The 113,055-nt window shown below is 56.1% G+C and carries 113 protein-coding genes, 1 other RNA gene and 3 riboswitches (2 of these 117 only partly in view); of the genes, 69 read left to right on the top strand and 45 right to left on the bottom strand.

Features of this window, described 5'->3' with window-relative positions:
- The 3 genes from hutH to uvsE form a co-directional block, all read right to left on the bottom strand.
- Positions 1-1,088 carry the 5' portion of a histidine ammonia-lyase gene (gene hutH, locus ACFSO0_RS19055; protein WP_376883087.1) on the bottom strand. Its footprint begins 421 nt before the window's first position, so 1,088 of the gene's 1,509 nt are visible here — the first part of the coding sequence; the start codon lies at positions 1,086-1,088; its stop codon lies beyond the left edge, outside the window.
- 259 nt (positions 1,089-1,347) lie between these two features.
- A complete protein-coding gene (locus ACFSO0_RS19050; RefSeq protein ID WP_376883085.1) occupies positions 1,348-2,109 on the bottom strand; it encodes a hypothetical protein in 762 nt (253 codons plus the stop codon).
- A 324-nt stretch (positions 2,110-2,433) separates the two neighbouring features.
- Positions 2,434-3,366, bottom strand: a complete 933-nt coding sequence (gene uvsE, locus ACFSO0_RS19045; RefSeq protein WP_376883083.1) for a UV DNA damage repair endonuclease UvsE — start codon at positions 3,364-3,366, stop codon at positions 2,434-2,436.
- 244 nt (positions 3,367-3,610) lie between these two features.
- On the opposite strand from uvsE, the gene ACFSO0_RS19040 reads away from it, so the two are divergent.
- Both ACFSO0_RS19040 and ACFSO0_RS19035 read left to right on the top strand, forming a co-directional pair.
- Entirely contained in the window at positions 3,611-4,402 is a 792-nt protein-coding gene (locus ACFSO0_RS19040) for an ABC transporter ATP-binding protein (RefSeq protein WP_376883081.1), read from the top strand.
- 87 nt (positions 4,403-4,489) lie between these two features.
- Positions 4,490-5,179: an MBL fold metallo-hydrolase gene (locus ACFSO0_RS19035; RefSeq protein ID WP_376883079.1), complete on the top strand. Its 690-nt coding sequence runs from the start codon at positions 4,490-4,492 to the stop codon at positions 5,177-5,179.
- Positions 5,180-5,244: 65 nt separating this feature from the next.
- Here ACFSO0_RS19035 and ACFSO0_RS19030 read toward each other — a convergent pair whose 3' ends face one another.
- From ACFSO0_RS19030 to ACFSO0_RS19020, 3 genes are all read right to left on the bottom strand, one after another.
- The gene (locus ACFSO0_RS19030) at positions 5,245-5,874 is read right to left on the bottom strand and encodes a SurA N-terminal domain-containing protein (RefSeq protein WP_376883077.1); all 630 of its coding nucleotides are present in this window, start codon (positions 5,872-5,874) and stop codon (positions 5,245-5,247) included.
- Positions 5,875-6,071: 197 nt separating this feature from the next.
- A complete protein-coding gene (locus ACFSO0_RS19025; protein ID WP_376883075.1) occupies positions 6,072-6,761 on the bottom strand; it encodes a tetratricopeptide repeat protein in 690 nt (229 codons plus the stop codon).
- A 78-nt stretch (positions 6,762-6,839) separates the two neighbouring features.
- Positions 6,840-8,807, bottom strand: coding sequence for a beta-propeller domain-containing protein (locus tag ACFSO0_RS19020; RefSeq protein ID WP_376883073.1), 1,968 nt, complete (start codon positions 8,805-8,807; stop codon positions 6,840-6,842).
- A gap of 169 nt (positions 8,808-8,976) precedes the next feature.
- Here ACFSO0_RS19020 and ACFSO0_RS19015 point away from each other — a divergent pair, with 169 nt between their 5' ends.
- From ACFSO0_RS19015 to ACFSO0_RS19005, 3 genes are all read left to right on the top strand, one after another.
- The gene (locus ACFSO0_RS19015; RefSeq protein ID WP_376883071.1) at positions 8,977-10,509 is read left to right on the top strand and encodes a fumarate hydratase; all 1,533 of its coding nucleotides are present in this window, start codon (positions 8,977-8,979) and stop codon (positions 10,507-10,509) included.
- Between the two features lie 232 nt (positions 10,510-10,741).
- Complete coding sequence (locus ACFSO0_RS19010) at positions 10,742-11,113, top strand: LysM peptidoglycan-binding domain-containing protein (RefSeq protein ID WP_376883070.1); 372 nt, start codon at positions 10,742-10,744, stop codon at positions 11,111-11,113.
- Between the two features lie 139 nt (positions 11,114-11,252).
- Positions 11,253-11,441, top strand: a complete 189-nt coding sequence (locus tag ACFSO0_RS19005) for a hypothetical protein (RefSeq protein WP_376883068.1) — start codon at positions 11,253-11,255, stop codon at positions 11,439-11,441.
- An 84-nt stretch (positions 11,442-11,525) separates the two neighbouring features.
- Here ACFSO0_RS19005 and yfkAB read toward each other — a convergent pair whose 3' ends face one another.
- A complete protein-coding gene (yfkAB, locus tag ACFSO0_RS19000) occupies positions 11,526-12,641 on the bottom strand; it encodes a radical SAM/CxCxxxxC motif protein YfkAB (protein ID WP_376883066.1) in 1,116 nt (371 codons plus the stop codon).
- A 76-nt stretch (positions 12,642-12,717) separates the two neighbouring features.
- On the opposite strand from yfkAB, the gene ACFSO0_RS18995 reads away from it, so the two are divergent.
- On the top strand, positions 12,718-13,395 hold the full coding sequence (locus ACFSO0_RS18995; protein WP_376883064.1) for a DUF1385 domain-containing protein: 678 nt from the start codon (positions 12,718-12,720) through the stop codon (positions 13,393-13,395).
- Between the two features lie 15 nt (positions 13,396-13,410).
- On the opposite strand, the gene ACFSO0_RS18990 is transcribed toward ACFSO0_RS18995, so the two are convergent.
- A complete protein-coding gene (locus tag ACFSO0_RS18990) occupies positions 13,411-14,334 on the bottom strand; it encodes a DMT family transporter (protein ID WP_376883062.1) in 924 nt (307 codons plus the stop codon).
- Between the two features lie 115 nt (positions 14,335-14,449).
- Between ACFSO0_RS18990 and ACFSO0_RS18985 the strand changes: the two genes are divergently transcribed.
- On the top strand, positions 14,450-15,868 hold the full coding sequence (locus ACFSO0_RS18985) for an aminotransferase-like domain-containing protein (protein ID WP_376883060.1): 1,419 nt from the start codon (positions 14,450-14,452) through the stop codon (positions 15,866-15,868).
- Positions 15,869-15,975: 107 nt separating this feature from the next.
- Here ACFSO0_RS18985 and ACFSO0_RS18980 read toward each other — a convergent pair whose 3' ends face one another.
- The gene (locus tag ACFSO0_RS18980; protein WP_376883057.1) at positions 15,976-16,515 is read right to left on the bottom strand and encodes a gamma carbonic anhydrase; all 540 of its coding nucleotides are present in this window, start codon (positions 16,513-16,515) and stop codon (positions 15,976-15,978) included.
- Positions 16,516-16,529: 14 nt separating this feature from the next.
- The gene (locus ACFSO0_RS18975; protein ID WP_376883055.1) at positions 16,530-16,838 is read right to left on the bottom strand and encodes an iron-sulfur cluster biosynthesis family protein; all 309 of its coding nucleotides are present in this window, start codon (positions 16,836-16,838) and stop codon (positions 16,530-16,532) included.
- Between the two features lie 137 nt (positions 16,839-16,975).
- Between ACFSO0_RS18975 and rnpB the strand changes: the two genes are divergently transcribed.
- Positions 16,976-17,357, top strand: an RNA gene (gene rnpB / locus ACFSO0_RS18970) — RNase P RNA component class B.
- A 212-nt stretch (positions 17,358-17,569) separates the two neighbouring features.
- Positions 17,570-18,142: a DL-endopeptidase inhibitor IseA family protein gene (locus tag ACFSO0_RS18965; RefSeq protein ID WP_376883053.1), complete on the top strand. Its 573-nt coding sequence runs from the start codon at positions 17,570-17,572 to the stop codon at positions 18,140-18,142.
- 30 nt (positions 18,143-18,172) lie between these two features.
- Here ACFSO0_RS18965 and asnB read toward each other — a convergent pair whose 3' ends face one another.
- Positions 18,173-20,020 carry an asparagine synthase (glutamine-hydrolyzing) gene (gene asnB / locus ACFSO0_RS18960; protein WP_376883051.1) on the bottom strand — a complete coding sequence of 616 codons (1,848 nt, stop codon included), beginning with the start codon at positions 20,018-20,020 and terminating at the stop codon, positions 18,173-18,175.
- Positions 20,021-20,163: 143 nt separating this feature from the next.
- Between asnB and ACFSO0_RS18955 the strand changes: the two genes are divergently transcribed.
- From ACFSO0_RS18955 to ACFSO0_RS18910, 10 genes are all read left to right on the top strand, one after another.
- Positions 20,164-21,918, top strand: a complete 1,755-nt coding sequence (locus ACFSO0_RS18955; RefSeq protein WP_376883049.1) for a LytS/YhcK type 5TM receptor domain-containing protein — start codon at positions 20,164-20,166, stop codon at positions 21,916-21,918.
- Complete coding sequence (locus tag ACFSO0_RS18950) at positions 21,915-22,646, top strand: LytR/AlgR family response regulator transcription factor (protein WP_376883047.1); 732 nt, start codon at positions 21,915-21,917, stop codon at positions 22,644-22,646. The genes ACFSO0_RS18955 and ACFSO0_RS18950 overlap by 4 nt, the downstream gene beginning before the upstream one ends.
- Before the next feature lie 148 nt (positions 22,647-22,794).
- A complete protein-coding gene (locus ACFSO0_RS18945) occupies positions 22,795-23,139 on the top strand; it encodes a DUF485 domain-containing protein (protein ID WP_376883045.1) in 345 nt (114 codons plus the stop codon).
- A gap of 2 nt (positions 23,140-23,141) precedes the next feature.
- Positions 23,142-24,668: a solute symporter family protein gene (locus ACFSO0_RS18940; protein WP_376883043.1), complete on the top strand. Its 1,527-nt coding sequence runs from the start codon at positions 23,142-23,144 to the stop codon at positions 24,666-24,668.
- 142 nt (positions 24,669-24,810) lie between these two features.
- Positions 24,811-26,325 carry a solute symporter family protein gene (locus ACFSO0_RS18935; protein WP_376883271.1) on the top strand — a complete coding sequence of 505 codons (1,515 nt, stop codon included), beginning with the start codon at positions 24,811-24,813 and terminating at the stop codon, positions 26,323-26,325.
- A 46-nt stretch (positions 26,326-26,371) separates the two neighbouring features.
- Complete coding sequence (locus tag ACFSO0_RS18930) at positions 26,372-26,683, top strand: hypothetical protein (protein ID WP_376883041.1); 312 nt, start codon at positions 26,372-26,374, stop codon at positions 26,681-26,683.
- A 176-nt stretch (positions 26,684-26,859) separates the two neighbouring features.
- Complete coding sequence (locus ACFSO0_RS18925) at positions 26,860-27,921, top strand: HD-GYP domain-containing protein (RefSeq protein ID WP_376883039.1); 1,062 nt, start codon at positions 26,860-26,862, stop codon at positions 27,919-27,921.
- 133 nt (positions 27,922-28,054) lie between these two features.
- Entirely contained in the window at positions 28,055-28,918 is an 864-nt protein-coding gene (locus ACFSO0_RS18920) for a universal stress protein (protein ID WP_376883037.1), read from the top strand.
- 216 nt (positions 28,919-29,134) lie between these two features.
- Complete coding sequence (locus tag ACFSO0_RS18915) at positions 29,135-29,971, top strand: deoxyribonuclease IV (protein ID WP_376883035.1); 837 nt, start codon at positions 29,135-29,137, stop codon at positions 29,969-29,971.
- A gap of 208 nt (positions 29,972-30,179) precedes the next feature.
- Positions 30,180-30,584, top strand: coding sequence for a hypothetical protein (locus ACFSO0_RS18910; RefSeq protein ID WP_376883033.1), 405 nt, complete (start codon positions 30,180-30,182; stop codon positions 30,582-30,584).
- 121 nt (positions 30,585-30,705) lie between these two features.
- Here the strand turns inward: ACFSO0_RS18910 and argS are convergent, their stop codons facing one another.
- The 3 genes from argS to ACFSO0_RS18895 all read right to left on the bottom strand — a co-directional run bounded on the left by argS (position 30,706) and on the right by ACFSO0_RS18895 (position 33,653).
- Positions 30,706-32,421: an arginine--tRNA ligase gene (gene argS / locus ACFSO0_RS18905; RefSeq protein ID WP_376883031.1), complete on the bottom strand. Its 1,716-nt coding sequence runs from the start codon at positions 32,419-32,421 to the stop codon at positions 30,706-30,708.
- A 345-nt stretch (positions 32,422-32,766) separates the two neighbouring features.
- Entirely contained in the window at positions 32,767-33,261 is a 495-nt protein-coding gene (locus ACFSO0_RS18900; protein WP_376883028.1) for a hypothetical protein, read from the bottom strand.
- 290 nt (positions 33,262-33,551) lie between these two features.
- Positions 33,552-33,653: a YjcZ family sporulation protein gene (locus tag ACFSO0_RS18895; protein WP_376883026.1), complete on the bottom strand. Its 102-nt coding sequence runs from the start codon at positions 33,651-33,653 to the stop codon at positions 33,552-33,554.
- 214 nt (positions 33,654-33,867) lie between these two features.
- Positions 33,868-33,968: riboswitch (SAM riboswitch) on the top strand.
- Between the two features lie 133 nt (positions 33,969-34,101).
- Between ACFSO0_RS18895 and metH the strand changes: the two genes are divergently transcribed.
- Both metH and ACFSO0_RS18885 read left to right on the top strand, forming a co-directional pair.
- On the top strand, positions 34,102-37,551 hold the full coding sequence (metH, locus tag ACFSO0_RS18890) for a methionine synthase (RefSeq protein ID WP_376883024.1): 3,450 nt from the start codon (positions 34,102-34,104) through the stop codon (positions 37,549-37,551).
- Between the two features lie 30 nt (positions 37,552-37,581).
- A complete protein-coding gene (locus ACFSO0_RS18885; protein WP_376883022.1) occupies positions 37,582-39,450 on the top strand; it encodes a bifunctional homocysteine S-methyltransferase/methylenetetrahydrofolate reductase in 1,869 nt (622 codons plus the stop codon).
- On the opposite strand, the gene ACFSO0_RS18880 is transcribed toward ACFSO0_RS18885, so the two are convergent.
- From ACFSO0_RS18880 to ACFSO0_RS18865, 4 genes are all read right to left on the bottom strand, one after another.
- The gene (locus tag ACFSO0_RS18880) at positions 39,451-39,639 is read right to left on the bottom strand and encodes a hypothetical protein (RefSeq protein WP_376883019.1); all 189 of its coding nucleotides are present in this window, start codon (positions 39,637-39,639) and stop codon (positions 39,451-39,453) included.
- A gap of 114 nt (positions 39,640-39,753) precedes the next feature.
- On the bottom strand, positions 39,754-40,275 hold the full coding sequence (locus ACFSO0_RS18875) for a mismatch-specific DNA-glycosylase (RefSeq protein WP_376883016.1): 522 nt from the start codon (positions 40,273-40,275) through the stop codon (positions 39,754-39,756).
- A gap of 57 nt (positions 40,276-40,332) precedes the next feature.
- Positions 40,333-40,758, bottom strand: a complete 426-nt coding sequence (locus ACFSO0_RS18870; protein WP_376883014.1) for an SRPBCC family protein — start codon at positions 40,756-40,758, stop codon at positions 40,333-40,335.
- 296 nt (positions 40,759-41,054) lie between these two features.
- Positions 41,055-42,575 carry a carboxypeptidase M32 gene (locus ACFSO0_RS18865; protein WP_376883011.1) on the bottom strand — a complete coding sequence of 507 codons (1,521 nt, stop codon included), beginning with the start codon at positions 42,573-42,575 and terminating at the stop codon, positions 41,055-41,057.
- A 176-nt stretch (positions 42,576-42,751) separates the two neighbouring features.
- Here ACFSO0_RS18865 and ACFSO0_RS18860 point away from each other — a divergent pair, with 176 nt between their 5' ends.
- Positions 42,752-44,350, top strand: coding sequence for a peptide chain release factor 3 (locus ACFSO0_RS18860; RefSeq protein ID WP_376883008.1), 1,599 nt, complete (start codon positions 42,752-42,754; stop codon positions 44,348-44,350).
- 71 nt (positions 44,351-44,421) lie between these two features.
- Here ACFSO0_RS18860 and ACFSO0_RS18855 read toward each other — a convergent pair whose 3' ends face one another.
- A complete protein-coding gene (locus tag ACFSO0_RS18855) occupies positions 44,422-44,964 on the bottom strand; it encodes a GNAT family N-acetyltransferase (RefSeq protein WP_376883006.1) in 543 nt (180 codons plus the stop codon).
- Positions 44,965-45,148: 184 nt separating this feature from the next.
- On the opposite strand from ACFSO0_RS18855, the gene ACFSO0_RS18850 reads away from it, so the two are divergent.
- Entirely contained in the window at positions 45,149-46,312 is a 1,164-nt protein-coding gene (locus ACFSO0_RS18850) for an MFS transporter (protein WP_376883004.1), read from the top strand.
- 118 nt (positions 46,313-46,430) lie between these two features.
- On the opposite strand, the gene ACFSO0_RS18845 is transcribed toward ACFSO0_RS18850, so the two are convergent.
- The 3 genes from ACFSO0_RS18845 to ACFSO0_RS18835 form a co-directional block, all read right to left on the bottom strand.
- Positions 46,431-47,207 (bottom strand): DUF817 domain-containing protein, encoded by a 777-nt coding sequence (locus ACFSO0_RS18845; RefSeq protein WP_376883002.1) that lies wholly within the window; start codon positions 47,205-47,207, stop codon positions 46,431-46,433.
- Positions 47,204-48,049: a sulfurtransferase gene (locus ACFSO0_RS18840; protein WP_376882999.1), complete on the bottom strand. Its 846-nt coding sequence runs from the start codon at positions 48,047-48,049 to the stop codon at positions 47,204-47,206. The genes ACFSO0_RS18845 and ACFSO0_RS18840 overlap by 4 nt, the downstream gene beginning before the upstream one ends.
- Positions 48,050-48,410: 361 nt before the next feature.
- Complete coding sequence (locus ACFSO0_RS18835; protein ID WP_376882997.1) at positions 48,411-48,854, bottom strand: DUF2621 domain-containing protein; 444 nt, start codon at positions 48,852-48,854, stop codon at positions 48,411-48,413.
- A gap of 178 nt (positions 48,855-49,032) precedes the next feature.
- Here ACFSO0_RS18835 and ACFSO0_RS18830 point away from each other — a divergent pair, with 178 nt between their 5' ends.
- Together ACFSO0_RS18830 and ACFSO0_RS18825 are read left to right on the top strand one after the other, a co-directional pair.
- The gene (locus tag ACFSO0_RS18830) at positions 49,033-49,407 is read left to right on the top strand and encodes an ATPase (RefSeq protein ID WP_376882995.1); all 375 of its coding nucleotides are present in this window, start codon (positions 49,033-49,035) and stop codon (positions 49,405-49,407) included.
- A gap of 58 nt (positions 49,408-49,465) precedes the next feature.
- Positions 49,466-50,425 carry a tetratricopeptide repeat protein gene (locus ACFSO0_RS18825; protein WP_376882992.1) on the top strand — a complete coding sequence of 320 codons (960 nt, stop codon included), beginning with the start codon at positions 49,466-49,468 and terminating at the stop codon, positions 50,423-50,425.
- A gap of 127 nt (positions 50,426-50,552) precedes the next feature.
- Here ACFSO0_RS18825 and ACFSO0_RS18820 read toward each other — a convergent pair whose 3' ends face one another.
- From ACFSO0_RS18820 to ACFSO0_RS18810, 3 genes are read right to left on the bottom strand one after another with little or no spacing between them, the layout of a single operon-like run.
- Positions 50,553-51,359: an ABC transporter permease gene (locus ACFSO0_RS18820; RefSeq protein ID WP_376882990.1), complete on the bottom strand. Its 807-nt coding sequence runs from the start codon at positions 51,357-51,359 to the stop codon at positions 50,553-50,555.
- A complete protein-coding gene (locus ACFSO0_RS18815) occupies positions 51,340-52,143 on the bottom strand; it encodes an ABC transporter ATP-binding protein (RefSeq protein ID WP_376882987.1) in 804 nt (267 codons plus the stop codon). The genes ACFSO0_RS18820 and ACFSO0_RS18815 overlap by 20 nt, the downstream gene beginning before the upstream one ends.
- 6 nt (positions 52,144-52,149) lie before the next feature.
- Positions 52,150-53,142 (bottom strand): ABC transporter substrate-binding protein, encoded by a 993-nt coding sequence (locus tag ACFSO0_RS18810; protein ID WP_376882985.1) that lies wholly within the window; start codon positions 53,140-53,142, stop codon positions 52,150-52,152.
- 135 nt (positions 53,143-53,277) lie between these two features.
- Between ACFSO0_RS18810 and rnz the strand changes: the two genes are divergently transcribed.
- From rnz to yjcZ, 3 genes are all read left to right on the top strand, one after another.
- Entirely contained in the window at positions 53,278-54,240 is a 963-nt protein-coding gene (rnz, locus tag ACFSO0_RS18805) for a ribonuclease Z (protein ID WP_376882983.1), read from the top strand.
- 8 nt (positions 54,241-54,248) lie between these two features.
- Positions 54,249-54,491 (top strand): hypothetical protein, encoded by a 243-nt coding sequence (locus ACFSO0_RS18800; protein WP_376882980.1) that lies wholly within the window; start codon positions 54,249-54,251, stop codon positions 54,489-54,491.
- A 194-nt stretch (positions 54,492-54,685) separates the two neighbouring features.
- Positions 54,686-54,778: a sporulation protein YjcZ gene (gene yjcZ, locus ACFSO0_RS18795; RefSeq protein WP_238933629.1), complete on the top strand. Its 93-nt coding sequence runs from the start codon at positions 54,686-54,688 to the stop codon at positions 54,776-54,778.
- Between the two features lie 130 nt (positions 54,779-54,908).
- On the opposite strand, the gene ACFSO0_RS18790 is transcribed toward yjcZ, so the two are convergent.
- A complete protein-coding gene (locus ACFSO0_RS18790) occupies positions 54,909-55,172 on the bottom strand; it encodes a stage VI sporulation protein F (protein ID WP_376882978.1) in 264 nt (87 codons plus the stop codon).
- A gap of 192 nt (positions 55,173-55,364) precedes the next feature.
- Between ACFSO0_RS18790 and ACFSO0_RS18785 the strand changes: the two genes are divergently transcribed.
- Positions 55,365-56,282: a S8 family peptidase gene (locus ACFSO0_RS18785; RefSeq protein ID WP_376882976.1), complete on the top strand. Its 918-nt coding sequence runs from the start codon at positions 55,365-55,367 to the stop codon at positions 56,280-56,282.
- A gap of 110 nt (positions 56,283-56,392) precedes the next feature.
- Here the strand turns inward: ACFSO0_RS18785 and ACFSO0_RS18780 are convergent, their stop codons facing one another.
- Positions 56,393-56,707 (bottom strand): hypothetical protein, encoded by a 315-nt coding sequence (locus tag ACFSO0_RS18780; protein ID WP_376882974.1) that lies wholly within the window; start codon positions 56,705-56,707, stop codon positions 56,393-56,395.
- An 83-nt stretch (positions 56,708-56,790) separates the two neighbouring features.
- Here ACFSO0_RS18780 and ACFSO0_RS18775 point away from each other — a divergent pair, with 83 nt between their 5' ends.
- Together ACFSO0_RS18775 and ACFSO0_RS18770 are read left to right on the top strand one after the other, a co-directional pair.
- Positions 56,791-57,249, top strand: coding sequence for a YaiI/YqxD family protein (locus tag ACFSO0_RS18775; protein ID WP_376882972.1), 459 nt, complete (start codon positions 56,791-56,793; stop codon positions 57,247-57,249).
- Positions 57,246-57,914, top strand: coding sequence for a phosphatase PAP2 family protein (locus ACFSO0_RS18770; RefSeq protein ID WP_376882968.1), 669 nt, complete (start codon positions 57,246-57,248; stop codon positions 57,912-57,914). The genes ACFSO0_RS18775 and ACFSO0_RS18770 overlap by 4 nt, the downstream gene beginning before the upstream one ends.
- 4 nt (positions 57,915-57,918) lie before the next feature.
- Here the strand turns inward: ACFSO0_RS18770 and ACFSO0_RS18765 are convergent, their stop codons facing one another.
- Positions 57,919-58,800 (bottom strand): LysR family transcriptional regulator, encoded by an 882-nt coding sequence (locus tag ACFSO0_RS18765; protein WP_376882966.1) that lies wholly within the window; start codon positions 58,798-58,800, stop codon positions 57,919-57,921.
- A gap of 135 nt (positions 58,801-58,935) precedes the next feature.
- Between ACFSO0_RS18765 and ACFSO0_RS18760 the strand changes: the two genes are divergently transcribed.
- On the top strand, positions 58,936-60,153 hold the full coding sequence (locus ACFSO0_RS18760; protein WP_376882964.1) for an MDR family MFS transporter: 1,218 nt from the start codon (positions 58,936-58,938) through the stop codon (positions 60,151-60,153).
- A 291-nt stretch (positions 60,154-60,444) separates the two neighbouring features.
- Here ACFSO0_RS18760 and ACFSO0_RS18755 read toward each other — a convergent pair whose 3' ends face one another.
- The gene (locus ACFSO0_RS18755) at positions 60,445-61,848 is read right to left on the bottom strand and encodes an amino acid permease (protein WP_376882962.1); all 1,404 of its coding nucleotides are present in this window, start codon (positions 61,846-61,848) and stop codon (positions 60,445-60,447) included.
- Positions 61,849-62,062: 214 nt separating this feature from the next.
- On the bottom strand, positions 62,063-63,460 hold the full coding sequence (locus tag ACFSO0_RS18750) for a sigma-54 interaction domain-containing protein (protein WP_376883269.1): 1,398 nt from the start codon (positions 63,458-63,460) through the stop codon (positions 62,063-62,065).
- A 225-nt stretch (positions 63,461-63,685) separates the two neighbouring features.
- On the opposite strand from ACFSO0_RS18750, the gene ACFSO0_RS18745 reads away from it, so the two are divergent.
- Positions 63,686-64,897, top strand: coding sequence for an ornithine--oxo-acid transaminase (locus ACFSO0_RS18745; RefSeq protein ID WP_376882960.1), 1,212 nt, complete (start codon positions 63,686-63,688; stop codon positions 64,895-64,897).
- Between the two features lie 266 nt (positions 64,898-65,163).
- Positions 65,164-65,301 (top strand): sporulation histidine kinase inhibitor Sda, encoded by a 138-nt coding sequence (gene sda, locus ACFSO0_RS18740; protein ID WP_376882957.1) that lies wholly within the window; start codon positions 65,164-65,166, stop codon positions 65,299-65,301.
- A gap of 98 nt (positions 65,302-65,399) precedes the next feature.
- On the opposite strand, the gene ACFSO0_RS18735 is transcribed toward sda, so the two are convergent.
- The gene (locus ACFSO0_RS18735; RefSeq protein WP_376882955.1) at positions 65,400-65,909 is read right to left on the bottom strand and encodes a molybdopterin-binding protein; all 510 of its coding nucleotides are present in this window, start codon (positions 65,907-65,909) and stop codon (positions 65,400-65,402) included.
- A gap of 219 nt (positions 65,910-66,128) precedes the next feature.
- On the opposite strand from ACFSO0_RS18735, the gene ACFSO0_RS18730 reads away from it, so the two are divergent.
- The 3 genes from ACFSO0_RS18730 to ACFSO0_RS18720 all read left to right on the top strand — a co-directional run bounded on the left by ACFSO0_RS18730 (position 66,129) and on the right by ACFSO0_RS18720 (position 68,629).
- Positions 66,129-67,298, top strand: coding sequence for a MalY/PatB family protein (locus ACFSO0_RS18730; RefSeq protein ID WP_376882953.1), 1,170 nt, complete (start codon positions 66,129-66,131; stop codon positions 67,296-67,298).
- Positions 67,299-67,320: 22 nt separating this feature from the next.
- Positions 67,321-68,253 carry a glutaminase A gene (glsA, locus tag ACFSO0_RS18725; RefSeq protein WP_376882951.1) on the top strand — a complete coding sequence of 311 codons (933 nt, stop codon included), beginning with the start codon at positions 67,321-67,323 and terminating at the stop codon, positions 68,251-68,253.
- Positions 68,254-68,347: 94 nt separating this feature from the next.
- On the top strand, positions 68,348-68,629 hold the full coding sequence (locus ACFSO0_RS18720) for an Fpa/YlaN family protein (protein WP_376882948.1): 282 nt from the start codon (positions 68,348-68,350) through the stop codon (positions 68,627-68,629).
- Positions 68,630-68,737: 108 nt separating this feature from the next.
- On the opposite strand, the gene cax is transcribed toward ACFSO0_RS18720, so the two are convergent.
- Positions 68,738-69,781, bottom strand: a complete 1,044-nt coding sequence (gene cax, locus ACFSO0_RS18715; RefSeq protein WP_376882945.1) for a calcium/proton exchanger — start codon at positions 69,779-69,781, stop codon at positions 68,738-68,740.
- A gap of 155 nt (positions 69,782-69,936) precedes the next feature.
- Here cax and ACFSO0_RS18710 point away from each other — a divergent pair, with 155 nt between their 5' ends.
- Positions 69,937-70,194, top strand: coding sequence for a hypothetical protein (locus ACFSO0_RS18710; RefSeq protein WP_376882942.1), 258 nt, complete (start codon positions 69,937-69,939; stop codon positions 70,192-70,194).
- 82 nt (positions 70,195-70,276) lie between these two features.
- On the opposite strand, the gene sleB is transcribed toward ACFSO0_RS18710, so the two are convergent.
- On the bottom strand, positions 70,277-71,044 hold the full coding sequence (gene sleB, locus ACFSO0_RS18705) for a spore cortex-lytic enzyme (protein ID WP_376882940.1): 768 nt from the start codon (positions 71,042-71,044) through the stop codon (positions 70,277-70,279).
- Between the two features lie 135 nt (positions 71,045-71,179).
- Here sleB and ACFSO0_RS18700 point away from each other — a divergent pair, with 135 nt between their 5' ends.
- Both ACFSO0_RS18700 and ACFSO0_RS18695 read left to right on the top strand, forming a co-directional pair.
- Positions 71,180-72,811: a thiamine pyrophosphate-binding protein gene (locus tag ACFSO0_RS18700; protein WP_376882938.1), complete on the top strand. Its 1,632-nt coding sequence runs from the start codon at positions 71,180-71,182 to the stop codon at positions 72,809-72,811.
- Between the two features lie 76 nt (positions 72,812-72,887).
- Complete coding sequence (locus ACFSO0_RS18695; RefSeq protein WP_376882935.1) at positions 72,888-73,220, top strand: Asp23/Gls24 family envelope stress response protein; 333 nt, start codon at positions 72,888-72,890, stop codon at positions 73,218-73,220.
- A gap of 87 nt (positions 73,221-73,307) precedes the next feature.
- On the opposite strand, the gene ftsW is transcribed toward ACFSO0_RS18695, so the two are convergent.
- Positions 73,308-74,477, bottom strand: coding sequence for a putative lipid II flippase FtsW (gene ftsW, locus ACFSO0_RS18690; RefSeq protein ID WP_376882932.1), 1,170 nt, complete (start codon positions 74,475-74,477; stop codon positions 73,308-73,310).
- An 85-nt stretch (positions 74,478-74,562) separates the two neighbouring features.
- Entirely contained in the window at positions 74,563-74,907 is a 345-nt protein-coding gene (locus tag ACFSO0_RS18685) for a YugN family protein (protein WP_376882930.1), read from the bottom strand.
- A gap of 167 nt (positions 74,908-75,074) precedes the next feature.
- On the opposite strand from ACFSO0_RS18685, the gene ACFSO0_RS18680 reads away from it, so the two are divergent.
- The 10 genes from ACFSO0_RS18680 (at position 75,075) to ACFSO0_RS18635 (ending at position 84,869) form a co-directional block, all read left to right on the top strand.
- Entirely contained in the window at positions 75,075-75,173 is a 99-nt protein-coding gene (locus ACFSO0_RS18680; RefSeq protein WP_376882928.1) for a putative holin-like toxin, read from the top strand.
- Between the two features lie 275 nt (positions 75,174-75,448).
- Positions 75,449-75,889, top strand: coding sequence for a CBS domain-containing protein (locus ACFSO0_RS18675; protein ID WP_376882926.1), 441 nt, complete (start codon positions 75,449-75,451; stop codon positions 75,887-75,889).
- Between the two features lie 142 nt (positions 75,890-76,031).
- Positions 76,032-77,081, top strand: coding sequence for a MerR family transcriptional regulator (locus tag ACFSO0_RS18670; protein WP_376882923.1), 1,050 nt, complete (start codon positions 76,032-76,034; stop codon positions 77,079-77,081).
- A 335-nt stretch (positions 77,082-77,416) separates the two neighbouring features.
- On the top strand, positions 77,417-78,124 hold the full coding sequence (locus tag ACFSO0_RS18665) for a thermonuclease family protein (RefSeq protein WP_376882921.1): 708 nt from the start codon (positions 77,417-77,419) through the stop codon (positions 78,122-78,124).
- A gap of 194 nt (positions 78,125-78,318) precedes the next feature.
- The gene (locus tag ACFSO0_RS18660; RefSeq protein WP_376882918.1) at positions 78,319-79,083 is read left to right on the top strand and encodes a 4'-phosphopantetheinyl transferase family protein; all 765 of its coding nucleotides are present in this window, start codon (positions 78,319-78,321) and stop codon (positions 79,081-79,083) included.
- A 52-nt stretch (positions 79,084-79,135) separates the two neighbouring features.
- Entirely contained in the window at positions 79,136-83,056 is a 3,921-nt protein-coding gene (locus ACFSO0_RS18655) for a non-ribosomal peptide synthetase (RefSeq protein WP_376882915.1), read from the top strand.
- A gap of 214 nt (positions 83,057-83,270) precedes the next feature.
- Positions 83,271-83,507, top strand: coding sequence for a spore coat associated protein CotJA (locus ACFSO0_RS18650; protein ID WP_376882912.1), 237 nt, complete (start codon positions 83,271-83,273; stop codon positions 83,505-83,507).
- Positions 83,497-83,775 carry a spore coat protein CotJB gene (locus ACFSO0_RS18645; RefSeq protein WP_376882909.1) on the top strand — a complete coding sequence of 93 codons (279 nt, stop codon included), beginning with the start codon at positions 83,497-83,499 and terminating at the stop codon, positions 83,773-83,775. Before ACFSO0_RS18650 ends, ACFSO0_RS18645 begins: the two co-directional genes overlap by 11 nt.
- 29 nt (positions 83,776-83,804) lie before the next feature.
- Positions 83,805-84,374 (top strand): manganese catalase family protein, encoded by a 570-nt coding sequence (locus ACFSO0_RS18640; protein ID WP_376882907.1) that lies wholly within the window; start codon positions 83,805-83,807, stop codon positions 84,372-84,374.
- 72 nt (positions 84,375-84,446) lie between these two features.
- Complete coding sequence (locus tag ACFSO0_RS18635) at positions 84,447-84,869, top strand: hypothetical protein (RefSeq protein WP_376882905.1); 423 nt, start codon at positions 84,447-84,449, stop codon at positions 84,867-84,869.
- Between the two features lie 86 nt (positions 84,870-84,955).
- Here ACFSO0_RS18635 and ACFSO0_RS18630 read toward each other — a convergent pair whose 3' ends face one another.
- Positions 84,956-85,396 (bottom strand): protease complex subunit PrcB family protein, encoded by a 441-nt coding sequence (locus ACFSO0_RS18630; protein WP_376882902.1) that lies wholly within the window; start codon positions 85,394-85,396, stop codon positions 84,956-84,958.
- Between the two features lie 66 nt (positions 85,397-85,462).
- Here ACFSO0_RS18630 and ACFSO0_RS18625 point away from each other — a divergent pair, with 66 nt between their 5' ends.
- Positions 85,463-87,373, top strand: a complete 1,911-nt coding sequence (locus tag ACFSO0_RS18625) for a hypothetical protein (RefSeq protein WP_376882900.1) — start codon at positions 85,463-85,465, stop codon at positions 87,371-87,373.
- 49 nt (positions 87,374-87,422) lie between these two features.
- The gene (locus ACFSO0_RS18620; protein ID WP_376882898.1) at positions 87,423-87,878 is read left to right on the top strand and encodes a YlbF/YmcA family competence regulator; all 456 of its coding nucleotides are present in this window, start codon (positions 87,423-87,425) and stop codon (positions 87,876-87,878) included.
- Between the two features lie 17 nt (positions 87,879-87,895).
- On the opposite strand, the gene ACFSO0_RS18615 is transcribed toward ACFSO0_RS18620, so the two are convergent.
- Positions 87,896-88,213, bottom strand: coding sequence for a hypothetical protein (locus tag ACFSO0_RS18615; protein WP_376882895.1), 318 nt, complete (start codon positions 88,211-88,213; stop codon positions 87,896-87,898).
- An 80-nt stretch (positions 88,214-88,293) separates the two neighbouring features.
- Here ACFSO0_RS18615 and ACFSO0_RS18610 point away from each other — a divergent pair, with 80 nt between their 5' ends.
- Positions 88,294-88,638 (top strand): YlbG family protein, encoded by a 345-nt coding sequence (locus ACFSO0_RS18610; RefSeq protein ID WP_376882893.1) that lies wholly within the window; start codon positions 88,294-88,296, stop codon positions 88,636-88,638.
- Between the two features lie 139 nt (positions 88,639-88,777).
- Positions 88,778-89,542: a LamB/YcsF family protein gene (locus tag ACFSO0_RS18605; RefSeq protein ID WP_376882891.1), complete on the top strand. Its 765-nt coding sequence runs from the start codon at positions 88,778-88,780 to the stop codon at positions 89,540-89,542.
- 41 nt (positions 89,543-89,583) lie between these two features.
- On the opposite strand, the gene ACFSO0_RS18600 is transcribed toward ACFSO0_RS18605, so the two are convergent.
- The 3 genes from ACFSO0_RS18600 to modA are packed head-to-tail and all read right to left on the bottom strand — an operon-like array spanning position 89,584 to position 91,786.
- Complete coding sequence (locus ACFSO0_RS18600) at positions 89,584-90,252, bottom strand: sulfate/molybdate ABC transporter ATP-binding protein (protein ID WP_376882889.1); 669 nt, start codon at positions 90,250-90,252, stop codon at positions 89,584-89,586.
- 6 nt (positions 90,253-90,258) lie between these two features.
- Complete coding sequence (modB, locus tag ACFSO0_RS18595; RefSeq protein ID WP_376882886.1) at positions 90,259-90,933, bottom strand: molybdate ABC transporter permease subunit; 675 nt, start codon at positions 90,931-90,933, stop codon at positions 90,259-90,261.
- 25 nt (positions 90,934-90,958) lie between these two features.
- The gene (gene modA / locus ACFSO0_RS18590) at positions 90,959-91,786 is read right to left on the bottom strand and encodes a molybdate ABC transporter substrate-binding protein (RefSeq protein WP_376882884.1); all 828 of its coding nucleotides are present in this window, start codon (positions 91,784-91,786) and stop codon (positions 90,959-90,961) included.
- 142 nt (positions 91,787-91,928) lie between these two features.
- Here modA and ACFSO0_RS18585 point away from each other — a divergent pair, with 142 nt between their 5' ends.
- The 5 genes from ACFSO0_RS18585 to ACFSO0_RS18565 all read left to right on the top strand — a co-directional run bounded on the left by ACFSO0_RS18585 (position 91,929) and on the right by ACFSO0_RS18565 (position 95,955).
- Positions 91,929-92,882, top strand: a complete 954-nt coding sequence (locus ACFSO0_RS18585; RefSeq protein ID WP_376882882.1) for a substrate-binding domain-containing protein — start codon at positions 91,929-91,931, stop codon at positions 92,880-92,882.
- Positions 92,883-93,065: 183 nt separating this feature from the next.
- The gene (locus tag ACFSO0_RS18580; RefSeq protein WP_376882879.1) at positions 93,066-94,934 is read left to right on the top strand and encodes a stalk domain-containing protein; all 1,869 of its coding nucleotides are present in this window, start codon (positions 93,066-93,068) and stop codon (positions 94,932-94,934) included.
- Positions 94,935-94,937: 3 nt separating this feature from the next.
- A complete protein-coding gene (locus tag ACFSO0_RS18575) occupies positions 94,938-95,435 on the top strand; it encodes a shikimate kinase (protein WP_376882876.1) in 498 nt (165 codons plus the stop codon).
- Between the two features lie 73 nt (positions 95,436-95,508).
- On the top strand, positions 95,509-95,670 hold the full coding sequence (locus ACFSO0_RS18570; protein ID WP_376882874.1) for a YqzE family protein: 162 nt from the start codon (positions 95,509-95,511) through the stop codon (positions 95,668-95,670).
- A gap of 30 nt (positions 95,671-95,700) precedes the next feature.
- Positions 95,701-95,955: a YkuS family protein gene (locus tag ACFSO0_RS18565; RefSeq protein ID WP_376882871.1), complete on the top strand. Its 255-nt coding sequence runs from the start codon at positions 95,701-95,703 to the stop codon at positions 95,953-95,955.
- A 97-nt stretch (positions 95,956-96,052) separates the two neighbouring features.
- Here ACFSO0_RS18565 and ACFSO0_RS18560 read toward each other — a convergent pair whose 3' ends face one another.
- The 3 genes from ACFSO0_RS18560 to ACFSO0_RS18550 all read right to left on the bottom strand — a co-directional run bounded on the left by ACFSO0_RS18560 (position 96,053) and on the right by ACFSO0_RS18550 (position 99,917).
- Positions 96,053-96,895 (bottom strand): hypothetical protein, encoded by an 843-nt coding sequence (locus ACFSO0_RS18560; protein ID WP_376882868.1) that lies wholly within the window; start codon positions 96,893-96,895, stop codon positions 96,053-96,055.
- Between the two features lie 109 nt (positions 96,896-97,004).
- Complete coding sequence (locus ACFSO0_RS18555; RefSeq protein WP_376882866.1) at positions 97,005-98,180, bottom strand: YqhG family protein; 1,176 nt, start codon at positions 98,178-98,180, stop codon at positions 97,005-97,007.
- Between the two features lie 21 nt (positions 98,181-98,201).
- Entirely contained in the window at positions 98,202-99,917 is a 1,716-nt protein-coding gene (locus ACFSO0_RS18550; RefSeq protein ID WP_376882864.1) for a DEAD/DEAH box helicase, read from the bottom strand.
- Between the two features lie 220 nt (positions 99,918-100,137).
- Positions 100,138-100,232, top strand: a riboswitch (glycine riboswitch).
- Positions 100,233-100,348: riboswitch (glycine riboswitch) on the top strand. It abuts the riboswitch before it with no gap.
- Between ACFSO0_RS18550 and ACFSO0_RS18545 the strand changes: the two genes are divergently transcribed.
- The 6 genes from ACFSO0_RS18545 to ACFSO0_RS18520 all read left to right on the top strand — a co-directional run bounded on the left by ACFSO0_RS18545 (position 100,349) and on the right by ACFSO0_RS18520 (position 106,274).
- Positions 100,349-100,525: a hypothetical protein gene (locus ACFSO0_RS18545; RefSeq protein ID WP_376882861.1), complete on the top strand. Its 177-nt coding sequence runs from the start codon at positions 100,349-100,351 to the stop codon at positions 100,523-100,525.
- Between the two features lie 46 nt (positions 100,526-100,571).
- Positions 100,572-101,675, top strand: a complete 1,104-nt coding sequence (gcvT, locus tag ACFSO0_RS18540) for a glycine cleavage system aminomethyltransferase GcvT (RefSeq protein WP_376882859.1) — start codon at positions 100,572-100,574, stop codon at positions 101,673-101,675.
- A 40-nt stretch (positions 101,676-101,715) separates the two neighbouring features.
- Entirely contained in the window at positions 101,716-103,068 is a 1,353-nt protein-coding gene (gcvPA, locus tag ACFSO0_RS18535; RefSeq protein ID WP_376882856.1) for an aminomethyl-transferring glycine dehydrogenase subunit GcvPA, read from the top strand.
- Complete coding sequence (gene gcvPB / locus ACFSO0_RS18530) at positions 103,061-104,533, top strand: aminomethyl-transferring glycine dehydrogenase subunit GcvPB (RefSeq protein WP_376882854.1); 1,473 nt, start codon at positions 103,061-103,063, stop codon at positions 104,531-104,533. The genes gcvPA and gcvPB overlap by 8 nt, the downstream gene beginning before the upstream one ends.
- A gap of 86 nt (positions 104,534-104,619) precedes the next feature.
- On the top strand, positions 104,620-105,312 hold the full coding sequence (locus tag ACFSO0_RS18525; protein WP_376882852.1) for an AAA family ATPase: 693 nt from the start codon (positions 104,620-104,622) through the stop codon (positions 105,310-105,312).
- 131 nt (positions 105,313-105,443) lie between these two features.
- Entirely contained in the window at positions 105,444-106,274 is an 831-nt protein-coding gene (locus tag ACFSO0_RS18520; RefSeq protein WP_376882850.1) for a lipoate--protein ligase family protein, read from the top strand.
- Positions 106,275-106,457: 183 nt separating this feature from the next.
- On the opposite strand, the gene dat is transcribed toward ACFSO0_RS18520, so the two are convergent.
- Positions 106,458-107,309, bottom strand: a complete 852-nt coding sequence (dat, locus tag ACFSO0_RS18515) for a D-amino-acid transaminase (protein WP_376882848.1) — start codon at positions 107,307-107,309, stop codon at positions 106,458-106,460.
- Between the two features lie 406 nt (positions 107,310-107,715).
- On the opposite strand from dat, the gene ACFSO0_RS18510 reads away from it, so the two are divergent.
- Positions 107,716-109,068, top strand: coding sequence for a M28 family peptidase (locus tag ACFSO0_RS18510; protein WP_376882845.1), 1,353 nt, complete (start codon positions 107,716-107,718; stop codon positions 109,066-109,068).
- Between the two features lie 247 nt (positions 109,069-109,315).
- Positions 109,316-111,019, top strand: a complete 1,704-nt coding sequence (locus ACFSO0_RS18505) for a PAS domain-containing sensor histidine kinase (protein ID WP_376882842.1) — start codon at positions 109,316-109,318, stop codon at positions 111,017-111,019.
- Here ACFSO0_RS18505 and ACFSO0_RS18500 read toward each other — a convergent pair.
- The gene (locus ACFSO0_RS18500) at positions 110,954-111,967 is read right to left on the bottom strand and encodes a hypothetical protein (RefSeq protein WP_376882839.1); all 1,014 of its coding nucleotides are present in this window, start codon (positions 111,965-111,967) and stop codon (positions 110,954-110,956) included. The two genes, ACFSO0_RS18505 and ACFSO0_RS18500, sit on opposite strands and share 66 nt — an antisense overlap.
- Before the next feature lie 155 nt (positions 111,968-112,122).
- On the opposite strand from ACFSO0_RS18500, the gene ACFSO0_RS18495 reads away from it, so the two are divergent.
- Positions 112,123-112,686 (top strand): NADPH-dependent FMN reductase, encoded by a 564-nt coding sequence (locus tag ACFSO0_RS18495; RefSeq protein WP_376882837.1) that lies wholly within the window; start codon positions 112,123-112,125, stop codon positions 112,684-112,686.
- Positions 112,687-112,869: 183 nt separating this feature from the next.
- Positions 112,870-113,055 carry the 5' portion of a transcriptional regulator MntR gene (gene mntR, locus ACFSO0_RS18490; protein WP_376882835.1) on the top strand. It continues 243 nt past the right edge of the window, so only the first 186 of its 429 coding nucleotides appear in the window; the start codon lies at positions 112,870-112,872; its stop codon lies off the right edge, out of view.

Here is a 113,055-nt window from a genome sequence, read left to right as displayed (position 1 = left end):
ACCAGCCGCTCCGTGCGCCGCTCGGAAATATTGGCCAGCTCCGCGATGGCAATCGCCATGAAATCGGCCGCGAACGCCATCGGTTGCCCGTGGAAGTTGCCGCCGGAAATGACATCGCCGGTCTCTGTAAACAGGATCGGATTGTCTGTCACGCTGTTACACTCGCGCGTGACTGTCTGCCAGACGTATTCGAGTGTGTCCCGGGTCGCGCCGTGCACCTGCGGGATGCAGCGCAGGCTGTAAGGGTCTTGCACGCGCAGCTCTCCCTGAGCCGTCGTGCGCTCGCTTCCTTGCAGATGAAGCAGCAGCTTCCGGGCGGATTCCTGCTGGCCAGGATGCGGGCGTACGAGATGAAGCTGCGGATCAAAGGCTTTCGGTATGCCGCGCAAGGCTTCGATGGTCATGGCGGAAATGACTTCGGCGCTCTCCAGGACGATGCGGGCATCGTAGAGTGCAAGGCATAGCTGGGCCGTCATCGCTTGCGTCCCGTTGATGAGGGCAAGCCCTTCTTTTGCCTGCAAGCGAATGGGGGCCATGCCTGCCTGCTCGAGGGCCTCCTTGCCCGGCATGCGGCGGCCGTTTACTTCGGCTTCGCCTTTGCCGAGCATGACGAGCACCATATGCGCAAGCGGAGCGAGATCGCCGCTCGCCCCGAGCGAGCCTTGTTGCGGGATGACCGGATGGACGCCGCGGTTACACAGCTCAACAAGATGGAGCAGCGTTTCTTCGCGAATCCCGGAATACCCTTTGGCCAAAGCATTGATACGCAGCACCATCATGGCTCGCACGACCTCAGCCGGGTATGGCTCCCCCATCCCGCAAGCGTGGCTCATAATGAGGTTTTCCTGCAACTGGCTTACATCTTCGCCAGAGATCATGACATCGGAAAACTTGCCGAAGCCTGTGGTGATGCCGTAGACGACACGCTGCTGACTGACCATTTGCTCGACCATTTCCCGGGAGCGGCGTACGGTTGCCAACGCTTCTGCCGTCAATTCGATGCGCCAGCCTTTTCTGGCGACAGCGACTACTTCTTCGATGGAAAGATGGTCGCCATCCAGTTGCAATACCTTTGTTTGCTGAGTCATGCTCCTGTTTTCCTCCTTTAGCATAGCAGAGAACGAAAAGAAAGAGGGGTCAGGATACTAGATCCTAACCCCTCTTCCCGGGCATATATGTGATTGGCAAGAACGGGACCGCCTTGTTTTCGGCATGCGTCGTCTTCCTCACTTTCGTCTATGCGCAGCTGTCTGATTATTTCTATTAGTAACTCATATTGTAACGAAAGCCTGCGTGCAGTCAAGTGAAATGTTGGCACGGCGAGTACACCGGTTTGAAAAAACGGGCTCAGTCCATTTTGCGAAACTGGGCAAGTGTCGTTTCTCGATCTGGATATATGTCATACCATGTACTGTGTGATTTCACCAGAAAGGACGTGTTACACTCCGTGGAAAGACGACGTAAAGTACCTCCAAGCGCGGCCCCCATGCACCCGGCCCAGCCCCGAAGGCCGAAAGAGATGCCCAAAGAAATGCCGAAGGAAATGCCCAAGCCGCCATCCATGAGGCCGTCACCGAACGTTCCATCGCCTAATATCCCTTCACCGAATCTCCCGTCGCCAAATGTGCCGTCGCCAAACATGTCTTCACCCAGCACGCCGTCGCCCAATCTGCCGTCCCCGAATTTGCCGTCGCCGAATTTGCCGTCGCCAAGCCGTCCCAAATCTGCAAAACCAATGCGTCCGATGCCGCAACGGCCCATCCTCCCGGTGCCGAAGCAATCCGCCCCGAATGCGCCGAACCAGATGCCGGCCAACCCCATGCCGCCCAATCGGATGCCGGCGAACCCGATGCCACCCAATCGAATGCCGGCGAACCCGATGCCTCCGAACCGCGGACCTGCGAATCCGATGCCGCCAAATATGGGAATGCCGATGCCGAACCACAGGCCGCCGAATGTATCGCCGAACATGCCGCACCATAACGCACCGCCGAACATGATGCCAAACAGAAGACCGCCGAATTCACCGCCGAATATGATGCCGAACTGGGGATCGCCGAGCAACCGTCCGCCGCACAGACATGGCGGCGTGGATATCGAGCTGTACATGTTCAAATTCCAATTCCATATGGACCGCATGCAATACTATCATCACAAATGCGAGCAGCACCGCGGCAATCGCCGCAAATACCACGAATACCGCAAACACTACAAGCATCATCAACGCCGGATGAAGTATTACCACGACCGTTGCCAGGGCTGGGATTACCGTGGCAGCAGCTCCTGTGGATCGCACGGCCATAGAGGCTCGTCATCCTACCGCAGCTCGCACGGTCACGGCGGATCTTCCTGCAGTTGCGGCTGCGGCTGCTCTCATTAAAACCAAAAAGACGCCGCCTGCCAGCGTGGCGTCTTTTGTCTGTCCGGCGATGCTTACGGGGCGGAGGCGAGGGCTTCTGCCTCGATGCCGCGTTTCCTCAATTCCCTGCGCAATGTCAGCAGAGCATCATCCTTTTTCTTGCACTCCAGGACAATGTCGACATTGTAATCGGCGAGAGCAGAGAGGAAGCTGACGAATTCTTCGGGATTGATGTTGTCGGCGTGCGCCCGAAAGTCGCTTTCCGACTTGGGGGAGGACATATGCATCTTCGGGGTACGGTTCCCCCATGTCTGGATGATACGCGGCAAATAATCGACCCAGTTTTCGCCGTTGTTCAGGCATCTGTGATGATGGTAGTCGAACACCATGGGCAGCTTGAGCCGCTCGCACAGCTCCAGAGCTTCGGCCATCGTGAAGGAAGTGTCGTCATTTTCTACGGCAAGCCGTCTTTTTACGGCATCGGGGAGCTGTTCAAAGTTTGCAGCGAAGCGATCCAGCGCGGCCGAGCGGTCGTCGCCAACAGCGCCAATGTGTGTGACGAGCACGGAGTTGTCGTCAAGTTCAAGCAGATCGAATACTTTGGCGTGATAAGCCAGGTCGGCAATCGTCGTTTTCACTACAGCAGGCTTGTCGCTGTTCAGAATGCAGAAATGTCCGGGATGAGCGGTCAAGCGGATTCCGTTGTTGCGAATAAATTCTCCGGTCTTGCGGAAGTCCCAGGCGAACTCCCTGGCCCAATCCCAATTTTCGGCTGCGGAGTGGGTCGCGAGCGGGACGAACTCGGAAGGCAAGCGGTACAGGAAGATTTGGTGTTCCACGTTGTAGGCGAGCAAATCCATCAGGTTGAAAAAGTTGGTTTGCAAAATTTGCCTCAGCTTTTTCAGGCGTGCCTGCGGTTCCAGTTTGTTCAGTTGGGCGACGGTCGTCTTTTTGTTCGGGTTGTTCTTCGTTTTCACGCTGATGCAGGCATATCCCAAACGAATCAAGGCACTCACTCCCTTACGCGGCGGCGTCTTCGTTTGTTTAGTATCCCCGGGTTGTGCGGGTGCTAGCTGTCAAAAAGTTGCCAGCGGCAGCGCCGGTGTTTGTCACCGGAAAGTCCTCGTGCGCCTTCATGCCGTGGAGGATTTCTGCCGGATACAAAAGAATTGATCGATCAGGAAATGACAGGTATACTCGTAATAATCAGAACATTGCGGGATCAGAGAGGGAGAATGGAGTGGAGAAACCATGATTATCGACGTGAAGAATGTCTGCTGGCAGCGGGATGAGACGACGATTCTTGACGGGATTAACTGGCAGGTCAGGGAAGGGGAGCACTGGTGTCTCGTCGGCCTGAACGGCTCCGGAAAAACAAGCCTGCTCAATATCATCAGCGGGTATACGTGGCCGACAAAAGGCGAAGTGAGCGTTTTGGACAACCTGTACGGGACGGTCGACCTGCGCGAAGTACGAAAATCGATCGGCTGGGTGAGCACATCCCTGATGGAGCGGCTGTATGAGCATGAAACAGCCTTTCGCATTGTATTGAGCGGACGGGAAGCTACCATCGGCCTATACACCGCGCCTGCCCAGGAGGATGTGCAGTACGCCGAGAAGCTGCTGGAGACGTTTGGCTGTGCCTATTTGAAAAATCGCCCTTACAGCGCTCTGTCGCAGGGAGAACGCCAAAAGGTGCTGATCGCCCGTGCGCTCATGGCCAGACCGCGCCTGCTGATTTTGGACGAGCCGTGCACAGGGCTGGATCTGCTCTCACGGGAACAGCTGCTTTCGATGATTGAGCAAATTGCCAGTCAGCCGGATGGACCTGCCCTCGTGTATGTTACCCATCATATCGAAGAAATTTTGCCGTGCTTCTCGCACACGCTGCTCCTGAAGGCAGGCAAGGTGTACCGGGCAGGAGAGACGTCGCATGTGCTGACACAGGAGGAGCTTAGCCGCTTTTTCGGCGTCAGCATCGACATCCGCAGGGCGCAGGGGCGCGCGTGGATCAGCCTGGGGGAAGAAACGGCTGTTCGTTGACTGTGGCCGTAGACAGCACGCACCTTTATCTTCGTGTATAATAGGGGGGTATGGAATTGAATCTGGGAGGAGAGGAGAGATGGAGGCATGACCAATGTGGTTGCACCGATCGCAGACTCCACCTGGGCGATCATCGCGTACGAGGAAGCGTGGCAAAGCTATATCAACAGCTACGTGATCAAACAGGGCGACACATTTGTGCTCATTGATTCCCAATTGCGGAAGCATCGGGCCTTTTTCCAGCAATCGCTCGAAGATCTGGGAGCCAAAGCCGAACAAATCGAGTACGTCTATTTTACCCACCGACACCCTGATCATATCGGCAATGCCGACCTGTTTCCATCTCGGAGCAACTGGATTCATCTGGATGACTACTACGAGCTGGACGATTTTTCCCAGACGCTGTTCGGTCATACATTCACCGGAGCGGAAGGAGCGCTTCCCTCACTGCGCTTTCGCCAGCTCTCTTACCATACGGAAGGCTCTGTTGCACTGTTCGATCCGCAGACGAAGGTCTGTTTTACGGGAGATCACCTCTGTTTTCCCGCCGCGGAGCTGGGCAGCATCGGCGGAGAGGAACGGGAAGTCCGGGAAGCGTATAAGGAATATATTCGGATGAAGAAGGCGAAAGAGCCGGATCGCGTGCAGGAGTACGCAGAAGGCCTGGAAATGCTGCTGGATTGGCCTATCGAGATTTTGGCGACGGGACATGGTCCGATTTTGACTGGTAATGTCGCTTCGTTCATTCAGGAGATTTTGAACGTCGCGCGGGGCTGACGATAAAAAAAGACTTGTGCCGCAGCAGTTTTGGCAGACACAAGTCTTTTTTTGCGGTCGAAAACCTATTTGCTCTCGGTATCTTTCTTTTCTTCCAGGGCAGGGTCCATGATCTGGACGTTGTATTTTTTGCGCAGATCTTCCAGCCATTTGTCGATGTTGGCGCGTCTGTTTTTGTTCTTCACACTGTCGATGATGTCAGCACGCGCTTGTTCCAAGGTCTGGTTTTTGTACTTGTCTTTCTTGTATTTCTCGTAGTACGCCTTGATTTGCTCCTCGGTGACAGGGAATGCCTTGTCCAACATTTTGTCGCGCATGAGAATGAGGCCGGTTTTTTGGCGCAATTCGGTTTCTGTCACATGCTTGCTCTCGAGGTACTCTTTGAATTTTTCTGGAGAGCCCAGCTTTTCTTTAATCGGATTGATCATCTTGTCCAGCTCTTCATCTGAGACAGTGATTCCTTGGGCATTTGCTTCCAGGCGGAACAACTCGGCAGCAACCAGCTGGGTCATGGCAGAAGGACCAGCTTTCTCCTTCATGGCATCGTACATTTGCGACTGGGTGATCGTAGTGTCTCCAATCTTGGCGACGACTGCATCGGTAGGCGCGGCTTCCTTCGCCTGGGACACGCCGATCACAGCGAGTCCGAGAATCAGGATGGATGCGGTAAGAATGGAAACATCGAATTTTTTCATGAAGTTGACCCTCTCTTTCTTGCATTCTGCAAAACAGTATAGGGGGAACATACGGGAGAAATATGTAACCCCATCTTACAAGAATTCCACAATTGACTGCGATCTATGGGAGACCCAGCCAAAAAAGCCTGCGGGCAAAGAAAAACCGCACAGCCCAAGCGATTGTGCGGCTGGTGATCTTCCAGGTTTTCTGTGCCTTATCCGGCTTGCGTGGATGCTTTTTGCCATTCTTCCAGGCGCTTCTCCAGCTCGGCGCGATTCAGATGGAGAAAGCTCGAAGAAGATTTGCCCATTAACTGGCGCAAATGGGCGAGAGCGCGTTCGTAATTGCCGCAGGCGGCTTCGATCTCCGCAAGGCAAAACAGCTTCCAATCGCGGGCGGATCGTTTGGTGGCGATCAGCTGGTACGCCTCCCATGCGCTGTCTACCTCCCCCAGACGGGCATGGGAACAGGCGATGACTGCGAGCGAATCCGTCATTCCCTGGTCGCGCTGATAGATGCGAAAGGCGACCTCCAGCGCTTCGCTGTAGCGGCCGGACGAGTAGTACACGATCGCCAGGTTGTAGAACAGGTAGTGGATCATCGCCTGGTTGAACAGCGTGGGGTGGTCCTTGCAGACGTGAATGCCCTGAACGATGAACTTTTCCGCCAGTTCATAATTGCCCGTCATGATCTCGTGCGTCGATTTGTCCAGCATGGCGACGGCACGCGAACGGTTCTTGCGGTACGAGGCGTCCAGCCAGCGCAAGCGCGCATCTGGCCGACGCTTGTTCAAGTTCGCCATATATTGAAAGCGGAAAGGCCAGTGCAGCCGGATAAACATGACCGCCAGCACGACGGCTACCCCCGCCAAGGTTGACGTCCAATTGAAATCCAAGTAATCCACGCAGTTGACACCCTCTCTTCCCCGCTCTTTACTCATCCATATTAGCACAGAACATGTGGGCATGACAGAGCATTGCCTTTATTTCGTCAGAGGAAGAGTGCCGAGCGGGCGGTGGCTGGACAGATCTTCCGCGGCTACATATCCATTGGAAACCGTGTACAACGTGTTGCCGATCGTCAAAATGCGGTTGATGTTGTTCGCGCTGTTATACCATCCTTCTCCCGCTTGTTTCAGGTCCTGATCAGTGAGATGGGTAATTTTGCTGGTCAGCGTAAAGCCGGATTGCAAATTCAGTTGATAGACGTAGGCTCCCTGGAAGGTAAATGACCCGTACGCGCGGATGTCGTCCTTCGCTGTTTGCCGGGGGTCTCTTTCATAGACGGTCACAGGGAAGGCGAGCAGTTCCTTTTCCCTGGAAAACAGGAGCGCCTTGTGATTTGTGAGCAGCTCGGAATCGGTCCCCCGATCGCCGATGACGGTCTTGAATTTTTCCTTTGGATGGGCGACGTCCGATACGTCGAACAGGGCGATCTTCATGCCCTGGTAATACGCCATGTCTTTGTCTGACTCGGCTTCCTTGCCGAAACCGATGATGTGGTTCTCGTCGTACGGATGCAAGTAGTCGCTGTAGCCGGGAATTTTCAGCGCCCCAAGGATGGAGGGGGCGGACGGCTGCGTCAGATCGATGACAAACAGCGGGTCGACTTGCCTGAACGTCACCATATACGCCCGATCTCCCATGAATCGTACCGAGTAGATGCGCTCGCCAGGCGCGATTCCTTCCAGTTTGCCGTACAGGCGCATGTCGGGAGCGAGCACGTACAGGTTGTTTTTGGACGTGTTCTCGTCTGTGCGCCACATGTCGCCGCTCGTCGTCGCAATGCGCAAATAGCCGCTGTGCTCATCGAGCGAAAACTGGTTGAGGATGCGTCCGGGTACTGTCCCTTTCCCTGAGTAGGCGAGCATGCCATCTTTCATGCCGAACCGGTAGACGATCGTCTTCGCTTTGGTCGGGACAGGCAGAATGGCCGGGGCAAAAGCGGGCTTCGCGTACTGGACAGCTCGCGGCTGTGTTTCGTATTCGGTCACCGCCACGTAAAAGTTGTCCGGCGAGGCGTACACATTTTCGCCTGCACCCAAATACGTGCAAAGAGACATTTTCTGCTGCGGGCGATCCAGGTTGATGCCGGCAATCATGACATATTCAGGCTGGATGCTTTCCGGAAAGTAGTGAATGGCGGAGTAGGGCACGGTCTGGAACTGGTCGCCCTCTGCGCTGTCCCGATACAGGGGGCCGGGCAGCTCTTCCTTTTCCTCGAAGATACGGTAGGTGTCTAAATAGGGATTGGCGGCCAGATACAGGTTTGGTCCGCTTTTCCGGGAGGAGAGGTACTGTCCTTCCACCTCCACCTGACGGGTCAGGCGCGGATTGGCTGTGTCGCTGATGTCGTAGATCAGCGCCTTTACGGTTTGCTTGTTCTCCACGTAAGGCACACGCCGTTTGGACATGATTCCGGGAGTAGCTGCAGACGATTCGCTGGCTTGCCCGATTACGACGAGCCGCTGCTCATCCACGTACAACTCCAGCGGCTGGAACAGGCCGTCGTCGTACGCAATGCGGCTTTTGACCTGCATGCGGGCAGCGGGATAGGCTTCGACGATCCGCACTTCATTGCCTGCGGTCTGATACAGGTACGTGCCGTCTGTCTTGACGATATCGGCTTCATCGACTCCCTGCACTTGGACATTGGTCGCGGAGAAGTCAGCCGATCCTCTGGCTGCTGCATCGGCCGATTTTGCCACGGGAGCAGCCTGAGCAATGGCAGGAGCGGATTCCATAGCGAGGCCGTACATTCTCGTGTTTTGCGCGCGCCACTGGGTTTCCAGCAGTTTTTTCAAATGATCGTATGAACCGACGACGGGTAAATCGTCCGTGTCGGCAAAGGCAACCTGCTCTTCTCCCAGCGCAGCGGCAGCAGATAGCAGCGGTGTGAGCGCGAAGGCGAGAGCAGCGGCTGCGAGCAGCATGGACCAACTTTTTTTCATATAAAGTCCCCCTCTGTATCCAGCCATTTTTCGCTTATAGGACGAACGATTTCCGCAAATGTTACATACTTCTACCGGCACAATCTACGGACAGACGGGGGAGCGTATGCTATAATGGTAGGCGGTTTAGGATATCAGTTACACCACTTCGTCAAAAGGGGCGTCATAGATGGAAAAATTGAAACAAAGCATCCTGGAGCTGATCACAGACACGTCGACCAACCTGCCGCCAGATGTGCGCCGCGCTATCAATGCCGCAAAAGTGAAAGAAGATTTGGGCACTCGTGCGGCTCTTTCGCTGTCGACAATCGCGCAAAACGTCGTCATGGCCGAGGAGAACGTCTCTCCGATTTGCCAGGATACCGGTATGCCAACGTTTGAAGTGAAAACACCGATTGGCGTCAACCAGCTGATTATCAAAAAAGCGATCAAGGAAGCCATCGCAGAAGCGACCAAAACAGGCAAGCTGCGTTCCAATTCCGTCGACTCGCTGACCGGGGCAAACTCGGGCGACAACCTTGGACCGGGTACTCCTGTCATCCACTTCGAGCAATGGGAAGAGGATGAGATCGAAGTCAAGCTGATCCTCAAAGGCGGCGGTTGTGAAAACAAGAACATTCAATATTCCCTCCCTTGTGAACTGGAAGGCCTCGGAAAAGTGGGCCGCAACCTGGATGGCATCCGCAAGTGCATTTTGCATGCGGTCTACCAGGCGCAAGGACAAGGCTGTTCCGCTGGCTTTATCGGCGTCGGAATCGGGGGCGACCGCACTTCCGGGTATGCGCTGGCCAAACACCAGCTGTTCCGCCGCGTCGATGACGTGAATCCGATTCCAGAGCTGGCCGAGCTGGAAAACTACATTATGGAAACGGCAAACCAACTGGGGATCGGGACGATGGGCTTCGGAGGAAACTCGACGCTGCTCGGCTGTAAAATTGGCGTGGAAAACCGTCTGCCGGCCAGCTTCTTCGTATCTGTAGCGTACAACTGCTGGGCTTTCCGCCGTCAAGGTGTTCGCCTTAATGCCGAGACCGGCGAAATCCTCCGCTACCTGTATAAAGATGAAACGGTTGAGATGGATCTCACTCCAACTACAGCGGCAGATGCACCGGTTGAACGCAGGGAAGTCGTCCTGCAAGCGCCGATTTCCGAAGAGCAAATCCGCAGCCTGAAAGTGGGCGACGTCGTCATTATCAACGGCGAAATGCACACCGGCCGCGATGCGCTGCACAGCTACCTGATGGAACACGACTGCCCGGTAGACCTGAACGGAGGCATCATTTATCACTGCGGACCGGTTATGCTCAAAGACGAAAACGGAGAATGGCATGTGAAAGCGGCAGGCCCGACTACTTCCATTCGCGAGGAACCGTATCAGGGCGACATCATCAAAAAGTTCGGGATTCGCGCTGTAATCGGAAAAGGCGGAATGGGACCGAAAACGTTGAAGGCTCTGGAAGAACATGGCGCTGTCTACCTCAATGCCATCGGCGGAGCGGCACAATATTACGCGGAATGCCTGGAAAAAGTAGAAGGCGTAGACTTCCTGGAGTTCGGTATTCCGGAAGCGATGTGGCATCTGCGCGTCAAAGGCTTCGCTGCGATCGTGACAATGGATTCGCACGGCAACAGCCTGCACGCGGACGTCGAAAAGTCTTCCCTGGAAAAACTGGCGCAATTTGCGGCACCGGTATTCAAATAAAAAGTGGAAAAGCCTCTGGCCTGGATGTGTGCCGGAGGCTTTTTGCACAGAGAGCGGCGCAGGCAAGGTTTCTGGCATTTCTATTTCTGCGCAGCCTTGCCTGGCCAGCGTCGTCACGGCACTTGTACTGGGTGTTTGACTATTCTGCGGAAAATGGGTATTGGTTTAGGGTCGCGGTTGACGGATGGGCATAGGTTAATAGCGAGACAGATCCGACAAGGAGTGATCGCAAGTGAACTATGTAGTCCGTTCGGGCGATACGCTGAACAGCATCGCTGCGCGCTTTGGCGTTCCCGTACAGGAATTGATCCGTGTCAACAACATCGCGTACCCGTATTACATTTACGTGGGGCAGACCCTCTACATCCCGATTGCATCCACTCCGGCGCCCACGCCGCCACCGATGAGCGACTTCGACCGCCGCCTGACCCGTGCCGAGTATCGGATAGACGCGCTGCGCGAAGATTATACGAAGCTCGACGACCGGGTCGAACGGCTGGAAACGAGAATGAGCCGCCTGGAAAATCGGGTGACCAATCTGGAGCGTCCGGCACTGCCTCGTCCAAGGCCGACAACTACCCCTACGCCTCGTCCGCGCACCTGACGTTGTATGAAGATACGACAAAATGCCCGTCGGCCAATCGCGGGCATTTTGTGTGTTGCCCTAATTTTTGGCGTTGGATGATTTCCCTTGAGGGCGCAGTTGCATAGGGTGTTAGGAGAGACTGGAGGGAGGTGCGGCCATGTTCGGGCTTAACGGAAAAATGGTGAGACACCACTTCATGGGCGTCTATGGGAAAGTGGTGCAGGTTCGTGAGCTGGTGGAAGCGCTGGACACCGTCTTCGATTGCTTCCACAAGGTAAACACGATCAGCAAAAACATGCTGGGTCCACGCAAGCCGAGCGCCAAAAAGCTGGATCGGCTGCGCTAACCGGGCGCGCCGTGAATAAACGGGGAGAACCCCGCTGTATTTGCCCTTGCATGCAAAACGGCGGGGTTCTTTCATATGGAGCATTCAGACCAAAGCTTTGCGCTGCGCGAAGTCCGTTTGCGGGTAGTAGGTATTGGCAACGAGCAGGTTCGGTCCGGCGCAGCGAGCTTCGGGGCAGAAGCAGTTGATCGTCTGGTTGATCGGGTGCTTCTGCCATCTGTCGAACATCGTCTGGAGCGGATCGGTCTGAATATTTCCCAGCGGCTCTACGTCGCCAAAGTCGGTTACGATCACGTCGCCGGTAAAAATGTTCAGGTTCAGCCTGTTGCGTCCGTCCGGGTCGTTGCGGGTCGTCACATTTTTCGCCTCGCGCAGCCGCAGGATCAGGTCGCGGTCCTCCTGCAGGGGACTGCAGGCAAAAAACGGGAGGGTGCCAAACAGCATCCACAGATCCTCATTGCGGATGTCTAGCATGCGGTGCACGGCGGCGCGCAGCTCATCCAGGGTGAGGACGTTCAGGTCCCGCGCAAAGTCGCTGGCGTACATCGGATGGATCTCGTGGCGGCGCGCCCCCATCTCCTGGATTTGCTGATGAAGCGTCGCAAGCTTCGGCCAGGTCCGATGATTCAGCATCGTTTCCGCGGAGACAAACACGCCGGCGTCTGCCAGTTTTTTCGTGTTTTCCATGATGCCGGCAAAGAGGGCTTCCGCCTGTTTCGGTGAAACTTGCCGCTTAGCTTTTGCGTAAACAATATCATGGAATTCTTCGGGCTCAGACCAGTTCCATGAAATGTGCATGACATCTATGTAAGGCAAGATCATTTCGTAGCGGGAGAAGGGCATGGACATGTTGGAATTGATCTGTGTCCGCAGCCCGCGCCGTGTCGCGTACTTCAGGATCGGCAGGATCACCTCTTTGACCGTCCGTTCACTGTACATCGGTTCTCCGCCTGTTATACTGATAGTGAGAAGATCTCTCGCTTCGTCCAGGCGGCGAAGGATGAGGTCGACAGGCAGAGCGGGATCGTCCTTGTAGCGCAATGTATCACCTACTGCACAATGCTCGCAGCGGAGATTGCACAGGTTCGTTACGGTAAATTCGACACTCGTCAGCTTGTAGGCAGGCGGCGTCGCTTGAAACAACGGCTCCCACGGATCGTGCCGGGGTGTGAGTGGTGTAGTCGGAACCATGCGGATCAATGGTGGAAACCTCCTTCTTTCTGCGTACATCCCACCTATTATAACGACATTCGAGCAGGAGGTGAATAGCTAACAAATGATTATGGGCATGTCTTTTAGTCGCGGTGTCTTGTTTCATGATCGGAATGTGCTGGCTTGTGCGGAAGTGAAAGGCGGAGTCATTCATTTGTGGGCGGAAAAAATCACGCTTCGGACCATCGGCAAGCTGTGGTTTCGCATTTTTTTCTCCTTTCCCTGGCATTATCAGCTATTTCATGTGCTGCTCGCTGCTTACGCGGTTGCCGCATACGCATATCCTTCCTTCGCCCTGTTTGATCCGTTGTGGATTGCTGTCTACATCGCGGGCTTTCACTTCGTCTTTCCCCGTGTGATGAAAAAATTTCATGGGGCAGAGCACAAAGTTTTCAGCTACAGCGGCAAAAAATCAATGGATGCCATCGGGGAAGTGGCGAAGGCGAATATCGTCAACGAGGGCTGCTCGACGAATCTGGTCGTCTGGTTTTTCATCGGCTTCCTGCTGACCGTGCTGTTTCTGCCGCTGGAGTGGAGTGTGGCTTGCGGCGTGGCATCGCTTTTGGGGGGAATGTTCGGCGACCGTTTTTTGCGGAAATATTGCGGATTTGCCTACAAGCTCTCCGGGTTTTTTCAGAAACATTTTACAACGAAAGAGCCGGACCGGATGCATCTGGAGACGGCGATGCGCTCGTACATGCTGTTCGAGCATATCCGCGAGGTGCATCGCCGTTCGGTCTGATTGCAGGAGCGTTCGCTACCCTCTGATGCTGCGTGTTGTGCGCTGCCTTTTGCCTGCGAATTTGCGCAGGCTCTCCAGATTGGCAAGCGCAATTCCCGCGATGATGGTGACGCCTCCCAAAAGCGACAACAAGGTGAGCGGCTCTCCGTAGAACATAGCCCCAAGGAACAGGGATATGAGCGGCGAGATGTACAGCCACGTGGAAGGGAAGACCGGGTTCGTTTTGGCGACGAGCCAGTAGAACATGGTATGCCCCATCATGGAGCCGAAGAAAATCAAATAGAGCAGGGACAAGGCAGCTTGCGGCTTAAGCAGGGGGCGGAAGCTGACAGGCTCGGTCAGGAGCGACAAAATCAGCAGCAGCAATCCGCCATACAGCATTTGCGCAGCGTTCAGTGCGATCGGAGACACTTGCCCAAAGCGTTCGATGACTTGCCGGGAGTAGACCGCGCCGCCTGCGTAAAACATTTCGCCGATCAAGACGGCGAGGCACCCGAGCAGCCACCATGCATCGAAAGTCACGGTCAGGCCGGGCAAAAGCAGCAAGACCACGCCCGCCAGACCGACGAGGCAGCCGCCCCATGACGCAGCGGAGAGTTGCTGTCTCCCGCCCCTCGACTGCAGCAGCAAGATCATCAGCGGACCCGTCGCAGACAGCACGGCGGCAATCCCGGAGCTGACGTGCTGCTCTGCCCAATACAGGGCGGCGAACACTCCGAACGTCAGCCCGATGCCGGTCAGCAGCATCTCTTTGCGCAGCAGCAGCGAGATGCTGGCTTTCTTTTTTCCGACCATCCAGCAAAAGAGGATGAGACCGGCGAGGAAAAAGCGGAGGCCAGCAGAGAAAAAGGGAGAGGCGCCTGCATCAATCCCTATTTTGATCGCTAAAAACGTCGTTCCGAAAATCAGGCACATGACAATGTAGTTGAACAAAACCATGACGATTCCTCCTTTTCCCCATCATAACGGGGCAGGAATAGAACAGAGCTTGGTGAATAGAACAGATTAAGAATCGATCATACAGGGAGCAGACAGGAAAAGAGGCGAGGCACGCATGAACAGGGAGGCGCTTTCCAGCGAGCATTCCGACAAGCTGTTTGAGAGAATTTACGACTACGTACTGGAGCGGATATTGAGGGGAGAGTGGAAGGCGCACGAGAAGCTTCCGTCCGTGCGCGCGCTGGCGGCGGAGTTTCGCGTGCACAGGCTTACTGTGTTCAAAGCCTACCAATTGCTGAAGCAAAACCAGAAGGTGTACGTAAAAGACAAATCAGGCTACTTCGTCCATCCCGGCAACCGTTTGTCTGTGGAAACGCGGCAAGATCCGATCATCTCGGCATATGTGCAGGAGAGCCATCTTTCGGAAATTCATCAGGTGCAGGCGGCGTACAAGCTTTCCAAGGCAGTGCTCGATCCGAACCTGCTGCCCAATCTGTATTTTTCGGAGTATGTGAAACAGGTGTTTGACCTGTATCCGAAAGTGCTGGGGACCTATTCGACGACCCAGGGAGATCAGGAACTGCGCGAGAGGCTGTGCCGCTATTTTGTGGATCACTTTCACTTCGACCTGACTGCAGATGAGCTGTTGATCACAACGGGCTCACAGGAAGCCATCGACTTGCTCGCCAGAGTCATGGTCAAGCCGCGGGACGTCGTCATGCTGGAGCGACCGACCTACAGTCCTGCCATTGATGTGTTTCGCAGGCAAGGTGCGGTGCTGCTCGCGGTCGAGATCGGGAAGGAAGGCTACGACCTGGAGCGGGTGGAGGAACTGATGAGGAAGTATCGGCCGCGGCTGTTTTATGTCAACCCCACGTTTCACAATCCGACGGGTTACACCATCCCGGCAGAACAAAGGAAACGGCTGGTAGAGATCGCCCACCGCCACCATTGCCTGCTGGTGGAGGACGATCTGTACCGCGATATTTATTTTGGGAAAGAGCCGCCTCTGCCGTTGTTTACCTACGATACGACAGGGACAGTCATCTACCTGCGCAGCTTCAGCAAGTACATCGCGCCTGGTCTCAGCATTGGGACGGTTGCTTGCCGTCCCGCGATCATGAAGCTGCTGGTGCGGGCGAAATCGCTGACGGACAGCGGCGCCCCTTTGCTTAATCAGAAAATCTTTTTGCACTACTTCTTTTCCCGGCGGCTGCAGCAGCATTTGGATAAGCTGCGAATTGCACTGGCGGTTCGCAAGGAAATCGTGGAAGCGGAGCTGGCGGCTACCGACTGGACGTGGATCAGCCCGGAAGGCGGCTTCAATCTGTGGGTAAAGCTGCCAGAGGAGGTACCCATGGATCAGTTGCTGGAAAAAAGCATCGAGCAGTCCATTACTTTTGTGCCCGGTTTGATCTGTGATCCGCTAAGGGGGCACCAGTCGTGGGTCCGCTTGAGCTACTCTTATTTGAACGAGCAGCAGCTGCGGGAAGGAATCCAAAAGCTGATCCGGGTGTACGACACGCTGAAATGAGCCAGCTGGCGGTTATCTCTGCTTTTTCGGAAATCTGCCGAAAAAGCGAGCAGTTACCCGCAGTTCGGGTGACGCCTTTCTGGGATCAGGCGACACTCCCTTTTTTCTTACACCTCTTCCCGTTCCAGCGGCGTCATTTCCAGCTGGCGGTACATTTTTCCCTTATCCACGTATGACTGGCGGATGCGCACCAGCTCCTTGTAGTCTGCTTCGGTCAGCTCACGTTTGACTTTGGCGGGATTGCCGACGACGAGCGTGCGGGGAGGGACCTTCATGCCGGGCGGTACGAGCGCGCCGGCAGCGACCATGGCGTCTTCGCCGATTTCTGCCCGGTCCAGGACGATCGCGCCCATGCCGATCAAGGCGCCGCGTCTGACTACGCAGCTGTGCAGGACGGCGTTGTGGCCGACCGTGACTTCGTCTTCGAGGATGAGCGGATTATTCGGGCTTTGGTGCAGGGTGCTGTTATCCTGCACGCTGACGCGCCGCCCGATGACGGTAGGGGCGATATCGCCGCGGATGACGGTGTTGTACCAGATCGAGGAATCTTCGCCGATTTCGACGTCACCGGAGACGACAGCGCCTTTCGCGATAAATACGGATGGATGGATGCGCGGTTTGGTGTTTTCAAATGAGAGCAGCAGCATGACGTTCCTCCTAATCAATGTATGCCTGGACAATCGTTTCGCATCGTCCGTGGATGAAGAATGGAAAAGCGGCCAGTCGCAGCGTCGAAGTCGATGACGGTACCTGTGAGCTGCTCCGCATCCGCTTCGTGGTACAGAAAGCGAATCCCGTTTACTTCCAGTATCTGCTCGTATCTTTGCGCTTCCGTGATCGCTATACTGTAGGTGTAGCTGCCGCAGCCTGTCGTTGTCGAAATGAGCTTGATGCCGAGGTTGTCCGCGTCAGGTTCTTCGGCGATCAACAGGGCAAGGCGTGCGGCTGCGAGCGGGGTAATGGTAATCACGTTCAAACCTCCTTGTCACCGTTTCTATTGTACTCCAGTTTTGGACGATGAACAAATTGGCTGGTTTTCCAGCATGCTTTTGTTGACCGTACTTTCGACATATGATAGACTAAATGTTACTGATTCTGATGAGCAGGAAATGTGGGTAGTCGCTGCCGCGGCCATTTTGGTCGGCGGTAGAGGAAAGTCCAGGCTCGCCCAGGCTGAGATGCCTGGAGTGTTCGTACCTGGTGCAAACCAGGGCAGCGAGGTTCGCCTCGCTGACGGCGTGGAAAGGGCTCTCTCTGAGGCCCGAGTACGCTGAAAGTGCCACAGAAACGTAGCTTTTCTGGCGACAGAAAAGATGGAACGCGGTAAACCCTGCGAGCGAGAAACCCAAATTTGGTAGGGGAACCGTCCTGAAGGAACCAAACGGAGGGACGGATGGCGTCGTCCGGCGTCATAGATAGATGGCTACCGCTCTTGGTGCGAGGGGAGACCCGCTTGCAGCACGGGAGAGACAGAACCTGGCTTACAGCATTTCCTGCTGGAACGAAAGAGTGTGCCGCCTGAGCGATTCAGGGGGTTTTTTTGCGTGCTTTGGCTGGACAAATCCTGGTCCGGTTCAAGCGCAGCGAACGCTTTTCGTGGTGTTTTTTTGGACATTTGTCCCACTTCCTTCCATCCGAAAAAAACTGGGTAGAAAAGGGGCGTACTAGCATAAGCCCTTTACCATACGGTTTATGGAGGAGGTGAATTCCTTGGATGAATTGCGCATGTTGAAACAGTTTATCCATGCGGCCGAACAAGTCTGGCATCAGATTGCAAGATCGCCGCGAGGGAAGCCGGTCTACACCGTAGGCGGTGTGGATTATACACCGCTGCCGGATCGGTACAACACGAAACGGAAAATCTCCCGCATCTTTCGCCGCTACTGGGGAAGGCAGCTTAGCGAGGTGCTGATTCGCAACCTGAATCTGCGCTTGATAAAAGGCAGGCTCTGTATCCCGTACGGCGATCTTCCTCCCTTGTCCACGACCGTGCAAACCGTACAGCTGAAATTGAACCAACCCAATCAAAAGGTCGTCACCGCTACTTTGATCGGGGGCAACAAAAAGGTTCGCGTCGACTACCGCCTCATTCGCGCAGGTGCTACAGCCCCCTACATGATCATGAAACGGAGCGGGAAGGAAACAGACCGGCGTTTTCGTCCGCCAGCCGCCGCAGGAGCGAGGGCAAAGGCTGCCCCGAAGCCGAGGCAAAAGCAAATACAAAAGCAAAAACCGAAATCCAATGGAAGAAAAAAGCTCCTCAAAACCCCTTAACCGGGGCGAGGAGCTTTTCCGTTTGGCGCATTACGCTTCAATCGAGACGCGGTATTCCCGCAGCCAAAAGTCCAGTTGGCCGAGGAAAGCAAACAGCTGCGGCGTGCTCATCAGCTGGCCGAAAAACGGGATACTGGAAGCCTGGGCATCCGATTCCGCGATCCGGCGAATCGTCGGCACGTCGATCAGCGGCAGCAGCGGGGAAGAGGGATCGTTCAAAATATCCAGCAGCCAGGCGCGAACCCCTTCGGTATAACTCGGGTTGTGCGTCTTCGGATACGGGCTTTTTTTGCGGTAGAGCACCTCGTCTGGCAGAATGCCTTCCATCGCTTTGCGCAAAATGCCTTTTTCCCGGTTGCCGTACGTCTTCATCTCCCACGGGATATTCCATACATACTCGACGATGCGATGGTCGCAAAACGGGACGCGGGCTTCGAGACTGGCGGCCATGCTCATCCGGTCTTTGCGGTCGAGCAGCGTGTTCATGAACCAGGTGATGTTGAGGTAAAACATCTCCCGGCGCCGCGCTTCAAACGGATTTTCCCCGGGCAGCTGGGGCACTTCGTCTAATGTCTGTTCATAGCGCATGACGACGTATTCCTCGGGGCGGACCCATTCTCGCAGTTCAGGGGCCAGCCAGGAGGCGCGCTCCTTGGTTGCCCGCGCCCACGGGAAGGTGCCGGCGTTCAGCATGTCTTCCCGATGGAACCACGGGTAGCCGCCGAATACTTCGTCAGCGCATTCGCCGGACAGAACGACGGTCGTTTCTTTTTTGATTTCGCGACAAAACAGGTAGAGGGAGGCGTCCACATCGGCCATACCCGGCAGGTCGCGGGCGAGCGTCGCTGTCTTCAGGGCAGCGATCAGATCATCGGTATCGAACACGATGTTGTGGTGCTGCGTGCCCAAATAATCCGAGACGATCTTGACGAAAGGAGCGTCTTCGTTCGGTTGGAAGGTGCTGGCCTGAAAGTGCCGGGAGTTGTCCACGTAGTCGATGGAATAAGTATGCAGAGTGCCGCGCCCGTCCCGCTTGAACGATTCGGCGGCGACAGCCGTGATGATGCTGGAGTCCAAACCTCCAGAAAGCAGTGTCGAGACGGGGACATCCGCCACCAGTTGACGGTGGATGGAATCCGTCACCAGCTCCCTGACCCGCGCGGCGGTTTCCTCCACGCTGTCGGTGTGGGGCAGGCTCTCCAGCCTCCAGTATTGCTGCTTCTTGACGCCATCCCGGGTGACGATGAACGAGCAGCCGGGACGCACTTCGTGGACATCCCGGAAAACGCCGTGTCCGGGGGTGCGGGCAGGGCTGATGGCGAATACTTCGGCCACGCCTTCCCGCGTCAGCACCGGCTTGACATCCGGATGGGCGAGAAGCGATTTGAGCTCCGAGGCAAACAGGAACGAGCAGCCGCGCTGGGCGTAAAAGAGCGGCTTGACGCCCATCCGGTCGCGGGCGAGGAACAGCCGTTGCAAGCGTTCATCCCAGATCGCGAAAGCAAAAATTCCGTTGAGCCGGCTCGTGCATTCGCCTCCCCACTCGAGATAGCTGTGCAGCAGTACTTCCGTATCGGAGCGGGATTGAAACGTATGGCCTGCAGCGAGCAGCTCGGCGCGCAAGTCCTCCGTATTGTACAGTTCGCCGTTGTAAATGATCGTGCACGCGTATCCGTTCTGGAAAGCCGTCATGGGCTGCTGCCCTCCGGCCGGATCGACGACGACCAAACGCCGATGGCCGAACGCAGCATTCGGCGCGAACCAGAATCCTTCCGCATCCGGACCCCGGTTCGTCAAACAGCGCGTCATTTCCTGCAAGATGTGTCGCTCTTGGGAAAGGTCTTTTTCCCAATCAATCCAACCTACGATTCCACACATGTCGATTCATCCTTCCCATGAGGCATTGCACATCTCACAGGGTATGCAAGTCGCCCAGATTGATTGTCTGTCCAGCAGGGAATCGGGGCAAAAAAGCGGAAATTTATAGAAGATTTCTACATGCAGGAATACAGGAGGATGCGGTGGACAATTTAACGTTGCTACTCATCGAGAGGATGGGCAGTTTGCTTACGCTGGCGTTTATCCTGACGCGGATTCCGCTGTTTCGGCAATTGCTGGATCGGGAAATTCACCTGGGCACGTCCATCTCCTATTCCCTGATGTTCGGATTATTTGGTATGGCAGGGACATATGCGGGTGTCGTCGTAAAAGGAGGCTCGTTTCTGCCGGCCTTCTGGATCTTTTCGCTTGCTTCAGACGATGTCATTGCCAACTCCACATTGGTCGGCGTCGTCATCGGCGGGCTTTTGGGCGGGCCGCTCGTCGGCCTTGGCGCTGGCATCATCGCTGGCGCGCATGTGTACGGCATGGGCGGTTTCGCAGCCGTGCCAATGGGCATCTCGGTGCCCGTCACCGGCCTGCTCGCAGGCTACGTCGCCCGGTTTTTCTCCCAGGAGCGGGTGATCTCTCCCTCGAAAGCACTGTTCATCGGCATGTTCGCGCCTGTAATCCAAATGTCGCTGATACTGATTATGGCTGGGCCGCCCGAGCTGGTGCGGACGGTCGTCAACGTGATCGGCGTGCCCATGGTCCTGACGAACAGCATCTCGATTGCGATCTTTACGACGATGATCCGCGTAGCCTTGCAGGAGCAGGAGCGGTCCGCCGCCCTGGAAGCAGAGCGCGCCTTTACGATCGCCGAGCGGATCTTGCCGCATTTGCAGATGGGGCTCACGCCGCAGACGGCACAGGCGGCTGCTCTGCTGCTGCAGCGGGAAGTAAAGGCGGCAGCCGTCGCCGTGACGGACCGCGAGCAACTGCTGGCACATGTCGGGGCAGGAGCAGAACACCATCTGCCAGGCGAAGGGATTTCCTCGGCACTGGACAAGCGGGCGTTGTTCAGCGGAGCGATCGAGCGGGGGGTGGGCCGGGAAGTGCTCGGCTGCACGCGCAAAAATTGCCCCCTGCAGGCGGCGATTGTCGTCCCGATCCGCGAAGGGGGCAGCGTCGTCGGACTCATCAAGCTGTTTTTTCGCCGTCCGCAGCAGATCGGCAAAGTGCACGAGGCATTGGCGAGAGGGTTGAGCAACCTGCTGTTCAACCAGTTGACGATCAATCTGACGGAAAAAATGAAAGGCCTGATGAAGGATGCAGAGCTGCGCATGCTGCAGGCGCAAATTCACCCCCATTTCCTGTTCAATACGCTGAACTCTATCGTCACCCTGATCCGGATCGACCCCCAACTGGCGCGGCACATGACGATTCAGCTCGGCACGTTCATGCGTCTGACGCTCAAGCTGACTTCCACGCCGCTCGTGTCGGTGCGCGAGGAGCTTGACCACCTGTTTGCCTATCTGGAGATCATCAAAATTCGTTTCTCGGAGCAGTTTGCCGTCCGCTGCGAGATCGGCGAGGGAGTCGAGGAGGCGCTCATTCCTCCGGGGACGCTGCAGCCGCTCGTGGAGAACAGTATCCAGCACGGCTTGCGGCAGCGGCCGACGGGAGGTCAGATCGTCCTGACCGTCAGACGGGAAGGCAATCAGGTGGTGTTTCACGTGGAGGACAACGGGTGCGGAGTGCCGGCCCAGCTGCTTTCGGTCCTTGGAAAGATGCCGACCAAAAGCAAGGAAGGCAACGGCATCGGCGCCCACAATGTCAACCAGCGGCTGGTCAGCCTGCTCGGCGCTGACACCGCCCTCGTCTATAGCAATAAGCCGGAGGGCGGATGCCAGGTGACCTTTTCCATTCCGATTCAAAAAGGGGAGAGTGTCAGATGACGATTCGCATTATGATCGCGGAAGATGAACGGCTGGCGCGCGAGGAGCTGGTCTATTTGCTGCAGCAGGAGGCAGATGTCGAGCTGCTGGCGACGGCGACCAACGGCAGGGAGCTATTAGAGCTGGTCGAGGACTGTGTACCGGACGTCGTCTTTCTCGACGTGAAAATGCCGGAGCTGGAAGGCACGCAGGCGGCGCGGATGCTCGCCGCGCGCAAGCAGCACCCGCTCATCGTGTTCTGTACGGCCCACGAGGAATTTGCCGTGGACGCTTTCAAGCTGTATGCTGTGGACTATTTGCTAAAGCCGTTCGAGCCAAGGCGCGTCCAGGAGACTATGCAGCGGGTGCGCGAGCGACTGGCCAAAGGCAAGGCGGAGCAGGCTGCGCCGGTCAAACGCTCCAAGCTGCTGGTGGAAGAAAACAACCGGCTCGTCGTGATCGATCCGGCTACGATCGTGTATGCCGTACGCGAAGAGCGGTTTGTGCAAATCCATACGCAGACGGACGTGTACACGACGCGCATGACGTTGTCGCAGCTCGAGGAGAAGCTGCAGGCGTACGATTTTTTTCGCACGCACAAGAGCTACCTGGTCAATCTGCAGTATGTCAGCGAGCTGACTCCGTGGTTCAACGGCGCGTACAACCTTCAGTTAAAAGGAGAGCAGCGCATCCGGATTCCCGTCTCCCGGACAGCAGCCAAAGATCTGTTGCGGAAATTGGAAGAATAGTCAGTCAGTTTTTGCGGATGGCGTCAAGATGATTGCCATTGGCGCAGCCTCCCCGACATTTTGCGCAGAAAACCGCCACAGGATCGCCATATTCTCTACAATAGGAAGTGGGAAGCGCTTACAATTTGCTGGGAAAGAGGGGAATCCAATGGGCAATACGGCTTCAGCGCAGAAGGGCGGGGCATCCGGCCAATCTGCCACAAACTACGCGGCAATTATCCAGTCTGCATCGTTTCAGGAGCTGCTAAGGCGGAAGAAAGCGTTCATCCTGCCTTCATCCATCTTCTTCTTCGTGTTTTACTTTACGCTCCCGATCCTGACCTCCTACTTCACTGTTTTGAATACGAAGGCGTTCGGAGCCATCACCTGGGCATGGGTATTCGCGTTCGCCCAGTTCATCATGACGTGGGGCCTTTGTATTCTGTACACCAGACGCGCCAGGCAATTTGACGCCTTGGTGGAAAAAATCAAGCAGGAGACAGGAGGAAAATAGGCATGAACGTGACCGCGTTTACACTCTTTCTGATTATTGTCCTGCTGACGTTGGTGATCACGTATTACGCTTCCAAGAAGACGAATACCACGAGCGAGTTTTACACGGCTGGCGGCGGCTTGACAGGCTGGCAAAACGGGCTGGCGATTGCCGGCGATTACATGTCGGCGGCATCGTTCCTGGGAATTGCAGGCATGATCGCCTTGAGCGGCTTTGACGGATTTTTTTACAGCATCGGCTTTCTGGTAGCGTACCTGGTCGTGCTGTACCTCGTAGCGGAACCGCTGCGCAATTTGGGAAAATACACGATGGCGGACATGATTGCCGCCCGCTTTGACAACAAAAAGATTCGCGGCGTAGCGGCGCTCAACACGATTGCCATCTCCATCTTTTACATGATCGCGCAGCTGGTAGGCGCGGGTGCTCTGATCAAGCTGCTGCTGGGCATTGAATATACGACCTCTGTGCTGATCGTCGGCGCGTTGATGACGGTGTACGTCGTGTTTGGCGGCATGACGGCGACCTCCTGGGTGCAAATCGTCAAAGCGGTCCTGCTCATGCTGGGAACCTTCATCATTTCCCTGATGGTTTTCGCCAAGTTCGACTTCAGCCTGACGAAGATGTTTGAGCAACTGCAGACGGCGACGCCGCTGGGTGAGCAGTTCCTGAATCCGGGCAACAAGTTCAAGATCGGCCTCGATACGATTTCCCTGAACCTCGCGCTGGTGCTCGGGACAGCCGGACTGCCGCATATCCTCATCCGTTTCTTTACCGTGAAGGATGCGGTGACGGCACGCAAATCTGTCGTGTACGCGACATGGATTATCGGGATTTTCTACGTCATGACGGTATTTCTCGGCTTCGGTGCGGCGGCATTTGTCGGGGCAGACAAGATGGACCCGGCTGGAAACATGGGCGCGCCGCTGCTCGCAGAGTCCATCGGCGGCAATTTCCTGTTCGCCTTCGTCTCTGCCGTTGCGTTTGCCACCATTCTCGCTGTTGTCGCAGGCCTGGTGCTCACGGCTGCGTCCGCGTTTGCCCATGATTTTTACGGTCACGTAATCCGCCACGGCAAAGCTACGGAAAAAGAGCAAATGAAAATGGCCAAGTGGGCATCGGTTGGTGTCTCCATCGTGTCCATCCTGCTCGCGCTGTTTGCGCAAAAGCTGAACGTGGCGTTCCTCGTGTCCCTGGCCTTTGCGGTAGCGGCCAGCGCGAACCTGCCAGTGATCCTGTTCACGATCTTCTGGAGAAGGTTCAACACGACAGGAGCCGTCACGGGGATGCTCGTCGGCCTGTTCAGCGCCCTGATTCTGGTCGCGCTAAGTCCGAACGTGTGGAATCCGGTGGCAGGCAAGGCGATTCTGGTCGGCGAAGCGATCTTCCCGCTGCCCAACCCGGGGATTGTCTCGATACCGCTTGGCTTCCTCGCCGCCTGGATCGGCACGCTGCTGTCCAGCTCCAAGGGCGATGACAAGTACGATGAAATATTGGTGAAAGCGAATACAGGAATGCGCGACTCCGCATAGAAAACAAAAAAAGCAGGAAGCTCGTGCCAAAAAAGGCTGGGGTCATCCCCGGCTTTTTTTGGCTGGCGGCGGGCATTCGCGAATGTTGGAGGTGGCGCGTTTGACAACGATCATCTTTTTTCTCGCCGTTATCATCGGGACGATGGCCATCACGTATTCCGCAGCGAAGCAGACAGGGACGACCCGGGAGTTTTACGCCGCCGACAATCGGCTGACCGGACTGCAAAACGGAATTGCCATCGCGGGCGACTACATGAGCGCAGCTTCCTTTCTCGGCATCGCCGGGACGATCGCCCTGTACGGATTTGACGGGTTCGTCTACGCCATTGGCTTTTTTGTGTCCTATCAAATCATATTGTTTCTGATCGCGGAGCCGCTGCACAATCTGGGGCGCTACACGCTTGCCGATGCAATCGCCGTCCGCTTTGGCAGCTTGTGGCTGCGCGGCGTGGTCGCGGTCACGACACTGTTGATTGGCATTTTCTACATGCTGGCGCAGCTCGTCGGAGCAGGGGCGCTGATTCATCATTTGCTGGGAATCGAATACGCCAAGGCCGTCATGGTGGTAGGCAGTCTGATGACCTTTTACGTCGTGTTCGGCGGAATGGTCGCGACTTCGTGGGTGCAGATCATCAAAGCGATTTTGCTGCTCACCGGCACGCTCGTTTTGAGCCTCATCGTCTTTTCCCGGTTTCACTGGAGCCTGTCGGAGATGTTCGCTCACGTGAGCATGATTACCCCGCTCAAGGAACAATTTTTACAGCCGGGCAACCATCTCAATGAGCCGCTCGAGACGATCTCGCTGCACCTTGCGCTCATCCTTGGCACCGCCGGACTGCCGCATATTATCTCCCGGCTGTTCACCGTAAAGGATGCGGTCACCACCCGCAACTCCATCTACACAGCGACCTGGATCATCGGCGCGTTTTACTTGATGACGATCTTCCTTGGGTTCGGTGCCAGTGCATTCGTCGGATATGAAGCGCTCCAGCAGGTCGGCTTCGGCGGCAACTTGACGGTAACGCTATTGGCGAATGCGCTTGGGGGAGAGTTTCTGATGGCCTATATCGCGGCCGTTGCCTTCGCGACGATCCTGGCCGTCGTGACCGGACTGGTGTTGTCCGCTTCTTCTGCCTTTGCCCACGATGTGTACAGCCATCTGATTCGCAGAGGGATGGCTCCGGAAAAAGAGCAGGTGATGGTCGCCAAATGTTCTTCCGTGGCGGTCGGCTTGATCTCCATCTGGCTTGCGATCAGCGCAGAGAAGATGAATGTAGCGATTCTGGTCGGACTGACCTTCGCGGTGGCCGCGTCTGCGAATTTGCCATTGCTGCTTTGCACCTTGTACTGGCGCAGGTTTACCATGCAGGGGGCAATTGCCGGGGTACTGACCGGCCTCATCTCTTCGATTGTTCTCGTCATTTTGGGACCGGCCGTCATGGACAGCGAGCATGGCCTGATCCAGCGCGCATCCATCTTTCCGTTGACGAATCCGGGCTTGATCTCCATTCCGCTCGGCTTTTTGGGAGCGTGGATCGGTACGGTATGCAGCAAGCCCGAGCCTGGGGCAGACGAGCAGTACGAGCGAGTTCTTTTGCAGGCGCATACGGGAATACGCACCGGGAAGATTCAGCAGGCGGAAAAAGAGGGTGTATAAAGAAGCCGTGCCTGCTTCACCCTATCGAAGGAAGGAGGAATAGGGAATGGGCACGCAAACAAAGAAGGATGGCGTCTCCACTGATGAACGGGATGTGTATGAGCAGGCGCGAGAGGCGTTGGTGGATTTGATCGCGGAGCTGCGGGAAGCGCTTGACGAGGAGGACTCGGTCGCGTACATGCGCAAAGGCTATGAGATGATCGGCACCTATTTTCGCCAGCCGGTCAACACGGGTGAGCTGACGCTGATCTTTGCCTCAGTGCTGGAGGATATTCTCCACAAGCTGGAGCTGACGCAGCAAGGAGAAGATGTGACCATGGTTCGCGATGAGTACAGCGTCATGAAAAAAGACGAGTGAAAACGACCGGATGCAGGGTCGTTTTTTTGTTTGCAGGAGGCGGCAGTGATTCTGGGCAAGCAGTTGGATGGGACCTGGACGATTTCTGTTTGGGTACGATGCGCAAGGAAAAGGTTTGTGCAGCAGGCGGATCGGGTAAAAGAATCAGGTGAGGCTGGATACAGGAGGACGACCCCATGAAATATGTAAGCGTCGATCAAGTGGAGCCCGGCGATGTGCTGGCCCGCAGCATCTATACGAGTGAAGGTCTGACACTCCTGCATGCAAATGTGCAGTTAACGGTCGGAATGATCAACAAGTTGCGCCGATTTGGCGTGACCATGCTCAGCATCAAAGACCCGTTTTTGGACGAGGTTAAGGAAGAGGAAGTCGTGACAGAAGCGACGCGCAGGAACGCCATCCGCAATCTCTCCGCTGCCATTCAGTGCGTGCAATCTGGCAAAAATATGGACACGCGGGGGCTCCACAAGTCTGTCACGAATATTATCGACGAGACATTGCGCAACCGCCGCGTGTTGCTGAATCTGGGGGAAATCCGCACAACGGACAATGCGATGTACATACACGCCTTGAACGTGTGCATGATGGCGACCGTGATGGGAGTCGGTCTCGGCTACAACACGGCACAGCTGAAAGATTTGGCGATGGGGGCACTGCTGCACGACATCGGCAAGCTGCTGGTGGACAAGGAGGCTCCCTCCAGCAAGGAGATAAGCATGGAAACCCATCATACATGGCTCGGCTTTCACCTGCTGCGCAAAAAGCACGAGATGAGCATCGTTTCCGCGCACATTCCCCTGCAGCATCATGAATGGGTAGACGGCAGCGGCGTTCCCCGGGGGATTGCCGGAGACGAAATTCACGATTTCGCAAAAATCGTCTCCATCTGCAACTACTACGACAATCTCATCTCGCCACTGTGCGAGGGGGAGGAGACACTGCCGCCGTACGAAGCGTGCGAGAAAATTATGGGCCTCGCCGATAAACGGTTCGATCACAAGATGGTCATTCATTTTTTGCGCTCGATTGCGCTGTATCCGACAGGAAGCTCGCTTCGACTCAGCACCGGGGAGATCGGGGTCGTCATCGATCAAAATCGCGGGTTGCCGTCGCGACCTGTCGTCCGGGTCATCCGCCGGGAGAAGCAGGCGAGCAGGCACATGGAAGAGGGGCACGAAATTTGCGACATTGATCTCGGCGAGGAGACGACAGTCTTCATTTCAGGTGTGATGGAGTAGGGAAAGGTCAGGTGACTTTGCCTGCAGGATCAGGGAGATTCCCTACATACAGGAGGACGGGCTTGATCTACAATGAAGACAGGCGAGGGGAGCAGCCCCTTGAACGATCGAATTGAGGAAAGGACGTGTACATATGTCCCGCATTCTGGTACCTGTTGATTTTTCTGCCCAATCCCATCAGGCCGTCCGCTTTGCTGCCGCTTATGCCACACACCGGCATGAGCTGACGATTCTGCATGTCATACAGCCATTTCCTTCACGCTCTGTGGTGCATAGGCTGGGAAAAGAAAATATAGAAAAGCTCCAGGTGGAAGAAGCGAAAGAAGATTTGAAACCGCTTCTGCAGATTGCCGAGCAGGCAGGGGTGCCGTATCAACTGGAGCTGGCATTCGGCAACCCTCATGAGGAGATTGCGAAGCGCGCGACGGATGACTTTCGCGCAGTCGTCATGGGCACGCACGGCTACGGCCGGATGACGGGCTATCTCAAGCAAAGCGTGAGCTATCCTGCGATCCACGACGCGAAGCTGCCCGTGTTTCTCATTTCGGAGGAGACAGCGGCGAGCGAATTTCCTTGGCGCAAGGCGCTGATAACTGTAGACGGGTCGGAGCAAGCGATGGCCGCACTGAAAACGGCGCTGCAGCTTGGCGAAGGAATGGACGTCTCCTACACGCTGCTGACGATCGTCCCCCCTCCTGTGGCGTACACGGGTATGTACGGTGTTGGCTGGGAAGATACGGCGACGCTTGAAAGCTGGGGACGAGAGACCATCCGCCCCTATGAAGAGTACCTGGAGGAGAACCGGGTGCCATTCGAGAGCAAGGTGCTGATCGGCGATCCCGCGATGCTGATTCGGGTAACGGCGCAAGAGGAACAGGCAGGACTGATCGTCCTCGGCCATCACGGGCTCGGCGGAATCGCCGGAACTTTGGTCGGCAGTGTCACCTTCAAAACGATCCATCGCGCCACGAAGCCTCTTCTGATCGTTAAAGCGTAAGCGGCGGAAGAGCAGGGCAGCGGTCAGATTTCTCATCTGCCAGTAATAATTCCCAAAAAATTCCATGCACAAGGGGGTTCTTGCTGTTTTGTTGGCATGTCCCAAAATAACATCGGCAAGAATATCAGGGTTTGTGTTTTCGCAGCTTTTGACAAATGTATATCGCCGGCGAGGTCGTACACAAACTAGACGAAAACGGCCGCGGGGGGACCTAAGATGCTGGTAGGGTGTCACGTGAGCATTCGCGACGGTTATCTGGAGGCGGCAAAGAGCGCCGTGCGGCAGGGTGCCCGCGCCTTTCAATACTTTCCGAAAAACCCGCGAAGGTTGACGAGAAAGGCTTTCGATACCAAAGATGCAGAGGCATGCCGCCAGTTTTGCCAGGAACATGCACTGACATCGATTGCGCATACCCCGTACCCGACGAATCTGTCCACAGATAATCAGGAAGCATTTCGTGTGACCGTAGACTCTGTGCGCAATGATCTGGAGATCGCGGAAGCCTGTGGCTCTGTCGGGGTCGTGGTACACTTCGGGCAGTATAAAGGAGAGAGCCGCGATCCGCTCTACGGGTATCTTTGCATGATCGAAACGGTCAACGAGATCTTGTCCACTTGGGACGGCTCCGCGCTGCTGTTGATTGAAAACAACGCAGGCCAGGGGAACCGCATGGGCACGACGTTGGAGGAGCTGGCGCAGGTGAGGAGCCTGCTGGATCAGCCTGACAAAGTGGGATATTGCTTCGATACTTGTCACGCATTCGCCAGTTCGCTCTGGAACGGTGAAAATTGGCCTGAGGTCGAATCCCATGCGCGACAGCTTGATTATTTGCCACATGTCAGGGCGATCCACCTGAACGATTCTATGTATCCGCATCAGTCGTACCGTGATCGCCACGCAAACATCGGAAAGGGGTACATTCCCCCATGTGGCTTCGCGGACCTTCTCCGTACCCCCGAATTTCAAAGGATTCCCGTCATTCTCGAAACACCGCACCTGTCTGATGAAACGCATCGGGATGAGATTGCATGCGTAAACGAGCGGTTTCGCTAAAGCGTATGAGTTGCGGCTCGGGCAGGAGATGGCGACAGATGCGTCTTTTGCCGGCTTGCGTGGAGATGTCGGCACTGCCGATTGTACGCGCGAGGGGCGGTAGCCTTGGGAAGAAATCCCGCACGTCCGAAAGCCGGCTGTCATTGGCAGGGGGAACGACATATGGTACAGTGTGGAAGGGAATGAGGCCACCAGAGGAGGAATACCTATGAAAAGACGGATTAAAGTCACCATCACGGATTTTGAACCGCTCAAAGCAAACCTGAACAATCCGGAAGAACTGGCCCTGTACGAAGCGGCCAACGGAAATACATACGATGCCGAGATCGAGCACGACGGCTACGCGGTCGTCGACTTGACCGAGGAGGATTATATCGAACTGGCTCCGGGCGAGTACCAGCTGATGATCGAGGACTGGACCGACGCAGGCAAGATCGAGGGGCTGACGCTGCAGACCAAGTCGGACCCGGCAGACGACAAGGCGCTGCTGTATCGCATGGTCGATGAGGCAGGCGAGGTGGCGCAGGCGCCGGTATCCGTGCCCAAGCAGGTAGTGGAGCTTGTGTACAAGACCTGGTTTGGGAAGAAGCAGAGAGCCGATGTCGACGCGTGAGGTTGGGTGATCGGTTGACAATCAGCTGCAAAGTCCGGTATTCGGTCGCCGCTCATCAAAGAAGCCGCTGCCCCCGTTCAAAGGGGAGCAGCGGCTTCTTTTTTTATCTACAGCTCGACGATTACATCTCTTCCGGAGCTGCCAATCCCAGCAGGCGCAGCCCTTCCTTGAGCACGGCGACCACTGCGGCGACGAGTGCGAGGCGGGTAGCCTTCACGTCTTCTTCTTCCGCCAGGATGCGGACATTCGCATAAAACTTGTTGAATGACTGGGCCAGATCGATCACGTATTTGCCGATCTGGGAAGGATCGAAGTTGTCACCGGCGCGTTCGATGACTTCCGGGAAGGCGTTGAGCAGCGTGATGACCGCCCATGCTTCCTTGCTGTCGAGTGCGCCAGCGGCCAGCCCCGCTTCAGGAGCCGGTTTCCAGCCGCCTCTGCGCAGAAGCGAGCAGGCACGCGCATGTGTGTATTGCACATAAGGTCCGGTCTCGCCTTCAAAGGTGAGCATCTCTTCCAGCGAGAAGTTGATGTCGTTCAGACGGTAGTTTTTCAGGTCGTGGAAAATGACGGCGCCGACCCCTACCTGACGCGCCACGTCTTCTTTGTTCGCCAGGCCAGGGTTTTTCTCCTCGATCACTTTTTGCACGTCCGCGATCGCCTGGGAGAGCACTTCCTCCAGCAGGACGACTTTGCCTTTACGTGTAGACATTTTCTTGCCGTCCTTGAGCATCATGCCGAACGGAATGTGGTACATGTCACGCGCCCAAGGGTAGCCCATTTTCTCCAGCACCTTGTAGAGCTGCTGGAAGTGCAGGCGCTGTTCGTTTCCGACGACGTAGACTGCTTTGGCGAAGTCGTACGTTTCGTGGCGGTACAGGGCGGCGGCCAGGTCGCGTGTCGCATACAGCGTCGCGCCGTCCGATTTTTTGATCAGGCAAGGCGGCATGTCGTATTCGTCCAGATTGACGACGAGTGCGCCCTCCGATTCCGTCAGAAGCCCTTTCTCCTCCAGCAGTTCGACGACGCGGTCCATTTTGTCGTTGTAGAACGCTTCGCCGTTGGTGGAGTCGAAGGAGACGTTCATCAAGTCGTAAATTTTCATGAATTCCTTCAGCGATTCGTCGCGGAACCACTTCCACAGACGGAGCGCTTCTTCGTCGCCGTCCTCCAGTTTTTTGAACCATTCGCGGCCCTGGTCTTCGAGAGCCGGATTTTCTTTCGCTTCATCGTGGAAACGCACGTACAGCGTGAGCAGCTCCTTGATCGGCTCTGCCTTCACTTTGGCTTCGTCTCCCCACAGGTGGTAGGCGACGATCAGTTTGCCGAACTGGGTGCCCCAGTCTCCAAGGTGGTTGATGCGCACAGGCTCGTAGCCTTGTTTCTCCAGGATGTTGGCGATCGCGTTGCCGATCACGGTCGAGCGCAGATGGCCCATGGAAAACGGCTTGGCGATGTTAGGGGAGGAGAGGTCGATCGGCACCTTGCGTCCTCCGCCGACATTGCTGCTGCCGTAGTTTGCGCCTTGCGTCAAGATCTCGCCGATGACTTGCTCGGCAACGCTCGCCTGATCGAGGAACAGGTTGACGTACGGGCCGACTGCCGCCACTTCGCGCAGTGGCGCACCGCCCAACTGTCCGGCAAGCTCGGAGGCGATCATCGGCGGGGCTTTGCGCAATGCTTTCGCCAATTGGAAACAAGGGAAGGCAATATCTCCCATTGCCGGATTCGGCGGCGTTTCCAGCATGCCGTAGACCGTATCTTTCGGGAAGTTTTCCACGCCCTGCTGTGCGAGCGCAGCGGCGATTTTTTCCGCCACCAGATGTTTGTAGCTCATGTGAATCCCCTTTCTCATTGAAAAGATGGAGTGCCCAAATAAAAAACCTCTGCGTCTCCTGTAAGAAAGAGACGAGAGGTTGTGCTCCCGCGGTGCCACTCCTGTTGTTTTTGCGCCAGGCAAAAACCGCTTTGTCTGCTGTATCGGGCAGTCCCGGCGAAACCTTACGCAATCTGCCAGGTTGCAGATCTTCAGGCCGCTTCTCCGAGGTGCGCTTCCCCGCATGGTCTGGCGTCGGGCTTGCACCGTCCCCGACTCGCTTGTGCCGTTTCCATGAGGTACTCTCCTCATCAACGAATCAACTATTCATTAGCATTATAGCTGGTGAGCTGCTTATTGTGCAACTCACTCCTCCGGTTTTTTCAAAATCTTGTCCAGTTCGGAGAAGTAAGCCCGGGTCAGCTTTTCCCTTTCCTCGGCGCTCTGGTTTTCCGCATTCATCCACTGCTGCTTGAACAGCTCCAACTGCTGCAGCATGGCGAGCTCGGCTGCCGCATCTTCTTCCAGGTCGTAATTCTCCGACGGATCGAAGGGAATCAGGCGGTTGTCGTTGCCGCTGCGCAGGTACGAGCGGCGCCAATGGTCGGGAAACCGATACTCCTGTTCGCCAAACATCAGCCCGAGCACATCGTCTGAATCAAGCGGCATAAAGTGATCGTAGTCATCCCGCCGCCCGCCTTCGGACAGGTTGATATGGGACAGGAAATAGCGCAAGAAATGTTCGCCCGACTCCCGGTGCTTTACGATGGAGTATGTCTCAAATTCGCTGGTCTCAAGCTGCTTGATCGTCTCCAGACAGGATAAAAATTCGTCTTTTTCACGCGCCTCGAGTGTATCCACATGGGTTCGCTCCTTTAGTATTGCCAAGCGCCGAGGCTTTACGCCAAACGCTAACGTGCCTCGCTTGCCATTTCTTATCCCTTCAGTATAGCAAAGGAAGGGAGGGGTGACAACGAACGGGGAAGAAGGAAACGCAAAAGGAGCCTAGAGGAAATTCCAGGCTCTTTGCCACGTAGGGGAATTCATAAGCGAGGGCGTTCATCCATTCCGGGGCGCATGGGAGCGAGCCGCTTCAACTGCGGCCGCTCATCCATGAGCCTTGCATTGTAGCGTTTTTCTATCCACCGTCATTAGCAGTCTTCAGAGCACCCAACGATGACCAGCAGGATAAACAGTACGAGCACCAATGCGAAGCTGTCACCAAAAAAACCGCCGCAGAAAGATGTACTCATGTTTGTTTTCCCCCTCCTTTCCGTTATGCTCTAGTCTATACACGGACGTACAGAATGGCGTGGGCGAATGACCAGTTCCTGCAAAAATGGGCGCGATGGAGTCGGATAAAAGCAAATAGTAGACAAAATCTCAATTGACGCGAAGTCAGGGGGGTGTTAAGATACTTGCAAATGTGATCGAGCTTTTTCAAAACAATCGCATAACGATGTACAACTCTTATCCAGAGAGGCAGAGGGACTGGCCTGATGAAGCCTCGGCAACCGGTTAAAATCCGGTGCCAATTCCAGCAAAGCTACGGCTTTGAAAGATGAGAGGATGACTTTTGCGCTTCTGTATCCCGCGGACAAATCCTCTTCTTTCTTCAAAGAAGGGGATTTTTTTGTACCCACATCTCGTTCACTGACATGTACGACAGGGCTTAAAAAAAAGCCAAGAAGGAGCAAGCTGATGAAACCAACCTTTCGCGAGCAGCTTTCCCGAAAAATTCTGATTCTCGACGGAGCAATGGGAACCATGCTGCAACAGGCAAATCTGACGGCTGACGATTTTGGCGGCGAGGAGTACGACGGCTGTAACGAGCTGTTGAATTTGACGAGACCCGATGTGATCCGCTCCATCCACGAAAAGTATCTGGAGGCAGGAGCCGACATTATCGAGACCAATACGTTTGGAGCCACCTCGGTAGTCCTGGCCGAATACAACGTGGCAGACAAAGACATGGAAATCAACATCGCCGCGACAAAGCTGGCGAAGGAAGCGGCGGACGCATTTTCGACACCGGAATGGCCGCGCTACGTGGCAGGCTCCATGGGGCCGACGACCAAGACCTTGTCCCTGACAGGCGGGGTCACGTTCGAGGAGCTGGTGGAGGCTTACTTTCGCCAGGCAAAAGGGATGATTCTGGGCGGAGCCGACGTGCTCTTGCTGGAGACCTCCCAGGATACGCTGAACGTCAAGGCGGGCGGAATCGGCATCCGCAAGGCGTTCGAGGAGCTTGGGACAGAGCTGCCCGTCATGCTCTCCGGCACGATCGAGCCGATGGGGACGACCTTGGCCGGACAGAACATCGAAGCGTTCTACTTTTCGCTGGAGCATCTCGAGCCGGTCTCGGTCGGCCTGAACTGTGCCACCGGGCCGGAATTCATGCGCGACCATCTGCGCACCTTGGCCTCGCTCGCGCAATGCGGCGTGAGCTGTTACCCGAACGCCGGGCTGCCGGATGAGAACGGCCATTACCACGAGACCCCGCAAGGACTGGCAGCGAAAATGCGCGCCTTTGCCGAGCAGGGCTGGCTGAACATCGCCGGCGGATGCTGCGGCACGACTCCGGAGCACATCCGGGCGATGGCGGAAGCGTTGAAAGACTGCAAGCCGCGCGCACAGGTCACGAGGCCGGTCAGCGCCGTCTCCGGGATCGAAGTCGTCTACGTGGAGGACGACAATCGCCCGCTGCTTGTAGGCGAGCGCACGAACGTCATCGGGTCGAAAAAATTCCGCGACCTCATCGCGGCAGGCCAGTACGAGGAAGCGTCTGACATCGCGCGCGCGCAGGTGAAGCGAGGCGCACAGGTCATCGACATCTGCCTGGCCGATCCGGACCGTGACGAGTATGCAGATATGGAGAATTTTTTGCAGTATGTTGTGAAAAAAGTGAAAGCGCCGCTGATGATCGACTCCACCGATGCGAAGGTCATGGAGTTGGGGCTGCGCTATTCCCAGGGGAAGGCGATCCTCAACTCGATCAACCTCGAGGACGGACTGGAGCGCTTCGAGGAAGTCGCGCCCTTGATCCATAAATACGGAGCTGCTGTCGTCGTCGGGACGATCGAGGAATCGGGGATGGCGACCACCCGGGAGAAGAAGCTGGAAGTGGCGAAGCGCTCCTACGACATTTTGGTCAACCAATACGGGGTGAAGCCGCAGGACATCATTTTTGACCCGCTCGTATTTCCGGTTGGAACGGGCGACGAGCAGTACATCGGCTCCGCCAGGGAAACGGTCGAGGGCATCCGCCTCATCAAACAGGCGATGCCGGAGTGCAAGACGATCCTTGGGGTCAGCAACGTCTCCTTCGGCTTGCCAGCCGCAGGTCGCGAAGTGCTCAATGCCGTGTTCCTGTACCACACGACGCTGGCTGGCCTGGACTACGCCATCGTCAATACCGAGAAGCTGGAGCGTTACGCCTCGATTCCCGAGGAAGAACGCAGGCTCGCCGAAGCGCTGCTGTTCGAGACAAGCGACGAGACGCTGGCGGCGTTCACCGAGTTTTACCGTGCCAAGAAAAAAGAAGTGCGCGTGGAAGCGTCGTCGCTGACGTTGGAAGAACGTCTGGCGCGCTACGTCGTCGAAGGCTCCAAGGACGGCCTGTTTGACGACCTGAAGCTCGCGCTGGAGAAATACGCGCCGCTCGAGATCATCAACGGTCCGCTGATGGCCGGGATGGAAGAGGTAGGGCGGCTGTTCAACGGCAACCAGCTGATCGTCGCGGAAGTGCTGCAGAGCGCCGAGGTCATGAAGGCGTCCGTGTCGTATCTGGAGCCGTTCATGGAAAAATTGGACTCGGCGGCCAAAGGAAAAATTTTGCTCGCGACCGTCAAAGGCGACGTGCACGACATCGGAAAGAACCTGGTGGAAATCATCCTGGCGAACAACGGCTACGAAGTCGTAAACCTTGGCATCAAAGTGCCGCCGGAGCAACTGATTGCGGCATGCCGCGAGGAAAAGCCGGATGCCATCGGTCTGTCGGGGCTGTTGGTAAAATCCGCACAGCAGATGGTCATTACCGCCCAAGACTTGCGTGATGCAGGGATCGACGTGCCGTTGATGGTCGGGGGGGCAGCGCTGACCCGGAAGTTTACTTCCAACCGGATCGCGCCGGAATACCGCGGCATCGTCCTCTATGCCAAAGATGCGATGGATGGGCTAGAGCTGGTGAACCGGCTGCAAAATCCGGAAGAGCGGAAGCGGCTCGCAGAAGAGCAGCAGCAATTGCTGGAAGCTGCGGCGGACGCCCAGCCAGCAGTTGCACCCAAACCAAAATCGGCGCTGCCTGCCCGTTCTGCCGTCAGCAAGACCGTACCGGTACACGTCCCGCCGGATTGCGAGCGACATGTCCTGCGTCAGTATCCGATCAGCCATCTGCAGCCGTATCTGAATCTGCGGATGCTGCTCGGCAAGCATCTCGGGGTGCGCGGCAACGTCGACAAACTGATCGAATCCGGCGACGAAAAAGTGCTCGAGCTGTACGGCCTGGTTGAGGAATTGCTAAGCGATGCGAAGCAGACAGGCTCGATCACGGCGCACGGGATGTATCAATTTTTCCCGGCGCAGTCAGATGGCAACCAGGTGATCGTCTACGATCCGAACGACCACAGCAAGGTGCTGGAACGCTTTGACTTCCCGCGCCAGCAGGAGGAGCCGCATCTGTGCCTCTCCGACTTCCTGCGTCCGGTGGAGAGCGGGGAGATGGACTACGTCGGCTTCCTGACCGTGACGGCGGGCGGCGGCATCCGCGAGCGTTCTGCCGAGTTGAAAGAACGCGGCGACTACTTGCGCTCCCACGTCCTGCAGGCGCTGGCGCTGGAGCTGGCCGAGGCGTTCGCCGAGCGGATTCACCACATCATGCGCGATGTGTGGGGCATTCCCGATCCAGCTGAAATGACGATGCTGGAGCGATTCGGCGCCCGCTACCAGGGAATCCGCGTGTCGTTCGGCTACCCGGCCTGCCCGAATCTGGAGGATCAGGCACAGTTGTTCCGCCTGCTGCAGCCGGGAGACATCGGGGTGCAGCTGACAGAAGGCTTCATGATGGAGCCGGAAGCATCAGTTTCTGCAATGGTATTCGCCCACCCGGAAGCTCGTTATTTTAACGCCGGACCGTCGGTGTTTGAAACATAAAACGGAATCAAAAGGAGAGAAGTGATTGAGTTGACCTGGAGCAAGAAAGATTTGCGGGCATACTTGCAGGACCACCTGCTGATCGGGGACGGAGCGATGGCGACCCAGCTGCACAGGCTGGGCGTCCCGGTCGGCGTAAGCTTCGAGGAGCTGTGCCTGTCCAATCCGACACTGGTGCAGGAAGTGCACGATTCGTACTACGCCGCAGGAGCAAGACTCCTGGAGACCAACACGTACGCCGCCAACCGCGATTCGCTATCGCGCTACGGGCTGGAGCATAAAGTGGCGCGAATCAACCGGCTTGCCGTGAAGCTCGCCCGCGAGTCCGCGCGGGACGACGCTTACGTTGCCGGGAGCATCGGCTCGATCCTGGCCGGGCGCGTGCGCAAAAAAGTGCTGGACGAATACCGCGACCAGTACGAAGAACAGGCGATTGCCTTGCTGCATGCAGGGGTCGATGGCATCATCCTGGAGACGTTCCTCGACCTGGAAGAGCTGCTGCTGGCGCTCGATGTGATTCGTCCGCTGACAGACGCGCCGCTGATCGCGCAGCTGGCGACATTGGAGGTCGGCCGGACGCGGGACGGATATTCGCTCACGGATGCATTTGCCAAGCTGAAAGCGGCGGGAGCAGACATCGTCGGCCTCAACTGTCGACTTGGTCCGGCTGAAATTTTGCGCTCGTTTGAAAGTACGGTCGTTCCGGATGGTGCACTGCTGTCAGCCTTCCCGAACGCGGGCCGCCTGGGCCTGATGGACGGAGAATACGCGTTCAAGTCGGCACCGGACTACTTCGGCCAAAGCGCGCTGCGGCTGCGGGAACAAGGCATCCGTCTGATCGGGGGCTGCTGTGGTACGACGCCTGCCCACGTAAAAGCGATGGCGGACGCACTGGAAGAGCTGGAGCCGCTGGTTCGCGTGAATCCGACGGTCGTCCCCGGAGAACGTCCGCAGGTGACCGTGCAAAATATCCGCGAGCAAGGAAAGCCCAGCATCGTCGAGCGCGTCAAGACGGAGACGACCATCATCGTCGAGTTCGACCCGCCGCGCGATCTCGACGCAGAGTCTTTTCTCGAAGGCTGCTGTGAGCTGCACCGCGCCGGAGCGGATGCGATTACTTTGGCGGACAACTCGCTGGCGACGGTGCGGATGAGTAACATGGCGCTCGGGGCACTGATGAAGAGCCGTTACGGTATCGATCCACTTTTGCACATCGCCTGCCGCGACCGCAATCTGATCGGCCAGCAGTCGCACCTGATGGGCCTGCACGCACTCGGAATCGACCAGATTTTGGTCATCACCGGCGACCCGTCCCGTTTCGGCGATTTGCCTGGGGCGACTTCTGTCTTTGACGTGACGTCCTTTGACCTGATCCGGATGGTGAAGCAGCTCAATGAGGGAGTCTCGTTTTCTGGCCGTCCGCTGAAGCAAAAGGCGCAGTTCATCGTCGGGGCGGCTTTCAACCCGAACGTTCGGAACCTGGATGCAGCCGTTGCCCGACTGGAGAAAAAGGTGGAGGCCGGTGCGGACTACATCATGACCCAGCCGGTGTACGACGCCGAGTCGATCAAGCAGGTGTACGAAGCCACCCGGCACATCGGCATTCCAGTCTTCATCGGCATCATGCCGCTGACCAGCTCGCGCAATGCGGAGTTTCTGCACAATGAAGTTCCCGGCATTAAGCTGTCTGCCGAAGCGCTGGAGCGGATGAAGCGGGTGCAGGGCGAGGCAGCGAGACAGGAAGGCGTCCAGATGGCCAAGGAACTGCTCGATACGGCCATCCAATATTTCAACGGCATTTACCTGATTACGCCATTTACGTATTCCTCCATGACAGCGGAGCTGGTGCAATACGTGCGGCAGCAAAGCGCTCTCGTCAAGGCGGAGGCGCGAATCTAGTCAACAGTTCCTCCTGAGTGGACAAAAAACGATTGGCCCTTGCGTGAAAGGAGCGGCAGAGACGCCAGTCTTCACGCGAGGGCCTTCATTTTTTTCAGCATATAGGTCGTTTTTTCTTCTTCTCCTCGAGACATGCTTGATGATGCCGAGTTTGTATTCTTCCTCGATCAAGCGGATGAGTGCGTCCATTTCTCCCCTCCTGCGGCAGTGTGTAAACGTCTGTACTACAGATTTCTGCGCAGAAAGGAGTTGTGACACTCAAGAGAGGGGGTGCCAGCCTTGCTCGCGTAAAAACTGGCTGAGCTACCCGAACATCGCGAGCCGCTTTTCCCGTGAGTACGATGCGTTCGCACCGCTTGTGGAAGGAATGACGAACAGGTAGCTGCCTGGCCAATCTTCTGTGCCGAATGCCCGGTGCGGCTGAAGGCCAAGCGTGACGGGGGCCTTTTTCTGCCCCGTGGCATGGCGGAAGGCGGTAATTCCGTTAAAGCAGATGACGCGGGGGCGATACGTTTGGATCATCTGCACGAATTGCTCCGCGCCTGCTGCGAAGTCTCCTTCCCGCAAATCGGAGGAGGAGCGGGTCGGACGCGATACCAGGTCGGTAATCCCGTAGTTGTAATCAAGCAGTTGGGCCGTTTCCTCCGGTGCCAAACGGCGGGGAGTCAGGCCGCCCTCGTGCAGTCCTCGCCAAAACAGGTTGGCCGGATTGGCGTAATGGTAGCCGACCGCAGCGGACACACGGCCAGGGTTGATCCCGCAAAACAGGACGGCGAGGTCGCGTCGGATGTAGGTCGGCAGCCATTTTTCCGTAAAGTGTACCAATGCAGATTCACTCCCATCCTCCGCAGTGCGGCGCAAATCCGCTGCTTATGGGTGTTTTCAGGATTGTTCAATATACTTTTTGAAATTGTCCAGAAACGCCTGCCAGCCTGCTTGCTGCTGCTCAATGGGATGAGTGGATTCTGCTTCAAACACTTCAACGATCTTCGTCTCGTTTCCCAGGCTATGGAAGGTGATCGTCACTTTTCTTCCATCGCCAAGCGTATAGGCAATCAATTCGTGTGTTTGAATTTCGTCATAGACTCCACCGAAGTCAAACCCGAAGCTGCCATCCTTTGCTTCCAGCCTGGTCGTAAATGCGCCGCCAACCCGCAAGTCGTTCTCGGCATGTGGCGCATGCCAGTCATCGGAAGCAAAAGACCATTTCGTAATATGGTCTGGTTGCGTCCAATATTCCCATACTTTTTCTACCGGTGCATGAACAGTGGTTTCTACCGTGATGCTGACTTTTTCGCCTCTTTCCATTCGTATCGCCTCACTTTTTGGGATATATGGATAATGATACTATCTTGCTGGAAGTTAGAATAGTAGAATGCCCCAAAAACGTTTATACCAAACAGAGCGGCAGGACGACGATGCTCGCAGCGCCGGACTTCAGACGGATGGAGGACTGTCCACACAGGCAAAGTACCAGCCCTCGCCCAGGCGGTTCCGGGGTGTCTGGACACAAGCGGCATGAAAATCTTTCCTGCACAAAAAAGCGCCCTTGCAAGAAGGACGCTTTTTCCATTGCCACGCAAAGATGTGGCGCAGCCAGACAGCTACAGCTTGTAGATCGAGGTGTACTTTTTCTCGAGGTAATTCATCAGATACGTCGCATTCGTGCCTTCGCCGGTGATCGCCTGCACGAGTTCCTGCGGGCTTTTCATTTTGCCGTACTGATGAATCTTCTCTTTCAGCCACTGGCGGATCGGGGCAAACTCGCCTTTTTCGATCAGCTCTTCGTAACCGCTGATTTCCTGCTGCATGACGTGGGCAAATTGTGCGGCATAGACGTTGCCCAGCGAGTAGGTCGGGAAGTAGCCGAAGCTGCCTCCGGACCAGTGGACGTCCTGCAGGACACCAAGCGTGTCTGTCGGCGGTTCGATGCCAAGGTATTCTTTCATCCGCTCGTTCCAGATCGCCGGCAAATCCGCGACCTTGAGCGTCCGGTCGATCAGGCCTTTCTCAATCTCGTAGCGGATCATGACATGCAGGTTGTAGGTGAGCTCGTCTGCTTCCGTGCGGATGTAGGAAGGGGTGACTTCGTTGATGGCGCGGTAGAACGCCTCGACGCTGACGCCGTCGAACTGGGACGGGAACGCTTTTTGCAAATCGCCGTACAGGCCCCTCCAGAACGGCAGGCTGCGTCCGACCATGTTCTCCCAGAAGCGGGATTGCGACTCGTGAATGCCCATGGACGTACCTTCGCAGAGCGGGGTAAACAGCAGCTGCGGATTGATGTTTTGCTCGTACATGGCGTGCCCTGCTTCGTGGATGCAGCTGAACAGCGCCGAGTTGAACCCGTTTTCGTCGTAGCGCGTCGTGATGCGTACGTCACCCGGGTTGAAGGAAGTGCAGAACGGATGCACGCTGCGGTCCATGCGGCCTGCCTGGAAGTCGTAGCCGATGCGCTCTAAGACGAAGCGGCTGAAGGCTTCCTGCTCAGCGACAGGGAAATGCTTGTTCAGGAAGGAGGTGTCGGGCTTGTGCGGCGATTCGGCGACGGCCGCGACGAGCTTCACGGTTTTTTCGCGCAGCGTAGCGAAGATCGCGTCAAGCTGTTCGACAGTCATCCCGGGCTCGTACAGGTCGAGGAGCGTGTTGTACTTGTTTTTGCCGTCGTGGCCCCAATACTCGATGAACTCCAGCTGGAAGTCGACGATTTTTTCCAAATAGGGCTGGAACATGGCGAAATCATTTTTTTCGCGTGCTTCTTCCCAGATCGTCTCCGCCTGGGAGGTCAGCACGACGTATTCCTGGTACCGCTCCGCAGGAATCTGCTTGTTGCGGTCAAATTCCTTTTTGCACTCGAGAACGGTGTGGCGGGTGATTTCGTCCAGCTCCGCGAAAACGGACGGCTCGCTCAGTTCTGCGAGAAAGTTCTCCATTTCCTTGGCAGTCGCCAGCTTGAATTGCTCGCCAGCCAGCGTGCCGATGACCTCGGAGCGGGCTTCCATCCCTTTGCGGGGAGCCTGGGTCGCCTTGTCCCAGTGCAGAACGGCAAGCGCCTGGTTGTAGCTCGACATCTTTTTCACGTACGCACGAAAAGCGGTTGAACGTGCTTCCAGATTGGTCGTCATGGGTTCCTCCTGTTATCGTTGTGGTATGTATTTCCAAGTATACAGTCAAAAAATTTTTACTTCTACACATTATAGCGATTTCGCGAAAAAATACTAGGTGGATGCACGACGAAAATGTCGGTATAATCGTAAGGAAAAGCGTGAGGCTACTTATTTGGAATGACAGGAGAATGAAGATGAGTCCAACCAATCCCCAATGGGAGAATGAAATAGCGAAACGGCGTACCTTTGCCATCATCTCTCACCCGGACGCGGGTAAAACGACGATGACAGAAAAGCTGCTCTACTACGGCGGAGCGATCCGCGAGGCCGGGATGGTCAAAGGGCGGAAAAACTCCAAACACGCCACCTCCGACTGGATGGAGATCGAAAAGAAGCGGGGAATTTCCGTCACGTCCTCGGCCATGGACTTTGAATACAAAGGCCACCATATCAACATTCTGGATACGCCTGGTCACCAGGACTTCAGTGAAGATACGTATCGGACTTTGACCGCGGCGGACGCTGCCGTGATGATCATCGACGTGGCGAAAGGGGTCGAGGCGCAGACGATCAAGCTGTTCAAGGTTTGCAGAATGCGCGGGATTCCGATCTTTACGTTTGTCAACAAGCTGGACCGCCACGGGAAAGACCCGTTCGAGCTGCTGGAGGAGATCGAGCGCGTGCTGGGCATCCGTTCGTACCCGATGAACTGGCCGATCGGCATGGGCAGCTCCTTTTCCGGCGTGTACGACCGGATGAAATCGCGCGTGGAGCTGTATCAGAACGGTTCGCAGCATGAGGAGATTTCGTTCTTCCCTGTCGAAGGCGCAGAAGATCCGCTGATCGGCGAGCGCGTCGGACAGGACCTGTGGCAGCAGCTGCAGGATGAGATTTCCCTGCTGGATGTGGCTGGCGACGATTACAACGAGGAGCTGATCGCCAAAGGGGAGCTGACGCCGGTCTTTTTCGGCAGCGCGATCAACAACTTCGGCGTGCAGACCTTCCTGGACAACTTCCTGCAGATGGCTCCGCCGCCTTCTCCGAAAAAGAGCAACATCGGGCTGATCGACCCGTATACAAACGCGTTCTCCGGCTTTATTTTCAAAATCCAGGCCAACATGAACCCGGCGCACCGCGACCGCATCGCGTTCCTGCGCATTTGCTCCGGCAAGTTCGAGCGCGGCATGACCGTGAAGCACGTGCGTCTGGGCAAAGACATCAAGCTGGCGCAGCCTGTGCAATTCATGGCGCAGGACCGCGAGATTGTCGAGGAATCGTACGCGGGTGATGTGATCGGGCTGTTCGATCCGGGCATTTTCCAGATCGGCGACACGCTCTGTGTGGGAAAATCGTTCGAGTATGAGGAAATGCCGCACTTCTCTCCGGAGTTTTTCTCCAAAGTCATGGTGAAAGACGCGATGAAGCACAAGCAGTTCCAGAAAGGGATCATGCAGCTGACGGAGGAAGGCACGGTGCAGCTGTTCCGCACGCACCCGATGGAAGAGCTGATTCTTGGCGTGGTCGGGGTGCTGCAGTTTGAAGTGCTGGAATACCGGCTGAAGGCCGAATACGGCGTCGACATCGTACTGACGCGCATGCCGTACCAGATCGCCCGCTGGCTGGAAGGCGACAAGGCCGCGATCGATGCGCTCAAAAACAAGATCGTGACAGACCGCTACGGCCGTCCTGTCATGCTGTTCGAGAGCGAGTACCAGTTGCGGGTCGCCATGGAAAAATACTCCACGATCAAGTTCCACGAAAGCTCGCTGGGCTTGAAATCCGTCCTGTCATAACAAGAGCGAACGGGACGAAAGAGGACTCACGCATTCAGGTGAGTCCTTTTTCGCGTCAATAGACGCATCATCTAGCGCAAAACCTTGGCGTCGCTCTCGGCCTGGGCTGCATCGTAGACAAACAGCTTCAGCCATTCAGGGGCGTTCGGCAGCTGGATCAGCCGCTCGAAGCGCAGGCCGAGCTTTTCCAGCAAACGTCCGGAAGCATGGTTGTCCTGCGCCGTGATGGCGACTACGCGAGACAGGCCGAGCGTCTGTGTGGCGTACTGCATGACGGCGGAAGCAGCTTCATGCGCATAGCCTCTGCCCCGATAGGCAGGGAGGAAGGCGTAGCCGATATCGACGTCTTCCAGCCCCTCTCTTCTTACGAGACCGCACATCCCGAGCAAGGTGCGGTCTTCTTTGCGTTCGACGAGGTAGAAGCCGAATCCGTCGCGTTCATACGAGCGGATGGCCCCATTGGCAATATAGGCGCGGGCGTCCTCCAGCGTGCGGACGCCGCGATCCCCGATATACTGCAACCAGGCCGGGTCGTTGACCAGTTCGAGGATAAAGGCTGCGTCGTCCAGCGTTTGATAGCGCAGGCGCAGACGTTCGGTTTCCAGTACGATCAAGACAGGCACCATCCTTTCTGACAGGCGCGGGTTTCTATTTTTTGCACCCATCTCTCAAAAGTATAAAGGATGAATGCAAGCGCTTTCCAGAAACTTCTAACATGGTTTTGTTATCCTATTTGGACGACTCCTCTCATATAATGGGACAAAGTCTTGCAACGCCCGCAGAGAGGAGGAAAATGGCTTGAGGGTTCTCCTGTTTGTCGTGTTGTTTCTCGTCGCCTTTGACATGCATGCACAGACGCCGTTACTGGCGCCGTATTTGAACATTTTGGGAGTGTCCGCCGCAATGATCGGGTTCGTCCTGGGAGGGTACGCAATCAGCAATCTCACCGGCAACCTGCTGGCAGGCCCGTTTTTGGACAAGTATCCAAAGAAATGGTTTATCTCCGGGGGGCTCATCCTGGCAGGCTGCATGCTGATCGGTCAAGGGGTGGTGACAAATACCGTCGGCTTTTTTCTGTTTCGGCTCATGCTCGGGTTTTTGATGGCGTTCGTGTCTCCGGCATGCTCGGCGCTGCTCGGGGAGACGGGCCGGACAACGTTGGAGCAAGGGCAGATCATGGGGAAAAAGGGGCTTGTCCTGACCTCGGCAGGCATCGTGTCTCCGGCGGTCGGGAGCTTCCTGGCGGTGCAGTTCGGGTACAGCCAATCGTTCATCATCCTCGGCTGCATCATGCTGACGGCAGGTGTGTTCGCCGGGCTTGTTCTGCCCGTGCGAGTGGCGGCTGGAAGCCTGATCCCCGGGCATAGCGCCGCGGCCAGCGTCTACCTGGGTGGCAAAGGAAGCATCAAGGCGGTGCTGGAAAATCGGCTGCTCTATCCAGCGTTCCTGGGGGGCTTTGCGATTATGTACGCGCAAGGCACGATCATTTACGAGGTGCCGCTGCTCATCCAGAAGCAAGGACTGTCACCGGCAGTTACCGGCGTGCTGTTCAGCTTGAAGGGGCTGGGTGCGCTCGCCATCCTTAGCCAGTTCTGGCTGTACCGAGTATCGGTCGAGCAGCGGATATTCGCGGGAATGGGAGTCCTGAGCCTTTTGCTGTACGCGATGGCGATCGGCGTAGCCATTCCGCTCCACGTCATGATGTTCCTGCTCGGGGCGTGCTTCGGCATGCTGTTCCCTGCGCTTGCCACGATGTTGACCGTGCATTCGCCCCGCGAACTGTACGGGAGCACGTTCAGCATTTACTCTGCCGTGCTGTCCATAGGAGCGGTGCTAAGTCCTGTCCTGGCGGGGATGATCGGCAACTGGCACCATTCGTATTTCATCGCCTTCTTCGTTACGGCAGGGGTGTGTCTGGCTGGCGGGATTCACCGCCTTATCCTGATCGGGGTGCCGCGATAGATAACCTCGCCCCATGCACCACCGAAAAGGCGAATAGCAAAAAAGGCTTTCCCATGCTTGGCAGGGAAGGCCCTTCTTTGCTGGGGTGCCGTAAAAATACGTCCGAAAGGCGGTCAGGCTATTTGCCGCCCGCAATCCGGCTTTTGACATGCTTGAGCTGCGTCACGATGATGAAGCTGACGATGACGAGCAGATACCACGAGCTGATTTTGCTCAGATGGACGATCTGCCAGCCGTCGCGCTGGTTGGGGTAGTACCAGGCTCCGAAGAACGTGGCGATATTTTCCGCGATCCAGATAAAAAATCCGATGAGAAAGTACCCGAGCGGCAACGGCATCCACAAGCCTTCCCCTGCCACGCGAAAGTGGACGCGCGTACGCCAGAAAACGGGGAAAATGGCGATCATCAGCACCCAGCGCACATCGACGAGGAAGTGATGGGTGAAAAAATTGAGGTAGATGGCGGCGCCGAGCAAGACGGCGAGCCACTGCTGCGGCCAGCTGGTCAGCGAGACTTCAAGCCGTCTCCAGGCTTGGCACAGGTAGCTCGCCACACTCGCGTACATGAATCCGCTGTAGAGCGGGACGCCGAATACTTTGCTCCAGGCGTCCTCCGGATAGCTCCAGGAGCCCATGTGCACTTTGAATATTTCGAGGGCAAGGCCGATCAGATGAAAGACCGTGATGACTTTCAGCTCATCTTTTGTCTCCAGTCCGCTCTTTACCATGAACACCTGAAAGAGCAGGCACAGCAACAGCAAAAGATCGTACCTCCCGAGTCCGGGTATCGCCACGAATTTGGATATGGCCAGCGAAGCGAAAATGAACACCGGAAACAGGCAGGACATGGCCTCCTGATAGCCAAAGTGGAGCAGGAGGCGGATGGCGCGGATCATTTTTTGATCTCGTCAGCTGGCGTAGGGCCGACGGCGACGGGCAGATCATAGGAGCTCCAGTCGCTCCAGCTGCCCGCATACAGCTTGGCATCCGGGCGTCCGGCGGCGTGCAGGGCGAGCAGGTTCGTGCAGGCAGTCACACCGGAGCCGCAGTAGACGATGACGTCGAGGCCGTCGAACGGTGCCATGCGCTCTTTCAGCTGTTCGACCGGCAGCATGGTCAGATCGGAGCCGAGATTGTCCTTGTAAAAGAAAGAAAGCGCGCCGGGGATGTGGCCAGCTTTCGGATCGAGCGGCTCAACCTCGCCGCGGTAACGCTCGCCGGCGCGGGAGTCGAGCAGCACCGTCTCCGGGCTTCGCTCCTGTACGCCGGAAATATCGACGAGCATTTCCGGGCGCAACTGCGGCGTGAACGTGCGGGCGAGCGGTGCGGGCACCTCGGCAGTCACCGGATAGCCAGCCCGCTTCCAGGCAGCGTATCCGCCGTTCAGCACGGCCACCTTGTCATGCCCGAAGTAACGAAGCAGCCACCAGAGACGGCCTGCCATAGCCATCTCCTGATCGTCGTAGGCGATGACGGTCGTATTTTCATCAATGCCAGCCGCTGACAGGCGCTCAGCGAATGCTTCTACGGACGGCAGCGGATGTCGTCCGCCGTGTGCCTGCTTCGGGCCGGAGAGATCGCGGTTCAGATGAAAGTAGAGAGCGCCGGGGATGTGATCCTGCTGGTAGGCTTCCTGTCCGGCCTCCGGGACGCTTAGATTGAAACGGCAGTCGACGATAACGATCGAATCGTCGTGCAAATGATCGTTGAGCCATTGTGGCGAGACGAGTGCTTGCATGTAATCTCCCTGCTTTCGCTTTTTTTCCTTCATCATAGCAGAAGACCTGGTGATCGGGTACAAGATTTACGGCAGTACAGGAGGGGGAGTCATCGCATGAAAAGGACGCAGTTTGACTGCCGGATAGGCCATCCCTTTCTCCGTTTCGCAAGCCGCTGATAACGGCGAAGCTGACTTTATCAATCGGTTTAGCTGTTGAAAAAGCTGCTGTGGCTGCTGTGACTTCTGTGGTAATGGTGATGGCCGTACGACTGGTGTCCGCGATTCCAGTGGGTACCGTGATCGGAACGAAAAAACAGCGCTAGTCCGGGAATGTATGCTTCATTCCTCGGCTGTCGCTGTTTTTTCGTTGAGCGTGCGGTCAGCCCTCCGCGTTCAGGTAATGCTCGAAGCGGGTGTAGTCGATTTGCTTGTTTTGCAAATGAGCGATCAGCCACTTGTGATCGCGCTTGGGCGTGGCAACGATATAGCCTTTCACGATCAGGTCGATGGTAATGGCATTCGCCCCTTCCTCCAGCGCCAGTTGTCCGATTTTCGCGGCGATGGAACGCCTCGCCACGTCGCGGAAAAGCTGCGGAACCGGCTCTACCAGCTCATTGAGCAGCGTAAGCCCTTCTTCCGTCCAGAGGGAGCGGGTCTGGTCGATGTAGTAGTCTTGCCAGTCCAGATCGGATTTCCCGTCGGACTTGGGCATGGATTTCAAAAACTTGCGGAACATGAAATATCCGCCAACCCCCATCACCCCGACAAGCAATATGGACCAACCGACAATAAACAGGGAGAACCCTGTGGACATTTGCGACATGCACGTGCACCCCGTTTTGATGACTTGATTGCCCAAAATAGTTTGCTACCAGCAGTTTACCGTATTTTCGCGGCAGCAACAAACTTTTTTGCAAACGCCCATCCTGCTGGTTTGCTCTTCCCAAGAACACATACAATTTAGTATGATTAGAATTAATCTTTTCTAGGAGTTGACGCTCATGTTCAAGCTGGGACAACGCGTCGTCATTGTTGCCGACTCCTTTGAGCAAGGCTTGCCCTTGGGCGAATACGGTTACTTGATCGCGCGCGACCGCAACCCCGATAGTGCGTTTGCCTGGGTAGTCCGGATTCCGAAAATAGATAAGCAGTTTCCCGTTGTAGAAGAGGACATCGCTCTGGAGTCAAAGCTTCTGGAGGAAGAGGCAGAGCGGGTTTCCCATGAGGCTTTGCTCGATTTTGCCCTGGCTACGCGCAACGAAGCGCTGTTCCGCCAGCTGGTCGGCTTGCAGGATGCGGATGAGACCAATGACGAACCAGTCAAGGAATCAGTAGAGGAATTTATCCGTAAAGTAAACTTGAAAGCTTGGATCTGATGCAGGAAGCTGCTGCTTCTTGAAACTACTGCGATGGAAATGAAAGCGAGGCTGTTACATGTCTGAATTTGTGACGTTTACCAATGAGTTTGGTCAAACCATCGATATGTCCCGAGAGGACTACCAGAAAAAAGTCATTCCGCACAACCTGGAGATGTATTGGGACAACAAGGAAAAGCTTCGCGATTTCGCGATGGAATTGGTGAAGGAGCAATTTCACGAGCAGGCAGCCATAGCGGCAGACAGGCTTTTGGAGCTGTACGGTCCGATTGAGTCAGCGCTCATGTTCCGCGCTGTCGTGCACATGCAGGCACGGGAATTCGACCGGGCGAAGGCGATCTTGATGAACTGCCTGGAGCGCTTCCCGGCGTCGGGCACAGCTTGTACGAATCTGGCCAAGATTTACGCGCTGGAAGGCGACGAGGCCAAAGCGTTTGAAACGTTAAATACCGGACTCCACAAAGACCCGAACCAGGAGAACGGATTGAATATGTTCGTCGAGAGCTTCCTCGCCGGGGGCAGGAAGGAAGAGCTGAAGCAGAGGCTGACCGCTCTCGCGGAAAAAGAAGGGGCGTGGCGGCCGCAGCTGCATCTGGCACGGCTCGCGCTCACCGAGGAAAATTTGCTCAAGGCGATGCATTGGTACACGCAGGCGATCGAAGGGGCCAAAGACCGGTTCGAGATCGTCATGACGGTGACGGGCGAGCTGGGACAAGCAGGCTACGTCTATCAGCTGATCCAGATTTGCGAGAAGTACTGGTCGCCAGAATTCCCTTTCCCGTACGCAGGGTTCAACTACGCGAACGCCCTGATCGCCACGGATCAAAAGGAGAAAGCCATCGCGATCCTGCGCACCATGCAGGAGCATCTGCCGGACAAATACAAGCCGATGGTAGACCATTTCCTCCTGCGCGTCCCAGGCGCTCAGGAAGTGGAAGCGGCAGCGGCGCAAAAGGTGGCGGACAGCCAGCCGACGGACACTGCAACCAAAAAGAGCTGGTGGAAGTTTTGGAAATAGCGACGATGATCTGCCCGAGCCTGTGCGCCGGGCTTTTTTTCTCGCTGTTTGCGCCAGGCGGGCCACATAGACGCAAAGGGGTGCCGACTCTCTCCCGAGCAGAGCCGGCACCCCTTTGCGAAGCCATCTATTGAAACGATCTGGTGAGCCGCCGCTCCATATACGCGACGCCTTGGTACATCAGGGTCGCCACGACAGCGATGATGGCGAGGCTCATCATGACCAGGGTAAAATTAAAGACCTGGAATCCGTAGATGATCAAATACCCCAACCCTTGCTGGGAGACGAGAAACTCTCCGACGATGACGCCTACCCAGGAGAGGCCGACGTTCACTTTCAAAGTGGCGAGGATGGTAGGGATGGTAGCAGGCAAAATGACCATGGAAAAGGTCTGCCGTTTGCTGCCGCCCAAGGTTTGCACGACCTTGATGTAGTTCGGGTTGACTTCCTTGAAGCTGGCGTAGATGTTGATCGTGGTGATGATGACCGAAATCGCGCAGCCCATGGCGACGACGGAGAACAGTCCCGGCCCGAAACTGACGATGAAGACCGGCCCGAGCGCGACCTTTGGCATGCTGTTGGCGATGACGAGGTACGGCTCGAGGACGCGGGAGAGAAATGGCGACCACCAGATGATCGCGGCCATGACGGTTCCGATCAGCGTGCCAAGGAGAAAGCCGACGATCGTCTCCCAGACGGTCATGCCGACGTGCGGAAGGAGGGTGCCGTCCAGCAGCCTCGCCCAAAACTCGTGCACGATTTTGGACGGGTAGCTGAAAATGAGCGGGTTGATCGCATTCGTTCGCGAGAGCAGCTCCCACAGCCCGATGAAGGCGACGAACAGTGCGAGCTGGGTCGACAGCACCCACGAGCGCGTCCTGGCTTCCTGCTTCAGGTAGCGGCGATGAACGGCTTCAATGTCCTTTTGCTGCATCAAAGACCACCTCCATCTCTTTCCAGACACGGTGGAACAGGTCCTGAAAGCCGGACGTGTTGCGGGCGTCGAACGGAATGGCCTCGCGGATCGCGGCAGGAACGACGATCTCGCTGCTGATCCGACCGGGATTGCGCGAGAGAATGTAAACCCGATCGCCCATCGCGATCGACTCGGAAAGGTCGTGGGTGACGAGCACGGCCGTCTTTTTATGGCGGCGCAAAGTCGTGAAAATCAAGTCTTCAAGCTTGAGCTTCGTCTGATAATCCAGCGCAGAGAACGGTTCATCCAGGAGCAGCACATCCGGCTGGCAGGCGAGCGTGCGGACGAGCGCGACCCGCTGTCTCATCCCGCCCGACAATTGCATCGGCGATGATTTGCGCACGTCGAGCAGCTCCATTTCCTCCAGCAGATGGAGGGCGTACTCCTCGTTTTCTTTTGTGCGGATTCCTTGAATGTCCAGACCGAGAAAGACGTTTTCCTCAATCGTACGCCAGTTGAAAAGGTAATCCTGCTGCAGCATGTATCCGACCTGCCGCGATGCGCCTATGACCGGGCGGCCGTCGATCCGGACCTCTCCTGCGGTCGGTTGCTCCAGTCCTGCGATCAGCGAGAGCAGCGTTGTCTTTCCGCAGCCGCTGGGACCTACCAGACAGATGAACTCGCCTTCCTCCACCCGCAGGTTGATGTCCCTGACCGCCATGAATGCCCGGGTTGCCGACAGGTACAGATGGGTCACGTGACCGAGTTCGATTTTTGCGGGCGTCGAAGGGATCTGGCTCATCGCAGGTTACTTCCCTTCTTTGGCAGCTTTGGCGAAGGTGGTATTGACCAGCTTCGCGTAATCGGCGCGCTGCTTCAGCTCTCCCGCTTCGTCCATGATGTCCTGCAACCGGTTCCACTCCTCTTCGTCGAGGATCGGGTCTGTCGCGTAGGACCCTTGCTCCAGATAGCGTTTCACCGAGCTTTCCAGAATGTCTGGCGGGATCGAATCGAAGTATTTGGCGATGACTTCGGCGGTCTCCTTCGGCGTGTGGGTGGCAACCCATTGTTGCCCTTTGTAGATCGCATTGGTAAACTTCTGGATAGTAGCCGCGTGTTTATCCATGTAGCTTTGCTTCGCCATGAATACGGTGTAGGGTACGGTGCCGCTCTCTTTTCCGAACGATGCGACGACGTGCCCGATTCCTTCCTGTTCAAAGCGGGATGCTTCCGGCTCGAACAGCTGTACATATTCGCCGGTTCCCGAGGCGAAGGCAGCCGCGATGTTTTTGAATTCGATGTTCTGGATGAGCGTCAGGTCGCTATGCGGATTGATGTTGTGCTGCTTGAGCACGTACTCGCCGACCATTTGCGGCATGCCGCCCTTGCGCTGGCCGAGGAAGACGCTGCCTTTCAACTGATCGAAGGAGAAATGGTCTGGCTTGTTGCGGGCGACGAGGAACGTGCCGTCTGTCTGTGTCAGTTGCGCGAAGTTGACGACCGGATCTGCCGCTCCTTGCTGGGCGATGTAAATGCTCGTTTCAGAGCCGACGAGCGCGACCTCGATACCGTCAGACAATAGCGCGGACATGACTTTGTCTCCGCCGGGAATGGTAGAAAGCTCGACATCCAGCCCTTCTTCTTTGAAAAAACCTTTTTCAATGGCTACATACTGGGGGGCGTAGAACAGAGAGCGCGTCACTTCGCCAATTCGTATTTTTTCCGGGGTACTTGAGCATCCGGTCAAGACGGCCATGACGGCCAGGCCGGCAGCAAGACCCGCGGAGATGAGTCGTTTCATGAACTGAAGTCCCTCCTTGCTGTACTTCTGTTTGCTGTAGCCTATGCGCCAAAGAAAAAAGGGTGAATGCCCAGCAACTGACAGGCACGCCAAACAGGGCAAGAGAGGAAACAACAAAGGAGATGCGCACATCACGTGATCGTTACATTTTTGGGAACGGGTTCCGGAGCACCTACCACCCGCCGCAATGTGAGCGGGATCGCCCTTCGCTTTTTGCAGGCGGGAAAATGGTGGCTCTTCGACTGTGGAGAGGGGACCCAGCATCAGCTTCTTCGGTCGCCCATGAAAATCAGCCAGCTGGAAAAAATTTTCATCACCCATCTGCACGGCGACCATCTGTACGGCCTGATCGGGCTGCTCGCCAGCCGCTCCTTGCGCAATGGCGAGGCCGCTCCACTCACGCTGTACGGACCGCCGGGGCTGGATCGCTACTTCCGGGCGATCATGGAGACGAGCCCTGTCCATTTGCAATATTCGCTGCAACTGACGACCGTCAGCGAGGGCACCGTGTATGAGGACGAGGACGTCATCGTGACATGCAGGCTGGCCAAACACCGGGTTCCTTCTTTTGCGTATGCGGTGCAGGAAAAGGAGAAGCCCGGCGCTTTTCAGATCGAGCTGGCACGACAGGCTGGCGTGCCTTCGGGTCCTCTTTACGGTGCGCTGAAGCGGGGAGAGCAGGTGACACTTCCGGACGGGACGGTTCTGGAGGGCAAAGATTTCGTCGGGGAGCCGCAACCGGGCCGGAAAATCGTGTTCAGCGGCGACACGGAGCCGTGCCAGTCTGTGCGGGAGCTGGCGCAAAACGCGGACTTGCTTGTTCACGAGGCCACCTATGCGCACAAGGACAAAGAGCTGGCCGTGCGCAGCGGGCACTCGACAGCCCGGGAAGCGGCAGAGCTGGCCCGACAGGCGTCTGTCAAGCAGCTTTGCCTGACGCACTTCAGTCCCCGCTACGAAGATGAGGAAGGGGATTTTACCATGGACGACCTGCTTGCGGAAGCGCGGGACATCCATCCGGATACCGTGCTGGCCGCCGATCTGCTCGACGTGCCTGTCAAGCGGGTGCGTAACGTTTCACATACACGAGAGAAATGAGGGGAAGCATGAAACGGATTGCCTTTGCGACGCCGGATGAATTAATCCGGCATTGCCTGCACGAGAAAGTGAGCCTGGTCGTGGAGTACCGGGATGAGGACAACAAACAGCGTCAGGTTATTCTGGCGGGAGAGCGGCTGGCAGACGTGCCGAAATACATCGGGCTGCCGAAAGCGGAGGCTTATTACCGCAAGGGCGGACTGTTTTTTGAAGTGATCGCGGGCTGGAAGGGAACGGAAGAGAGCCGATAAGCGGACGGCAAGAGGAAGGGAGAAAAGCGGTCGCCATATCCGGGGCGGCAGAGCAAAGGCAACTCGCTCTGGCTCATTTGCTTCTTCATAACATTTGTCGGGAAGAAAACTGCGCAGATTTGGGCCATGGTCCAATCATGAGCAGCGGGTCGCTCATACCCTATGACTAGTTGCCGATGAAGGAGGGAAAGCGAATGAGTGGATTTAACGGATTTGGCTTCGACGACTTTGCTTTGGTACTGGTGTTGTTCGTATTGCTGACGATTGTTGGCTGCGCATGCGATTAATCTGACGTCATTTGAGTGATGAGATAGCAAAGGGGAGGGCGAATGACGCTCTCCTTTTTGCTGTGCAGAAGAGCTTGTCCGTTTGCCGGGGAGGGCTGCGCCGAAAAAGGACGCAGCACAAAAGTCCTGCTTAGCCGAGCACATCGTGCACCTGTTTGCGGACGCTGGCAATTTGCTTGTCACTAAGCTGGACCCCGACCGCCTTGCCGACTTTTTGGATGAGCTTTTTCAGCTTCTCGTCGTCCTTCAGGTCATCTTTTGTATAATTTTTCGCCAAATTCTTGATGTCGCTCATCTTCCACTTCTTTTTGCTCTTCTTGTTGATTTTTTTCAACAGCTCGCTCGGCTTACCTTTGAGCTTTTTGACCGAGATTTTCTTTTTTTTCTTGGCCATCGCTCGCATCTCTCCTTTCATGGTGAAACGCACTTTTCGCCCTATGCAGTTATATGGGAAAACGGGGCGTTGCGTTTGGACAGATGCTCTGCGCACCTCGCCTATTTTCGCAGGCATGTGTGTATGCCCAAACCCACCTGCGAGGCAGGAACATAGGATGGTGCAGAGCATGTATGACAGGAGGCTAGCGGTGTGAAAATTATCAGCTTTCACCGAAGTACACCGTTTCGTGATATTTTGGCGGATTTGCAGTCGCATGTAGCGGAACCGGATGACAAGCAGCCGTGGAGATGCTTCGAGGATCTCTCCTGCTTGTGCGTCAACGCGCAGGTGTACGCCCGCCACCAGAGCCATTTCAACCGGTACCCGGCAACTGTGGAAGAAAACGTGACGATCAGCGTTCATTCCGAGGAAGAGATTCCGTGGGGAGTCCGCTATGTCGGGGCGGAGCGGCTCTGGAAGCGCGGGAAGGGAGAAGGCGTCAAAATAGCCGTCATCGACACAGGTATCTCGCGCGACCACTTCGAGCTGCGCGACCGGATCAAGGGCGGGATCAATCTCGTTTCAGGCAGGCGAAACGGGCACGGCACGCATGTAGCCGGCATTATCGTGGCAGAAATGAACCAGCGCGGAATTGTCGGAGTATCGCCAGAGGCGCATCTGTACGACGTGCGGGCGTTCGGGGCTGACGGGAAATCGTCGCTGGCCATCATTTTGCGGGCGATTAACTGGGCCATCGAGAACAAAATGGACATCATCAACATGAGCTTCGGCATGCCGCAGTACAGCGAAGCGCTGGCCAGAGTCGTCGAGAAGGCGAATAGACAAGGCATCATCATGGTCGCTTCTGCGGGGAACAACGGGGGAGCGGTGGAGTATCCGGCGCGCTACAAAGGCGTGGTCGGGGTGAGTGCGATCGACCAGAACGGCAAGCTCGCAAAGTTCAGCTCACGGGGAAAAGGCGCCAATGTCAAAGCGCCGGGTGTAGACATCTTGTCGACCTGGCCCGGAAACCAGTTCCGCACGCTAAACGGAACTTCGATGGCGGCACCCCATGTGACGGGGCTCAAAGCCTTGGAGCTGTCGCGCTCGCGCAAAAGAAAGGGGTAGGAAGCCACAGCTGTGTACATAGGCACAGCACAACGCCAATTGCCGGGTACGCAAAAAAGACCCCGGAATGCCTCTTTTCGGGGTCTGTTGCCTGCAACGCCGGCTCGCTCTTATTGGTGGACTTTGGTGTCGTGATCTTGCTGGACGCGAAACCATATATTAAGATCATTAATGACACTGGCTAACTCGTGGATTTCGCTGTTTAACTGGCAGGATCGGATGAAGTCTTCTTCCTCGGACATTTGTTTCGTCTTTTCGATGATAACGGCTTCGATCCGGATGATCTGGTCTGGAATGGTCGCGCGAATTTCCTCCCACTCCAGCAAAATGTCGGCTCTCTCTTCGTCCGAGTACGCTTCCCACTCCTTCTCCAAAGCAGGGAGGCGGATACCCAGTCGTTCATCTAGGATAAAATGATTGCACAAAGATTCGTTCACTCCTCTCCACACTCATCATACCAAATTTGCGGCAGGGCGGGGAGAAAAAAGCTGACGAAAGGCGGATGCCCATGCACAAAGCACGCGTGCTGATTGACGCGGATGCCTGTCCGCGCCAGGCTTTGGCGATTGTACAGGAGCTATGCGGCGAATACGGCTGGAACTATTATACATACGCCAGCTTCCATCACCAGCTCGTCGGACCGAATCACATCACCGTTGATGCCGGGCCGCAAGCGGTAGATACAAGGCTGGCCAACGATGCGCGGGCGGGAGACATCGTCGTGACGCAGGACATCGGGCTTGCGGCGCTGATTCTGGGGAAAAAGGCGTTTGCGCTCTCGCCGCACGGGATGATCTTTGACCCGCAGCGGATCGAATTTCATCTGGAGGAGCGCAACGAGAAAGCGAGATTTCGCCGGGGAGGGGGGCGCACCAAAGGCCCGGCGGCTCGCACGCGCCAGGACGATTTGCGCTTTGCCGAAGCGCTGCGTTCTTTGCTGGAAAAAGCGAGGGGGAAAGACGTTTGACAGGAACAAAAAACAAAGCCGTGCTCATGACAGGCTCCGTCATCTTTGCAATCATGTCTGTCGTATGGACGGGACTGCTGGTTACAGACAACGTGAAGGGACTGGATGCGGCGGGATTCGCTGCGGCAAAAGCGTTGCGGACAGAGGAATTGACGGCTTTTTTTCAGGTGTTGACCCAATTGGGAAATGCGGTGGTGCTCGCGCCGCTCGGGGTAGTGGTGATCGCGTCGCTCTACGCGATGAGGATGCGTGCCGAGGCGCTCTGCCTGCTGCTGACGCTGGGCGGGGGCGAGCTGCTGAACGAGCTGTTGAAAGCCGTTTTTGCCCGAGCGCGCCCGAGCGATTTTCATCTCATCGCCTTGCCCGATTCCTTCTCGTTTCCGAGCGGGCACGCGATGATCGCGCCGGCCTTTTACTGCATGCTGGCGCTGATCGCCGCCCGCTGGCTGGAAGGGAGACGCTGGGCAGTCCTCGTCCAGCCGTTGACCTTCGCCGTGGTCATTTTGCTCGGGCTGAGCAGAGTCTACCTTGGCGTTCATTTCATGAGCGACGTCCTCACAGGATTTTGCCTGTCCATGACCGGTTATTGTCTGGTCCGCTACGGGTACGAAAGATATCTGGAAAACAGGCGCCCGTCTGTCCCGAAGATGGTGCAGCTACGCTGAACTGCTACGTGGAATAGCCTAACTCCTTCATCAAACTCAGCCATTTCTCGACGCTGGGTTTGTTCTTTTTTTCCCGGGGAAGGACGATGTATGCCGAACGCTTCGGCGGCTTGTTTCCGGTAATGGGAACCTCCACCAGCTTGCCGGCTGCGAGATCGGCCTTGACGGCAGAACGGGTCATGAGGCTGACGCCGACGCCTTCTTTAATCAGATCGATGGCCAGCTCCGCCTTGTCGACCGTCAGCCTGGGCACGTAATTGCGCGGAAGCGTCTGCCGAATCCACTCGTTAAAGGGCGGGCCCCAGCTCATATGGATGAGCGGCAGGCGCCGCAAATCGCGGGAATCGACATGGGACGATGTAATGTACGTACAGCCTGGACGGCTGACCAGAACGATCTCGTCCTCCCAGGTGGGAATCACCTCGAAATTCGGCAGGGAGGGCGGCACATAGACGATGCCGATCTGGATGACGTTGTCCAGCAAATACTGGATGACATCGGAGGAATGGCCGGTCTTGGTGCTGATCGCAATTTGCGGGTAGCGGTAATGGTACTCCTTGAGGATCGGCTCCAAGGTGGAGGTCCAGATCGCATTCAGGCTGCCGATCGACAAATAGTCCTCGTACGGCTGGAGCGAGGCGACTTCATTGAGCGCCTCCTGGGAGAGCTTGAGTATTCTTTCCGCATACGGCAGCAAGGTCAATCCCGCCTGCGTGATTTCCACGCTACGTTTGTCCCGGACGAAAAGAGGTTTTCCTACTTTTTCTTCCAGTTGCTTGATGCGCATAGTAACGGTAGACTGTACGAGGTGGAGCATCTCTGCAGCCTTGGTAAAATTTTTTGTTTGCGCAAGTGTGTAGAAGGCGCGTAATTGTTCAAAGTCCATAACGTGAATGTCCCTCTTATCTAAATATTTGATTACCATATACAAAATTGTTCGTTTCCAAAATTATACCCGGTTCTTTACGATGGGAATATCCCTATTTCACGCATCTATTCGGGGAGAGCGAGGGGTATTTCGATGAAACGGGAAATATGGAGGGAAACACCGTTTGGGGTCAAACTGTTGCTAGCGACCTCTTTCATGATGAACCTGGGCTTTTACGCACTGATCCCGTATCTTACCCTGTATTTGACAGGAAGCATGGGCTGGGCGCTGGCGATGGCAGGCATCGTCTTGAGTGTCCGGCAGTTTTCCCAGCAAGGCTTTGCCTTTATCGGCGGAGTGGCTGCTGATACGTTCGGGTACAAAGGCACGATGGTGCTCGGCATGACCGTGCGCGCCATCGGGTTCGCGATGTTTGCGTTCTGTACGGAGACGTGGCAGTTTTTCGTGGCTGCCGTCTTGTCCGGATTGGGCGGCGCGCTGTTCGATCCCGCCGGTTCGGCAGCTTTTGCGGTGCTGACTCCGGAATCCATCCGCAAAGAAGTGTTTGCGTTTCGCAATGTGCTGACCAATATCGGCGTCGTCGGTTCCCAGATCATCGGGACCGCGCTGTCTGCCGTTGACTTTACGTACTTGTCCCTGTTTGCGGGGGCGGTTTTCGGGGCGTGTGCGCTGCTCGCCTTCTTTTTGCTGCCGCCGATTGCAGCCAAGAGCACGCGCCAAAGCATCTGGGACAGCATGACCCACGTGCTGAAGGACCGGCAATTCGTCCGGTTCACCGTCATTTTGATGGGGTATTACTACTTGAACAATCAAATCTTCCTGACCATCCCGCTGCTGGTGGAAAACGTGACCCACAACAAAGGGGACGTGGGGATCGTGCTCTCCACCGTGTCTGTCTCCGTCATCCTGCTGCAGATGAAAGTCAGCCAATGGATGGAGGGCTACTCGCAGCGGCTGACGCTGATCGGGATGGGGACGCTGATTATGGGCACGGGACTGTTTATGCTGGCTTTTGCCAGCTCGCTCTGGCTGCTGCTGTTGGATGTGTTCCTGTACGCGCTGGGAACGATGATTGCCGTACCGAATCTGGTGGACGTGGTGCCCCGGTTCGCCCCCAAGGAGCTCGTCGGCGCGTATTACGGCTTCAACGGCTACTCCATTGCCATCGGCGGGTCGGTCGGCCAGATCGCCGGGGGCTGGGTATACGACCAGTCGCTGCACTATCAGGCAGCGTGGCTGCCCTGGACTCTTTGCCTGATGGTGGGGCTTTTGGTTGCCTGGATGCTGTATCAAATGGAACACAGCACGGGAACATTCGGCAAAGATTACCCGAAGATAGCGAGCTCCTGAATTTTTTTGGGCTTGTTTTGAAACATTTTCCAGTCGTTGTGCGTATATAACGATAGAGAGGTTTGTGTTAGGAAAGTGAGGAATGCTAGATGGAAGACATGAAAAAATTGAAACGGATGCTTTTGGTAACGAGTTCCCTTGGATTTGCCGTCTTTGCGATGGTAGTCATCACGGAGATCGTGCGTATCTCCTTGTAGGGCAGACAAACTGGCAACAGAAAAAGCGAAAAGCTTGCAAGCCATCCGTTCGGGGCTGCAAGCTTTTCTTTTTCTGACGTAAGCGCGAGGCAGATTACGCAGCGTTTTGTTGTTTGCCTTCGAGCTTCTGTTTGAAGCGGAGTCGGTAGATGACGATCGCCAGAAGCATGAATGGAATGCCGCAGTAGAGGGCGATACGCTGTTCCGGATCAAAGGCGAGACTGGCGAGGACAGTCAGGTTCAAGATCAGGGAAAGGAGCGGTACGAACGGATACAGTGGCGTGCGGAACTTGAGTTCTTCCACTTTTCCGCCGTTTTTCAGGAATTGACGGCGGAAGGCCAACTGGGAAGCCGAGATGGAAATCCAGCCGACTTGCGCGCCGAGACCAGCGACCGACAGCAGGACCATGAACACTGTATCTTCTGCAAAAATGCCGGACAACAGAGACAACAGCGCAATGGCAAAGGTAATCAGCAGGGCGTTCATCGGAATGCCTTTTTTGTTGACGGCACGCAGCTTCAAGGAGGCCATACCTTCTGTGGACAGCGCGTACAGCATCCGGGTCGCGGCGTACAGGCCGGAGTTGGCTACCGACAGGAGAGCGGTCAGCACGACGAAATTCATGATGTCTGCGGCATACGGGATACCGATGCTGTCAAATACAACGACAAAAGGGCTTTCTACGACTCCGGCCTGCTCATACGGAATCATGCCGGAGAGGACGAAAATCGCCAGGACGAAGAATACGAGCGTGCGCCAGACGGTGTTGCGGATGGACTTAGGAATCGTTTTTTCCGGCTCCTTGCTCTCGCCGGCCGCAATCCCGATCAATTCCGTTCCCTGGAAGGAAAAGTTCACGGTAATCATGGTCATCAAAAGACCGGTAATGCCGTGCGGAAGCAAAGAGGCACTGGAAAAGTTGGAAAGCATCGGAGCAGGCTGACCGTTTTTCAAACCGATCAGGCCGAACATCGCGGCGCCACCCAGGATAATGAACAGGATGATAGCGCTTACCTTGATACTGGAAAACCAGAACTCAGTCTCGCCAAAGGCGCGGGCAGACAGGGCATTGAGCAGGAACAGAACGCTGCCGAAGATCGCGCACCACATCCATACGGGCGAATCCGGGAACCAGCGCTGCATGAGCAGACCGGAAGACAACAGCTCCAGCGCGACAGTCACCGCCCAGCCCAGCCAGTAAAGCCAACCGACGCCGAAGCCGAGCGATGGACTGACGAAGCGCGTCATGTACGTCTGGAAGGAACCGGCTACCGGCATGGCTACCGTCAACTCGCCCAGGCAGAGCATGGTCAGGTACATGATGAAACCGCCGACCAAAAACGACAGGATCGTACCGATCGGACCGGCCTGGCTGATGGTATAACCCGATCCGAGGAACAGGCCCGTCCCGATCACGCCTCCCAGCGAAATCATGAACAAATGCCTGCTCGTCATACTTCTTTTGAGATTGTGCTGCTGTTCGTTGTGTGTGTTCATCGAGTCGACTCCTTCATGAAAAAATATAGTGGTGATGAATGCGTTTTCATAAAAACTTTACACCTTGCAAGAATGATACCAAAGTAAACGGCGAGAAAAAACGGGAAAATTGCAAGAAGTGAAGGAATCGGATGCAAAGATTTTTGGCAACGGAATGCAAAAAAATTAAAAAGTACGCCAAATAAATTGGCGTACGTGAAAGAATGTGTCAGCCTCATCCTCTTATTCCCAGCTTGCGCAAGCGATATTGCAGGCTTTGCCGGCTGATTTGCAGTTCTTTGGCGGCGCGGGAGATGTTGCCGTTGTACTTGTCCACGACGTGGTGAATGTACGCAGTCTCGAATTCCTGCATCGTTTCCTTTAAGGGCTTGCCTTCATCCGGGAAGGGCAGATACGGCTGGCGTTCGGTCGCATGGATGACGGCGGCGGCCGGCGTACGGCGCAAAAAGTGAAGCGGCAGGTGCTCGTAGCGGATCGTCGTCTCGTCGATCATCAGGTTCATCGCCCCTTCGATGAGATGCTGCAGCTCGCGCACGTTGCCCGGCCAGTCGTGCTCCATAAAAAACTGGAGAACTTCGTCGCTGACCCCGGACACCTCCATCTGAAAGAGCTGGTTATATTTTTGAATAAAATGCTGTACCAGCATCGGGATGTCTTCCTTGCGCTCCCGCAGCGGAGGGATGAACAGGGTGACGACGCCGAGGCGGTAGTACAAATCTTTGCGCAGGTGGGAGTTGGCGATGGCCTCTACCGGATCTTCGTTGATGGCGGCAATGATCCGCACGTCGATCGAGCGATCCTTGGTGTCTCCGATTCGGCGGATGGACTTCTCCTGCAGGGCTCGCAACAATTTTGCCTGCAGAGGCATACTAAGCGAGTTGATTTCATCGAGGAACAGTGTGCCCCCTTCCGCCTGCTCGAACAAGCCGGGCCGCTCGATGGCTCCGGTAAACGCGCCGCGGGACGTGCCGAACAGCAGCCCTTCGATGAGACTGTCAGGGAGGGCGGCGCAGTTTTGGGAGATCAACGGTCCGGACGAGCGCAAGCTGGCATTGTGGATGCTTTGGACGAACAGCTCCTTGCCCGCTCCTGTCTCGCCCACGACGAGGACGGAGGAGGAGGTGCGCGCAGCCCGTTTCGCGCTCTCGATGACGTCGAGAATCGAGCTGCTGCGGCCGATGATCTGGTCGAAGGTATAGCGCGAGCCGTTTTTCACCAACAGATTTTCCCGGATCAGGCGTTCCATTTTCGTGACATCGTCCGCAATTTCTACGGCCCCGACGATTTTGCCGTTATCCAGCAGCGGGAACGTGTTATTGATGGTCGTGATTTCTTTTTGCTTGTCGTTAAAATAGGTCTGCCGCGTGTTGCGGATACTTTTCCCCGTGCGCAGGCAGGTGAGCAGCGTGCTTTCCTGACCGTCGGGGAACTGGAATACTTCTGACAACGGCTTGTGCAGGACATCCTGCTGGGACATTGATTCGAGCTCGGTCATCTTCTGATTGTAGATGATCGTCTTGCCGCTCGCGTCAATGACATGGACGCCTTCATTCATTCTGTCCAATATTTGTTCGTAAATGCGCAAAAATGTGTCGAGCGACGGATGTTGCATGGCAGACGACACAATAATTCACCAGCCTTTCCTCGTGAAAGTATCATAACACAGGAAGTAGCAGGTGCAAAATCATTATGCAGGTGCCGAAAATGTGAATGCGACATGCAAAAATATTTTGCAGATCAGCCGTGTTTTTTTGCACATTTTCCCCAAAAAACGTTGGCATCATTATTGCAAGTTGCAAGTGAGCAGCTGCATGCGAAATTGAAGGAGGTCGTCAACATGGAAAAAACGAAAAAGGTAATTGACCAAACAGAAAAATACGGTGCGCATAACTACCATCCGCTGCCGATCGTCATCTCCAAAGCAGAGGGCGTATGGGTGGAAGATCCGGAAGGCAACAAATACATGGATATGCTGAGTGCATACTCCGCTCTGAATCAGGGGCATCGCCACCCGCGCATCATTCAGGCACTGAAGGATCAAGCCGACAAAGTCACCTTGACCTCCCGCGCTTTTTACAATGACCAGTTGGGCGTCTTTTATGAAAAATTGTCTGCCTTGACCGGCAAGGAAATGATTTTGCCGATGAACACGGGCGCAGAAGCGGTGGAGACTGCGCTCAAGGCAGTTCGCCGCTGGGCGTACGACGTGAAGAAGGTGCCGGACAACCAGGCAGAAATCATCGTCTGCGAGGGCAACTTCCACGGTCGTACCGTGACCGTCACTTCTTTCTCTTCGGCAGAGGAGTACAGACGCGGCTTTGGTCCGTTCACGCCAGGCTTCAAAATCATTCCTTACGGCGACATCGAGGCGCTGAAGCAGGCGATTACCCCGAATACAGCGGCGTTCTTGCTGGAGCCGATCCAGGGCGAAGCGGGCATCATCATCCCGCCGGCCGGCTTCCTGAAGCAGGCGTACGACATCTGCAAAGCAAATAACGTGCTGCTGGTGAGCGACGAGATCCAGACGGGCTTCGGACGCACAGGCAAACTGTTCGCGAGCGACTGGGACGGCGTAAAACCGGATATGTACATCATGGGCAAAGCGCTTGGCGGCGGCGTATTCCCGATCTCTGCTGTCGCAGCAGACAAGGAAATCCTGGGTGTTTTCGAGCCAGGCTCCCACGGTTCCACATTTGGCGGCAACCCGCTCGGCTGTGCAGTAGCCATCGCAGCGATGGATGTACTGGCTGACGAAGGGCTCGTGCAGCGCTCTCTGGAGATGGGCGCGTACTTCATGGAAAAGCTGCAGGAGATCAAAAACCCGCTCATCAAGGAAATTCGCGGCCGCGGCCTGTTCATCGGCCTCGAGCTGAAGACGGCTGCCCGTCCGTATTGCGAACAGCTGAAAGAACTGGGGCTACTGTGCAAGGAAACACACGAGACAACGATCCGCTTCGCACCGCCGCTCGTCATTACAAAAGAAGACCTGGATTGGGCGATTGCGAAAATCAAGCAAGTGCTGCATGTTGCCGAGACGGCAAACGCATAATTTTACAGACGTGTCGAAAAGCTTTCGGGGATGGCTTTTTTGTTTGGTCTTGAATCAGGAAATAACATTTCGACAATTTCCGACTAGTTGTGGATAAAGTTGGAAATGATATTCACGTTGCAAACTCTCGTCTTTTCTTTACTTACGCACACTTTGCTCACATCTTTTCCACAACCTTTCCACATCAGATGTGGATATCGGAACGGTTGTTCGTCAGGGAACGTTCTGATAAAATGGGCACATAAACGAGGTGGAGGTGAGCAAAGGTGAAATACTTGAGTGACCAAATGTTAATAGAAGTATATCATCGAGCTGTTGACCTTCAGCTTGACGCCGCATTTATCGAATTGCTCCGGAACGAGCTGGATCAACGGCAGATCTGTATTTCCCAGGCAAGTGCGTAAGTGTAATGGATCGCCTTCGTACAGAGCTTGAACATAAGAAAGAGTAAAGCCATCCTCCGGCAAGCTGCGGTGGATGGCTTTTTCGATTGCGGGAAGGCTCAATTGGCGCGGATGAATTCGATGGCGCAGATCCGGTCGATCGGCTCTTCTTTGGCGATCAGCATCTCCGGCAAGTAAAAGTAGACGGGGCCGCGTTCGCGGATCGGTTTTCCGTCCTTGGCAAACTGCAGAATGGCGCGTCTCGCATCCGCAATGGTCAACTGGACAGGCTCCAAGTCTTCCCGGTGCAGCAGGACGTGCGTGACGTCAGGCGCCGGCTCTGCGTTGTTGATGAACGGCTCGAGGCGAATCCCGTAATCGCCTTCGAGTACCTTGCGCTCTTGGGCAAGCGTAGCTTTTCGCTCGGACGGAGGCTCGGCGCCTTCACGCAGTTCCTTGTCCCACTGGGAGCCGGTTCCTTTCAAATAGTGAACTTCGCGTTGTTCCGCGGAATCTTCGTCCCCGCGATACTCGGAAAGGTTGAATTTGCGATCGTCAAACACCCAGACCGTAGGATCTAATGTGATGGGGAAGGAGACCGCCCCCTTGAACACGATAACATCTGCCATGAAACATTCCTCCGTGGTCGATCAATCTCAACTCTCATTCTACTGCAAGCGGGAGGTGGGGGCAATTGTATGCGCGAACGCGAAAATTTCTGAAATACATGCGGCAGGAAAGCTGCGTCTTGGCGCGGCTCTTTTTACGTGCAGCCAATCCTTGGACAATCGGCTAAAAAGCGTATATTCTGAAAAAGAAACAGAAAAAACAAAGCGGGGGTGGAGCAATTGTTTGACTTTGACCAGCGGATTGATCGTACTGGCACGAACAGCGTGAAATGGGAAGCGTCCCATCCGGATTACAACGCAGAAGGAATGCTGCCGCTGTGGGTGGCAGACATGGACTTCGCGTGTCCGCCTGCCGTGACAGAGGCGCTCATCAAACGGGCGAGCCATCCGATTTACGGCTATCCGATGAAGCAGAAGGTGTTTTACCAGGCGTTGCAGGAGTGGATTGCCAAACGGTTCGGCGCAAGTGTGGAGGTAAGCTGGATGACCAGCGTAGCGGGCGTCGTGCCGGGCATCTACGTCGCCATCGATGCCTTTTCCGCACCGGGCGAGAAAGTGGTAATCCAGACGCCGGTCTACCATCCATTCGCGATCGCGATTGAAAATCGGGGGCGCCAAGTCGTGCGCAGCAGTCTTGTGGAGCGCGACGGTCACTACGACATGGACTGGGAGGATCTGGCGCAAAAGCTGGCCGATCCACAGGTCAAGCTGATGCTGCTCTGCAGTCCGCACAATCCTGTAGGCCGCGTCTGGACGAAGCAGGAGCTGGAGCGTCTGGGCAGCCTGTGCGCCGAGCATGGCGTCATCGTGCTGTCAGACGAAATTCACGCGGATCTCGTCTACGAAAAAGGCAGCCATACGCCGTTTTTCGCACTGCCTGCAGAGCTTGCCAGCCAGAGCGTCACCTTTGTGGCACCGAGCAAGACGTTCAATCTGGCGGGGCTGTTTACCTCTTATGTGCTGACGCCGAATGAACGGCTGCTTCGCATGTACAAGCAGACAGCAGCCAAGCTGGGGAACGAGCACATCAACCTGTTCGGGATGGAGGCAGCGGTGGCAGCCTACCGGCACGGCGAACAGTGGCTGGACGAGTTGCTCGCCTACTTGCACGGAAATGCCCGTTATTTGCATGAATTTTTGGCGCAGCGCATCCCGGAAGTTACAATGAACGTGCCGCAAGCGACGTATCTCGGCTGGATGGATTTTCGCAGGCTCGGACTGGAGCAGGCCGATCTGAACCGGGTGATTCGCCGGGAAGCCAAGCTGGGCTTGAACGACGGCGCCTTGTTTGGCGAGGAAGGAACCGGCTTTCAGCGAATCAATTTCGCCTGCCCGCGAGCGCTTCTGGTAGAAGCCATGGAGCGGCTGGAGCGAGCTTTGCACTCATAAATGAACAAAAAGGGGATTGGCGATGGACATCGAGCAAGCGAACGAACAATTGGAACGCCTGCGCCTGGAAGCAAGCGGGGAAGCAGGGAAAGGCAAAGTGGCTTCTTATATTCCCGAGCTGGCGAAAGAAGATCCGCATCAACTCGGGATCAGCGTATGCCTCTCGGACGGTACCATCCTGTCGGCGGGAGAGGCGCAGAAGCCGTTTACCCTGCAAAGCATCTCGAAAATATTTTCTTTAATCGTTGCCTTGTGCCAGAATGGTCAACAACATGTGTTTGAACGTGTCGGCAAGGAACCGACCGGCGATCCGTTCAACTCCATTATCAAGCTGGAGACGATCAAGCCGCACAAGCCGCTCAATCCGATGATCAACGCCGGTGCCATCGCCGTCGCCGGGATGATTCAGGGAAAGAGCGTGCAGGAGCGGCTGGATTGCATCCTGGACCTGCTGCGACGGATAACGGGAAATCCGCACATCGGCGTGAACGAAGCCGTCTACTGTTCGGAAAAGAAAACGGCGGCCCGCAATCGGGCGCTCGCCTGGTTCCTGAAGGACAGCGGCGTGCTTGCAGGAGATGTGGAAGAGACACTGGACCTTTATTTCCGCCACTGTGCCATCGAAGTGACCGCTGAGGAGGTGGCGAGGCTCGGCATGGCGCTCGCGGCGGACGGCGTGGATGTGCGGACGGGCGACCGCGTGTTTCCGGCAGAGGTGGCGCGTATCTGCAAGACTTTCATGGTGACTTGCGGCATGTACAACGCCTCGGGGGAATTTGCCATCGACGTCGGTATTCCGGCCAAAAGCGGCGTAGCGGGAGGAATCATGGCGACGGTTCCGCAGCGAATGGGGATCGGAGTCTTCGGTCCCGCGCTGGATGAAAAAGGGAACTCGGTGGCAGGAGTGAAGCTGCTGGCGCTTCTCGCAAAGGATTGGGAACTTGGTATCTTTTAGCATACTTGCAGTTGATATCCCTTCTCCCCTTTTCAAATGGCCCAGAATCGCGTACTATGTATGATAAGGATGGAGGCAAACGGAGGGATAGGTTTTGACAGAAATTAAGGTTCCCGATCTGGAACAAAAAGCGCTAGCGTTGCTTCAGGCAGACGCAGACAAAATTTACAAGCTGATCGACGTACAGATGGAAAACCTGACCATGCCGCAGTGCCCACTGTATGAAGAAGTTTTGGATACGCAAATGTTCGGGCTCTCCCGCGAAGTCGAGTACGCGGTACGCCTCGGACTTATTGAAGAAGAGATCGGCCGTGAGATTATGGGTTCGCTGGAACGCAAACTGGCCACTCTGCACGAAATGTATAACAAGAGATAAAGCGAGGAGAGCGGCGATATTCCTCGCTTTTCGTTTTGTTTACGGAAAAAAGGACTGCCAGGCTGATGAGCCTTTGGCAGTCCTTTTTCGTGCGGCTTCTCCCGCTGGTCACGCGAAGAAAAACGCCGTCCCCAAAATGACGTACACGACCAGCAGCAAAACGCCCTCGTACCAGTTGGTCGCTCCGTCCCGCGTGATGGAGATGGTGATGAAGGTGGCCACAGCGATTGCTGCCAGCTCGTAAGGCGTAAAGACAATGTCCATCGGTCTGCCGATCAGGAGGCTGAGCAGGATCAGCGTAGGCGCGACGAAGAGCGCGATCTGCAGGCTGGACCCGATGGCAATTTCGACGGCGGCACCGATTCTGCCTTTCATCGCAAGGAGCAGGGCGGCGCTGTGTTCTGCAGCGTTGCCGATGATGGCGATTACGAAAGCGCCGACGAACAGCTCCGACCAGCCCAATGACTCCGAGACGTGCTGGACTCCGTGGACGAGCCATTCGGAGACGATGGCGACGAAAACGGTGGAGATCGCCAGCATGACGATGGAGATTCCCTTGGACCAGACGGCTTCACTGTCGTGCTCCTCGATGTCGGAGAGGAAATCGCTGTGGGTGATCATGGAGAAGATCAGCCAGAGCACGTAAGCGATAATCAGGAGCACGGCGATGACGATGCTCAATGTCTCCACCCTGGCCGCAGGCAGCTCGCGGATAAACACGGCTGGAATGAACAGGGCGACGATGGCAAGCATCATCAGCGAGGCATTGTGTCCGGCCAACTGGCTGTTGAACTTTTGTTCCTTGAACTTCAGACCGCCCATGAGCACGCTCAAGCCGAGCACCAGCAGCATGTTGCCGATGACGGCGCCGGTTATGGACGCTTTCACCATCTCGAACAGTCCTTCTTTTACGAGGAAAAAGGCAATGATAAGCTCTGCGGCGTTGCCAAAGGTCGCGTTGAGGAACCCGCCAATCCGGTCTCCTGCGTAATGCGCGACGCTCTCCGTCGATTTTCCTAGCCATGCTGCCAGAAAGACGACGCTGATCGCAGCGGTAATGAACTGGAACATCTCATTTTGTGTGAAGTAGTGGGCGATGGCAGCGAGGAGAAAGGTCGCTCCGACCACCGTGAAAAAAACACGCAAATTCATACAGTCACCTCTGATTTATGTATAGACTGCCTGCAAGACTTCTCCAAGTTTTTCCTGCGGCTCACAAACATGATACACCAAATTCGCCTGTGCAGGTATAGAGTCCCTCGCGCGGAAGAAACTAAACGGTGAAAAACGAACGGGAGGTGGCGTACATGCCCATGCCTTACTTGTGTCCGACATGTAAATCGAACCGCATGCGCTTTACCGTGATTGAGCAGACGCCGCGTTACATCCGTCTCGATCCGCAGACGGGGGAAGTGGTAGCCGAGTTAACCGCTGACCAGCTAGACTTGTTCCACAAGCCGTACAAGGGAGATGCTTACATGATTCAATGCGGCGTCTGCGGAACGACCGAACCGGAAGAAAGATTCGTGAAAATGGCGCAGCATATGCAAATTCAGCGCGCGTAAATCTACGCACGCAAAAACTCCCCGAAAGAAAACAGGCACTGAGCTCGCTGGCTCGCGTGCCTGTTTTCGCTTCGTTCTGGCCTTAGCGGCAGAAAATATGGCGCCCGATCTTTTTGATCTGCGGGCGGCTCCAAATCCAGCCGGAGGTCGCGGTGTCCGGATTGAAATAGTAGATGGCTCCGCCAGTCGGGTCCCAGCCTTTGAGGGCGTCTTTCACAGCGCGTTTGGACGTTTCGTTCGGGGTCAGCCAGATTTGCCCGTCCGCTACGGCCGTAAATGCGCCAGGCTCAAAAATGACTCCCGCAGGCGTATTCGGAAAGGAAGGGTTTTTGGTGCGGTTCAGGATGACGGCAGCCACAGCTACCTGACCGATGTACGGCTCGCCGCGCGATTCGCCGTAGACGGCATTGGCCATCAGGCGCAGGTCGTTTTCGGAAATGCTTGTCGCGTGGAAGGTCTGCTTTCGTGAAGGGCCCGTTTTGCCTGGCGTGCTTTGGGACGTTTGCGGCACTCCCAGGTCTGCGGCAGTCGGCTTGTAGTTTTTCGTCGCGTTGTAGAGCTTGACTTTTGTTTTCGGGCCGAGCACGCCGTCGACGGGCAGACCAAACTCATATTGGAAGTTACGCAGTGCCCAATAGGAGCGCCAGCTGAAGACGCCATCTACCTTCCCGGTGTAGTAGCCCAAAAACTTCAGGCGATACTGCATCTCGCGGACATCTCCTCCTGTGGCACCGACCTTGACAATCTGCTGGCTGAATGCGTTCGAGCGCATCGGGTTAACCATGACTGCTGTGGTGACGAGAATGGCGAGAATTGCTGCGGCCATCAGCCATTTGTAAGGCTGTTTCATGGTAAATCCTCCTTCGTTAGGGTGCTGAACACCAGCTGATAGAACTTAGGTTCTCCAACTATCGCAAACGGGCACAAGTAAAAAAATGGGAGAGTGAGCACACTAGCGATGAGACTGGCTAAGGAGGCAGGGTTGATGATGCAGGTAGCTTCATTTTTGACGGAACAATTGAAAGCGTGGGGAGTCGCGCGCATCTATGGCGTCGCGGGCGATGCGCTGTTTGCCTGGCTCGATGCGCTCGGCAGGCAGGACGATATCCAGTTTGTCTCGTGCAGGCACGAAGCGGCCGCCGCGATGATGGCGAGCGCGGAAGCAAAGCTGACTGGAAAGCCCGCTGTCTGTGCGGCTACGATGGGCCCGGGAACGGTCAATCTGCTGAACGGGCTGGCCGATGCGTGGGCCGATCAGGTGCCGGTCGTGGCCATTACCGGACAGGTCGAGACCTGCAAAATGGGCGGCGGCTACAAGCAGTACGTCCCCCAGGAGGACTTGATGCGTCCGCTGTGTGCGTACACGACGACGGTCACGCATCCACAGGCGATCGGGGAGGTGCTGCATCAGGCGTTCACGGCAGCTGCCCGGCAAAAGGGGGTCGCGCACATCGCGATTTGCAAGGATGTGTTCTCGCAAACCACGACCTCACCCGTACTGCCCCAATTGCCTTGGATACCGTCGGCCGTGCGTCCGGACCGAATGGATCTGGAGCATGCGGCCGAGCACTTGCTGCGCGCGAAAAAGCCTCTGCTGCTGCTCGGGGCAGGGGCGCGGCAGGACCGGGAAGGCTGCCGCCGCTTGGCTGAACAGCTGGGTGCCGGTATCCTGCTGACTCTCGGGGCGAAGGGGACGGTCGAGGAGTCGCATCCTCTCGTCCTTGGAGGGTTGGGGGAAGGGGGGAGCGAAGCGGCGCTGCAAGCGTTGGCGGAGGCGGACTTGCTGCTCATTCTCGGTGCGAGCTGGTTCCCGCGTTCCTTCATTCCAAAGGGGCTGAAGATTATCCAGGTCGATACGAACTCGCAGTCGATCCACGCGCACCCTGGCCTGATTTCCGTCACCGCCACGCTCGACGATGTGCTTCCGCTCTGGATGAGACGTTTGAAGAGCCGCCAACTCGACCATGCTTGGGAGGAGAGGGTCGAGAGATGGCACGCACGATTTTGGGAAGAGACGCAGTCGCTTACAAAGCAGGCGGACGGTGAGAGGGTCAAGCCCGAGACGCTGCTCCACACGGTAGGCAGACTCGTTCGGGAGGATGCGATCATCACGCTGGACACCGGGGAGCATACGCTCTGGTTTAACCGGGCGTTTCGAGCAGTCGCCCAGACCCCGCTCTTTTCGGGCAAGTGGCGCACGATGGGCTACGGCTTGCCAGCCGCCATCGCAGCCAAGCTCACGTACCCGCAGCGTCAGGTCGTCTGCATCACAGGCGACGGAGGATTGCAAATGCAGCTTGGGGAATGGATGACAGCAGTAGAGCAGCGCGTGTCCCTGCTCCTGATCGTGGTCAACAACGCGACGCTGGGTCTGGAGCAAATCCGGATGCAGCAGGAAGGGTACCGGCCGTTTGCCACGAAGCTGCTCAATCCGGATTTCGTACGCTTTGCAGAGGCGTGCGGGTCTGCAGCCAAGGCAGTGCACAAGGTTGGCGAGCTGGAAGATGCCATCACGCAGGGATTGTCGACGGATCAATTGACACTGCTCGACGTGAAATGCACGGCTCCGACATTATCGGAGAGAAAAAAACAAATCCCCTTCCAAGCCCAAGCATGATTTGTTTATAATGAAAGAAAAGTCAGATGATACGGGTGGGAGAGGGTATCCATCGGGCAAAGGAGGGGGCGTCCAGATGATGGAAAAACGTGGTGAAATCAGGGTAGCGGATCAAGTAATTGCCGTAATTGCCGGTGTGGCGGCAGAAGAAGTGATGGAGGTAACGGTACGTTCGGGCGGCCTGTATCATGACTTGGCCAAACGGATCAACGGCGGCGCCAAAGGGATCAGCGTCTCGATGACGGATGACAAGGTGACGATCGACATGCGCGTTTCGGTGCGATACGGGACCCCGATTCATCACGTCTGCCACATCCTCCAGAAAAAAGTCAAGAACGCGGTAGAGACATTGACCGGTCTGTTGGTCGAAGCGATCAACGTGAAAGTAGAGACAATCGAGATCAAATGAAAGCGGCCTGCGCAGTTGCAGGCCGTTTTCGTTTGCATCGCAGGCACCGCCCAAAGGTTCGGCGCAGCCTGAACTTGTTAGCTTGCCTCAAATGGAGTACGTCGTCCTTGTCACCTGCTCGTCCACCTTTTGCCTGTTGACTTCCCTGGAGACATTCAGCAGAATGCCGGTGGAGATGAGACAGACGAGCAAGGAGGAGCCGCCGTAGCTGATAAAGGGCAGAGGCACCCCGGTGAGCGGAATCAGGCCTGTCACGCCGCCAATGTTGATGGCGGCCTGCAGTGCGATCATGCTGATGATGCCGATCCCGACGAGGCTGGCGAACGTGTCCTTCACCCGCAGGCAGATGTGGATGCCCCGCAGCAGGAACAGCAGGTAGACGAGCAGGAAGATTGACGCGCCGATGAAGCCCAGCTCTTCCGAAATGATCGAAAAGATAAAATCGGTATGAGCTTCCGGCAAGTACAAATATTTCTGGATGCTTTTTCCAAATCCCGTGCCGGTAAGGCCGCCGTGCGCAATGGCAATCCACGACTGAATAATGTTGTAGCCAGTGTTCAAAGGATCGCTCCACGGATCGAGGTATGAATGGATACGGTTCATGGCGTGCTGTTTGACAGTGATGTACAAGCCAAGCGCGAGGCTCAAGGACGGAATGCCGAGACCGAGCAGCAGGCGTATCGGCGCTCCGCCGCAGACCAGGACGATCAGGCCGGTCCCGAGCAAAATGCCGGCCGACCCAAGGTCAGGCTGGGCGACGATCAGGAGAAAAAACAGTCCGGTTACCAATAACGGCGGCATCAGCCCTGATTTCAGCTTGCGAATCCCTTCCCCTTTTTTGGTGATGATCGCCGCCAGGTACAGGATCAGGCCGAGCTTGGCGAATTCCGCTGGCTGGAGGTTGGCGGAGCCGAAGCGAAACCAGGAGCGTGCGCCTTTGATGTTTTCGCCAATCCCCGGGATCAGGACGAGCAGCAAGGCGAAGAAGCTGACAGCCGCAATCAGCAAAAATCTCCGTTTGTAAAACGAGAAGGGAATGTTCATGGCGACCAGCATTCCGACAATACCGAGAGCCAAAAAGCGAATTTGCCGTTTCACAAAGTACAGTTCGTCGCCGTTGCAATAATCGCAGCCGTTGGACGTGAAGCTGGTCAGCGCGAAAATCGAACTGGAACTAAGCACCATTGTGATGCCAAACCCGACGATCAGGACGGTGAGAAACAGTAGCAAGAAGTCCGGGACGCCCCGCTTTTTCATCGAAAAACCCCCTTCTACGTGAAACAGAGAGGGAGTACCTCTCTGCTAAGCCGCTGCATTATGTTGTTCGTAGCCCTACGCGTTTTTAATGCGAGGACAATTTTTCGTTCAGCATTTGCAGTTTGAGTTTTGCTGTCTTGATGACGGAATCGGGAATCGGATAGTCGTAGTCCAGTCCGTGCGGGAAAAGATGTTTTCCCATATATGGGTCCTCCAGCTTCAGGACAGCGTGGGAGTCTTCCAGCCTGCCCTCGGTTACGTTCGCTTCGACGCGCAGATAGTAAACGTTTCCTTTATCTTGGATTTTATAATCGTATGTAGCGTGTTTGTAATCCCAAGCACCACGGTCGAAGCCAAGATCGCTCATGTAGTGCTCGAGATCGGCAAAGAAAACTTCTTTGGTGCCAACCCCAGTATCCTTGATAACCATTCTGTTTCCTCCTACAAAAAGGTAAGATTTTCACTTATTAATGATATTCGGTTTTTGGACGAAGCGCAATGTATAAGTCAGTCTTACGGGTAGATGACCGTGGTTGCCATCATATGGTATAATTTCTACACAATGGATCGATTCTCAAGGGTGGTCGGCATCCCCGCATGAAAGGGGGTGATAATATGACAGTATTCGAGGCGCTAAGTCTGATGTTGACGTTTGGGACTTTAGTAGTAATGCTGTCATCTAGTAAGAAAAAGTAGACCTCCCTTGAGCTTCGCAGCCAGGAGGTCTACAGGCAGGTACTAGAGCCGACTCCCCGAAAGGAACGACTGTTGTAGCTCGGGACCGCATGGGTGTAGCAGCACCCGGCGGTCTTTTTTTGCTACGGTCACCCAAGCACCATGGTATCATCTTAACACAGTCGGTTCGCTTCTCTCCAGTCGAAAAATCGTGACACATGTCCCACACCTGAGAATGAACATGTAGGTAGCAGGACACACTACTATCGTTCATCAGCAAAAAGGAGGAAAACGACATGGCCAAAGTTGAAAACCGCACATTGCGCGAAATTATGACGAAAGATATTGCGACCGTGACGCTCAAGGACAACGTGTACGAGGTTGCTTGCAAAATGCGCGACTGGAACGTCGGGGTCATTCCCGTCGTCGACGAGAAAAATGACGTGATCGGGATCATCACCGACCGCGATATTGTCATTCGCGGCCTGGCGGAAAAACACGAAGGCTCGACTGCCACTGAAGTCGTGATGACACGGGACATCGTGCTCGGCCGCCCGGACATGACCGTCGACGAAGCAGCGAAAATTATGGCGCAGCACCAGATTCGCCGTCTCCCGGTCGTCGAAAATGGCAAGCTGGTCGGGATCGTCGCCTTGGCAGACATGGCTATTCGCCAGGTGCACCACGACGAAGCGAGCGACGCGCTCCAGCGGATTTCCGAACCGACATCCCGTTAGGCAAACAGGTTCCTTGCCTGACGCAACTCAAATCCGCGCTGCCGGGAGAGATTCCGGCAGTTTTTTTCTGTTTCTCCTTTACCATGACGTAACGGAAAGGTTTAAGATACAGACAATGCTTCAATAACAGGAGAGGGATCTGATGCAAATAAAGGAAATGGCGGAGCGCCTGCAGATCACGCCGCGGGCGATACGCTATTACGAGGAAAAGGGGCTCGTCCGCCCGCAAAAAGCGGAAGAATCGGGATATCGCCAATTTTCGGAAGAGGATGTATGGCGGCTGCAGACGATCATTACGTTGCGCGAGGTCGGTATGTCCATCGATGACATCCGCGAACTGCTGGAGCACCTGGACAAGGGGCACGGCAGCCTGCAACACTATTTGGAGCTGCAGCGATCCTATATGTACGACCGATGGGTAGAGCTCAGTAAGGTGATCGAGACCACGGAAGCGATGATCGCAAGGGTCAAGGGCGAGGACAGCATCGACCCCGCATCGCTGTACGAACTGGCAGAAGCGGGCAAACGACTGCGCCAGACGCGGTCCGACTGGGTGGATCGCTGGAACTTCAACCAGATCGCGCATCACTACGACGAATGGGTGACGCGCAAGCAGGAAGGCTATAACAAGCATGAGCGTTATGACGAGGTGCTGGATGCGGTCGTAGCGGCGGCTGCGCCGGAGCCGGGAGAGTGCGGGCTGGACGCCGGGACTGGCACCGGCAATCTCGCCGGGCGCTTTCTCCACTGCGGGGTCGCGATGAGCGGATTCGATCAGTCGCTGGAGATGCTGCGGCAATGCCGACGGAAATATCCGGAGATGGAGACGAAGCTGGGGACGTTTTTTGCCTTCCCTTTTCTGGAGAACCGCTTCGATTTCGTCGTGAGCAGCTACGCCCTGCATCATTTGACAGACGACCAGAAGATGCTGGCTCTTGCGGAATGCCGCCGCGTCCTTCGTCCCGGCGGGCGGCTGGTCATTGCCGACCTGATGTTTGCTGACGGGCAGGCGCGGCTGGAATGTTTCCGGCGACTGGAGGAGGCGGGCGAGCACCGAACGATTGAGCAACTGCAAAACGAATGCCCGGCAGACCGCTCCCGCTTATTGGCAGAGCTTCATGCGCTTGGCTTTGCGGCGGAAGCGAGGCAGGTCACCGATTACGTGCACCTCATTTCAGCTCGGTTGAAATAAATCATCCTGCTCACTTTTTGGGCTCTTCCCAGTGATGACATGTGTCTAACCTTCTGCATAGGCTGTAGCGAGAAGGAAAGGGGGACTCCGAAATGGGTCTGTTCGATGGTTTTTTTGATCGAGACAACGATGAGCTGTTGTGGATTATCATCGTCGTGGTCATCCTGCTGTTTTTATTTAATGCCGACCGCGACTAATGCCGCTTGTATAGACAAAAACGACCTGGCGCGAAGGTCGTTTTTTCCGTGCATTGCCCATGAACCACGAGCAGTCTTGACCTGCATGGCAACTTCCTCTACGCTTAAAGCCGATGGATGAGGAAGGGAAGGAACGAAATGAAACGAATTACGATTGCTCTGGCGCTCGTGGCTTCGCTGCTCGGGGCCTGTTCGTCGTCGGGCCAGCCACAGCCCAATGGCGAGATGGAAGCGACCGTCGAGCGGGTCGTCGACGGCGATACAGTCGAGCTGTCGACAGGGGAGAAGGTGAGGCTCATCGGCGTAGATACGCCCGAGACAGTCAAGCCCAACACTCCGGTGCAGCCATATGGCAAAGAGGCGAGCGACTATTCCAAAAAGCTCCTGACCGGCCAGCGCGTGAAGCTGAAATTTGACGTGGAGCCTTACGATAAATACAAGCGGCTGCTCGCCTACATGTACCTTCCGGACGGGACCTTCGTCAACGAAAAGCTGGTCCGGGAAGGGTACGCCCGCATCATGACGATCCCGCCGAATGTGGCCCATGCCGATCTGTTTCTCGCAGCAGAACGCGAAGCGCGTGAGCAAAACCGCGGTCTGTGGGGCAAGTCCGCCGGGCAACCTGCCCAGGCACAGACACCTTCCGCGATGCAGCCCGCCCCGAAAGCGCCGGCGAGCAGCCAGACTCCGCCGGAGGGCAAGCGGATCAAAGGCAACATCAATGCCAAGGGAGAAAAAATTTACCACGTGCCAGGCTCTGCCAGCTACGAACAGACGAAAGCAGAGATGTGGTTTGCGACGGAGGAGGAAGCAAAAGCGGCGGGCTTCCGTGCTCCGAAACGATAATCATATGAAAGTGTAACGCCATCTTTCCCCGGGCAGGGAGGATGGCGTTTTTTCGTGCGTTGGCGTTCGCTCTGTTGTTCTTTACAAAGAACGATTAGCTGGTACAATAGGGGTATCAAGCGAGGACGTGCTTGAAAGGGGAGGAAGTGCAGGCATGAAAGCGGGCAAGCCGTGTAGGAAGGGAGGTGCGGACGATGCAGTGGACGGATGCGCAAGGGCTGTTGCTTCGCAGAGATGATGTGACCGCGTGGGAGGACGGCCTGCAGCCAGCCGATGCGGCCCGCATTCGAGCATTCGCTGAGGGCGCGGAGGTGCATATCTGGATCGCAGAGCTGGGCGGCAGCTCTTTTTGTCTGGAGGAGCTTTCCTGCGAGGAACAACGGCGGGCGGAGCGCTTCCGGTCGGTCAGGGACCAGCTCCGTTTTCGGTTCGCGCACGGGCTGCTCCGACGGCTGCTGGCCGCCTACACAGGCTTGGCGCCGTCCGTGCTGCGATTCAGGCTGGGCCGCTGGGGCAAGCCGTTTTTGTACGACGAAAATGCCGCCCGCTCCAGGAGCCTGGTCCGCTTCAATATGTCGCATGCCAAAGACGCCGTATGCTATGCGTTGGCAGCCAGATGCGAAATTGGGGTTGACCTCGAATACGTCGATCCACACTTTGACTGGCACAGCGCAGCGCAGGTCTGCTTTTCCCCCTGCGAGAGGGAGTTGCTCGATGCCTTCCCGGAAAAGGAGCGGACCCGCGCGTTTTATCGGCTGTGGACGCAAAAGGAAGCATTGCTCAAGGCGTCAGGAGTCGGACTGAACGGGCTGACAGAGGAAGGCTGTTTGAAAGCGGGTGTGGCAGATACCAGCATCCGGCTGGTTCCGTTCGTCAGCTCGGGAGGGTACGTCGGGAGCGTAGCAGTGAGCGTTCTTTCTCCGGCAATCCGTTTTTTTCGCTATGTCGCAAAGGAATAAAGGAAAAGCATGTGCCGAGTGCAGGCTCGAAGGGATGAAGGGAGGCTGTCGGATGAAGAACGTTCTTTTGGAACAGGGCGGGATCGAGCATGAGGCCGGCTCGCCGCTTAGCATCGTGCAGGAACATCTCTGGAAGCTCATGCGGGGCATGGACGGCGATTCTGCGGCTGCCGCAGTGCCCGTCCGTTTCGCCTGGAGGATCAGTGGACCGCTGCAGGTAGAGCTGCTGGAGCAATGCCTGGCGGAGTGCGTGGAGCGGCATGACATGCTGCGCGCTGCGTTTCTGGTGCGCGACGGCGTGCCGATGCAAATCATCCGGCCCGTGGAGAAGCCGGTACTGCACAAAAGCGACCTGCGCCAGCTTTCGGCAGAGGAAGCAGAAGCGCGTGCGAGGCATTCTGTAGACGAAGTGACGGATGAGTGCCCGCTCTGGACCTGCTTGGCCCAACTGGCAGAACAGGAGTTTTTGCTGACGATTTGCGTCCATCCGCTTGTGGCTGATGAGCAGTCGATGCAGTTGGTCATGCAGGAAGTATTGCAAGGCTATCAGGCTCGTCTGCGTGGCCAAAAGCAGCATTGTCCGCAGTTGAATCTCTCCTATACCGGCTGCCGTGAACGGGAGGAGCGGCGTATCGCGGAACCGCAGGCCGAAGCTGACCTAGCGTATTGGCAGCAAAAACTCGGCGAGGAGCCGCCCGAGCAATATTTGCCGGCCGACTATCCGAGAACTTCCCGGACTGTATTTGCGACGAATACCTGCCACTTTGCCATCCCTTCCTCCCTGCAGCAGTCCCTGTACGCCTTTGTCAGGCAGGAGCAGACGAGCCTTTTGCCTGTCGTCCTGACCGTGCTGCACACGCTCTTGCACCGCTACAACGGAGAAGAGGAGACCCGCATCGCCGTCCTGCTGCCGGGAAGAGATGCTGATCCGGAGATGGCGAATGTAGTCGGCTGCTTTGCGAGTCCGCTCGTTTTGCCGCACGTTTGGCAGAGCGATCCGACCTTCCGCGCAGCGCTGCATCACGTGCAACAGTCGTTAGCAGAAGGGATGGCGCATCAGCAGTTCCCCGCTGCGCGGCTCATCGATCAGTTCGGGCGAAAGAGCAGAGGCGGCTCTCCCCCGCTTTACCGGCTCTTGCTGGAGATGGTGTCCTTGCAGACGTGGAAAGACGAGTCGGGTCTGCAGGTCTGGGAAGTGGATGTTGGGGCAAGCTACAGGCCCGTCGAACTGGCGGTCAGAATCGCGGAATCGGCAGAGGGGCTGTCATGCTCCATGACGTATGCGGCAACGCTTTTCAAGGAAGAGACAATCATCCGCATGGGCGGACATTTTTTCACGCTGCTCGCAGGCGTATTGGCCGCGCCGGATGAAAAGGTGTCCACCGCTCCGCTATTGACCACTGCCGAACGCACGCAGCTGCTCATCGAATGGAACCGCGCCGCAGTGAGCTATCCGCGGGATGCAAGCATACCCGAGCTTTTTGAAGAACAGGTACGGCTTCGCCCGGATCATCCGGCTCTGCTGTTTGGCGATCAGGTCATGACCTACCGCCAGTTGAACCAGAGGGCGGATGAAATTGCGGCTCGTCTGTGCCAGCTTGAGATCGCTGACGAGCAGCTCGTCGCAGTCTGCCTCGACCGGTCGCCCGACATGATCGCCAGCTACCTGGCTGTGCTCAAGGCCGGGGGAGCCTACGTACCGATCGATCTGACCTATCCGCCCGAGCGCATCGCATACATGCTGGAAGACTCGGCAGCCTCCCTCGTGATTACGACCGAGCGTATCGCCAAAGATTTGCCCCGGCTCCCGCCAGCATGCGTGTTCCTCGATGCCGACTGCGGGGAAGCAGTTCCCCACCTTGCTGCCCCCCGGTCGAGAAGCAGGGCAGAGAGCCTGGCATACGTCATGTACACGTCTGGCTCGACGGGCAAGCCCAAGGGCGTTATGATCGATCACCGCGGCATTGTCCGGCTCGTCAAAAATATCGACTACGCCAGCGTCGGTCCGGATGAGACGTACATGAACCTTGGCGCTGTCGCCTTTGATGTCTCGGCCTTCGAGATTTATGGCGCGCTGCTCAACGGTGGCAAACTAGTCATTTTGTCTGCCAACAAGCCCACTTTTGCCGAAATTGCACGGACGATCCAGCATTACGGAGTAACGTCGCTCAACGTCACGCCCGACCGACTCAACGTGCTGCTGGAGGACTACAGCGAGGCGCTGCGAGGTTTGCGGCAAGTGATGCCGGGCGGGGAAGCGCTGCCGGTCTGGCTGGCGCGCAAATGCCGGGAGAAGCTGCCGAACGCCAGGCTGATCAACTTGTACGGACCGACAGAAAATGCAGTCAACACGACAAGCTACCATGTGGAAGAGATTCCTTTGCACGAGACGACGATCCCCATCGGGCGTCCAATCGGCGGCGACCGGCTCTACATCCTTGATCGGCAGCTGCAGCCGGTGCCGATCGGGGTCATCGGCGACTTGTGCATGTCAGGGGACGGCATAGCCCGTGGTTATTTGAACCGTCCCGAATTGACAAACGAGCGTTTTCTCCCCGATCCTTTCAGCGAGACGCCGGGGCAGCGGATGTACAAGTCAGGAGATCTGGCCCGCTATCGCGCGGACGGAAATGTCGAATTCATCGGCAGGGCGGACGATCAGGTGAAAATCCGGGGCTGCCGCATTGAGCTGGGCGAGATCGAAACCATTGTGGGCCAGTATCCGGGCGTCCGCCAAGCGGTCGCAGGAGTGACGAAGGCCAAGGACGGCACGGCCGCGCTGGCTGCTTATGTCGTGATGAACGCCGATGCCAGCTTCAGCGAACCTGAGCTGCGGGCGTACGTCCGCGCTAGGCTGCCGGAGTACATGATTCCGACCTTTTTTATCGAGCTTGCGGAAGTGCCTGTCACACCGGTGGGAAAGATCGACCGGAAAAGACTGCCCGCCCCGGTGATTGGCGGCAATCAGGAGCGGCTTGTACCTCCTCGAAACGCAATGGAAGAAAAGCTGGTCAGAGTGTGGGAGCATCTGTTGGAAGTTCGGCCCATCGGCGTGACCGACAGCTTTTTTCAGCTGGGAGGCAATTCCTTGCTCGCGATGCGGATGTTCTCGCAGCTCGAAAAAACTTTCGGAAAAAGACTGTCCGTTTCCAGCGTCTTTCAGGAGGACACGATTGAAAAGCTGGCGAGGCTTCTGGCTTCCAGTGAGGAGCACGCCGAACTGACGAGGTCGCTTGTCCCCATCCAGCCGCTCGGGACAGAGCCACCGCTTTTCTGCATTCACGGCGGAGGGGGGGAAGTGCTGGTCTACGGCGAGCTGGCCAAGGTGCTGGGAGAGAAGCAGCCGCTGTACGGCTTGCGGTATGCAGGTACAGGGGAGCAGGGAGTCACGGTCGAAGCACTCGCGCAAAAATATTTGCGGGAGATACGGGAGGTTCAACCCAAGGGCCCCTACCATTTGATAGGCTTTTGCCTTGGTGGAGCGATCGCCTATGAGATGGCGCAGCAGCTGTTGCAGGAGGGAGAGCGGGTCGGTCTGTTAACGATTCTCAATTACGTGAATCCGGGCTTGCCCGCGCTCGGGCTGGCGCGAAAAATTTACCGGAGCGTCAGGCTGATGTTCCGCCTGCCCCGGCATCTGCGCGATCCGTTCGTGCTGCAAAAGCTGCGTTACGCGGTGCAGGTGCTGAAAAAAACGGGCGATGACACTTCATTTGAGCAGGCCAACATCCAGGAGCTGGTTGCGGCGATGCGCCAGTATCGGCCAAAGCCGTATCCGGGCAGGCTGCTGCTCATTCGGGCCATGACGCAGCTCCATCCTGTCAGCAGGCTGGGATGGGAAACGACAGAGACGGGAGAAATCGAAGAACATTGCATGGCTGCCGATCACGGAACGCTGCTGAAGGAGCCGAACGCCACGCTGCTCGCCAAATACATCCAGTGCCATGTACGAAAGGAATTTCAACCTATGTAAACGGCAAAACCCCCACCGCAGGATGATCGCCTGCCGCAGAAGCGCATGAGGCTTGAAGCGCAAAGGGGCAACCTGCTGCCACGCAATCCCCCAACCTTGATTCCGCAGATTCCGGAGTCAAGGTTTTTGTGTGTTTGCCCATCACCCGCCACGGATTGGCGACATAAGGTAATGATGACTGGTCAGATACCTATTTTGGAGGAGGATGTCTGCATTGAATTCGCAAACCAGGGTCTATTTTCCTTATGTGAGCCCTTTTGACCCGTGTCCCCCTATCCGAATGAAAACCTATCAGGTTCCGCCTGAATTGTTTATCGGCTTTCAACCGGAAAACCTCCCGCAGTATTCTCCCATGGAAGCATTGAAGCGGGGCACGCTGTGGCCAGCTTTGTACAGTCCTTACAATCCGGCGCCGAGCCGCGGAGAGCAGGTGGATTTGCATGAGCGTTAATCCGAATGCACGTCCGGGAGACGAAAATTACGTCAAGCTGCTCACGGAATTGCAAGCCATCGACTTCGCCCTCGTCGAGCTGAATTTGTATCTCGACACGCATCCGCACGATGTGCAGGCGATTGAGCAATTCAACGAGCTGACACAGCAGCGGTGGAAGATGGCCAGCGATTTTGAGGCGCTGTACGGCCCGCTCATGAACTTCGGCCGCAGCTATTCCGGGTATCCGTGGCAGTGGAACGATACGCCTTGGCCTTGGCAAGTCTGAAATCAGAGAAATGAGGGGTAATCGCGACGATGTGGATTTATGAGAAAAAGCTGCAGTACCCGGTTCGCGTCGGCAAATGCGATGTGCGAATGGCAAAATTTCTGCAGGAGCAATACGGCGGTGCAGACGGAGAGCTGGCGGCTGCACTGCGCTACCTGAACCAGCGCTACACGATTCCGGATAAAGTCATCGGGCTTTTGACCGACATCGGTACAGAGGAGTTCGCTCATCTGGAAATGATCGCCACGATGGTCTACAAATTGACCAAGGACGCTTCCGTGGAGGAACTGGAGGCGGCGGGACTCGGAGCTCACTTTGCCAACCACGACCGCGCCCTGTTTTATGAAAATGCGGGCGGCGTTCCGTTTACCGCCACGTACATCCAGGCCAAAGGCGATCCCATCGCAGATCTCTATGAAGACATCGCGGCGGAGGAAAAAGCGCGGGCCACATACCAATGGCTGATCGACATGACGGACGATGTAGACATTCAGGACAGCCTGAAATATTTGCGGGAGAGGGAAGTCGTGCACTCCCTGCGCTTCCGGGAAGCCGTAGAAATCTTGAAGGAAGAGCAAAACCGCAAAAAATTCTTCTGATCTGGCTAGCGAATGGATTTTCGGCCAATCGGGAACACTGGGGTATGACTGATTTTGGAAGGGAGTGCCCCGATGAAGGTCAAACGATTTGTCGTTCGATTCATGCTGCTCATTGGCATCGCTGCCTGCGTAGAATACGCCGTCTACGCCCATTACGATGCTGCTCCGACCGAGGCAGCGGTGGAGGAAGGCCACGGCCATTCGCATGCCCCGACGCTCGCGGTGACGTATACGCTGAACCAGGATGACCTGGAGCTGAAAATGACGGTCACCCATTTTACGTTTTCCCTGGAAAGCATGGGCAAAGAAAATCGACCAGGCGAAGGGCATATTCACCTCTATCTGGATGGAAAAAAGGTGGCGAAAGTGTTTGAACCCACGTATGTCCTGAAAGATATTCCGAGCGGAAAGCATGAGGTCATGGTGGAGCTGGCCAATAACAACCATGAATCTTACGGCGTCACCCAGCGCATTTTCATTGAAGTAAAGCCGTAATCGGCGAGCAGCCAAGCAAAAAGCCGACGTTTCGGGTGCCCGTTCGGCGCACCAGGAAGTCGGCTTTTTCTCGTACTGCAGTCTGACTATCGCATTTGTACAGTGACTCGTGCTTGCTGATCCGGCAAGGCGATGACCAAGGTCGGATAAGAGATGACCTGAATGTTCATCGAGCCAGGAGTTGGCGCCTTCACGTGAACGGAAACGGTGTAGCCGTGCGGACCTGTCCGTTTTACCTGGTCCGCCACGAGCTGATAGCCGCCGGTTGGGCGCTGGCCAGCGCCGATGACGACATACGATTTGCCTTTTGCGCGGACAATCGTATGGCCGCCGTTTTTTCGCACCTTGTTCAGCGCTTCCTGTACGGCAGGCGGATAAGGTGCGGCGACCGCTTCGTATTGGGCATCCACCGATGTGCTCTCTTCCGTCGATGGCGCAGTTGGGGTAGGATGTGGAGTAGATGCTGGTTGAACTCCTGTCAAGGTCAGGACAGCCGTGAGCAACAAACCGGGAAACATGGTAAACATACAGTAATCCCTCCATTTGTTGGTTGTCTTTTATAAAAAGTCGATGAAAAAGCAGAGGTGACAGTTGTGCGCGTCCAGGATTCGCTGGAATGCTTGTCTGCTGCAACGCAGCGAGCCATCAAGGTGGAGCAGGCGAACCGCTTCGCCGTACCGGAAGACGAGGACCTGTCTGCGAGATTGACGGACCCCGATTTTCTTGGACGGGTGTGGGAGCAGGCGAGCGAAATCGAACGAAAAGTCATGAGGCAATTTGTCACCGCATCCACCAGAGGTTTTTTCAGCAAACGCTCCTGGGAAAAAGCAGCTGCCAATGACCTGAGGCATATGACCGTCGGCTTGACGAGGTTAAGGCGCCTGGGAATCGTGATGACCGTCCGGAAAATGTGGAGCGAAATCGGGTATTTGATGCCGCTGGAAACTCGCGAGCAGATCACAAGCTATCTGCTGCCGCAGCCTTCCCGGGCTTTCGTGTCTCTTGCAAAAACGCTCCCTTATTATATAACCGCAGGCAGGGGGTTACATCTGGATCTTTTTGGGCTGCTGCTGTTCATCCGGGACAACGAAGTGCCGGTCACGCAAAAAGGGGCGATCCACCGGCGCATGTCAGGCCGCATGGCTACGCTGCTCTCGCTGTCGGACGAGCACTGTGCGGGCGTCGTCTTGCCGCCGCTGGATCAGGAAGACAGGGAAGGGCTGGTATTGACCATCGCACTCGATCTGGCGCTGCGTCTCCGTTTGCTGCAAATCAAAGGCAAATCGGTAGCGATCCGCGAGCGGCAGGTGCGCCGCTGGCTGGCCCAATCTCCGCCGGAGCGGTGGCGCGACATGTACGAATGTGTCACCGAGCAATATTTGCCGCACGGTCACTTTTGGGAGGCGTTCGCGCTGATGATGCGGCAAGTCCCGCTGGATCAATGGTGCTCGCTTGACGAACAATTGCGCATGCTAAAGGAAGCGGGCTTTACGCTCCCGCCAGAGGCAGACAGGCTGATCGCTGAGCAATGGCTGCACCTGTTGACAGGCATGGGCTGGGTTCAGCTGGGGATGGATGCAGAGGAGCGGTTGTACTGGCGATGGAACAGCCTGCCGCAGTTGACCGCCGAAGAAGGGTGGTTCGTCGACGCTGCCGGAACCATTACCATTCCGCCGCTCGTTCCACTGCTGCACGTATGGGAGATCAGCCCGTTTTGCACGCTCCATTTCGACGGTCCGCTCATCCGGGGGGAAATCGAGGCGAAACGGCTGCAAGCGTATCTCGCTTCAGGAAAAGACGAGCAGCAAGTGATCGGACGGCTGCGTGCGGCTTCTGCCCATCCCTTGCCGGAAGCACTCGTGGAAGCGATCGGGCAATGGGCGAAAACAGCCCGCCAAATCCGGCTGGAGCCGTGCTTCTGCGTGCGGACTGCCCATCCCGGCTTCCTCGAGGAGTGGCAGGGCATCCCCGATTTTCAGCCGTTTTTGACGCAAATATTGTCGCCGACAGAGTTTCTGATCCCCCTCTCGCAGGAAGCTGCGCTGGTTGCCTTGCTTAGAGAGTACGGCTACGAGCCGCAGGTTTTGGCCCATACAGCGGAAGCAGCCGGGGAGCCGGAGCAGGAAGCAGCAGGCACAGCGCCGGACGGCTGGTTCGCTGTGGAGCGGCCTTGGGATGGGTATGCCGTGGAAAACACGTATCCCGACCTGTTGGAAGGGATGAGGGATGTAGCCGCCCTCCCGAAAATGTGGACACAGCATTTTCAGTCCTACCATCCGCAATCGCTGCGGAATTTGCTGAAGCGGGCCAGCGAGCTGTCGCTGGAGGTGGAAATTCAGCTGGAAGGGGCGGAAATCCAGCGCGGGCTGCCGTCCGACGTCCGGATCGAGATGGGGTACTGGACCGTGACGCTGGCAACCGGGAGCGGAAAAGCGCGCTTACGGCTTGACGACATCGGCCGCGTGCGCATTGTCGTGCCTGATTATCTGTACGAAGGGGTATGATCGTGGTACAATCAAGGGGTAGTTACAGAATATAGGGGGTCTCGCCAGGATGGAAGCATTGCAAACGGCGGACATGACAGAGCTGCTCATGCAGTCACAGGAATTGTCCACGATGATCAACCAGTCGCGCGAGGTCTCGGACTATCTGCAGGCCAAGCGCCGCATGGAAGCAGATACGGAGGCGCAGCGTTTGCTGGCTCTCTTTGAGCAGAAGAAAGAGCAGTATGAGGATGTCCAACGATTCGGGAAATACCATCCCGACTACAACCATATATCCAAAGAAGTGCGCGAGCTGAAGCGCACGATCGAGCTCCTGGACTCTGTCCAGGCGTTCAAACGGGCGGAAGACTCCCTGGACGAACTGTTGTATCAGGTGAGCCGCACCATTGCGAGCGCCGTATCGGATACGATCAAGGTGCCGAGCAACAACCCGTTTCTGGAAGCGAGAAGCAGCGGCTGCGGGACCGGCGGAAGCTGCGGGTGCAGCGTGAAACGTCCGTCCTGATCGGGGGACGGGAGCAGTCAGCCCTTTTCCCGCAGCAGGAAGCAATCCTCGCACAGGTTTCCGCAGCAGAACTGCTTCTCGCTCGGGACGAGAAAGCGAAAGCGATAGACATGCCACTGTTCGTCTGATCGCACGTACATGCACTCGGGCTTTAATTTGGTGCCGGCAGCCAGGCGCTCTCCTGTCTCCATCAGCCGTGCGGTCAGATGGCGGGCAGGGAGCGTGCTGCTTACATAGAAAAAGCGCTGCCCGGCGTGCATGCGCCAGTTGCTGGTCAATATCGTGCCTTCCTGAAGCAGTGCCGCTTCAAATTGCTGATAAAACGCAGACAGCATGGGAGATCACGATTCCTTTCTTTTACAATGCCTAACAAGTCAATTATACCACGATTGGGGAAGGAGACCGACGCCAAGACATGAGAGAACGACGTCTGGGGGTTGCCGTGTGGGTGAAAAACACGCGTGCCGCCAAAAATTTGCGTAAATTTGGCACCATTCACTACATCTCCAAGCGGTTGAATTACGTCTCGATGTACGTCGATGCCAAGCTCATCGACGAAACGATTCGCACCATGGAGAAATTGCATTTCGTCACGAAAATCGAGAGGTCCCATCGCCACGAGATCCCGGTGGAATACAGCAATGCGCGTCCGGATAAGGCCAAGGAGTACGACTACAAGCAGGAAAAGACGCAGCTGATGGCATTGGCCGAGACGCTGATCTCGGAAGAAGGGCATCAGCCGACTGTCGTCTCGACGTAATCTGTTATTTAGCTGCCATATTTCGGCAGCTTTTTTCCTTTTGCTAACAAGGATTACATGTTATTCTAGGGTTGTAAAGCCAAAAAAGAATGCGTTTTCATGGAAGAAAGACAAGAGCGGAAAGTGGGGGCGTACCTTCATGATACAACTGGACATTAACTGCGATCTTGCCGAAGGCTTTAGCAAAGGACGACAATTTGAAGATTTGGGCATTATGAAGTGGATCACCTCCGTCAACATCGCATGCGGCCTGCACGCTGGTGACCCGCATATCATTTGCAGGACGATCGAGGCAGCGCTGAAGCACGATGTGAAGATCGGGGCGCATCCGGGCTATCCGGACATCCAGGGCTTCGGACGCCGTTCCATGAACCTCTCCGTCAATGAGGTTTACGAGCTCGTCCTGTATCAAGTGGCTGCTCTCTCCGGCATGACCCGCGCGATGGGAGGCGAATTGCACCATGTCAAGCTGCACGGGGCGCTTTACAACGAAGCGGCAGAGCGGCCCGAGCTGGCGGAAGCTGTCGTCCAGGCGGTCGCCAACATCGACGAAGACCTCATCCTGTACGCGCTGTCCGGCAGCAAACTGGTAGAAGCCGGGCTGGAGCACGGTCTGCAGGTAGCGGAAGAAGTATTTGCGGAGCGGGCCTACTTGCCAAACGGCCGATTGGCACCGCGCGAGCTGGAAGGCAGCGTACTCATCTCCATGGAAGAGCGGATGGAGCAGACGCGCCAGCTCGTCCTCAAGCAAAAAGTCCGCACGGTCGACGGGCAGCACATCGATCTGGCTGCCGATACGCTTTGCGTCCATCACGAGAGCCACGACATCCTGCCATTCCTCATCGAACTGCACCGCTGGGCCAAGCAAAACGGAGTCAACATCGAACCGATCAAAGCCAGATAACCCAAAGCAAATGAAAAAGCCATGCTGCAAATTCGCTTCCGTTACCGGGAAGCCGACCTCGCAGCATGGCTTTCTTTGATGGTTCCATTCTCGATGAACAGGATGACGTCCGCGAGCTTTTCTGCTTCCTCCCTGTCGTGGGTGACGAGCAGAAAAGGAATGTTCCACATGGCGTGCAGCCGCAGCAACTCGTCCTGGCATTGCCTGCGTGTATCCGCATCTAGCGCGGAGAGTGGTTCGTCGAGCAAGAGAATGTCGGGCTCTGTTGCGAGGGCACGGACGAGCGCGACCCGTTGCTTCTGGCCGCCGGAGAGCTGATGCGGATACTTGTCCAGCAGCTGGTCGATGCCGACGGAGGCGAGAAGATCATGCAGCCCCGCTTCCTTCTCTGCTTTTTCCGCTTTTCGCAACTTCATGCCGTAGCGGATGTTCTGCCCGACGGTCATGTGCTGGAAGAGCGCGTAATCCTGAAACAAGTATCCGATCTTGCGCTTTTGCACGGGAAGCGGCTTCATGCCTTGCTGGAAAAAAGGACGTCCTCCCAGGGTAATCTGTCCGGCATCCGGATGGACGAGACCGGCGATGCAGTTGAGGATGGTCGTCTTTCCTGAGCCGGAGGGACCGAACAGCACGGCGACTTCACGCTGGACGGCAAACGACACATCGAGGGAAAAGTCAGGCAGCCGCTTTTGAATCTGGACGTTCAGCACGGAGCTTCACCTGCCTTGCCTTTGATTTCGTCTGCTCCACCAGTTCAGCCAAAAGGTCGTACCCATTCCGAGCGAGACGATGATGATGACCCAAAACAGCGCTTTGTCCATCTGTCCGGCTTCTACAGCGAAGTAGATGGCGACGGGCAGCGTATCCGTTTTTCCGGGGATGTAGCCTGCGAGCATCAAAGTGGCGCCGAACTCGCCCAGTCCGCGGGCAAAGGACAAGACGAATCCCGCCAAAAGTCCCGGCCATGCAAGCGGAAAGGAGACGGTCCAGAACAGCCGCCACTCGGATGCGCCCAACGTGCGGGCAGCGTTTTCCAGCCGGCGGTCGATGCTGGTGAAGGCTGCGACTGCGCTCTGGTACATGAGCGGAAAGGAGACGACGATGGAGGCGATCACCGCTCCGGTCAGGGTAAAGACGACTTGCATGCCCAGCTCTGCCAGCAGCTTTCCGATCAGTCCGTTTTTGCCGAACAGGAGCAACAGGCCAAAGCCGACGACGGTAGGGGGCAGGACGAGCGGGAGCACGAACAGGGACTCCAGCAAGTTTTTCCCGAAAAAATCCCGTTGGGTCATGAGTCTGGCGAGCAGCAAGCCGAGCACGAAAACGAAGGAGGTGGAAAGCGCCGCCACTTTCAGGGAAAGAAGCAAGGGAGTGAGATTGGTTTCGATCAACGCTGGCCACCTCCGTTCTGATTGGTTATTGGAAACCGTACTTTTGTAAGATCGCTTTTCCTTTGTCGGATGTCAAGTAGGCAAGGAAAGTTTTCGCTGCATCGGCATGCGCGGAAGCCGAGACGAGAGCAGCAGGGTAGACGATGGGCTTGTGCCACTCGGACTTGGCTGTAGCCAATACTTTCACTTTGTCCGAGATGGCAGCGTCGCTGGCGTAGACGATGCCGACATCGGCGTTGCCGGATTCGACGAACGTCAGCACTTGCCTCACATCGCTGCCGTAGACGAGTTTGCCGTTTAGCTTGCCGCCGATTTTCAGCGTGTCGAACACTTCTTTGGCATAGCGTCCGGCAGGGACCGTTTCCGGCTCGCCCACAGCGATATGCTTCAAGGAAGCGTCTGTCAGCTTTTCAAAGGAATCGATTGCTGCCGGATTGGATGCGCTGGTGATGAGGACAAGCTCGTTTCGGGCAAAGTCCTGGCGCGTGTCTTTGGCGATCAGCTGCTTTTCGTCCAGGCCGTTCATATCTTTGGCGCTTGCCGACAAAAGGACGTCGGAAGGAGCGCCTTGCGCAATTTGCTGGGCAAGCTTCCCGGAGCTGCCGAAGTTAAATGTAAGGGTGATGCCTGGATTGTCCGCTTCAAACGGCCCCTTCAATTCGTTTAATGCGTCTGTCAGGCTGGCTGCGGCAGAGACCATGATTTCCGTCTTTTCTGCTTGTTGTGCAGCCGGAGAAGGAGTTTGCTGCGTTGCTGGAGCGGGATCGGACGCTTGCGAGGCAGCGGGTGTCCCGGAGCAAGCGCTGAGCAGGAGCGCCGCGGCTGTGCAGAGTGCGAACCATTGCTTTTTCATGAAAAGAACCTCCGTTAATTATATTTAATTATAATTAGATATAACTGAACATAATTAGATTAAATGATCTTGTACACAGAATCAATTGCCGTTTATGGTAAAAGAAAACAAGAGGCAGGAATTACGTTAGGGGAGGCCAGCCATGAGCACTGACAATTCGTATACGACAGAAGAAATCGCGAATCTGCTGCGGATCTCCAAACTGACCGTGTACGACCTGATCAAAAAAGGAGAGCTGCCGGCGTATCGCGTCGGGCGCCAGATGCGCGTGGACGCGAGCGACCTGGAGGCGTACAAGGCGAGGTCAAAAGGAGAGTTCAGGCAGCCGCCAGCAGCCGTGGAAACACCGCCTGGGCAGCATCCGCCTCTGGCAGCACAGGCTGCCACGGCGAGGGATATCATCATCAGCGGCCAGGACGTCAGCCTGGACATGCTTGCGAGCCACTTGCGCAGCCGGGACAACGCCTATCGTCCGCTGCGCTCCTATGTCGGGAGCATGAACAGCCTGATCGCGATGTACATGGGCGGGGCTGATATCGTCAGTACGCATCTGTACGACGGGGATACCGGCGAATACAACATCCGGCATGTACGGAGCATCCTGTCTGGGCATCGCTACCTGATCGTCAATCTTTTGTCCAGATGGGCGGGCTTTTACGTACAGGCAGGCAATCCGCACGGCATCCGTGACTGGACGGATTTGCAAAAGCCGGGAATCCGCATGGTGAACAGGGAAAAAGGTTCCGGAGCGCGTACCCTGATCGAGGAGATGCTGCGCAATAACGGGATCAGGGGCTGTGACCTCGCGGGCTATGAACGGGAAGAAGCCAGCCATCTCGCTGTGGCGGGAGCGGTGGCGCGCAAGGAAGCAGATGTGGGGATCGGGATCGAGAAAGCGGCCAGCATGGTCCAGGTTGACTTCATCCCGCTCGTGAAGGAACGCTACGACCTCGTACTGTTGAAGAAGGAAGAAAACAAACAGCTGATTGCGCAGGTCCTCGACATCTTGCGTTCGGAGTCGTATCAGAAAGAGCTGGGGGCCATCGGGGGATACGATTTGACAGATACCGGCCAGATCCTGTACGAGACATGGTAGGGGAAAACCGTCTGGTGCTTGCGCGGAAAGTTACAGTGCCTGCATCGGGAGCGGTTTTTTCGTTTTGCCCGCATCCGGCAATCGTCAATTCCGAACAGAATCTCCCGAATTTCTACTCATGTCGACAATGATTTGCTATTATAAAAAAAACAAATGCTTGCCGCATAGCGATTGAGGGAAGTCATGAAAAAAATTCAACAAACAAGCCTTTTGGTTTGTCTTACGATATTGATTTTGTTCGGCTCTGCCGGATTCATTCTCTATTGGCCGAACATTGCCCAACAGCTTGCTGTATCCGCGAATCATTCAGCAGGCGGCGAACCGGGGGGAGCCGATCCGTTTTCGTACGATCCGCCCGTGCCATCTTATGTGAAGAATTTGCATCCCTCCTATACGATTCAGGCAGAATTACATACATCCGATGCTCAAATATCCGGGAAGATGACGATTGCGTTCGACAATCCGAAGACGAAGGACTTGCGTCTGTACGTCTACGATTACACGTGGAACCGGATGATGGTAAAGTCGATCCGTTACAAGGACAAGCCGCTTTCGTTTGAACGCGGCACTTCCATGGTGACGCTCGCCAACCCGTTTGGGTCCGAAGTTCGGGGCACGTTGTCCATTGAATTTGAAAATCCGGTGCCGCGCAGAGGGACGAGGTACGGGGTCAAGGATGACATCTGGACGCTGACGACCTGGTATCCGATGCTGGGCGCGCAAAACCAGGCGGGCAAATGGTACGATCCGCCGCTGCGAGTCGATTACGGCGATCCGTTTGTGTACCAGTATGCCGATTACGATGTGTCGTTTGTTTCTCCCAAAGGCTACAACTGGGTCAGCTCCTGGGGCCGTGGCTCGAGCACCGCGCTGGACGACAGCAGGCAGCAGATCCGCTATCAGGGGAAAAAACTACTGAATTTCGCGCTGGTCGGCAGCCCGCTGTACCAGGTGGAGACCGTTCAGTTCGGGCCCAACCTGTCCGTGGACATCGCTTCTGTGGACAAAGGAAATATTGAGCGCATCAAAACGATCGCCCGGTCTGTGTTTCCGACGTACGCTGACTGGTACGGAGACCTCCCTTACCCGCATGTCGCCATCGCAGAGACGAGCACGGGGACGACCTATGCGATGGAGTACGCCAACATGGCGATTTTCAAGCGGGATATGTACGTGCGAAACCTGATCGACCATTGGCTGCCGCATGAGATCGCCCATCTATGGTGGTACAACAGCGTCGCCACCCTGGAGGCGTCGCATGGCTGGCTGGACGAAGGGCTGGTCGAACTGAGCGTCGTGCACTACTTGCAGAACCGGTACGGAAGCCAGGCGGCATCAGCGCTGCTGGCCGAGTACGAGCGAGACGCCCAGCGACTGCGTGAGCGTTATCCGGCAGGGAAGCTGGACAAGCCGTTGCAGCAGTTTGCGACCGAGGAGGAGTTTCATCTGACGTGGTACTCGCGGGGAGCGCTGCTGTTCGACAATCTGCGCCGGCAGATCGGGGATGATGCGTACAAGCGTTTTTTGCACCGCGTCCAGCAAAATTATCACGGTAACGTGATCGGGGCCGCGCATCTCGATCAGGCGTTGGGACAGACGCTGCGCGGTGAAGCGGTGTACTTTCAGACATACACCCAGGCATCCAATGCGGCCGCATTTGGTCCGGTACGTTTCGAGCCGTATGTGACGACGTTCATCAATGGGATGAGCTACTACCCGTCGATTCCGGCGCGGCTGACCAATGGGACGCCGTATCTGCCATTGCGGGAGATCGGCGGGCGGATGGGTCTCGCGGTTGAATGGGACAAAGCGAAGCAGAGAATACAGGTTAGTGGAAACGGAATCACAGCTTCTCTCAAGGAAGGGGAGCCGATTGCCCTGGTGAACGGAAAACAGTTCAATCTCGGCAAGCCGGTCCTCGCGGTAAAGGGGAAAACGATGGTTCCGCTGAGTTTCTTTGGTCAAGTGATGGCGTTTGAAACGCGCTACGACGAGCACGAGCGAACGGTCAAACTGTTTACGCGCAAGGTATCAGGAAAGGCGGAAGAATAAACGATGAAAAATATCGTGTTGGTCGGGTTTATGGGAACAGGCAAGACGACCGTCGGAGCAGCGCTGGCAAAGGCTCTGGGTGTCGCACAGGTCGATCTGGACGAATATCTCGTCGAGCGGGAAGGCTGCAGCATTCCTGCGCTGTTTGCGGAGCGGGGAGAGGCGTACTTTCGGGATGCGGAAAGCAAGTATTTGGCTGAATTGCTCGCGGCAGGTCCGCATATCCTGACGACAGGAGGCGGGGTTGTCCTGCGCCAGCAAAACGTCCAGGCCATGCTGGAGAAAGGCACGGTCATCGCGCTATCGGCAACGGAGGAGGAACTGATCCGCCGTCTGGAAAACGATACGGGTCGCCCGCTGCTCGCTGGCGGAGTGGCCGAACGCGTCCGTACGCTGCTGTCCGAGCGCGCAGGTGCGTACGACTTCGCCCCGATCCAGATCGATACGACAGGAAAGCCGTTAGCGGTCATTGTCGAGGAAATCATCCGCCAGTTGGGTTAAAGAACGCAAGACGGGGAAGACTAGGGAGGAAGCGCTCCCGGCGTGAATCCAGAGCATGAAGGAGGCACGTACGATGTCTTTTCAGGAGTATTTGAAATACCTGACCAGGCTGTTTGTCCAGTACATGGAGACCCCCAAAGACGAGCGGCGTCAGCGAAAGCTCCCGCGGGAATCATGGTCATCCCGCTGGTTCGGGGCCATTCCCATGTCAATCAGATTGTTATGGCGGAAATAACGATACCTGGAAAGCGGACGGAGGATGCATATGGCGAGAGTCGCAGTCGAACAATCTCTATCCCAGGTCAGCAAGATGCTGCGAGATAACGGGTATGATGTCGTCGATCTGGGCAATTGGCAGCAAGTCGTCGATGCTGTCGTCATTACGGGTCAGGATGTGAATGTGCTGGGCGACGAGTCGATGACCAACACCGGCGCTCCGGTCATCAATGCGGATGGCATGACGGCAAGCGAAGTTTTCCATGCCGTGCACGCGCGCCTGTCGCCGACCAAGCATCACTGACGATGCCCGTATTGCCGCCCGACAACAAAACAAGCTCTCCACCGGTCACTCGGCAGGAGAGCTTGTTTTGTTTATGATCATGCCTCATCTGGCCCTTCTACTGGATGTGAAACTGTCCCACTCGCCGGGCATAGGTGTAAGGGACGAAGCGCAAGCCTTCATCCCAGACACCGACGTAGGCGTGCTGGTCATTCCACAGATGCAGGGAGCCGACGACAAAAGGAGCGAGAACCTGCGCATGATACAAGGGGACGGTCAGCGTGACGGGCTCGTCTCCCTGCTGCTCCCACAACTGCGGCCAAGTCACATCGCTTCTGGCCGTCGCCTCGGATAAATCGTGTACCCAGCCGATCTGGTCGAAGGGACTGCTCTCTTGCGGCTTCAGTACCTTTGTCTGGGTGAGCTCTTGACCTTCCTGCACCAGCTCATCCGGCGGCAACGTTTCCATGACCGGCTCGCTCGCCGAAAATTCGGCAGGATAAAACTCGCCGGTTTTCGCGTTGACCAGCTGCGTATTCGGGCTTTGCGTCAGCAGCCAGTGGGAGGCGAAGCCGTCATAAACAGGCTCGGCGGCGATCTCCCGGGGAGCGAAAGCGTCGTCGAACAAAATGTATTCCCCTAGCCCGTACTCCAACAGGACGAACTTTTCTGCTCCTTTGGGGGAGGGCAGCTCGCCGACGACCAAATAGCCGACCTGCTTGCCGGACTGGGTAATGCTGACGAGCCACTGATGCTGATTGGCTCCGAGCGTCTGAACATCGGTCTTTGCGTTTTTCCATTGCTTGAACTGTGAATCGCGCATGGAGAGTGCATCCATCCACGAATGAATTTGCTTTTGAAACTGAAGGTTCCAGTCGGCCTCTTCCTGCGCGTATACAGGGACGGTAAGCAGCAGGAGGGAGAGCACGACAGAAAAGATCGGGCCCAAGCGTCTGGTCACATGCATGCACCACCTTTTGCAGATGCTTTCCTAACCCTATTGTAACCAGGTATGCCAAAAAGATTTGTTGCAACTTGTCTTTTTCCACGCACCTTTTCTCGCAGTTGTTTTACATGATTCGTCCGGATACGGGGGATTTGGATGCGCCTTTGGCAGTAAGCGCCGATGCGGCAGGCGGCGAAGAAGCGAGGTAAAACAGCCCGCCGTTGATGAGCTGAACCTCGATGCGCGGCTCGTACTGCCAGGTCAGCTCGTCCATGCGGCGCTGTCGTTCCTCGTCTGGCGTGCTTTTCCGCCATTCCTTCTGGTTGATCTCTTCCTTCGGCGTCTCGTAAATCCCGTTTGCACGTAAAAAGTCGAGGATTCGCCCTCCAGACGCCCGGTATTCGCCAAAGGACTGCGGCTGTTCGACACGATCGGAGGCAGATGATGGCGTGGGAAGGACGCCATCGGCAGCCGTCAGGTCAGTCGCCATCGACGGCTCACACTCTGAAGATTCTTGTTCCGCCAGTGCTGCCATACGCCGTTCACCGCTCCGGGCATCGCTTACTTCTTCTGCTTCCGTTTCCCCCTCGTCCGCAGCTTCCGGTTCGCGGCGGGCCAGCTCGTCGTAATACGCTTCGAGGATGGCCAGCTCCTCCTGCAGTCGAGACCGCGCTTCAACCGCCCATGTCTGATCTTCCTTGCCCAGTACGTCCGCCACTTCCTGCTCGGCCATTTGACATGCCTCTGCTACGGAAATCCGGCGGTCCAGCGTGTAGTAGTAGTCCGGGATGGTCGGAGTGAGGGGGAGGCGGTACAGGAAGGAAGTGAAGTCGTGGACTACCCGCGGGTTGTGCAGATTGATCCCAAGGTAGAGCAAAATGTCCCGTCGCTTGTCGCACAGGAGCGAGACCTTCAGGTTGAGGCCGAGCCAGGGCGTGAGCGGAGTGGACTGCCGTGCAGCTTTGGGGAAACCTGCCTTCTGCTCGTACATGCAGACAAAGCGGCCGTGTTTTTTGGCGGATGCAAAAATTTGCTGCATGCGTGCCGCGCCCAGGTGCAAGTATTCCGCCCGCAGCCCTTCCGGCATTCGGTCCGGGTGAAAGGCAAAGGTCAGGACGAGCGGCTGGTAGGCAAGGTTCATCTTCTCTACCCAGCTCCAGTAAAACGGCCGATTGCCGATGTCCTTGTCGACTTCGACGGGCAGCTTGACCGTCAAGTAATCGGGGTGAGATTCGATGATATGGGCAGAAAAGGAGGCGAGATAGCGCTCCACAAATTGCCGGACCTGCTCTTGCTGCATAGGGGAACCTCCTTTCACTGTTTATTGGTCGCATGCTTCGGATAAGTCGGGGTTCGGGCGAAGCTGCGTCTGGCGGATGGCGCGGATGGCGTGGCCCATGTTGTCCAGCTTGAGCGCCATTTCCTTGGTAGACTGCGAATCCATGATGATCGAAATGAGGTTTTCTTCGAGCGAATGATTGAGATTGAGCCGCTCGACGATATCGTCCAGCTCGCCGATCACCATTTCAAACAGGTCGATCTTTTCGTAGAGCAGATGCAAAATGTGCTCTTCGATCGTTCCGACGGTAGACAAGTTATAGATGTGCACGTCGCGCTTCTGGCCGAGCCGATGGACGCGCCCGATCCGCTGCTCCACCCGCATCGGGTTCCAGGGCATGTCGTAGTTGATCACCTGATTGCAGAACTGCAGATTGATCCCTTCGCCGCCTGCTTCCGTGGCGATCAGCACCTGGGCGCGGTTTTGGAACAGATCGGTCATCCAGTCTTTTTTGCTCCCCTTGAACCCGCCGCGAAACGGAACGGAGGTGATGCCGTGATCGTGCAAATACTTTTGCAGGTAGTTCTGGGTGGCGCGGTACTCGGTGAAGATGATTACCTTGTCGTTGATGCTCTGGATCAGCTCGACCGTCTTGGCGGCTTTGGAATGGGTGTCGATGCGCTTGATCAGCTCGACCAGCTCCAAAATCTGCGGGCGGATCGGTGAGTCTTCGGCTGTGCGCTGATGCATGTTGTAAAGGGTCATAAAAGCTGCTTCCTTGCTCGAGCACACCTCTCTCTGCAAGGTGATGAGCGACAGGGAGTTGAAGCCGCCCCATCCATTGTCGCCGGCGTGGTACTGCTCCCGGACGAAGCGCGTCACGCCATCGTACAGCTCTTGTTCCTCGGGGGACAGCACGATCGGGACCGACTGGACGCGGCGGCTCGTAAACTGGATGCCGCCGTCGCTGCGCTTGTTGCGGATCATCACCTTTTCGATTTCTTCCCGCAGCTTCTCGTTGTTTTTGGACTGCCGCTTGCCCTCCACGTAGTTCGAGGAAAAGGTGGAGTTGTGACCCAAATGGCCCGGCTTGAGCAAATTGATCAGGTTGTACAGCTCGTCCATCTCGTTCTGGATGGGGGTGGCCGTCAGCAAGAGGCAGTATTTTTTGCGGATTTCCTTGACGAATTGGTAGTTGCGGGTACGCTTGTTTTTCAGCTTGTGCGCCTCGTCGATGATGAGCAGATCGTAGTCGATGTCGAGCACATGGCGGCGGTGCGGATCGCGTTTGGCCGTATCGATGGAGGCGACCACGACGTCATGCTGGCGCCACATGTACTCTTTTTTCTGGGCGACAGCCGCGATTCCGAATTTTTGCTGCAGCTCCTTCGTCCATTGGATGACGAGAGAAGCGGGGACGAGGACGAGAACTTTTTTTGCCAGCCCCCGCACCATGTATTCTTTCATGATTAAACCAGCTTCGATGGTCTTGCCCAGTCCCACCTCGTCTGCGAGAATGGCACGTCCGCGCATGTCGAGCAGCACGCGCTCGGCCGTCTGCAGTTGATGAGGGAAGGGGGATAAAAAGGGCAGATACTTCAAGGACTGCAGCTGGTCGAACTCGCGGACGGCCATGGCCTCCTCCGCTTCGACGGCCAGCTTGAACAACTCCCATTTGTCCCAGGGTCCGTCTTGTTGCATGCGTTCCGTCAGCGGATCGAGCCAGTTGGTGTCAAAGGTAACAGGAATATTCGGCATATGTGCAGCTCCTTTGCGTATCTGTGCCATATCTTTCGTGACGAAACTCACAAAACTTAACGTTTTTATTTCATTTGAGCATTTTGTTAAGGATTAGTTGAGATGACTGTGAATTTGCATATTTTCAACTGTGTACTCTCATGGTAGGATAGAGAGGGAAGTTCACTCGTTAGTATGGAATCATATCCAAAACTTATGTATGACCACGAATCCACCGCGAATGATAGTAGCAGGGAGAGACTGCCCAAGGAGGCAGCGCCGAAGGAGCAAGCCGGTGACGGTGAATCTCTCAGGCAAAAGTACCTCTACTGGACGCAACTCTGGAGAGAGCTCGCGCACGAGCCACCAAAGGGGAAACTTGCAAGCGAGGTGATCCCCGCCACGCTTGATCGGCAAGGTAACTCTCAGGTACCAAGGACAGAGGAGGAGAAATGGGCACCTTAGTTGGTGTACCCATTTTTCGTCCTCTTTTTTGTACGGGCAAGAATGTACAAGATTCTTCTCCGGTACAAGAAGCAACCTGGCTTGGCCAATGGCTTGGCGGAGTCAAATTTGCTAACGAGCTCGAACAGGGGGCTGCGCATACAGCGGCGGCCTTAAGCTTGTAACAAGGGGAAAAACGCCAACCCGGTTGGCATATCAGGAGGTGCCTGCATGTCCACATTGAAAAGAACACCATTATTTGATTCTTATGCAAAGTACGGCGGGAAAACCATCGACTTTGGCGGCTGGGAGCTGCCCGTCCAGTTTTCCAGCATCGCAGCAGAACACGAGGCAGTGCGAACCAAGGCTGGTCTGTTTGACGTATCTCACATGGGTGAAGTGGATGTAAAAGGAGAGAACGCGCTGGCGTATCTCCAGTACGTCACGACCAATGATGTATCCAAGCTGGCAGCCGGACAGGCGCAGTACAGCGTGCTTTGCTATCCGGACGGGGGCACCGTCGACGATCTGCTGGTCTATAAATACGCGGATGACCACTATTTGCTGGTCATCAATGCAGGCAATATTGACAAAGATTACGCGTGGCTAAAGGAGCATCTGATTGATGGCGTGACGATCGAGAACATCTCGGCACAAACGGCACAGCTCGCCATCCAGGGCCCGCTTGCGGAGAACATCCTGCAAAAGCTGACGACGACTGACTTGTCGCAAATCGGCTCCTTCCGCTTCCAGACGGATGTGCTCATCGACGGAGTGCCCGCTCTCGTTTCCCGCACCGGTTACACCGGAGAAGACGGTTTTGAAATTTATTTGGCTGCCGATCAGGCGGTGAAGCTGTGGGACACCCTGCTGGCTGCGGGCGCGGACGAAGGGCTTCTGCCGTGCGGTCTGGGCGCTCGCGATACCTTGCGCTTTGAAGCCAAGCTGCCGCTCTACGGTCAGGAACTGAGCCAGTCGATTACCCCGATTGAAGCGGGCATCGGCTTCGCGGTGAAGGTCGACAAGGAAGTGCCGTTCATCGGTCAGGAAGTGCTCAAGGCGCAAAAGGAAAACGGCGCGCCGCGCAAGCTGGTCGGTATCGAAATGATCGACCGCGGCATTCCCCGCACGCACTACCCGGTCTACGCAGGCGAAGAGCTGATCGGTGAAGTGACCACAGGGACCCAGTCTCCGACGTTGAAAAAGAACGTGGGCCTCGCGCTCATCAAAAGCGAGCATGCCGCGCTGGGCACCATCCTGGAAGTGGAAATTCGCGGAAAACGCCTCAAAGCGCAGGTTGTTGCTACTCCCTTTTACAAACGTCCGAAAAACTAATGGCAAGGCCATCGAACATCACTAAAGGAGGACTACCTTCGTGAAATACCGCTACCTGCCCCAAACCGATCAGGACAAGCGCGAAATGCTGGAGACACTCGGCATTTCCAGCGTGGAGGAACTGTTTGCCGACATCCCCGAGGAAGTGCGCTTCAAAGGCGCCTTGCAAATTCCGGAAGCTCTCTCGGAGCCGGATCTGGTCAAATATTTTACCGGCCTGTCCAACAAAAACGTCAATTTCACCACGCACGTCAACTTCCTTGGTGCCGGTGTCTATCAGCATTACGTACCGAGCACCGTCAACCACATGCTTTTGCGCGGAGAATTTTTCACCGCTTACACGCCGTATCAGCCGGAGATCAGCCAGGGCGAACTGCAGGCGATCTTTGAATTCCAGACGATGGTATGCGAGCTGACTGGCATGGAAGTTGCCAACTCGTCCATGTACGACGGCGCAACTTCGCTGGCCGAAGCGGCGATGATGGCAGCAGGACATACGGGCAAAAAGCGCGTGCTCGTCTCCCGCGCCGTACATCCGGAAGCGCGCGGCGTGCTGAAAACTTATGCGTACGGACAGAACGTGGAGCTGGTGGAAGTCGACTTCAACAGCGACGGGGTGACGGATACGCAGGCGCTGCAAGCGTTGATCAACGACAGCACAGCGGCAGTGATCGTCCAGTATCCGAACTTTTTCGGTAACGTGGAAGATCTGGCGGCAATCGAAGCCATCACACACGGAAGCGGCGCGCTCCTGATCACTTCTTCCAATCCGCTTGCTTTGGGCGTGCTGGAAGCGCCGGGCAAGCTGGGAGCGGACATCGTGGTCGGCGACATGCAACCGTTCGGGATTCCGGCTTCCTTTGGCGGACCGCACTGCGGTTACTTCGCGACGACTACCAAGCTGATGCGCAAGATGCCAGGCCGCATCGTCGGTCAGACCAAGGACGAAAACGGCAAGCGCGGCTTCGTGCTGACGCTGCAAGCGCGTGAACAGCACATTCGCCGCGAAAAGGCGACATCGAATATTTGCTCCAACCAGGCGCTGCTCGCACTGGCTGCTTCCATCGCATTGACGGCACTGGGCAAGCAAGGTGTGCAGGAAATGGCAATGATGAACCTGCAAAAAGCGCATTACGCCAAACATGCGCTGCAGGCAAAAGGGCTGGAAGTCGTGTTCGCTTCGCCGTTCTTCAACGAGTTTGCCGTGAAGCTGAACAAGCCGATCGCGGACGTGAACAAAAAGCTGCTCGACGCCGGAATCATCGGCGGCTACGATCTGGGACTGGATTATCCGGAGCTGGCAGAGCATATGCTCATCGCCGTGACGGAACTCAGAACGAAGGAAGAAATTGACCAACTGGCGCAGGAACTGGAGGCGATCGCTCGTGCATAGAGACCAGGAGAAAGCACTGATTTTTGAAATGAGCAAACCGGGCCGTGTGAGCTACAACCTGCCCGCATTGGACGTACCCGAAGTAGAAGTGGCGAGCCTGCTGCCGAAGCATCTCATCCGCGAGACGCCTGCCGAGCTGCCGGAAGTATCCGAGCTGCAGCTGGTACGTCATTACACCGAGCTGTCCCGCCGCAATCACGGCGTAGACAACGGCTTCTACCCGCTCGGTTCTTGCACCATGAAATACAATCCGAAGATCAATGAAGATATCGCACGTTTCCCAGGCTTTACCCAGACGCATCCATACCAGCCGGAAGAAACCGTGCAGGGCTCTCTGGAGCTGCTCTACAACCTGCAGGAAGAGCTGGCTGAAATCACAGGCATGGATAAGGTCACGTTGCAACCGGCAGCAGGTGCTGCAGGCGAGTGGACCGGACTGATGATGATTCGCGCGTACCACGAGAGCCGAGGCGAAGGCCATCGCACCAAGGTCATCGTGCCGAACTCGGCGCATGGTACTAACCCGGCTTCTGCTGCGGTAGCGGGTCTGGAGACCATCACCATTCCTTCCAACGAGCGCGGTCTGGTTGACATTCAGGCGCTGCGGGAAGCGGTCGGTCCGGACACAGCAGCGCTGATGCTGACCAACCCGAACACGCTCGGTCTGTTTGAAGAAGACATCGTGGAAATGGCTGCGATCGTCCATGAAGCCGGCGGCCTTCTGTACTACGACGGCGCCAACGCCAACGCCATCCTGGGCATCGCGCGTCCGGGCGACATGGGCTTTGACGTGGTGCACCTCAACTTGCACAAAACGTTCACGGGCCCGCACGGCGGCGGCGGACCGGGCGCAGGTCCAGTCGGGGTCAAAAAGGTGCTCGAGCCGTTCCTGCCGACGCCGATCGTGGCAAAAAAAGAAGACGGCACGTTCTACTGGGACAGCAACCGCCCGCAATCCATCGGCCGCGTAAAAGGCTACAACGGCAACTTCGGCATCCTCGTGCGCGCGTACAGCTACATCCGCACGATGGGTCCGGAAGGTTTGCTGCAAGTATCGCAAAATGCGGTGCTGAATGCGAACTACATGATGCGCCGCCTGGCGACAGCCTACCAGCTGCCGTACGATCGGGTCTGCAAGCACGAATTCGTCCTGTCCGGCGTCCTGCAAAAGAAACTGGGCGTCCGTACGCTCGACATCGCGAAACGTCTGCTGGACTTCGGCTATCATCCGCCGACTATCTACTTCCCGCTCATCGTCGACGAGTGCTTGATGATCGAGCCGACCGAGACGGAGACGAAAGAGACGCTCGACGAGTTCATCGACGCGATGCTGCAAATCGCCCGCGAGTGCGAAGAGACACCGGAAATCGTCCAGGAAGCGCCGCATACGACCGTGGTCAAACGTCTCGACGAAGCGACTGCTGCCCGCAAACCAATCCTGCGCTACCAACCAGCGCAAGGCTAAATCGTGATCAAGCGAACAACCGCCCGACAGCAAGTGGGCGGTTGTTCTTTTTAACGTGGATGGTATGATATGGGTGGAGGGTAGGGATGAAAAAGCTGACCGACCGCACTCCTGACTTGCTGAGCCGCATGGCCGAGGAGCGGCAGGCAGACGCCCTCGGGCAGGTCATCGCCTTGCTCGATTCGTATGATGGATTTTTTCATTTGCATCATTTTGCCAAGGGTGATCACGTGATTATCATGATAAATGGGGCTTTTGGTTGTGGAAAGACTTCCACAGCTCAAATGCTGCAACCATTCGTTGCGAATAGCTTGATATTTGATCCCGAAGAAATTGGAGCTATGATCAGAAAGATAATACCTGAAAAAGTAAGGCACATCCATGAACAAACGGATGATTTCCAGGACATTGATCTTTGGAAAACCTTGACCGTAAAGGTGGCAGGCGAGGTAAAGAAGAAGTATCAAAAACACTTAATTGTGCCCATGACCTTATATAAAGAAGAAAACTTCCATTACATTTACAATGGATTTAAAGAATTGGATGAAGAAATCTATCATTTTTGTTTACTTGCTTCAGAGGACACCCTTTATAACAGGCTAGCCAAGCGTGGTGACCCTGCAGGCGGATGGTCATTCCAACAGACAGCTAAATGTGCAGAAGCATTTAGAAAGGATATTTTTCAAGAGCATGTAATTACGGATCACTTAAAGATAAGTGAAATTGTAAATATTATTTTAAAGAGAATAAACAACAAGGATAAATGCAATTCGGCGTAGCACTTCGCCTAGCATGAGGCATTCCGCAGAGTTCATTACACTCACAGGATGTTATTATCTCTGGTACACCTTGCCGACCCCTGTCGCGGAAGGCTACAATGAAAGGCGTAGTGGAAGAGGAGGTACATAGCATGGAACAGTGGCGTTATATCGTGACGGAAGCGATGTCTCCCGCGATGAATATGGCAGTGGACGAGGCCATCCTGCAGTTGCACAGCGCGGGCAAGGTGCCGCCGACCGTCCGTTTTTACACATGGAATCCGGCGACGCTGTCGATCGGCTATTTCCAAAAAGCGATCAAAGAAATCAACCTGGAAGCGGTGCGCGAAAACGGTCTCGGGTTTGTCCGCCGGGCAACAGGCGGGCGGGCAGTGCTCCACGACAAGGAGCTGACGTACAGCGTGATCGTCTCCGAGGAGCATCCGAAAATGCCGTCCAGTGTGACAGAAGCTTACAAGATCATCAGCATGGGTCTTTTGCACGGCTTTCAAAACCTGGGCCTGAAGGCGGAGATGGTATCGCTGGCGAGCGAAGAGGAGAAGGAAAAGTACAGCTCTCCCGGCTCGTCTGCCTGCTTCGACTCGCCGTCCTGGTACGAACTGGTCGTCGAGGGCAAAAAGGTGGCAGGGAGTGCGCAGACGCGGCAGAAAGGGGTCATCCTCCAGCACGGCTCCATCCTGCTCGACATGGATGTAGAGCTGCTGTTCTCGCTCCTGAACTTCCCGTCCGAGCGCGTCAAAGAGCGGATGATCGACAGCTTCCGCCAGAAAGCGGTGACGATCAACGAAGTCTCGCCGCGACCTGTCAGCCTGCAGGAAGCGATCGACGCCTTCGGACGCGGGTTCGCATCCGGTCTCGAAGTAGAACTCGTCCCATCCGAGCTGACAGCAGAAGAGAGGGAACTCGCGGAAGAGCTGGCCCGCACGCGCTATTCCACCGATGAATGGAATCTGCGCCGCTAACGCCGATCTTGCCAATCCACCGATAAAAAACGGGCGCCGCAGACGTCCTGCAGCAGCCCGAAAATATCCCGCGCTTGTGTTTACGAGTGACGGCACCCCCATTGTTGGAAACGTTCAGCAGTGGGAGGTGCCGTTTTGCCTTTTGGGAGCTTTGCTCTTTGGCTGAAAAGGAGAAATCCTTGCCTAGACGAGCACGCTTGCGTTGATGTGCTGCTCGAACAAATCTTGCAGCTTCAAGGCGACGGGGCCTATGCTGCCTTCGCCGACAGGCTGGCCGTCGACGGCGATGATCGGCATGATCTCGGCGGTCGTACTGGTCAAAAACAGCTCGTCAGCCTGCTTGAGGAAGTCAGTCGTGAAGGCTTCCTCGTACACGGGGATGCCGTTTTCCCTGGCCAGGTCAATGACGACTTGCCGGGTGATGCCGTGCAGGATCAGATGGTCGGCGGGATGCGTGTACAGGGCGCCGTTTTTTACCGCAAACACGTTGGAGGAACTGCACTCGGTCACGATCCCGTTGCGGTGCAAAATGCAGTCCTGTGCTCCGGCGTCCTTGGCGTACTGCTTCACGAGCACGGCGCCGAGCAGGTTGAGCGTCTTGATGTCGCAGCGCAGCCAGCGGATGTCTTCGATCAGCTGGGCTGTCTGTCCTTTTTTCATTTCCGCCAGCGGGCGCTCTTTTTTGCGTGCGAAACCCATGATGACAGGTTCGATGCTGTCCGGAATATCGTGAACGCGGGGAGCGGCGCCGCGCGAAATTTGCAGGTACAAAGTCGCGTCATCGTCTTCCGTAATGCCGTTTTTGTCGATCAACTGCCGGGCCAGGGTGCCGAGTTCGGCGGCGCTCCACGGCAGGTTCATCCTGATTTCGCGGGCGCTTCTGAACAAGCGGGCGATATGCGCATCCCACTGAAACATCTTGCCTTTGTAAATGCGCACGACTTCGTAAATGCCGTCGCCAAAGTTGTAGCCGCGATCCTCCGGGTGGACGGCGGCTTCACCCTCTGCTACCCATTTTCCGCCTACATACAACATGGTGAGTCCTCCTTCAGTCATTTCAATAATGATGATGACAGGTTTGACGCGCTGCCGCAATCTGCAATGGTCCTGATTTCGGCCGTTGCCAGAAAGTTCCGCTTGCTCTATCGTTTCTGAATCAACCTTAGCAAATCGCCTGACAAGGGTCAATTTGAAAATAGGCGATCCATGATTTAGCCGGTCTGCGGCCTTTTCCATAGAGAAATGAAATGGCGGGCGAAAGCATGAATCGACGGCATTTCTCATTCGACATGGGGCAAAAGGGCGATCGGGCAGAAGGGAAACTAAAGCTGTCGTCCATTGGCGCGGCATGCAAGTATTTGACTAACTATTCTGACTAGACGCAGTTTGGCGGAGCGGCCCATAATAAATAGGCAAAGAGGACGTAAGGAGGCGATTGCCGATGCCATCGAGATGCCGAGTATACTCCCTGGCTGCCCTGCTGGCATGCGGGATGCTGCTGTTGCCGCTGCCCTTCTTGAAGGAAGCGAGCGCCCAGACGCCGGAGTGGATTGATGCGGAGGCGCTGCAGCAGCACGTGGAAAAACTGGCGCGCACACCGCGGCCTCCTGCTACCGAATCCGAGTTTGCCGCAGCTGTCTACGTGGCGAGCCAACTGCGCTCTTACGGCTATCAGGCCGTTTTGCAGCCCTTTACGTACTACACGTACCGCCAGCCCTCGACGCTCTCCCTGTCTGTGGAAGGCTGGACGGGGGCGAAGTGGGAGGCGCGTGGCTTTACATACGGTCCCAATGGCGTCGGGACGGGGGAGATCGTAGCGTGCGGTCTGGGCACGGCGCAAGATTTACAGGACGGACGCGCACGGGGAAAGATCGCGCTGGTTCAGCAAGGCGGCACGACTTTTGCTGAAAAAGTGAGGCAGGCTGCCGCGGCTGGGGCGGCAGCCGTCATCATCTCATACGATCGCGAGACAAAGGAACAGGCGTCCTTGGGCGAGCCGCTGGATATGGCGGTCCCGGTCATCTCCGTACCGAAGGAGCAAGGACGGCGACTGCAAGCGATGCTGGAAAAAGGCCCGGTCAAGGCGACGGTCAAGGTGGACGGAGGCTTGAGCATTCGTCAAACCTCTTACAATATTGTCGCTACGAAAAAAGCGGACACGCAGGGAACGGGGCAAACGATTCTGGTAACCGCCCATCACGACTCGGCGGCAAGGTCGCCGGGTGCCAACAACGGAGCTTCCGGGGTCGCCGTGCTGTTGGAGGTGGCGAGGATGCTGGCGGAGCGTCCGACCGACACAGAGGTGCGCTTCGTCAGTTTCGGAGCGGCTTCGGCAGGGGAAAAGGGACCGGCTGCCTATGTAGCGTCGATCCCGCATGCAGAGCGCAAAAACATCATCGCGGCTTTCTGCCTGGACGCAGTAGGCAGCGACGATGCGGGAACGCTTACCGTGACGAGCGCGAGCGGAGCCAAAAATTTGCCGGTTACGCTGGCGGAAGCGGGCGGGGCTGTCTTTTCCACAGCCTGGAATGATCGAGCGGAGCTCTCCGGCGATTATCTGCCTTTGGAAGCAGCAGGCATCCCGGCTGCGTGGCTGACGCGGGCGCCTGCGGATACATGGCGGGATCAGCCGGAAGATACGATGGAAAAAATCAGCAAGGAAAGGCTAAAGGAGGCAGCAAAGGTCGTATTTGCGGCCGTGTCGCGCATCGCGGACCCTGCGTCCGGGGCCTATCCCGAAACAATCGTGGACCGGCGGGGCGGCAATCCTTTGGCGGCAGGGGCGGCCCAATAGGGAAGAGAGACAGAAAAAAATCGTTCCTTTGCCAAGGGACGCCTTTTTTCTTGGTGGGTATGTCGAATCATGTCGGATAACAAGGAATAGTCACGAAGTAGGAAAAGTCGTATAATTTTTACGAATCTTGAAAATCTTTAAGGTTCATACACGATTTCAGGAAATATTGCATGATTGGGAGCAAGTTCTCTGCAACTCTTCACCTTCTGAAGAGCAATACGGTACACCAAAGATCGTGGAGGTCGCAATGAATTCCAATGCTAGTCATTCACACTCAATCCTGATTCTTTTCATCGCAGGCTGGATTCCCCTGACAGCCTATTTGCTGCTGGCGTCGAATCCGCATGTGCCGCTGGCGCTTGCGGTGTTCGCGGTCATGACAGGCGCGACATTCTGGTTCCTGTATGGAAGCTGGCGCGGGGCGCAGACTCAGACACAGGCCATCAAGGAACTGGAGGAGACCAGGGCACTTTTGGAGGCGGTACTTGCGCTGACGACAGATGCGATGGCCATCCTGGATACCCGGGGAAAAATCAAAAGCATGAATCCGGCTTGTAAGGAGCTGTTTGGACCTCCCGTGGAAACGCAGGGAGGCATTGACATATCCATCATGCCTGCGGACAGGCAAGAGGCGTTTCATTTGGCGCGAAAAGGCAAGCAGCCCCCCGAGCGGGAGATGCGGATTGATCGGGATGGCTCGTCCACACTCGTTTCGTGCAGCTTTACCCCTGTTTTCAATGCTGCAGGAGAGGTTATACGGATCGTCGGCCGCTCGCGCAATCTGGCAGAACGCGAGACCATCAGGGAGCTGAAAGCCAGCCAGGAGAAATACCGCCTGATCACCGAGAACATGACTGACATGATTTTCGTATACAAAAAAGCGGACGGAAAAGCTGTCTTCGTATCCTCTTCCCATACACAGCAGCTGGGCTACCCGGTTGATGAGCTCAGGGCGATGAACCCGCAAGAATTGAGGAGCCTGATCCATCCGGATGACGTAGAGATGGTTCTCCATGTATCCAACCGCGATTGGACAGTCGAGAACAATACTGCGGTGGTCTACCGGCTCCGGCACCGCGAAGGGCATTGGGTCAGCGTCGAGTCGCGGTTCAAGCCGCTTTTGGACGAGGCAGGCAACGTCCACAGCATCATGATCGTCTCACGCGACGTGTCAGAGGTGGTGGAGACGAAAGAGCTGCTGCGCCAATCGGACAAACTGTCGGCGATCGGTCAGCTCGCCGCCGGAATCGCCCACGAAATCCGCAATCCGCTCACTTCGCTGCGCGGTTTTGTCCAGCTGCTGCAATCCTCGCTGGCCGATCCCCGCTATTGCGAGATCATGCTGGCGGAGCTGGATCGGATCAATTTTATCGTCAGTGAACTGTTGGTCTTGGCCAAACCGAAAACCATGAAATTCGAGGACAAAAATCCTGCGCTCATTATCCAAAATGTCGTTTCCTTGCTGGAAAGCCAGGCGAATATGAACAACATCCTGTTCCACGTCAATCTGGATGCCGATTTGCCGGATATCACCTGCGACGAAAACCAATTGAAGCAGGTCTTCATTAATGTGTGCAAAAACGCCATCGAGGCCTTGCCGCAGGGGGGAGAAGTATTTTTGGAAGGCGAACAGGTTTCGCCTGTTTGCATACATATCCGCATTCGTGACACGGGCTGCGGGATCGAACCAAGCCGCATCCCCCGATTGGGCGAACCCTTTTACACGACCAAGGAGAAGGGAACGGGTCTTGGTCTGATGATCAGCCAACGCATTCTGGAAGACCATGGCGGCAGTCTGTCCATCGAAAGCGAACAAGGAAAAGGGACGACTGTCCATATTACGCTGCCAGCACGTCACGTACAAAACAGGGAAAAAATTTGTCGGTCAAGACAGCTGCCGCTTCCAGATGTAGCAGATGATCAGGCAAAGACCGCAGTACGTCGTCCCTGATACGATGGCAGAGACGCTCCATGTCAGGACCAGCGGGAGCAGCGCGCACAAGGCGAGGTAGAACAGCATGACCGCGATGAGCGGCAGCAAGTGCAGATCGTGACGCTCAGCGATCGGCGAGGCGAGAGCGAGTACGAGCGCAGCGATGACGACCCCACCGTGAACCAGGGCGAGGATCGTATGCAGCCAGCCGCCGATGGGCAACAGCTGCGTCAGAATGAGCTTGACGGGAACCTCTGACGCGAGGACGTCATGCCAGTACGACAGCAGAACAGCCTGCCCGGTCAATAGCACCAGAAAGAAGAACAGGGAGCCTGCACCGATTCCGAGACGGATCGGCTGCGGGCTTTCGACTGTGCTCGCAAACGGAATCGTGAGAGCGAGGCAGAGCAGGAAATGCAGCCCCGTATAGAGCACAGCATGCACGAGCCAGTTCAGATTCATCTGATAGCCAAGACTGGGGATCGGGACGTGATGCTGCTCGATGAAGATGCTTCCGTATACCAGGGAGCCGAGCACCAGAAAGATGGCGAGTCCAGGGAGAACCCAGCTCCAGCTTTTTCGCAAACAGACGACGGCGATGAGGACGGGCAGGAGCACATACAGGAGCGCCGCGGCGCCATCCGCCAGTTGCGCGGCGTACTGTCCGGTGATCACGCCTGCGTAGGCAAGCAAAAACAGATGGGAGAGCACGGAGAGGCTGGGTCCTATGGCTTCGCCGAACCAGTGCAAAAAAAGCTCGTGCAGGGAGCGGATGCCGCTGCGATGGCAGACGATCAAGGCGGTATATCCGAGCCATCCAAGGGCTATGCTGACGAGTGCAGCCCCGATGGTTCCCCATGAGCCAAAATAGGCAAAAAAGCGCAGCCACTCATAGCCCCCCAGATAAGTTCCTCCAAGGGCACCCCCGGCAAAAAGAACGGCGATCTGCCAAGCGCCTTTGTTCATAGGCATCATCCTTCTATCCAGCTTGGTACAAGTGTATGAGGCGAGAGGACTTGTTCAGAACTGAGCACATTAAATATACTTTATTGTTTACTATTTATATAAAATTGGATATACTAACGAATAACAACGTGACGAATTTTATGAGGTGATCTGGCATGAAAATCGTAGGAATTTCCGGAAGCATGAGCAAAAACTCAACGACCAGGCAGGCTGTCAGCATTGTTTTGAATGCCGCAAAGGCCGCAGGAGCCGATGTCGAATTGATCCATCTGGCTGAATGGCAGCTGCCTATATACGACGACCGCGATGACAGGTCGACCTATCCCGAGATCGTGCACCGTTTTGTGCAGAAAATCTCGGAGGCAGACGGGCTGGTGATCGGATCGCCGGAGTACCATGGCACGATCACGGGTGCTTTGAAAAACAGCATTGACTTTTTGGAAGCACGGCATCTCAAGGATAAGCAGGTCGCCATCGTCGGTGTGGCAGGCGGCAGCATGGGAGCTACAAACACCGTCAACACCTTGCAGCTGATCATGCGCAATCTGCACGCCTGGCCATTGCCGTCCAGCCCGAGCGTTCCAGGCGCGTCCAATGCGTTCACACCGGAGGGCACGTTGAAGGATGAGCGGCTGCAGGCCCGCTTTGAGCAATTGGGGAAACAGCTCGTCTCCTTTATCCAGTCCATGAACCCAAAAACGGAAAAACAGGTGCGTTAGGGGCAGGTTCCACTTGCAAATCGTTTTCATAACACGGTATTATATTTCTACGTGCCTTTTTGTACAGATCAAGAACGGATAAGTTGCTTATCCGCTATACGTGCAACTGGGGCTTCGCTGTACCGTTGACGAAGCCAAGTTTTCAAAGGACGCAGAAATACGGTTTGGAAATGAGGGGTTCGCATGCCGACGCCGAGTATGGAAGACTATCTGGAACGCATTTACAGCTTAATTGAAGAAAAGGGCTATGCTCGTGTCTCCGATATTGCTGAAGCGTTGGAAGTACATCCCTCTTCTGTGACGAAGATGGTACAGAAGCTGGACAAGGACAAGTACCTGGTGTATGAAAAGTACCGCGGTCTCGTGTTG

Origin of the sequence: Brevibacillus sp. GCM10020057 (genome assembly GCF_042683565.1) — a bacterium.
Taxonomy (GTDB): Bacteria; Bacillota; Bacilli; order Brevibacillales; family Brevibacillaceae; genus Brevibacillus.
This window is presented reverse-complemented; position numbering and strand designations above follow the sequence as displayed.

Coding starts and splice junctions, on each gene's coding strand:
- ACFSO0_RS19050 (WP_376883085.1), bottom strand. CDS start 2,109: ATGTACAGCTCGATATCCACGCCGCCATGTCTGTGCGGCGGACGGTTG.
- ACFSO0_RS19040 (WP_376883081.1), top strand. CDS start 3,611: ATGATTATCGACGTGAAGAATGTCTGCTGGCAGCGGGATGAGACGACG.
- ACFSO0_RS19035 (WP_376883079.1), top strand. CDS start 4,490: ATGACCAATGTGGTTGCACCGATCGCAGACTCCACCTGGGCGATCATC.
- ACFSO0_RS19030 (WP_376883077.1), bottom strand. CDS start 5,874: ATGAAAAAATTCGATGTTTCCATTCTTACCGCATCCATCCTGATTCTC.
- ACFSO0_RS19020 (WP_376883073.1), bottom strand. CDS start 8,807: ATGAAAAAAAGTTGGTCCATGCTGCTCGCAGCCGCTGCTCTCGCCTTC.
- ACFSO0_RS19015 (WP_376883071.1), top strand. CDS start 8,977: ATGGAAAAATTGAAACAAAGCATCCTGGAGCTGATCACAGACACGTCG.
- ACFSO0_RS19005 (WP_376883068.1), top strand. CDS start 11,253: ATGTTCGGGCTTAACGGAAAAATGGTGAGACACCACTTCATGGGCGTC.
- ACFSO0_RS18995 (WP_376883064.1), top strand. CDS start 12,718: ATGATTATGGGCATGTCTTTTAGTCGCGGTGTCTTGTTTCATGATCGG.
- ACFSO0_RS18990 (WP_376883062.1), bottom strand. CDS start 14,334: ATGGTTTTGTTCAACTACATTGTCATGTGCCTGATTTTCGGAACGACG.
- ACFSO0_RS18985 (WP_376883060.1), top strand. CDS start 14,450: ATGAACAGGGAGGCGCTTTCCAGCGAGCATTCCGACAAGCTGTTTGAG.
- ACFSO0_RS18980 (WP_376883057.1), bottom strand. CDS start 16,515: ATGCTGCTGCTCTCATTTGAAAACACCAAACCGCGCATCCATCCATCC.
- asnB (WP_376883051.1), bottom strand. CDS start 20,020: ATGTGTGGAATCGTAGGTTGGATTGATTGGGAAAAAGACCTTTCCCAA.
- ACFSO0_RS18950 (WP_376883047.1), top strand. CDS start 21,915: ATGACGATTCGCATTATGATCGCGGAAGATGAACGGCTGGCGCGCGAG.
- ACFSO0_RS18945 (WP_376883045.1), top strand. CDS start 22,795: ATGGGCAATACGGCTTCAGCGCAGAAGGGCGGGGCATCCGGCCAATCT.
- ACFSO0_RS18940 (WP_376883043.1), top strand. CDS start 23,142: ATGAACGTGACCGCGTTTACACTCTTTCTGATTATTGTCCTGCTGACG.
- ACFSO0_RS18935 (WP_376883271.1), top strand. CDS start 24,811: ATGGCCATCACGTATTCCGCAGCGAAGCAGACAGGGACGACCCGGGAG.
- ACFSO0_RS18930 (WP_376883041.1), top strand. CDS start 26,372: ATGGGCACGCAAACAAAGAAGGATGGCGTCTCCACTGATGAACGGGAT.
- ACFSO0_RS18925 (WP_376883039.1), top strand. CDS start 26,860: ATGAAATATGTAAGCGTCGATCAAGTGGAGCCCGGCGATGTGCTGGCC.
- ACFSO0_RS18920 (WP_376883037.1), top strand. CDS start 28,055: ATGTCCCGCATTCTGGTACCTGTTGATTTTTCTGCCCAATCCCATCAG.
- ACFSO0_RS18915 (WP_376883035.1), top strand. CDS start 29,135: ATGCTGGTAGGGTGTCACGTGAGCATTCGCGACGGTTATCTGGAGGCG.
- ACFSO0_RS18910 (WP_376883033.1), top strand. CDS start 30,180: ATGAAAAGACGGATTAAAGTCACCATCACGGATTTTGAACCGCTCAAA.
- argS (WP_376883031.1), bottom strand. CDS start 32,421: ATGAGCTACAAACATCTGGTGGCGGAAAAAATCGCCGCTGCGCTCGCA.
- ACFSO0_RS18895 (WP_376883026.1), bottom strand. CDS start 33,653: ATGAGTACATCTTTCTGCGGCGGTTTTTTTGGTGACAGCTTCGCATTG.
- metH (WP_376883024.1), top strand. CDS start 34,102: ATGAAACCAACCTTTCGCGAGCAGCTTTCCCGAAAAATTCTGATTCTC.
- ACFSO0_RS18880 (WP_376883019.1), bottom strand. CDS start 39,639: ATGGACGCACTCATCCGCTTGATCGAGGAAGAATACAAACTCGGCATC.
- ACFSO0_RS18870 (WP_376883014.1), bottom strand. CDS start 40,758: ATGGAAAGAGGCGAAAAAGTCAGCATCACGGTAGAAACCACTGTTCAT.
- ACFSO0_RS18865 (WP_376883011.1), bottom strand. CDS start 42,575: ATGACGACCAATCTGGAAGCACGTTCAACCGCTTTTCGTGCGTACGTG.
- ACFSO0_RS18860 (WP_376883008.1), top strand. CDS start 42,752: ATGAGTCCAACCAATCCCCAATGGGAGAATGAAATAGCGAAACGGCGT.
- ACFSO0_RS18845 (WP_376883002.1), bottom strand. CDS start 47,207: ATGATCCGCGCCATCCGCCTCCTGCTCCACTTTGGCTATCAGGAGGCC.
- ACFSO0_RS18840 (WP_376882999.1), bottom strand. CDS start 48,049: ATGCAAGCACTCGTCTCGCCACAATGGCTCAACGATCATTTGCACGAC.
- ACFSO0_RS18835 (WP_376882997.1), bottom strand. CDS start 48,854: ATGTCGCAAATGTCCACAGGGTTCTCCCTGTTTATTGTCGGTTGGTCC.
- ACFSO0_RS18830 (WP_376882995.1), top strand. CDS start 49,033: ATGTTCAAGCTGGGACAACGCGTCGTCATTGTTGCCGACTCCTTTGAG.
- ACFSO0_RS18825 (WP_376882992.1), top strand. CDS start 49,466: ATGTCTGAATTTGTGACGTTTACCAATGAGTTTGGTCAAACCATCGAT.
- ACFSO0_RS18820 (WP_376882990.1), bottom strand. CDS start 51,359: ATGCAGCAAAAGGACATTGAAGCCGTTCATCGCCGCTACCTGAAGCAG.
- ACFSO0_RS18815 (WP_376882987.1), bottom strand. CDS start 52,143: ATGAGCCAGATCCCTTCGACGCCCGCAAAAATCGAACTCGGTCACGTG.
- ACFSO0_RS18810 (WP_376882985.1), bottom strand. CDS start 53,142: ATGAAACGACTCATCTCCGCGGGTCTTGCTGCCGGCCTGGCCGTCATG.
- ACFSO0_RS18800 (WP_376882980.1), top strand. CDS start 54,249: ATGAAACGGATTGCCTTTGCGACGCCGGATGAATTAATCCGGCATTGC.
- yjcZ (WP_238933629.1), top strand. CDS start 54,686: ATGAGTGGATTTAACGGATTTGGCTTCGACGACTTTGCTTTGGTACTG.
- ACFSO0_RS18790 (WP_376882978.1), bottom strand. CDS start 55,172: ATGGCCAAGAAAAAAAAGAAAATCTCGGTCAAAAAGCTCAAAGGTAAG.
- ACFSO0_RS18775 (WP_376882972.1), top strand. CDS start 56,791: ATGCACAAAGCACGCGTGCTGATTGACGCGGATGCCTGTCCGCGCCAG.
- ACFSO0_RS18765 (WP_376882966.1), bottom strand. CDS start 58,800: ATGGACTTTGAACAATTACGCGCCTTCTACACACTTGCGCAAACAAAA.
- ACFSO0_RS18760 (WP_376882964.1), top strand. CDS start 58,936: ATGAAACGGGAAATATGGAGGGAAACACCGTTTGGGGTCAAACTGTTG.
- ACFSO0_RS18755 (WP_376882962.1), bottom strand. CDS start 61,848: ATGAACACACACAACGAACAGCAGCACAATCTCAAAAGAAGTATGACG.
- ACFSO0_RS18750 (WP_376883269.1), bottom strand. CDS start 63,460: ATGCAACATCCGTCGCTCGACACATTTTTGCGCATTTACGAACAAATA.
- ACFSO0_RS18745 (WP_376882960.1), top strand. CDS start 63,686: ATGGAAAAAACGAAAAAGGTAATTGACCAAACAGAAAAATACGGTGCG.
- ACFSO0_RS18735 (WP_376882955.1), bottom strand. CDS start 65,909: ATGGCAGATGTTATCGTGTTCAAGGGGGCGGTCTCCTTCCCCATCACA.
- glsA (WP_376882951.1), top strand. CDS start 67,321: ATGGACATCGAGCAAGCGAACGAACAATTGGAACGCCTGCGCCTGGAA.
- cax (WP_376882945.1), bottom strand. CDS start 69,781: ATGAATTTGCGTGTTTTTTTCACGGTGGTCGGAGCGACCTTTCTCCTC.
- ACFSO0_RS18710 (WP_376882942.1), top strand. CDS start 69,937: ATGCCCATGCCTTACTTGTGTCCGACATGTAAATCGAACCGCATGCGC.
- sleB (WP_376882940.1), bottom strand. CDS start 71,044: ATGAAACAGCCTTACAAATGGCTGATGGCCGCAGCAATTCTCGCCATT.
- ACFSO0_RS18700 (WP_376882938.1), top strand. CDS start 71,180: ATGATGCAGGTAGCTTCATTTTTGACGGAACAATTGAAAGCGTGGGGA.
- ACFSO0_RS18695 (WP_376882935.1), top strand. CDS start 72,888: ATGATGGAAAAACGTGGTGAAATCAGGGTAGCGGATCAAGTAATTGCC.
- ftsW (WP_376882932.1), bottom strand. CDS start 74,477: ATGAAAAAGCGGGGCGTCCCGGACTTCTTGCTACTGTTTCTCACCGTC.
- ACFSO0_RS18685 (WP_376882930.1), bottom strand. CDS start 74,907: ATGGTTATCAAGGATACTGGGGTTGGCACCAAAGAAGTTTTCTTTGCC.
- ACFSO0_RS18680 (WP_376882928.1), top strand. CDS start 75,075: ATGAAAGGGGGTGATAATATGACAGTATTCGAGGCGCTAAGTCTGATG.
- ACFSO0_RS18675 (WP_376882926.1), top strand. CDS start 75,449: ATGGCCAAAGTTGAAAACCGCACATTGCGCGAAATTATGACGAAAGAT.
- ACFSO0_RS18670 (WP_376882923.1), top strand. CDS start 76,032: ATGCAAATAAAGGAAATGGCGGAGCGCCTGCAGATCACGCCGCGGGCG.
- ACFSO0_RS18665 (WP_376882921.1), top strand. CDS start 77,417: ATGAAACGAATTACGATTGCTCTGGCGCTCGTGGCTTCGCTGCTCGGG.
- ACFSO0_RS18660 (WP_376882918.1), top strand. CDS start 78,319: ATGCAGTGGACGGATGCGCAAGGGCTGTTGCTTCGCAGAGATGATGTG.
- ACFSO0_RS18655 (WP_376882915.1), top strand. CDS start 79,136: ATGAAGAACGTTCTTTTGGAACAGGGCGGGATCGAGCATGAGGCCGGC.
- ACFSO0_RS18645 (WP_376882909.1), top strand. CDS start 83,497: ATGAGCGTTAATCCGAATGCACGTCCGGGAGACGAAAATTACGTCAAG.
- ACFSO0_RS18640 (WP_376882907.1), top strand. CDS start 83,805: ATGTGGATTTATGAGAAAAAGCTGCAGTACCCGGTTCGCGTCGGCAAA.
- ACFSO0_RS18635 (WP_376882905.1), top strand. CDS start 84,447: ATGAAGGTCAAACGATTTGTCGTTCGATTCATGCTGCTCATTGGCATC.
- ACFSO0_RS18630 (WP_376882902.1), bottom strand. CDS start 85,396: ATGTTTACCATGTTTCCCGGTTTGTTGCTCACGGCTGTCCTGACCTTG.
- ACFSO0_RS18620 (WP_376882898.1), top strand. CDS start 87,423: ATGGAAGCATTGCAAACGGCGGACATGACAGAGCTGCTCATGCAGTCA.
- ACFSO0_RS18615 (WP_376882895.1), bottom strand. CDS start 88,213: ATGCTGTCTGCGTTTTATCAGCAATTTGAAGCGGCACTGCTTCAGGAA.
- ACFSO0_RS18610 (WP_376882893.1), top strand. CDS start 88,294: ATGAGAGAACGACGTCTGGGGGTTGCCGTGTGGGTGAAAAACACGCGT.
- ACFSO0_RS18605 (WP_376882891.1), top strand. CDS start 88,778: ATGATACAACTGGACATTAACTGCGATCTTGCCGAAGGCTTTAGCAAA.
- modA (WP_376882884.1), bottom strand. CDS start 91,786: ATGAAAAAGCAATGGTTCGCACTCTGCACAGCCGCGGCGCTCCTGCTC.
- ACFSO0_RS18585 (WP_376882882.1), top strand. CDS start 91,929: ATGAGCACTGACAATTCGTATACGACAGAAGAAATCGCGAATCTGCTG.
- ACFSO0_RS18580 (WP_376882879.1), top strand. CDS start 93,066: ATGAAAAAAATTCAACAAACAAGCCTTTTGGTTTGTCTTACGATATTG.
- ACFSO0_RS18575 (WP_376882876.1), top strand. CDS start 94,938: ATGAAAAATATCGTGTTGGTCGGGTTTATGGGAACAGGCAAGACGACC.
- ACFSO0_RS18570 (WP_376882874.1), top strand. CDS start 95,509: ATGTCTTTTCAGGAGTATTTGAAATACCTGACCAGGCTGTTTGTCCAG.
- ACFSO0_RS18565 (WP_376882871.1), top strand. CDS start 95,701: ATGGCGAGAGTCGCAGTCGAACAATCTCTATCCCAGGTCAGCAAGATG.
- ACFSO0_RS18555 (WP_376882866.1), bottom strand. CDS start 98,180: ATGCAGCAAGAGCAGGTCCGGCAATTTGTGGAGCGCTATCTCGCCTCC.
- ACFSO0_RS18550 (WP_376882864.1), bottom strand. CDS start 99,917: ATGCCGAATATTCCTGTTACCTTTGACACCAACTGGCTCGATCCGCTG.
- ACFSO0_RS18545 (WP_376882861.1), top strand. CDS start 100,349: ATGGGCACCTTAGTTGGTGTACCCATTTTTCGTCCTCTTTTTTGTACG.
- gcvT (WP_376882859.1), top strand. CDS start 100,572: ATGTCCACATTGAAAAGAACACCATTATTTGATTCTTATGCAAAGTAC.
- ACFSO0_RS18525 (WP_376882852.1), top strand. CDS start 104,620: ATGAAAAAGCTGACCGACCGCACTCCTGACTTGCTGAGCCGCATGGCC.
- ACFSO0_RS18520 (WP_376882850.1), top strand. CDS start 105,444: ATGGAACAGTGGCGTTATATCGTGACGGAAGCGATGTCTCCCGCGATG.
- dat (WP_376882848.1), bottom strand. CDS start 107,309: ATGTTGTATGTAGGCGGAAAATGGGTAGCAGAGGGTGAAGCCGCCGTC.
- ACFSO0_RS18510 (WP_376882845.1), top strand. CDS start 107,716: ATGCCATCGAGATGCCGAGTATACTCCCTGGCTGCCCTGCTGGCATGC.
- ACFSO0_RS18505 (WP_376882842.1), top strand. CDS start 109,316: ATGAATTCCAATGCTAGTCATTCACACTCAATCCTGATTCTTTTCATC.
- ACFSO0_RS18500 (WP_376882839.1), bottom strand. CDS start 111,967: ATGAACAAAGGCGCTTGGCAGATCGCCGTTCTTTTTGCCGGGGGTGCC.
- ACFSO0_RS18495 (WP_376882837.1), top strand. CDS start 112,123: ATGAAAATCGTAGGAATTTCCGGAAGCATGAGCAAAAACTCAACGACC.